The sequence below is a fragment of the Paeniglutamicibacter quisquiliarum genome, assembly GCF_019084045.1.
GTDB classification, from domain to species: Bacteria; Actinomycetota; Actinomycetes; order Actinomycetales; family Micrococcaceae; genus Paeniglutamicibacter; species Paeniglutamicibacter quisquiliarum.
This window is the reverse complement of the sequence record NZ_JAHRED010000001.1, coordinates 679996-791052: the sequence shown is the minus strand read 5'-3', so window position 1 is coordinate 791052 and position 111057 is coordinate 679996. Positions and strand designations below refer to the sequence as shown.

At 67.1% G+C, this 111057-nt stretch carries 99 protein-coding genes and 1 riboswitch (1 of these 100 only partly in view); of the genes, 56 read left to right on the top strand and 43 right to left on the bottom strand.

Going from position 1 to position 111057, the window contains the following annotated elements; genetic code table 11:
• Nucleotides 1-61: 61 nt before the first annotated feature.
• Nucleotides 62-910 carry a sugar phosphate isomerase/epimerase family protein gene (locus KRR55_RS03560; RefSeq protein ID WP_217387643.1) on the bottom strand — a complete coding sequence of 283 codons (849 nt, stop codon included), beginning with the start codon at nucleotides 908-910 and terminating at the stop codon, nucleotides 62-64.
• Between the two features lie 203 nt (nucleotides 911-1113).
• On the opposite strand from KRR55_RS03560, the gene KRR55_RS03555 reads away from it, so the two are divergent.
• On the top strand, nucleotides 1114-1764 hold the full coding sequence (locus tag KRR55_RS03555) for a YqaJ viral recombinase family protein (RefSeq protein ID WP_217387642.1): 651 nt from the start codon (nucleotides 1114-1116) through the stop codon (nucleotides 1762-1764).
• Between the two features lie 42 nt (nucleotides 1765-1806).
• Here the strand turns inward: KRR55_RS03555 and KRR55_RS03550 are convergent, their stop codons facing one another.
• Nucleotides 1807-2901: a mechanosensitive ion channel family protein gene (locus KRR55_RS03550; protein WP_217387641.1), complete on the bottom strand. Its 1095-nt coding sequence runs from the start codon at nucleotides 2899-2901 to the stop codon at nucleotides 1807-1809.
• 183 nt (nucleotides 2902-3084) lie between these two features.
• Here KRR55_RS03550 and KRR55_RS03545 point away from each other — a divergent pair, with 183 nt between their 5' ends.
• The 3 genes from KRR55_RS03545 to KRR55_RS03535 all read left to right on the top strand — a co-directional run bounded on the left by KRR55_RS03545 (nucleotide 3085) and on the right by KRR55_RS03535 (nucleotide 6426).
• The gene (locus KRR55_RS03545) at nucleotides 3085-3651 is read left to right on the top strand and encodes an AMIN-like domain-containing (lipo)protein (RefSeq protein ID WP_217387640.1); all 567 of its coding nucleotides are present in this window, start codon (nucleotides 3085-3087) and stop codon (nucleotides 3649-3651) included.
• A gap of 188 nt (nucleotides 3652-3839) precedes the next feature.
• On the top strand, nucleotides 3840-4835 hold the full coding sequence (locus KRR55_RS03540) for a PhzF family phenazine biosynthesis protein (RefSeq protein WP_217387639.1): 996 nt from the start codon (nucleotides 3840-3842) through the stop codon (nucleotides 4833-4835).
• Nucleotides 4836-4995: 160 nt separating this feature from the next.
• Nucleotides 4996-6426 carry a DHA2 family efflux MFS transporter permease subunit gene (locus KRR55_RS03535; RefSeq protein WP_217387699.1) on the top strand — a complete coding sequence of 477 codons (1431 nt, stop codon included), beginning with the start codon at nucleotides 4996-4998 and terminating at the stop codon, nucleotides 6424-6426.
• A 24-nt stretch (nucleotides 6427-6450) separates the two neighbouring features.
• Here KRR55_RS03535 and KRR55_RS03530 read toward each other — a convergent pair whose 3' ends face one another.
• Nucleotides 6451-6894: a DoxX family membrane protein gene (locus KRR55_RS03530; protein ID WP_217387638.1), complete on the bottom strand. Its 444-nt coding sequence runs from the start codon at nucleotides 6892-6894 to the stop codon at nucleotides 6451-6453.
• A gap of 200 nt (nucleotides 6895-7094) precedes the next feature.
• Here KRR55_RS03530 and KRR55_RS03525 point away from each other — a divergent pair, with 200 nt between their 5' ends.
• The 5 genes from KRR55_RS03525 to KRR55_RS03505 all read left to right on the top strand — a co-directional run bounded on the left by KRR55_RS03525 (nucleotide 7095) and on the right by KRR55_RS03505 (nucleotide 11564).
• Entirely contained in the window at nucleotides 7095-7778 is a 684-nt protein-coding gene (locus KRR55_RS03525) for a TetR/AcrR family transcriptional regulator (protein ID WP_217387637.1), read from the top strand.
• A 22-nt stretch (nucleotides 7779-7800) separates the two neighbouring features.
• Nucleotides 7801-8394 carry a GNAT family N-acetyltransferase gene (locus KRR55_RS03520; protein ID WP_217387636.1) on the top strand — a complete coding sequence of 198 codons (594 nt, stop codon included), beginning with the start codon at nucleotides 7801-7803 and terminating at the stop codon, nucleotides 8392-8394.
• 87 nt (nucleotides 8395-8481) lie between these two features.
• Nucleotides 8482-9714, top strand: coding sequence for an acyl-CoA dehydrogenase family protein (locus KRR55_RS03515; RefSeq protein ID WP_217387635.1), 1233 nt, complete (start codon nucleotides 8482-8484; stop codon nucleotides 9712-9714).
• A 371-nt stretch (nucleotides 9715-10085) separates the two neighbouring features.
• Nucleotides 10086-10916, top strand: a complete 831-nt coding sequence (locus KRR55_RS03510) for an SDR family NAD(P)-dependent oxidoreductase (RefSeq protein ID WP_217387634.1) — start codon at nucleotides 10086-10088, stop codon at nucleotides 10914-10916.
• A gap of 246 nt (nucleotides 10917-11162) precedes the next feature.
• Nucleotides 11163-11564: a peptidase gene (locus KRR55_RS03505; RefSeq protein ID WP_217387633.1), complete on the top strand. Its 402-nt coding sequence runs from the start codon at nucleotides 11163-11165 to the stop codon at nucleotides 11562-11564.
• A gap of 26 nt (nucleotides 11565-11590) precedes the next feature.
• Here the strand turns inward: KRR55_RS03505 and hrpB are convergent, their stop codons facing one another.
• From hrpB to KRR55_RS03490, 3 genes are read right to left on the bottom strand one after another with little or no spacing between them, the layout of a single operon-like run.
• Entirely contained in the window at nucleotides 11591-14233 is a 2643-nt protein-coding gene (gene hrpB / locus KRR55_RS03500; RefSeq protein WP_336245023.1) for an ATP-dependent helicase HrpB, read from the bottom strand.
• A gap of 51 nt (nucleotides 14234-14284) precedes the next feature.
• The gene (locus KRR55_RS03495) at nucleotides 14285-15019 is read right to left on the bottom strand and encodes an ABC transporter permease (RefSeq protein WP_217387631.1); all 735 of its coding nucleotides are present in this window, start codon (nucleotides 15017-15019) and stop codon (nucleotides 14285-14287) included.
• Nucleotides 15016-15798: an ABC transporter ATP-binding protein gene (locus KRR55_RS03490; RefSeq protein ID WP_217387630.1), complete on the bottom strand. Its 783-nt coding sequence runs from the start codon at nucleotides 15796-15798 to the stop codon at nucleotides 15016-15018. The genes KRR55_RS03495 and KRR55_RS03490 overlap by 4 nt, the downstream gene beginning before the upstream one ends.
• 151 nt (nucleotides 15799-15949) lie before the next feature.
• Here KRR55_RS03490 and KRR55_RS03485 point away from each other — a divergent pair, with 151 nt between their 5' ends.
• The gene (locus tag KRR55_RS03485; RefSeq protein WP_217387629.1) at nucleotides 15950-16477 is read left to right on the top strand and encodes a universal stress protein; all 528 of its coding nucleotides are present in this window, start codon (nucleotides 15950-15952) and stop codon (nucleotides 16475-16477) included.
• A 36-nt stretch (nucleotides 16478-16513) separates the two neighbouring features.
• Here KRR55_RS03485 and KRR55_RS03480 read toward each other — a convergent pair whose 3' ends face one another.
• Nucleotides 16514-17305, bottom strand: a complete 792-nt coding sequence (locus KRR55_RS03480; RefSeq protein WP_217387628.1) for an alpha/beta fold hydrolase — start codon at nucleotides 17303-17305, stop codon at nucleotides 16514-16516.
• A 53-nt stretch (nucleotides 17306-17358) separates the two neighbouring features.
• Between KRR55_RS03480 and KRR55_RS03475 the strand changes: the two genes are divergently transcribed.
• The 4 genes from KRR55_RS03475 to KRR55_RS03460 all read left to right on the top strand — a co-directional run bounded on the left by KRR55_RS03475 (nucleotide 17359) and on the right by KRR55_RS03460 (nucleotide 21975).
• Nucleotides 17359-18546, top strand: a complete 1188-nt coding sequence (locus tag KRR55_RS03475) for an acetyl-CoA C-acyltransferase (protein WP_217387627.1) — start codon at nucleotides 17359-17361, stop codon at nucleotides 18544-18546.
• 280 nt (nucleotides 18547-18826) lie between these two features.
• Nucleotides 18827-18964 (top strand): hypothetical protein, encoded by a 138-nt coding sequence (locus KRR55_RS03470; protein WP_217387626.1) that lies wholly within the window; start codon nucleotides 18827-18829, stop codon nucleotides 18962-18964.
• Nucleotides 18965-19283: 319 nt separating this feature from the next.
• Nucleotides 19284-20348: an aldo/keto reductase gene (locus KRR55_RS03465; protein ID WP_217387625.1), complete on the top strand. Its 1065-nt coding sequence runs from the start codon at nucleotides 19284-19286 to the stop codon at nucleotides 20346-20348.
• A 217-nt stretch (nucleotides 20349-20565) separates the two neighbouring features.
• Nucleotides 20566-21975, top strand: coding sequence for an NAD-dependent succinate-semialdehyde dehydrogenase (locus KRR55_RS03460; protein WP_217387624.1), 1410 nt, complete (start codon nucleotides 20566-20568; stop codon nucleotides 21973-21975).
• A gap of 118 nt (nucleotides 21976-22093) precedes the next feature.
• Here KRR55_RS03460 and KRR55_RS03455 read toward each other — a convergent pair whose 3' ends face one another.
• Nucleotides 22094-23191: an SH3 domain-containing protein gene (locus tag KRR55_RS03455; RefSeq protein ID WP_217387623.1), complete on the bottom strand. Its 1098-nt coding sequence runs from the start codon at nucleotides 23189-23191 to the stop codon at nucleotides 22094-22096.
• Nucleotides 23192-23568: 377 nt separating this feature from the next.
• On the opposite strand from KRR55_RS03455, the gene KRR55_RS03450 reads away from it, so the two are divergent.
• A complete protein-coding gene (locus KRR55_RS03450; protein WP_217387622.1) occupies nucleotides 23569-24867 on the top strand; it encodes an AI-2E family transporter in 1299 nt (432 codons plus the stop codon).
• Between the two features lie 93 nt (nucleotides 24868-24960).
• Here the strand turns inward: KRR55_RS03450 and KRR55_RS20565 are convergent, their stop codons facing one another.
• From KRR55_RS20565 to KRR55_RS03425, 5 genes are all read right to left on the bottom strand, one after another.
• On the bottom strand, nucleotides 24961-27078 hold the full coding sequence (locus KRR55_RS20565; RefSeq protein WP_217387621.1) for an SH3 domain-containing protein: 2118 nt from the start codon (nucleotides 27076-27078) through the stop codon (nucleotides 24961-24963).
• 210 nt (nucleotides 27079-27288) lie between these two features.
• On the bottom strand, nucleotides 27289-28239 hold the full coding sequence (locus KRR55_RS03440) for an SH3 domain-containing protein (protein WP_217387620.1): 951 nt from the start codon (nucleotides 28237-28239) through the stop codon (nucleotides 27289-27291).
• Nucleotides 28240-28537: 298 nt separating this feature from the next.
• Complete coding sequence (locus tag KRR55_RS03435) at nucleotides 28538-29026, bottom strand: ferritin (protein ID WP_217387619.1); 489 nt, start codon at nucleotides 29024-29026, stop codon at nucleotides 28538-28540.
• Between the two features lie 144 nt (nucleotides 29027-29170).
• Nucleotides 29171-29566: an SdpI family protein gene (locus KRR55_RS03430; protein ID WP_217387618.1), complete on the bottom strand. Its 396-nt coding sequence runs from the start codon at nucleotides 29564-29566 to the stop codon at nucleotides 29171-29173.
• Nucleotides 29567-29718: 152 nt separating this feature from the next.
• The gene (locus tag KRR55_RS03425) at nucleotides 29719-32079 is read right to left on the bottom strand and encodes a Tex family protein (RefSeq protein WP_217387698.1); all 2361 of its coding nucleotides are present in this window, start codon (nucleotides 32077-32079) and stop codon (nucleotides 29719-29721) included.
• 135 nt (nucleotides 32080-32214) lie between these two features.
• Nucleotides 32215-32308, top strand: a riboswitch (TPP riboswitch).
• 78 nt (nucleotides 32309-32386) lie between these two features.
• Between KRR55_RS03425 and KRR55_RS03420 the strand changes: the two genes are divergently transcribed.
• From KRR55_RS03420 to KRR55_RS03395, 6 genes are all read left to right on the top strand, one after another.
• Nucleotides 32387-33151, top strand: coding sequence for a 3-oxoacyl-ACP reductase (locus KRR55_RS03420; RefSeq protein ID WP_217387617.1), 765 nt, complete (start codon nucleotides 32387-32389; stop codon nucleotides 33149-33151).
• A gap of 18 nt (nucleotides 33152-33169) precedes the next feature.
• On the top strand, nucleotides 33170-34504 hold the full coding sequence (locus KRR55_RS03415) for an LLM class flavin-dependent oxidoreductase (RefSeq protein ID WP_217387616.1): 1335 nt from the start codon (nucleotides 33170-33172) through the stop codon (nucleotides 34502-34504).
• 77 nt (nucleotides 34505-34581) lie between these two features.
• Nucleotides 34582-34938 (top strand): hypothetical protein, encoded by a 357-nt coding sequence (locus KRR55_RS03410; protein WP_217387615.1) that lies wholly within the window; start codon nucleotides 34582-34584, stop codon nucleotides 34936-34938.
• A 91-nt stretch (nucleotides 34939-35029) separates the two neighbouring features.
• Nucleotides 35030-35497: a thermonuclease family protein gene (locus KRR55_RS03405; RefSeq protein ID WP_217387614.1), complete on the top strand. Its 468-nt coding sequence runs from the start codon at nucleotides 35030-35032 to the stop codon at nucleotides 35495-35497.
• A 98-nt stretch (nucleotides 35498-35595) separates the two neighbouring features.
• The gene (locus KRR55_RS03400) at nucleotides 35596-35973 is read left to right on the top strand and encodes an RNA-binding S4 domain-containing protein (protein WP_217387613.1); all 378 of its coding nucleotides are present in this window, start codon (nucleotides 35596-35598) and stop codon (nucleotides 35971-35973) included.
• Nucleotides 35974-36053: 80 nt separating this feature from the next.
• Nucleotides 36054-36278, top strand: coding sequence for a PLD nuclease N-terminal domain-containing protein (locus KRR55_RS03395; protein WP_217387612.1), 225 nt, complete (start codon nucleotides 36054-36056; stop codon nucleotides 36276-36278).
• Nucleotides 36279-36315: 37 nt separating this feature from the next.
• Here KRR55_RS03395 and KRR55_RS03390 read toward each other — a convergent pair whose 3' ends face one another.
• Entirely contained in the window at nucleotides 36316-37011 is a 696-nt protein-coding gene (locus KRR55_RS03390) for an HTTM domain-containing protein (RefSeq protein WP_217387611.1), read from the bottom strand.
• Here KRR55_RS03390 and KRR55_RS20725 point away from each other — a divergent pair.
• Nucleotides 36908-37141, top strand: a complete 234-nt coding sequence (locus tag KRR55_RS20725; protein WP_217387610.1) for a response regulator transcription factor — start codon at nucleotides 36908-36910, stop codon at nucleotides 37139-37141. The two genes, KRR55_RS03390 and KRR55_RS20725, sit on opposite strands and share 104 nt — an antisense overlap.
• Before the next feature lie 14 nt (nucleotides 37142-37155).
• Here the strand turns inward: KRR55_RS20725 and KRR55_RS03380 are convergent, their stop codons facing one another.
• On the bottom strand, nucleotides 37156-38172 hold the full coding sequence (locus KRR55_RS03380) for a D-2-hydroxyacid dehydrogenase (protein ID WP_217387609.1): 1017 nt from the start codon (nucleotides 38170-38172) through the stop codon (nucleotides 37156-37158).
• A 144-nt stretch (nucleotides 38173-38316) separates the two neighbouring features.
• Between KRR55_RS03380 and KRR55_RS03375 the strand changes: the two genes are divergently transcribed.
• The gene (locus KRR55_RS03375) at nucleotides 38317-39198 is read left to right on the top strand and encodes a PaaX family transcriptional regulator (RefSeq protein WP_217387608.1); all 882 of its coding nucleotides are present in this window, start codon (nucleotides 38317-38319) and stop codon (nucleotides 39196-39198) included.
• A gap of 118 nt (nucleotides 39199-39316) precedes the next feature.
• Here the strand turns inward: KRR55_RS03375 and KRR55_RS03370 are convergent, their stop codons facing one another.
• Nucleotides 39317-39736 carry a RidA family protein gene (locus tag KRR55_RS03370; protein WP_217387607.1) on the bottom strand — a complete coding sequence of 140 codons (420 nt, stop codon included), beginning with the start codon at nucleotides 39734-39736 and terminating at the stop codon, nucleotides 39317-39319.
• 141 nt (nucleotides 39737-39877) lie between these two features.
• Here KRR55_RS03370 and KRR55_RS03365 point away from each other — a divergent pair, with 141 nt between their 5' ends.
• The 5 genes from KRR55_RS03365 to KRR55_RS03345 all read left to right on the top strand — a co-directional run bounded on the left by KRR55_RS03365 (nucleotide 39878) and on the right by KRR55_RS03345 (nucleotide 46298).
• Entirely contained in the window at nucleotides 39878-40729 is an 852-nt protein-coding gene (locus KRR55_RS03365; protein WP_217387606.1) for a fumarylacetoacetate hydrolase family protein, read from the top strand.
• 53 nt (nucleotides 40730-40782) lie between these two features.
• Complete coding sequence (locus KRR55_RS03360) at nucleotides 40783-41268, top strand: cupin domain-containing protein (protein ID WP_217387605.1); 486 nt, start codon at nucleotides 40783-40785, stop codon at nucleotides 41266-41268.
• Nucleotides 41265-42134 carry an acyl-CoA thioesterase gene (locus tag KRR55_RS03355; RefSeq protein ID WP_217387604.1) on the top strand — a complete coding sequence of 290 codons (870 nt, stop codon included), beginning with the start codon at nucleotides 41265-41267 and terminating at the stop codon, nucleotides 42132-42134. Before KRR55_RS03360 ends, KRR55_RS03355 begins: the two co-directional genes overlap by 4 nt.
• A 58-nt stretch (nucleotides 42135-42192) precedes the next feature.
• Nucleotides 42193-43824: an AMP-binding protein gene (locus KRR55_RS03350; RefSeq protein ID WP_217387603.1), complete on the top strand. Its 1632-nt coding sequence runs from the start codon at nucleotides 42193-42195 to the stop codon at nucleotides 43822-43824.
• 68 nt (nucleotides 43825-43892) lie between these two features.
• A complete protein-coding gene (locus KRR55_RS03345) occupies nucleotides 43893-46298 on the top strand; it encodes a bifunctional salicylyl-CoA 5-hydroxylase/oxidoreductase (protein WP_217387602.1) in 2406 nt (801 codons plus the stop codon).
• A 176-nt stretch (nucleotides 46299-46474) separates the two neighbouring features.
• Here the strand turns inward: KRR55_RS03345 and KRR55_RS03340 are convergent, their stop codons facing one another.
• The 3 genes from KRR55_RS03340 to KRR55_RS03330 form a co-directional block, all read right to left on the bottom strand.
• Nucleotides 46475-48133 (bottom strand): thiamine pyrophosphate-binding protein, encoded by a 1659-nt coding sequence (locus KRR55_RS03340; RefSeq protein WP_217387601.1) that lies wholly within the window; start codon nucleotides 48131-48133, stop codon nucleotides 46475-46477.
• Nucleotides 48130-48912 carry a cyclase family protein gene (locus tag KRR55_RS03335; protein WP_217387600.1) on the bottom strand — a complete coding sequence of 261 codons (783 nt, stop codon included), beginning with the start codon at nucleotides 48910-48912 and terminating at the stop codon, nucleotides 48130-48132. Before KRR55_RS03335 ends, KRR55_RS03340 begins: the two co-directional genes overlap by 4 nt.
• A 77-nt stretch (nucleotides 48913-48989) precedes the next feature.
• Complete coding sequence (locus KRR55_RS03330) at nucleotides 48990-49481, bottom strand: acyl-CoA thioesterase (protein ID WP_217387599.1); 492 nt, start codon at nucleotides 49479-49481, stop codon at nucleotides 48990-48992.
• 116 nt (nucleotides 49482-49597) lie between these two features.
• On the opposite strand from KRR55_RS03330, the gene KRR55_RS03325 reads away from it, so the two are divergent.
• The gene (locus KRR55_RS03325) at nucleotides 49598-50941 is read left to right on the top strand and encodes an MFS transporter (protein WP_217387598.1); all 1344 of its coding nucleotides are present in this window, start codon (nucleotides 49598-49600) and stop codon (nucleotides 50939-50941) included.
• Between the two features lie 113 nt (nucleotides 50942-51054).
• Here KRR55_RS03325 and KRR55_RS03320 read toward each other — a convergent pair whose 3' ends face one another.
• Nucleotides 51055-52443 (bottom strand): NAD(P)/FAD-dependent oxidoreductase, encoded by a 1389-nt coding sequence (locus KRR55_RS03320; RefSeq protein WP_217387597.1) that lies wholly within the window; start codon nucleotides 52441-52443, stop codon nucleotides 51055-51057.
• 59 nt (nucleotides 52444-52502) lie between these two features.
• Nucleotides 52503-54464, bottom strand: coding sequence for a S9 family peptidase (locus KRR55_RS03315; protein ID WP_217387596.1), 1962 nt, complete (start codon nucleotides 54462-54464; stop codon nucleotides 52503-52505).
• Nucleotides 54465-54866: 402 nt separating this feature from the next.
• Here KRR55_RS03315 and KRR55_RS03310 point away from each other — a divergent pair, with 402 nt between their 5' ends.
• The 3 genes from KRR55_RS03310 to KRR55_RS03300 all read left to right on the top strand — a co-directional run bounded on the left by KRR55_RS03310 (nucleotide 54867) and on the right by KRR55_RS03300 (nucleotide 57557).
• A complete protein-coding gene (locus KRR55_RS03310; protein ID WP_217387595.1) occupies nucleotides 54867-56174 on the top strand; it encodes an Nramp family divalent metal transporter in 1308 nt (435 codons plus the stop codon).
• A gap of 123 nt (nucleotides 56175-56297) precedes the next feature.
• The gene (locus tag KRR55_RS03305) at nucleotides 56298-56849 is read left to right on the top strand and encodes a DUF1697 domain-containing protein (protein ID WP_217387594.1); all 552 of its coding nucleotides are present in this window, start codon (nucleotides 56298-56300) and stop codon (nucleotides 56847-56849) included.
• Between the two features lie 81 nt (nucleotides 56850-56930).
• Entirely contained in the window at nucleotides 56931-57557 is a 627-nt protein-coding gene (locus tag KRR55_RS03300; RefSeq protein ID WP_217387697.1) for a trimeric intracellular cation channel family protein, read from the top strand.
• Between the two features lie 16 nt (nucleotides 57558-57573).
• On the opposite strand, the gene KRR55_RS03295 is transcribed toward KRR55_RS03300, so the two are convergent.
• Together KRR55_RS03295 and KRR55_RS03290 are read right to left on the bottom strand one after the other, a co-directional pair.
• Nucleotides 57574-58833: an MFS transporter gene (locus KRR55_RS03295; protein ID WP_217387593.1), complete on the bottom strand. Its 1260-nt coding sequence runs from the start codon at nucleotides 58831-58833 to the stop codon at nucleotides 57574-57576.
• 4 nt (nucleotides 58834-58837) lie between these two features.
• A complete protein-coding gene (locus KRR55_RS03290; RefSeq protein ID WP_217387592.1) occupies nucleotides 58838-59380 on the bottom strand; it encodes a TetR/AcrR family transcriptional regulator in 543 nt (180 codons plus the stop codon).
• Between the two features lie 111 nt (nucleotides 59381-59491).
• On the opposite strand from KRR55_RS03290, the gene KRR55_RS03285 reads away from it, so the two are divergent.
• Nucleotides 59492-61075, top strand: a complete 1584-nt coding sequence (locus tag KRR55_RS03285) for an MFS transporter (protein ID WP_217387591.1) — start codon at nucleotides 59492-59494, stop codon at nucleotides 61073-61075.
• Here KRR55_RS03285 and KRR55_RS03280 read toward each other — a convergent pair.
• Genes KRR55_RS03280 through nirB form a run of 3 tightly spaced genes read right to left on the bottom strand, consistent with a single transcriptional unit; the run spans nucleotide 61072 to nucleotide 65851 of the window.
• On the bottom strand, nucleotides 61072-62202 hold the full coding sequence (locus KRR55_RS03280; protein WP_217387590.1) for a uroporphyrinogen-III synthase: 1131 nt from the start codon (nucleotides 62200-62202) through the stop codon (nucleotides 61072-61074). The genes KRR55_RS03285 and KRR55_RS03280 overlap by 4 nt on opposite strands.
• Nucleotides 62199-63221, bottom strand: a complete 1023-nt coding sequence (gene cobA, locus KRR55_RS03275) for a uroporphyrinogen-III C-methyltransferase (protein ID WP_217387589.1) — start codon at nucleotides 63219-63221, stop codon at nucleotides 62199-62201. The genes KRR55_RS03280 and cobA overlap by 4 nt, the downstream gene beginning before the upstream one ends.
• Nucleotides 63218-65851: a nitrite reductase large subunit NirB gene (gene nirB / locus KRR55_RS03270; protein ID WP_217387588.1), complete on the bottom strand. Its 2634-nt coding sequence runs from the start codon at nucleotides 65849-65851 to the stop codon at nucleotides 63218-63220. Before nirB ends, cobA begins: the two co-directional genes overlap by 4 nt.
• A 363-nt stretch (nucleotides 65852-66214) precedes the next feature.
• Here nirB and nirD point away from each other — a divergent pair, with 363 nt between their 5' ends.
• From nirD to cspE, 3 genes are all read left to right on the top strand, one after another.
• A complete protein-coding gene (gene nirD, locus KRR55_RS03265; protein ID WP_217387587.1) occupies nucleotides 66215-66592 on the top strand; it encodes a nitrite reductase small subunit NirD in 378 nt (125 codons plus the stop codon).
• Nucleotides 66589-67380 (top strand): sirohydrochlorin chelatase, encoded by a 792-nt coding sequence (locus tag KRR55_RS03260; RefSeq protein WP_217387586.1) that lies wholly within the window; start codon nucleotides 66589-66591, stop codon nucleotides 67378-67380. The genes nirD and KRR55_RS03260 overlap by 4 nt, the downstream gene beginning before the upstream one ends.
• 246 nt (nucleotides 67381-67626) lie before the next feature.
• Nucleotides 67627-67830, top strand: coding sequence for a transcription antiterminator/RNA stability regulator CspE (gene cspE, locus KRR55_RS03255; protein WP_007271190.1), 204 nt, complete (start codon nucleotides 67627-67629; stop codon nucleotides 67828-67830).
• 101 nt (nucleotides 67831-67931) lie between these two features.
• Here cspE and KRR55_RS03250 read toward each other — a convergent pair whose 3' ends face one another.
• Nucleotides 67932-68594, bottom strand: a complete 663-nt coding sequence (locus tag KRR55_RS03250; protein ID WP_217387585.1) for a hypothetical protein — start codon at nucleotides 68592-68594, stop codon at nucleotides 67932-67934.
• Nucleotides 68595-68680: 86 nt separating this feature from the next.
• Here KRR55_RS03250 and KRR55_RS03245 point away from each other — a divergent pair, with 86 nt between their 5' ends.
• Nucleotides 68681-69679: an LLM class flavin-dependent oxidoreductase gene (locus KRR55_RS03245; RefSeq protein WP_217387584.1), complete on the top strand. Its 999-nt coding sequence runs from the start codon at nucleotides 68681-68683 to the stop codon at nucleotides 69677-69679.
• 69 nt (nucleotides 69680-69748) lie between these two features.
• Here KRR55_RS03245 and KRR55_RS03240 read toward each other — a convergent pair whose 3' ends face one another.
• Nucleotides 69749-70243, bottom strand: a complete 495-nt coding sequence (locus KRR55_RS03240; RefSeq protein WP_217387583.1) for a hypothetical protein — start codon at nucleotides 70241-70243, stop codon at nucleotides 69749-69751.
• Between the two features lie 137 nt (nucleotides 70244-70380).
• On the opposite strand from KRR55_RS03240, the gene KRR55_RS03235 reads away from it, so the two are divergent.
• Nucleotides 70381-70635: a hypothetical protein gene (locus tag KRR55_RS03235; RefSeq protein ID WP_217387582.1), complete on the top strand. Its 255-nt coding sequence runs from the start codon at nucleotides 70381-70383 to the stop codon at nucleotides 70633-70635.
• 81 nt (nucleotides 70636-70716) lie between these two features.
• A complete protein-coding gene (locus tag KRR55_RS03230) occupies nucleotides 70717-71652 on the top strand; it encodes a LysR family transcriptional regulator (protein ID WP_217387581.1) in 936 nt (311 codons plus the stop codon).
• Nucleotides 71653-71688: 36 nt separating this feature from the next.
• On the opposite strand, the gene KRR55_RS03225 is transcribed toward KRR55_RS03230, so the two are convergent.
• The 4 genes from KRR55_RS03225 to KRR55_RS03210 all read right to left on the bottom strand — a co-directional run bounded on the left by KRR55_RS03225 (nucleotide 71689) and on the right by KRR55_RS03210 (nucleotide 75695).
• The gene (locus KRR55_RS03225) at nucleotides 71689-72159 is read right to left on the bottom strand and encodes a hypothetical protein (protein WP_217387580.1); all 471 of its coding nucleotides are present in this window, start codon (nucleotides 72157-72159) and stop codon (nucleotides 71689-71691) included.
• An 83-nt stretch (nucleotides 72160-72242) separates the two neighbouring features.
• Nucleotides 72243-74849 carry a SpoIID/LytB domain-containing protein gene (locus KRR55_RS03220; protein WP_217387579.1) on the bottom strand — a complete coding sequence of 869 codons (2607 nt, stop codon included), beginning with the start codon at nucleotides 74847-74849 and terminating at the stop codon, nucleotides 72243-72245.
• A gap of 124 nt (nucleotides 74850-74973) precedes the next feature.
• Entirely contained in the window at nucleotides 74974-75309 is a 336-nt protein-coding gene (locus tag KRR55_RS03215) for a DUF202 domain-containing protein (protein ID WP_217387578.1), read from the bottom strand.
• Nucleotides 75306-75695: a YidH family protein gene (locus tag KRR55_RS03210; RefSeq protein ID WP_217387577.1), complete on the bottom strand. Its 390-nt coding sequence runs from the start codon at nucleotides 75693-75695 to the stop codon at nucleotides 75306-75308. Before KRR55_RS03210 ends, KRR55_RS03215 begins: the two co-directional genes overlap by 4 nt.
• Before the next feature lie 181 nt (nucleotides 75696-75876).
• Between KRR55_RS03210 and KRR55_RS03205 the strand changes: the two genes are divergently transcribed.
• Together KRR55_RS03205 and KRR55_RS03200 are read left to right on the top strand one after the other, a co-directional pair.
• Nucleotides 75877-76929 carry an enoyl-CoA hydratase/isomerase family protein gene (locus KRR55_RS03205; RefSeq protein ID WP_217387576.1) on the top strand — a complete coding sequence of 351 codons (1053 nt, stop codon included), beginning with the start codon at nucleotides 75877-75879 and terminating at the stop codon, nucleotides 76927-76929.
• A gap of 208 nt (nucleotides 76930-77137) precedes the next feature.
• On the top strand, nucleotides 77138-77428 hold the full coding sequence (locus KRR55_RS03200; RefSeq protein ID WP_217387575.1) for a hypothetical protein: 291 nt from the start codon (nucleotides 77138-77140) through the stop codon (nucleotides 77426-77428).
• A 23-nt stretch (nucleotides 77429-77451) separates the two neighbouring features.
• Here the strand turns inward: KRR55_RS03200 and KRR55_RS03195 are convergent, their stop codons facing one another.
• Both KRR55_RS03195 and KRR55_RS03190 read right to left on the bottom strand, forming a co-directional pair.
• On the bottom strand, nucleotides 77452-78648 hold the full coding sequence (locus tag KRR55_RS03195; RefSeq protein WP_217387574.1) for an MFS transporter: 1197 nt from the start codon (nucleotides 78646-78648) through the stop codon (nucleotides 77452-77454).
• 51 nt (nucleotides 78649-78699) lie between these two features.
• Nucleotides 78700-80454 (bottom strand): FMN-binding glutamate synthase family protein, encoded by a 1755-nt coding sequence (locus KRR55_RS03190; RefSeq protein ID WP_217387573.1) that lies wholly within the window; start codon nucleotides 80452-80454, stop codon nucleotides 78700-78702.
• 352 nt (nucleotides 80455-80806) lie between these two features.
• On the opposite strand from KRR55_RS03190, the gene KRR55_RS03185 reads away from it, so the two are divergent.
• Nucleotides 80807-83215 carry a hypothetical protein gene (locus tag KRR55_RS03185; protein WP_217387572.1) on the top strand — a complete coding sequence of 803 codons (2409 nt, stop codon included), beginning with the start codon at nucleotides 80807-80809 and terminating at the stop codon, nucleotides 83213-83215.
• A gap of 227 nt (nucleotides 83216-83442) precedes the next feature.
• On the top strand, nucleotides 83443-84426 hold the full coding sequence (locus KRR55_RS03180) for a diaminopimelate dehydrogenase (protein ID WP_217387571.1): 984 nt from the start codon (nucleotides 83443-83445) through the stop codon (nucleotides 84424-84426).
• Between the two features lie 78 nt (nucleotides 84427-84504).
• On the opposite strand, the gene KRR55_RS03175 is transcribed toward KRR55_RS03180, so the two are convergent.
• Entirely contained in the window at nucleotides 84505-85083 is a 579-nt protein-coding gene (locus KRR55_RS03175; RefSeq protein WP_217387570.1) for an antibiotic biosynthesis monooxygenase, read from the bottom strand.
• A 26-nt stretch (nucleotides 85084-85109) separates the two neighbouring features.
• The gene (locus KRR55_RS03170; RefSeq protein ID WP_217387569.1) at nucleotides 85110-86294 is read right to left on the bottom strand and encodes an RsbRD N-terminal domain-containing protein; all 1185 of its coding nucleotides are present in this window, start codon (nucleotides 86292-86294) and stop codon (nucleotides 85110-85112) included.
• Nucleotides 86295-86456: 162 nt separating this feature from the next.
• Between KRR55_RS03170 and KRR55_RS03165 the strand changes: the two genes are divergently transcribed.
• From KRR55_RS03165 to KRR55_RS03150, 4 genes are all read left to right on the top strand, one after another.
• Nucleotides 86457-87779 (top strand): MFS transporter, encoded by a 1323-nt coding sequence (locus KRR55_RS03165; protein ID WP_217387568.1) that lies wholly within the window; start codon nucleotides 86457-86459, stop codon nucleotides 87777-87779.
• 97 nt (nucleotides 87780-87876) lie between these two features.
• Nucleotides 87877-89517 (top strand): thiamine pyrophosphate-dependent enzyme, encoded by a 1641-nt coding sequence (locus tag KRR55_RS03160; RefSeq protein WP_217387567.1) that lies wholly within the window; start codon nucleotides 87877-87879, stop codon nucleotides 89515-89517.
• Entirely contained in the window at nucleotides 89514-91178 is a 1665-nt protein-coding gene (locus KRR55_RS03155; RefSeq protein ID WP_217387566.1) for an amidohydrolase, read from the top strand. Before KRR55_RS03160 ends, KRR55_RS03155 begins: the two co-directional genes overlap by 4 nt.
• Nucleotides 91179-91215: 37 nt before the next feature.
• On the top strand, nucleotides 91216-92508 hold the full coding sequence (locus tag KRR55_RS03150; protein WP_217387565.1) for a M20 family metallo-hydrolase: 1293 nt from the start codon (nucleotides 91216-91218) through the stop codon (nucleotides 92506-92508).
• 24 nt (nucleotides 92509-92532) lie between these two features.
• Here KRR55_RS03150 and KRR55_RS03145 read toward each other — a convergent pair whose 3' ends face one another.
• Nucleotides 92533-93378: an SDR family oxidoreductase gene (locus KRR55_RS03145; RefSeq protein ID WP_217387564.1), complete on the bottom strand. Its 846-nt coding sequence runs from the start codon at nucleotides 93376-93378 to the stop codon at nucleotides 92533-92535.
• Between the two features lie 147 nt (nucleotides 93379-93525).
• Between KRR55_RS03145 and KRR55_RS03140 the strand changes: the two genes are divergently transcribed.
• Nucleotides 93526-93906 (top strand): antitoxin Xre/MbcA/ParS toxin-binding domain-containing protein, encoded by a 381-nt coding sequence (locus KRR55_RS03140; RefSeq protein ID WP_217387563.1) that lies wholly within the window; start codon nucleotides 93526-93528, stop codon nucleotides 93904-93906.
• A 30-nt stretch (nucleotides 93907-93936) separates the two neighbouring features.
• Here KRR55_RS03140 and KRR55_RS03135 read toward each other — a convergent pair whose 3' ends face one another.
• Nucleotides 93937-94485 carry an acyl-CoA thioesterase gene (locus KRR55_RS03135; protein WP_217387562.1) on the bottom strand — a complete coding sequence of 183 codons (549 nt, stop codon included), beginning with the start codon at nucleotides 94483-94485 and terminating at the stop codon, nucleotides 93937-93939.
• A gap of 143 nt (nucleotides 94486-94628) precedes the next feature.
• Here KRR55_RS03135 and KRR55_RS03130 point away from each other — a divergent pair, with 143 nt between their 5' ends.
• Nucleotides 94629-95906, top strand: a complete 1278-nt coding sequence (locus KRR55_RS03130; protein WP_217387561.1) for an MFS transporter — start codon at nucleotides 94629-94631, stop codon at nucleotides 95904-95906.
• Between the two features lie 112 nt (nucleotides 95907-96018).
• On the opposite strand, the gene KRR55_RS03125 is transcribed toward KRR55_RS03130, so the two are convergent.
• Nucleotides 96019-96393 (bottom strand): VOC family protein, encoded by a 375-nt coding sequence (locus tag KRR55_RS03125; protein ID WP_217387560.1) that lies wholly within the window; start codon nucleotides 96391-96393, stop codon nucleotides 96019-96021.
• A 455-nt stretch (nucleotides 96394-96848) separates the two neighbouring features.
• On the opposite strand from KRR55_RS03125, the gene KRR55_RS03120 reads away from it, so the two are divergent.
• Nucleotides 96849-98027 carry a metallophosphoesterase family protein gene (locus KRR55_RS03120; protein WP_217387559.1) on the top strand — a complete coding sequence of 393 codons (1179 nt, stop codon included), beginning with the start codon at nucleotides 96849-96851 and terminating at the stop codon, nucleotides 98025-98027.
• Nucleotides 98028-98050: 23 nt separating this feature from the next.
• On the opposite strand, the gene KRR55_RS03115 is transcribed toward KRR55_RS03120, so the two are convergent.
• Complete coding sequence (locus tag KRR55_RS03115; protein WP_256449108.1) at nucleotides 98051-99886, bottom strand: glycoside hydrolase family 15 protein; 1836 nt, start codon at nucleotides 99884-99886, stop codon at nucleotides 98051-98053.
• A 119-nt stretch (nucleotides 99887-100005) separates the two neighbouring features.
• Between KRR55_RS03115 and KRR55_RS03110 the strand changes: the two genes are divergently transcribed.
• The 4 genes from KRR55_RS03110 to KRR55_RS03095 all read left to right on the top strand — a co-directional run bounded on the left by KRR55_RS03110 (nucleotide 100006) and on the right by KRR55_RS03095 (nucleotide 104328).
• The gene (locus KRR55_RS03110; RefSeq protein ID WP_217387557.1) at nucleotides 100006-101382 is read left to right on the top strand and encodes a histidine kinase; all 1377 of its coding nucleotides are present in this window, start codon (nucleotides 100006-100008) and stop codon (nucleotides 101380-101382) included.
• On the top strand, nucleotides 101379-102089 hold the full coding sequence (locus KRR55_RS03105; protein ID WP_217387556.1) for a response regulator: 711 nt from the start codon (nucleotides 101379-101381) through the stop codon (nucleotides 102087-102089). Before KRR55_RS03110 ends, KRR55_RS03105 begins: the two co-directional genes overlap by 4 nt.
• 125 nt (nucleotides 102090-102214) lie before the next feature.
• A complete protein-coding gene (locus tag KRR55_RS03100; protein WP_217387555.1) occupies nucleotides 102215-103096 on the top strand; it encodes an ABC transporter ATP-binding protein in 882 nt (293 codons plus the stop codon).
• On the top strand, nucleotides 103093-104328 hold the full coding sequence (locus KRR55_RS03095; protein ID WP_217387554.1) for an ABC transporter permease: 1236 nt from the start codon (nucleotides 103093-103095) through the stop codon (nucleotides 104326-104328). Before KRR55_RS03100 ends, KRR55_RS03095 begins: the two co-directional genes overlap by 4 nt.
• 58 nt (nucleotides 104329-104386) lie before the next feature.
• Here KRR55_RS03095 and KRR55_RS03090 read toward each other — a convergent pair whose 3' ends face one another.
• From KRR55_RS03090 to KRR55_RS03080, 3 genes are all read right to left on the bottom strand, one after another.
• On the bottom strand, nucleotides 104387-104650 hold the full coding sequence (locus tag KRR55_RS03090; RefSeq protein WP_217387553.1) for a helix-turn-helix domain-containing protein: 264 nt from the start codon (nucleotides 104648-104650) through the stop codon (nucleotides 104387-104389).
• Nucleotides 104650-105330: a hypothetical protein gene (locus KRR55_RS03085; protein ID WP_217387552.1), complete on the bottom strand. Its 681-nt coding sequence runs from the start codon at nucleotides 105328-105330 to the stop codon at nucleotides 104650-104652. The genes KRR55_RS03090 and KRR55_RS03085 overlap by 1 nt, the downstream gene beginning before the upstream one ends.
• A 155-nt stretch (nucleotides 105331-105485) precedes the next feature.
• Nucleotides 105486-109001, bottom strand: coding sequence for a bifunctional proline dehydrogenase/L-glutamate gamma-semialdehyde dehydrogenase (locus KRR55_RS03080; protein ID WP_336245022.1), 3516 nt, complete (start codon nucleotides 108999-109001; stop codon nucleotides 105486-105488).
• 249 nt (nucleotides 109002-109250) lie between these two features.
• Between KRR55_RS03080 and KRR55_RS03075 the strand changes: the two genes are divergently transcribed.
• The gene (locus KRR55_RS03075; protein WP_217387550.1) at nucleotides 109251-110195 is read left to right on the top strand and encodes a LysR substrate-binding domain-containing protein; all 945 of its coding nucleotides are present in this window, start codon (nucleotides 109251-109253) and stop codon (nucleotides 110193-110195) included.
• 180 nt (nucleotides 110196-110375) lie between these two features.
• Nucleotides 110376-111057, top strand: the 5' end (the start) of a protein-coding gene (gene putP / locus KRR55_RS03070) for a sodium/proline symporter PutP (RefSeq protein ID WP_217387549.1). It continues 836 nt past the right edge of the window; the window shows 682 of its 1518 coding nt (coding positions 1-682); the start codon lies at nucleotides 110376-110378; its stop codon lies off the right edge, out of view.

Genomic DNA, 111057 nt, shown 5'->3' with positions numbered 1-111057 from the left:
CACCGGCTCTGCGCCGGCGCCCGGGTCGGCTCCGCCCGCGCCCGGATGCGGGCGCAGGGCGCTAGCGCAGCCCGCCGAGCTGTAGGTTCCGCAGGTATCCGAGGGAGTCAGAGGCGAGCGCATCCTGGCTGCTGGCCAGCGGACGCCAGGTGTGTGCACTGCCGGGCACGAAGGACTCCACGCAGAGCGGCCCGGTGTAGCCGGCCAGGTCCAGGGCGTGGATGAAGGCGTTGAAGTCGAAGTGGTCTGCCCCGACGGCTCCCCGGTTGTTCCCGCTGACCTGCACATGGGCGATGTGCCCCATGGCGCGGGCCACCGAGGCGGCGATGTTCCCTTCCTCGATGTTCAGGTGGTAGGTGTCAAGGAGCATGCCGAGGCCCGGTCCCAGCAGTGGCTCGAGGGCGTCGAAGGCCTGATCGACCGTGTTGATGAAACTGGTTTCGTAGCGGTTCAGCGGCTCGATGGCCAGGGTGACTCCGCGCTCCACCGCACGGTCGACCAACGGGGCGAGGTTGGTGCGCAGCTGGAGGTAGGCGTGCTCGCGTTCTGGCCCGGTCATCGCCCAGGTGCGCCCGGTGGAGGCATGGAGCGGCCCGGCCACGATGTCGGCGCCGAGCTCGGCGGCCACGTCGATGCACTGCGCCAGGTAATGCCCGGTGGCGGCGATTTCCGCTGCCGGCGCGGAGACCAGGTTGCGCAACGGGGTCATCACCCCGATCACCACCGGGGCCAGCCCGTGGCCGGCGAGGATCTCCCGGGCGGCGGCCGGATCCCAGTCGCCGGGGTTTTCCAGCGGCAACTCGATGGCCCCGAATCCCAGGCCCGCGGCATGGGCGGCCAGTTCCGCGAGGGAGGCATCGTCCAGCCGCCGGGTCCACACCCGGGTGCTCACGCCCAGCTTGCGTTCCATGGTTCCTGCTCCCCTGCCGTCGGCCTGCGTATCCGTTGCCCCGGGCGCGCGCGGAACGTGCGCCGATGCCCTTGGTGCCCATGCTACGTCCGGCCGGTTGCCCCTGCCAGTGCGGGGCGGTGCGCAGCGGCCGGGACCCTGCCCGCCGGTGCGCGGCGCGCCGCCGGTTCGCGGTGCGGGGTTTTATTGTGAAGAATGGGTCGGTGATCCCCTCGCCTGTTGAACCCGCCCCCGCCGCCTGCCTGCAACGGATCGTCGCCGATTCCTCGGACCGGATCGCATGGCTGCGGGCCCGTTCCCAGGGCATCACGGCCACCGACGTGGCCAAGCTTTCCACCCCGAAGTCCATCCAGTCGGCGGCCTGGGACAAGCTGCACGGATCGGGCTTCGGCGGGAACCCGTACACCGACCACGGGCGGGCCCGCGAACCGGTCATCGCCGCGTGGGTGCAGGAGAACTTCGGGATCCTTCCCTCCAGCCAGCTCTTCCACGCCGCGGAGAACCACATCCACCTCGCCACCCCCGACGGGTTGGGAATCCGCGAGACGGGCCGGGTGGAGCTGGCGGAGATCAAGACCACCAACAAGCCGTTCAAGACGATCCCGCGGAACTACCTGCGCCAGGTGTTCTGGCAGCAATACGTGCTCGGCGCCGAACGCACGCTTTTTGTGTGGGAGCCGCACAAGGACTTCGTCCCGACGCATGCCGAACCGCTGACCCGCTGGGTCGACCGTGACGACGCGGCGATCAGGGACCTGATTTCCAAGGCCGATGAGATGGTGGCGGTCCTGCGCGAACGCACCGCCGCGGCCCGGGCGCGCGCCGACTACGGGCCCGCAGCACTGTACCTCTAGGCTGCCCGGGCGCGGAGTCGGCGGACCGGGGAGCCCCTCGACTCAGGCCGGGGCCGCGCCGGGCATCAGCGGCTTGGGAAGGGCGTCGGGGTAGTCCCTGCCCAATTCGGCAATCAGGTGCTCGCGCACGTAGTTGCGCAGGTCGTAGAGGTCCCCGGGGTTCCTGGCGCTGAGCGCAATCGTGACCTTGAGGATGCCGCCGACGGCATCTGTCACGTTCAGGTCCCCGGTCCGCCCGTCCCACAGGTCGGTGGATTCCAGCAATTGCCGGGTGCGGGTGCGCAGGTGCTCGATGGGCGCGTTCCAGTTCAGGTCCAGCAGCACGAAGCCGCTGATCTCGGTGCTGCGGCGGGACCAGTTCTCAAAGGGCGTCGTGGTGAAGTGGGTCGAGGGGATGATCATCCGCCGTCCGTCAAGCAACAGCACCACCACATAGGTGAGGGTGATTTCCTCGATGGTGCCGCGCTCGGTTTCCACCACCACGGTGTCGTTGACCCGGATCGCGTCGGTGAAGGCGATCTGCAGGCCGGCGAAGACGTTGGCCAGCGAGGACTGGACGGCGAGCGCCGCGACCACCGAGATCAGGCCGGCGGAGGCCAGCAGGCCGGCTCCCAGCGCCCTGACCTCGGGAATCGTGAGCAGGGCGCCGGCCACGGCCAGGGTGATGATCAGCGCGGTGACCACCCGGCGCAGCAAGCCGACCTGGGTCTGCATCTTGGCCAGCCGCCGCGGGTTGCCGTCGTCCTGCCCGTACCTGGCCAGCAGGATGTCCTCGAGGATCCCGATCGCGGCGATCAGCAGCCAGGCGATGGAGCTGATCAGCCCGAGAAACAGCAGGAACTGCCAGATCGTCACCCACTGGTTGGGGGCAAACGAGACACCCACGGTGCCCTTGGTGAACGCGAAGGCCAGGGCCAGCAGCAGCGGCATCCGGCGCAGGGTGCGCTCGGGGGGCATTCCCTGGATCCGCCGGAGCATGCGCTTGAGGATGAAGGACACGACCACTGTGATGAGCACGGCGGCCAGTAATCCGATTGCAACAACAACCCACGGTCGGATGGTCTCAGGTAATGCGTTCGTGTTCTCCACGGCCTCGTTCAGGGCATCGTCCAATGTTCCGGTGGCAAAGATCTGCATATCAACAAGGTTGTCATACGCCGTTGGGTGTCGGCTGGATGTCCCCGCCATTCCTCCGTCACATCTCCTGCGTGTTGCAATGCCATGGATTGTGCATAACCCCTCTTGCGGCGCCATTTCCCGGCGCGCATGCTGATTTCACCACCCCCCTCCACCCGAATTTCGCCCCTAGCGAGGAACATCATGAAATCCCGGATCGCCGCCGGACTGGCCGGCGCACTACTCATTGCGGGACTGGGCATCTCCCCGGTTTCCCCGGCCGCGACCGCCACCGCTGTCACCGCGCCGTATTGCGGCATCACCTGGGGATCGCTGGCCGACTCCGTAGCCGGATACTCGTCCGCCACCATCACCAACGTCCGCACCGGCCGCCACACCTGCTACGACCGGATGGTCATCGACCTCAAGGGCAGGGTGAAGGGCTACGACGTGCGCTACGTCAACGCCGTCTACACCGAGGGCGAGGGCCGGCACGTCCCGCTGGCGGGCGCCGCCGACCTGCGCATCATCGTGAAGGCACCTGCCTACACCAGTTCCGGGGTCCCTACCTACAACCCGGCCAACCGGACCAACGCCAAGGACGTTTCCGGCTACACCACCTTCCGGCAGGTCGCGTTCCTGGGCAGCTACGAGGGACAGACCTCCTTCGGCCTGGGCGTCCGCGCCCGGCTGCCGTTCCGCACCTTCGTGCTCACCGCCGCCGACGGGTCCACCAGCCGCCTGGTGATCGACGTGGCCCATCGTTGGTAGCGGCGCGGGCATCCTGCGGGCACCGGTCCCGCACCACGGTTTCGTGGTGCGGGGCCGGTGCCTTTCGCGTGCCGCCGCAGCCCGGCCCGGCCACGGGCAAGGGGGGCCGGGGACGCCGCGTGCGGGTGCTGGATGACAAAATGACGTCATCCGGGACGCGGCGCAGGCAGATGTGACACGATTCATCCATGAGTATCGCCCGCCCGTACAAGCAAGTAGACGTCTTCTCATCCTCCCCCTACACCGGCAACGGCCTGGCCGTGGTGCTTGACGGCGAGGGGCTCAGCGATGCCCAGATGCTGGGCTTCGCCAATTGGACCAACCTCGCCGAGACCGTGTTCCTGCTTCCGGCAACGCATCCGGATGCCGACTACCGGGCGCGGATCTTCACCACCACCACCGAGCTCCCCTTCGCGGGCCACCCCACCCTGGGCGCTGCGCACGCGTGGCTCGAGGCCGGAGGGGAGCCCAAGAACCCCGCCGGGCTGATCCAGGAATGCGGGGCCGGGCTCATCGAGGTCCGCCGCGTCCCCGGCGAGCACCCCGAGGACCCGGAGTCCCTGGCGTTCAAGGCCCCGCCCATGGTGCGCACCGGCGAGCTCGAGGAGGACGTGCTCGAATGGGCGCTGGGCGGACTCGGGCTGGCACGCGAGGACGTGCTGGCGCACCAGTGGCTGGTCAACGGCCCGAACTGGGCCGGCCTGTTGCTGCGCGACGCGGACCTGGTGCTGTCGCTGGAACCGGACTATTCGGCCCTGGAAGGGCTGGAGATCGGCGTCATCGGCGCACACACCGTCGGCGGGGTCCCCGCCCGTTCCTACGACCCGAATGTGCCCGAGGCCCGGCCGGCCGGGGCGCGCGAGGAACTGCGCCCCGTGTCCGCCGCCGACGAGCGGCGCGGCTCCCAGCGCTTCCGCAACGTGGTCACCGGCGCGCCGGCCGACTACGAGGTGCGCGCCTTCTGCCCGGGCGAGGGCCTGCAGGAGGACCCGGCCACCGGGTCGCTGAACGCGGGCTTCGGGGCGTGGCTGACCGGCTCCGGGCTGGCCCCGGCCACCTACACCGTGCGCCAGGGTACCCGGCTGGGCCGCTCGGCGATCCTGCACGTGGATTCCGACGCGCAGGGCGTGTGGATTGCCGGGCATTCGGTGACCTGCATCGACGGCGTCGTCAACCTGCCGTAGGCCCGAAGAAACAGTTCACTGTGAGGTGCGGCTCAAATCCCTGTTGCGGGCCGGCGCCCGGGCGTACACTCGGGCGGTGAATGTGAACCAGCGCGTGACGGATGCCCAGACCGACAAGCTTGCCTGGGGCGCCCTGTGGGCTCTGGTGATCGGCTTCTTCATGATCCTGGTCGACTCGACCATCGTCTCCACCGCCATGCCGGCGATCATGAACGGGCTGGACACCGACATCAACGGGGTCATCTGGGTCAACAGCGCCTATCTGCTGGCGTTCGCGGTGCCGCTGCTGATCACCGGGCGCCTCGGGGACAGGTTCGGCCCGCGCACCATCTACCTCATCGGCCTGGTCATCTTCACGCTCTCCTCGCTGTGGTGCGGGCTCTCCGGCGACATCACCACGCTGATCGTTGCGCGCGTGGTGCAGGGGCTGGGCGCCTCCATGATGAGCCCGCAGACCATGACGTTCATAACCCGGATGTTCCCCTATGCCCGCCGCGGCGCGGCCATGGGCGTGTGGGGCGCGGTGGCGGGCATCGCCACGCTGGTGGGCCCCATCGCCGGCGGCGTCTTCGTCGACACCCTGGGCTGGGAATGGATCTTCTTCGTCAACGTGCCCGTGGGCGTGCTGGCGATCTGGCGGGTGCTGCTGAAGGTGCCCGAGCTGCCGCGCCACGCACACTCCTTCGACTGGCTGGGCGTGGGGCTCAGCGCCGTGGCCATGTTTGCGCTGGTCTTCGGCATCCAGGAGGGCAACACCCATGATTGGGGCCCGTTCCTGGGACCCGTCGGCTCCTGGCACCTGATCATCGGCGGGCTGGTGCTGCTGGGGCTGTTCATCTGGTGGCAGGCGGCCAACCGCGCCGAACCGCTGGTGCCGCTGGGGTTGTTCAGGGACAGGAACTTCTCGCTCGCCAACATCGCCATCGCCTTCATGGGGCTGTCCATCACCGCCATGAGCTTCCCGATGATCCTCTACCTGCAGTCGGTGCGCGGACTCACCCCGACGCTTTCGGCGCTGATGCTCGCGCCGATGGCCCTGGTCGCCGGCGGTCTGGCCCCGGTGATCGGCAAGAACGTGGGCAGGGTGGAGGCCAAGTACTTCGCGATCCCCGGGTTCTTCCTCTTTGGCGCCTCGATCACCGCCTACGGGCTGATCCTGCGCGCCGACACCCCGTTCTGGGTGCTGCTGCTGCCGCCGGTGGTCATGGGGCTGGGCTCGGCCATGATCTGGCCCGCGGTCTCGCTGACCGCCACCCGCGACCTGGGACAGGCCGAGGCCGGTGCCGGGTCGGGGATCTATAACACCACCCGGCAGGTCGGTGCGGTGCTGGGTTCGGCGTTGATCGCGCTGATGATGGAATCGCGCATCGCCGTGGAATCGGAGAAGGCGGTTGCCGCGCTTGAGGCGCAGGGTCCCGCAGCCGTGGCTACCGGGCCCCTGGCCGAGCCGGGAACCGGGGCAGCGGTGCCCGAATTCCTGCACCAGGCCTTCTCCCTGGCCCTGGGCCAGTCCCTGCTGCTGCCGGGCATCGTGGCCATGGCCGCGGCCCTGGTGGCCGCGATGTTCCGCAGGGGCGCGCGCGGCAACTGAGCCGCGCGCGCGCCTGCGCCGGCGCTACTTCTTGGCGGCGACTTCCTTGATCTTGGTCTTGGCCTTGCCGCGGCCGAAGACCAGGGCGGCGGCGATGCCGGCCAGCCAGAAGTCCTTGGCCATCGGCACGCCGTTGGGCGTCGGGCGGATGCCGTCGGACTCGGTCAGCCCCGGGGTCTTCAGGTACGTGGCGACCAGGCCGGCCGCGAAGGCACCCAGTCCCAGGCCGGCCAGGCGCGAGGGGATGAACGGGGTCAGCAGGGCCGAGCCCACGGCGATTTCCCCGAAGGCAAGCGCCTTGGCGAAGACGGCTGGTTCGACCTTTTCGACCTGCGGGATGGCGTTGGACGCCATGGACTGCAGGCCCTCGGCCGACTCGGCGGGCATCCGCAGCTTCCCGATGCCGCTGTTGAGGATGTAGGCCCCCGAGACGAGTCGTAGTGCGGCGTTGGCAATGTTGAAGCCCATGTGGTTTCTCCTGGTCGTGGTCGCGGTTCTGCTACTTCTCTTCCCACCCTATGGTTAGGCCCTCCGCTACGGCTAGAGCTCCCCCGGTGTGGCGCAGGACAACTACTGGCACCGGCGGCAGATGTGGCTTGGAGCACATTCCTGGAATCGGGTGTCGCCAAGGGGGCGCCGAAAACCGGCGGCGTGCTAGATTCTCGTGCATGATCACCTCCTCCGCGGTGCCCGATGCCGCACTGCGCCTGCTCGTCGAAAAGGGCTTCGACGCCACGAGCGTCGATGCGCTGGCCCAGGCGGCGGGCATCTCGCGCTCCACCTTCTTCCGCCGCTTCGGCTCCAAGGAAGAGATGGTCTTCGCCGACATGGAGACGATCATCCACCACCTCGAAACCGTGCTTGCCACCTCCTCGGCCGGCCCGGTGGCCTCGCTGGTGCACGCGGGGTTGACGGTCTTCGACCAGCACACCGCCAGGCCCGAGGCCGCCGGCCTGCGCCACCGGCTGCTGCTGGACGTGCCCTCGCTGCGCGACCGCGAGCTGGTCTCGATCCACCGCTATGAGCGGGTGTTCCGCAACCACCTGCGCGACCGCGGGCTGTACTCGCTGCCCAACGGCCGGGCGATGTCCATCGCGTTCGCCGCCGGGGTGGTCTCGGTGCACAACGACCACCTGCGCCGCTGGCTGCGCCACCCCGAGGACACCCGACGCCCCGAGCTGGAACGCGAGCTGCTGGCCCTGGGCGCCGTGTTCACCCCGGCCCTCGAGCCGCAGGCCGCGGCGCCGGCGCCCGAGCCGACCACGGTGGTCATCACCATCGCCGGCGGCGCCCCCGACACCGAGACGGTGCTGGCCCGCGTGCGCGAGGCCCTGGACCGCCCCCACGGCTGAGCCGGACGCGAGGCACCCCACGGTGGAATCCCCACGCTCAAGGCTTCACTCCCTCCCCGGCTGGCCGCGGGCGACAGAACGGCTCGTGCTGCGCCCCGCCGCCGCATCGGATGCCGAGGCCACCTGGGCCTACCGCCGGCTGCCGGAGTCCTCCCGCTGGGTCACCTCCGCGTGGAACGACCTTCCGGACTACCGCCGCTCCTTTACCGACCCGGCACACCTGCGCGACAGGCTCGTCTTGGAATCCGCCGGCAGCGTGGTCGGGGAGGCGGTGGTTCGCCTCGGGGACGCATGGTCCCAGCGCGAGGTCGCGCACCTGGCAGCGGGCACCGAGGCGGAGCTCGGGTGGTCCCTGGACCCGGCGGCCGGCGGGCGCGGGCTTGCCACCGAGGCGGTTTCCCTCCTGCTGCGCCTCTGCTTCGTCGACCTGGGCCTGCGCCGGGTCCACGCCCGCTGCTTTGCCGCCAACGAGCCCTCGTGGCGGCTCATGGAACGCGTGGGGATGCGCCGGGAGAGCCACCTGGTCGCCGGCGACCTGCACCGCGACGGCACCTGGAGGGACGGATACGCCTACGCGCTGCTTGCGGACCAGTGGCGCGCCGCACAAAACTACTGAACCGCAGTTTCTTGACCTGACACTGAGTTCCAGTATGCTGATGCCCTAGCGACTTTTCCGCTGCCGACGAAAGGGCACCACCGCGCCATGAGCACTGAAGCCAGCCTGAGCACCGATTTTCCCGCCGGTGTCGTTGAACCCGAGTACGAACTCTGGGGCGAGGTGGACGTCGATCCGGCCGGTCTCTTCGAGGACATCGACGCGGCAGACCGTGCCTACTGGGACAGGGCGCGCGCCTTCGGGCTGGACGAGGTCCGCCCGGTCATCGACGAATACTGGAACAACTCCGACTACCCGCTGGGCCTGGCCAAGCGCCTGGGCGAGCTCGACCTGCTGCGCGACGGGCTGGGCCTCGAGGGCTACCCGGAAATGAGCGTCCTGGCCGCCGGGCTGGTGAACATGGAGCTCTCGCGTGCCGACGGCTCGGTGGGCACCATCGCCGCCGTCCAGGCCGGGCTTGCACTGCGCTCCATCACCGAGTGCGGCTCCCCCGGGCAGATCGCCGAGTGGGGCCCGAAGCTGGCCAACGCCGAGGTGCTCGGCGCCTTCGCGCTGACCGAACCGACCCACGGATCGGACTCGGTGTCCCTGGAGACCCGCGCCGTCCGGGTCGAGGGCGGCTACCGGATCAGCGGCGAGAAGAAGTGGATCGGCAACGGGTCGGTCGGCGGGATCACCATCGTGTGGGCGCGCGACGAGCAGGACAAGGTCCGCGGCTTCATCGTGCAGCAGGAGTGGGAGGGCTACACCGGCACCACCATCGAGGGCAAGCTGTCCTTGCGCGCCATCTGGCAGGCGCACATCCGCCTGGAGAACGTCTTCGTCCCCGATTCCCACGTGCTGCCCGGGGCCAACAGCTTCAAGGATACCTCCAAGGTCCTCTTCGCCACCCGGCTGGGCGTCGCCTGGTCCGCGGTGGGGCACGCGACAGCCTGCTACGAAACCGCGGTGCAGTACGCGGCCCAGCGCATCCAGTTCGGCCGCCCGCTGGCAGCCAGCCAGATCGTGCAGGAGCGCCTGGCGCGCATGCACTCCGAGCTGGCCACCATGCAGCTCACGGTCATGCAGGCGACGCGGCGCGAGGAGGCCGGAACGCTGAGCCCGGTGCAGGCCTCGCTGGCCAAGTTCACCTGCACCCGGCTGGCCCGCGGCATCGCGTCCAACGCGCGCGACCTGCTCGGCGGCAACGGCATCCTGCTGAAGCACCGGGTGGCGCGGCACATTGCGGACATCGAGGCGATCCACACCTACGAGGGCACCGAGACCGTCCAGGCGCTGATCATCGGCCGCTCCATCACCGGGATCTCCGCCTTCGCCTAGATCCGTCGCCCCGGGGCCCCGGGCCAACGCCGCGTGCGGCCCTGCCTGCCGGATCCACCTGCGGGCGGGGCCGGCGCCGAACGCCTTGTCGCTTCCCAGGGACACCCGGGCCATGTCAGGTCAGCGTTCGCTGGTGGCTGCCGGTTTGCGCTTTGGCTTCCCGCCCTGGGCATCGGCACTTTGACGGTGCTGTGGCGACGCCCTGGCAGGGCCATGACCGGCCGGGCGGAACGTGTTGCCGCGTGGTTGTCCGTCCGCCGTCCGCGCGCAAAGCTGCCCGGCGTCCCGCGGATTGTGGTTGATTTGCATCTGGCTTGCCAGCGTAGGCTTCACGGTGGAGGCCCTGCTCCACCTCCCTCGAAAGGAACCGCATGGACCGGCAAACCATCGTCATCACCGGTGCGAGCGACGGGATCGGGGCCGAGGCAGCGCGGGCACTGGCCCGGCTGGGCCACGAGGTGGTCGTGGTGGGAAGAAACCGCGAAAAAACCGCCGCCGTTGCGCGCGAGCTGAACGCACGCCACTACCTCGTCGACTTTGCCGAGCTGGACGAGGTCAGGTCCCTCGCCGCACTGCTGCTCGAGAGACACCCCCGAATCGATGTCCTGGCGAACAACGCGGGAGGGATCTTCACGCCCGCCCGGCAGGTGACCGACGACGGGTTCGAGATGACCTTTCAGGTCAACTACCTCGCCCCGTTTCTCCTCACGCACCTGCTTCTCGACCGGCTGACCTCGTGCCGGGGTGCGGTCATCAACACCTCCAGCCTGGCCAACCGCCTGTACGGCAGGATTGACCTCTCCGACCTGAACGCGGAGGGCCATTACGACCCCACGCGCGCCTACGGAAACGCCAAACTGGCACAAATCCTGTTCACCCGGGAACTGCACCGGCGCCAGGGCGGCCAAGGCCTGGCCACCGCGGCGTTCCACCCGGGGATCGTCGGCACCGGGTTCTCCCGTGCCCCCGGAAGCTCCATGGAAGGCGTCTACGGAAACCGGCTGATCTCCAAGCTTCTCGCAACACCCCGGAAGGGAGCCGACACCCTCATCTGGCTGGCTTCGACGGCGAGGGACGGAACGTGGCCGTCGGGAGAATACTTCACCCGGCGGAGGGCGGCCCGGGCCAATCCCCAGGCCAAGGACCGGCGGCTTGCCGAGGCGCTCTGGAACCGGTCCGAGGACATGCTGCGGATTCCTTGAGACGCGGCCTCGCCGAACCGTGGTTCTCCAGCGGATTCCTCCCGCAGCCGCGGCCCGGCCGGAAGCAGCCGAACGGCGCCGTGGGTCTGGCGTCCGGCCATCCGGCGGGGGCCCGGTAATGCCCCGACCGCCGTGTCGCGGCTGCCGGACGGCGTTCGTTGGGGAAGGATGGTGAGGCCAGCCAGCAACCAGCATAAACAGTTAGGACCGTGCATGGCCCCCGGTTCCACGGACAGACAGAGCACGGTGTCAATTCCCGGACAGGCTACATTCTCCATCACCGACGCGGCCCTTGAGATGGTCGGCGTGTTCGGCGGTTCCCTGCATTGCTACCAGGGGGCGGGCGGCTGCCACGCCCAGGGGCTGTATTTCTCGCGGACCCGGCCCAAGAAATTCCTCGCCGCCACCCTTGACGCTCCGGCGGCGGTGGACCAGGGCATCTCGATCACCGTGAGCCATGAGCTGGCCGCACGGCTCGAGGGTGCGGTGCTGGACTTCGGCAACCACAACCGCATGCAGCGCTTCATCTGGGCGGCCATGCCCGCCGCCAAGGGCCCCCTGTGCACCTGCCGGCGGTCCATGGGCAAACCGTCCGGCAAGCGCGCCACGTGCCTGGACGACATCGGCACGGGACTGACCGACCTCTGAGAGCCGCCGTGGCCGTCGTGCGTTGGCTAGGCGCCGGCCATCCGCTTCTTGACGTGCTTGGTGGCCGGGGCGGTCCACGGGTCCTCGGGCCACGGGTGCTTGGGATAGCGTCCCCGGTTTTCCGCGCGCACCTGGGCATAGGGCCCCGACCAGAACGACGCCAGGTCGTCGGTGACCGCCAGCGGGCGTCCGGCCGGGGAGAGCAGGTGGAAGAGCACCGGGACCCGCCCGCGCACCAGCGCCGGCGAGGTCGCCAGCCCGAAGCATTCCTGCAGCTTCACCGCGACCACCGGAGGCGCGGCCGGGTCGGCGGCGTGAGGATAGTCGATGCGGATCTTCGATCCGCTGGGCACCGCCAGGCGTTCGGGGACCAACTCGTCCAGGGCCGTGGCCTCGGGCCAGGGCAGCAGGCGGCGCAGCGCATCGGCCAGGTGCAGGGATCCCGGGGACTTGCCCGCGGCGAGCGCCTCGAGTTCAGGGGCCAGCCAGGCCTCGGCGGTTTCCAGCAGCGAGGCGTCGTCCATCCCCGGCCACGGGTCGCCGAGCTCGCGGTGGACCATGGCCAGCCGGTTGCGCAATGCCGTGGCGGTGGAGGAGAACCGCAGCATGCCCAGCCCGTTGGTCCGCAAGGACTCGAGCACCGCGGCGCGGCCCTGCTCACGGGTGGGGGTCATGGGCGTGCTGGAAAGTTCGATGGCCCCCAGCCGGTGTTCGGCCCGGGCGGTGAGCTTCCCGTGGGCGAAGACGGTGTTGACGGCCTCGGTTTCCAGGTGGGCGGCGGCCAGCAGCGCGGTTTCTTCGTCCAGCGGCGCCGCGGCGCGGATCAGTGCGCCGGTGCCCGCAGCGTCGCGTCCCGCGGCCCGTGCCACCTCGGCCACGGCGATCCAGGCGTGGTGCCCCAGCGGGCTTCCGGCCGGCAGTCCCGCCCGGGTGCCCGAGGCCAACAGGTAGGTGGTGCCGGAGGCGTTCTCCACGCGTCGGGCCACCTGCCCCGGGAAGGCCAGGGCGACGACCAGGCCCAGAGGGTCCCCGGTGAGGGTGCCCCGGGAAGAGTCGCCGGTGCCCGGCGTTTGCCTGGCAATCCGTTCCAGCCGGGCGGATTCGCGCTTCCAGGGGCCGGAGCCCGGGTGCCCTCCGTTGCGCAGGGACACCAGCAGCGCCGCAAGGTCGGCGCCCTGGGCACGGTGGTCCCCGGCCAGCAGCGCGACGATGCGTGCGGTGGCGGCGGCCCCGGCCAGCGCGGTGCCGTCAAGCAGGGCGCGCCCGAGCCGCGGGTCCGCCGGGATGCCGGCCAGCGTCCGGCCCAGCGCCGTGGCGTGCCCGTGTTCCTCGATCGCCCCCAGCTGTTCGAGCACTGTGGTGGCCGCCTGGAGGCTCGAGGCAGGAGGGGCCTCGGGCAGGTGCAGGCCGGCACCTCCCGGCGCGCCCCAGCAGGCCAGGATGAGGGCGGCGGAGGTGAGGTCCGCAACGGTGATCTCGGCCCGCGGGTGCGCCGGTGCCGCGGCGAAGGTCTTCTCCTCGAAGCAGCGCACCACGGTGCCCGGGCCCTGGCGTGCTGCGCGTCCGGCCCGCTGGATGCTCGAGGCCCGCGAGGCCGAGACCGTGACCAGCCCGCTCATCCCCCGGGCCGCGTCGCGGCGGGGTTCCCGGGCCAGCCCGGAGTCGATGACCAGCCTGACCCCGGGGACGGTGAGCGAGGATTCGGCCAGCGAGGTGGAGACGATGATGCGCGGCGCCCCGCCCGGTTCGCGCCCGGAGACCGCCCGGTCCTGCAGTGCCGGGGGCACCTGCCCGTGCAGCTCCAGCACCTCGGTGCCCGGCACCCGGGTGCGCAGCTGCGCGGCGACATCGGCGACCTCCCAGGCGCCGGGGACGAACACCAGCGCGTCGATGGTCCCGTCCCGGCCCAGCGCCTCGGTGTGCGCCGCGGCGGCGGTGGCGGCCACGTGGGTGAGGAAGGTGCGCGAGACCCCGCGGTCGGTCAGCCGCGGTGCGGCGGCCGGCACCCACCGGGTTTCCAGCGCGTGCAGCGCGGCGGGGCAGTCGATGACCGGGGCGGCCCCGGTCCCGGTCGCGTCCCCCAGCAGCCGGGCGAAGCGCGGGGCGTCGAGGGTCGCCGACATGGCCACCAGCACCAGGTCCCCGCGCAATTCGTGGACCTCGCGCAGCATGCCCAACAGCAGGTCGGTTTCCAGCCCGCGTTCGTGCACCTCGTCGACGATGACCGCATCGACGGCTTCCAGCCCCGGGTCCGCCAGCAGCCGGCGCAGCAGGATGCCCGGCGTCACGAACTCGACGACCGTGCCCGGTCCGGCGGTGCTTTCCCCGCGCACCGTGAAGCCCACGCGCTTCGCGGCTGCGCCCGCATCCAGGGAGGCCAGCCGGCGGGCCGCGGAGCGGGCGGCGACGCGGCGCGGCTGCGTGACCACGATGCGGGCAGGTGCCCCGGTGCGCGCGGCCACGACGTTGGCGACCAGCGGCGGGACCAGCGTGGTCTTGCCGGTGCCCGGCGGGGCCTGGATGACGGCGGTGGCGCCGGCCCTGCCCGATTCCAGCGCGGCGGCGAGCTCGGGCAGGGACTGGGCAAAGACCAGGCCCCGCCCGATGGCTGCCAGGTCGAAGCCGTGGTCGGGTGGGGGATTTTCCTGCCGGATCTGCTGCGTGCTCACCCGCCCCATTATCCAGTGTCCGGATCCAGTGTCCGGACCGGGGACTGATTGTCAGGGGGTGCGGCGGCGCAGCGTCATCGACCCCACCGCGATGGCCGCCAGGATCCACGCGGCCACGAACCCGATCCGCAGCCAGATGTAGCCCGCGTCCTGGTCGTCGCGGGCCACCGCGTTCAGCGCATCGATGGCGTGGCTCAGCGGCAGCCAGTCCCCGATGTCCTCCAGCACCTGCGGCAGCTCGCCGCGGGGCAGGAAGATCCCGCCCAGCAGGATCTGCGGGAAGACGAATGCCGGCATGAACTGCACCACCTGGAACTCGCTGCGCGCAAAGGCGCTGGCCAGCAGGCCCAGCGAGGTCCCCAGCAGCGCGTCGGCGATGGCCACGGCGAAGAGCAGGCCCAGGTTCCCGGCGACCTCCAGCCCGCAGACCCACACGGCGAAGCCGACGGCGATCGCGGTCTGCAGAACCGACAGCAGCCCGAAGGCCAGCGCGTAGCCCATGATGAAGTCGGCCTTGCCCAGCGGCAGGGAGAGCAGGCGTTCCAGGGTGCCACTGCGCCGTTCGCGCAGCGTGGCGATGGAGGTGACCAGAAACATCACGATGAAGGGGAAGAGCGCGATCATGGCCGGGCCGATGCGTGGGAAGACCGGGGTGTCGGTGAAGATCCAGGCGACCAGGCCCACCAGCAGCGCGGGGACCAGCAGCAACAGGGCAAGGGTGCGGTGGTCGTGGCGCACCTGGTTCAGCACGCGCGCGGCGGTGGCAAGGATGCGCGGGATGTTCATGGGGTCCCCCCCGTGGCGCGGTGCTTGGGAACGTGCGGCTCGGCCACCGATGTTCCCGGCTGCCCCGCATCGCGGATCAGCGCGAGGAAGGCGTCCTCGGCATTGTCGGTGCCGGTGCGCGCCAGCAGCGATTCCGGGGTTTCCCTGGCGATGATCTCGCCCTCGCGCATGAGCAACAAGCTGTCGCAGCGGGTGGCCTCGTCCATCACGTGGCTGGAGACCAGCAGCGTGGTGCCTTCGGCGGCGAGTTCGGCGAACAGCTCCCACAGCGCCACCCGGAGCACCGGGTCCAGCCCGACCGTTGGCTCATCCAGGACGAGCAGTTCGGGGTCCCCGAGCAGCGCTATGGCCAGCGAGAGCCGGCTGCGCTGGCCGCCGGAGAGGTCCGCGGCCATGGACTTGGCCTCCGAGCCCAGGTCGGTGCGTTCAATGACCCGGGCAACCTGGGCGGGCGGGGCGCCGACGATCTTGGCGAAGTAGGACAGGTTGTCCGCGACCGGCAGGTCCTCGTAGACGCTTGCTTCCTGGGTCATGTAGCCCACACGGTGGCGCAGCGCCGCGGACCCGGCGGTGTCCCCCAGCACGGTCACCGTTCCGGCGGAAATGACCTGGGTGCCCACGATCGCGCGCATCAGAGTGGATTTCCCGCAGCCGCTGGGGCCCAGCAGCCCGACGACCTCGCCGCGCGGGACCAGCAGGTCAAGGCCGGGCAGCACGAGTCGCTTCCCGCGCAAGACCTTCAAACCTGTGATCGAGATTGCCGCCGCCTGTGCGTCCATTTCTTGAGTCTTGCCCCTGTTCCGTCCCCGGTCAAGGTGTGGTTGCCTACCCGGGTGCGGTGCCGCACCTACCGATGTTCCCGGTCTCCCGGGCATACTGGAGGCAAGACAAGCATCAACCCCCGCCCCGGTTGATTTCCAGGAGTAAACGATGCGCGAGCCAGAGGAATCCCGCACCCTTCGTTCGGCCGCCCCGGTGCTTGTGGGCGTCTTCCCGGGACAGCATCCCGAGGTCCTGGAAACCGCGGCCCGCCTTGCCTCGCTCTTGCGTCAGGACCTGGTGTGTGCCTATGCCCTCACGGGGCTTGACCTGACCGAATGGAACGTCAAGACGCGAATCGACTTTGATTCCCTGCACCGCGACGAGCGCGAGGAACTCGGTTCGGTGGCCATCGAAGGCCTGCGACTACGGCTTGGCGAGGTCCTGGCGGCCTATCCGGTGCCGTGGAAGCTGCGCATCCTGGTGGGCGAGCCGGCCAGGGCCCTGGGCGAATACGGTGTGGAGCTGGGCACGTCGTTTCTGGTCGTGGGTTCCCCGCGGCGAAAACGCTTTCCCTTCGCCGCCCCAAGGCTCCGTGCCTCGACGCTGATCCGCGTCCTGTCCCGTCGGCAGATTCCCGTGCTGGTGGTCCCACCGTTGGTGTTGCGGTCCCCGCCGCCGGCCCCGTACCTGCCCTGAACCCTCGCCCGGGCTCCGGCGGCAGTCGGGCACTCGTCAGGAATTTGCGCGCAGGAAGGGCAGCAGTTCGTCCAGGATCGGCTGCGGCGGAAACAGCGTCCCGCCGTGGGTGCGCCCGGCGAGTTCCACCAGCCGGGCGTTGGGCATCACCGAGGCCATGACGCGGGAATGATCGATGCGCGGCACATCCCTGGTTCCGGTCATCAGCAGCGTCGGGGTGGCCAGCTGGTGGAGCAATGTCTCGCTGACTGCGCTTCCGGCCTCGGTGGATTCGAAGTATGCAGCCAGCGCCAGGGCGTCGTTGGAAGCGAAGGCCAGCCGGGTTGCAGGGTCAAGCTTCCCGCCGCCGGCCTCCATGCCGGCGATGAACGCGTCCATGTCGCCCGTCTTCAAGGCCTCGAGGTAGCCGTCGAAGAAGAGCGTGCTGATGTGCTGGGCCTCGATGGCGTGGGTGCCCCCGAGCATCGTCAGGGAACGGACCATGGAAGGATGCTTGATGGCCAGCGACAGGCCCGCGCGCGAGCCAAAGGAGTAGCCCACGATGTGGATCGATTCGTGCCCGGTCGCCGCCAGCACCGCCTTGACATCCTCGAGGACCAGGTCCATGGCGTAGGCGGCAGGATCGTGCGGCTTACCCGACCGTCCGTGCCCGCGCAGGTCCATGCGGATGGTGTCGAATTCCGGTTCCAGCGCCCTTACGTAGCCCAGGCCGCGCCAGATCGAGCGGGAGAGCGCCGAGCCGTGCAGCAACAGGACCGGAGGGGCCCCTGTGTCGCTGGCGTCAAAGTAGATAGTCTGGGCATCAACCGGGTTCACTGCATGGGGCATGAGAATGAGCTTATGGCACCGAACCGGTCTTTTCCCAAGCGAAGGAAACATCCATGAATGACGACCTGACCCCCGTGCTTATTGGCGGTGCGCGAACTCCCTTTGGAAAGTTCCGCGGGGCCATCTCCTCCCTGCCCGCCACCGATCTCGGAGCGCATGCGATCTCCGCCGCCCTGGAACGCAGCGGGGTGGCGGCGGACGATATCAACCACGTCATCATGGGCCAGGTCATTCTGGCCGGAACCGGGCAGGGACCGGCCCGCCAGGCTGCCCTGAAGGCGGGCATCGGCTGGAACGTCCCCACGGTGACCATCAACAAGCTCTGCCTTTCGGGGCTGACCGCCGTCATCGATGCCGCCCGGATGATCCGGGCCGGCGAGGCCGAATTCATCGTCGCCGCCGGCCAGGAATCCATGTCCAACGCCCCGCACCTGGTCCGCGGCATGCGAACACCCGTGGCCATTGGCGACCGACCGCTGGAGGACTCGCTGAACCACGACGCGTTGGCCGACCCGTTCAGCGGAGAGCTCATGGGCTCGGCCACCGAGAGCGGAAATGCCAAGCTGGGCATTGGGCGTGCTGCCCAGGACGCCTTTGCCGCGGCTTCGCACCAACGCGCGGCGGCGGCCAAGGCGCATCTCGACGCCGAGATCGCACCAATCACCATCCCGCAGCGACGCGGGGGCGAAGTAGTCGTTTCCGCGGACGAGGGAATCCGCCCCGATGCCACGGAAGAACAGCTCGCCACGCTGCGCCCCGCCTTTTCCTCGGATCCCGGAGCAACCATTACCGCCGGTTCATCCTCGCCGCTTTCGGACGGTGCCGCAGCCGTTGTGGTTGCCTCCAAGGGCGCAGCCCGCCGGGCAGGGCTGGATTGGCTCTGTGAGATCGGTGCCCATGGCCAGACCGCGGGGCCCGACGGCCAGCTGCACTCCCAACCAAGCACGTCGATCCGCGCCGCCCTGGCCAAGGATGGAATGAACGTCGCTGACCTGGACCTGATTGAGATCAACGAGGCCTTCGCCTCGGTGGTCCTGCAATCCGCCAAGGACCTCGGCGTGGATCCGGCCAGGATCAACACCGAGGGCGGGGCCATTGCGATGGGCCACCCGGTGGGTGCCTCCGGCGCGCGACTGGTCCTGCACCAGGCCATGGAATTGGCCAGGCGCGGTTCCGGCACCGGGGTGGTATCCCTGTGTGGCGGCGGCGGACAGGGCGATGCTCTGATCCTGCGCCGCTGATTTCACACGTTGTTACCCGGCGGTATACAGGTCGTGCAAAGGTTGGTTCACTAGAGTTTTTGTTACCTCATGAAGGTGCGAGTGATGAGAGCGCCGGTCGGGCACAAGGCAAATCCCCCTAGCCTTCCGACCGGTGCTCAACCTCTTAACCCCGGTTTCGTCCGGGTCCGGCACCACGATTTTCCGGCCCCTCGACAACTACGGCACTTCGGACCAAACTGAAGGTACCGCACCCCGCGAGTACGGGGCGGCACGTTCTACGGACCAAGGAGTACGCGAGATGAGTGAACAACCAATCGGCGACGAAGAAGAAACTGCCGCAGAACCGGAACATGTGGCCAGCGAGCACGACGAGGCGCTGGTCGAGGAATGGGAAGACGAATCCTTCCCGGCCTCTGACCCGCCGTCAAACTACTGACTCACGGCTGACTAACAACGAATCTTCAGCAACCACCCAGATAGCCAAAATAGGCTGAAGCTACCTTCTCAAGGTGCGAGTGATCAGAAGAACCGGTCGCGGCGGAGTTTCACCTCCTTAGCCGCCACGACCGGTTCTTCGCTTTTAATCGCCATCCACCGGCCCACGCCGGGCCACACCCCGTCGCAATGTCGGCCGCGCCGCGCCCCGGGGCCCGATGTCGTGGACGTTGGGGGCTCCTGGGGACAAGAATGGGAATAGGGAGCCGAACCCGCTTCCGTGAGTTTTCATCCACAATTTCCAGGAGAACACCACCACCATGGCCGACGAACTCCGGTATGCCCCCGTTCCCGAAACCCACGCACCCTATGTGGCCGCCTCGGACCGCTACGAATCCACCGGCTACCGCCGAGTGGGCAACTCGGGCTTGGTCCTCCCCCCGATTTCGCTGGGGCTGTGGTGGAACTTTGGCGACAACCGCCCCTTTGACACCCAGCGCGAGGTGCTGCGCCACGCCTTCGACCACGGGATCACGCACTTCGACCTGGCCAACAACTACGGTCCGCCCTACGGCTCGGCCGAAGAGAACTTCGGCCGCATGCTCCGGACAGATTTCAAGGCCTACCGCAACGAGTTGGTCATCTCCTCGAAGGCCGGCTGGGACATGTGGCCGGGCCCGTATGGCAACCTGGGGTCGCGCAAGTACATCATGTCCTCGGCCGACGAGTCGCTGGCCCGCATGGGCCTGGACTACGTGGACATCTTCTACTCACACCGCCCGGATCCTGACACCCCTATCGAGGAAACCATCGGCGCGCTGGACACCCTGGTCCGCCAGGGCAAGGCGCTCTACGTCGGCATCTCTTCATACTCCCCCGAACGCACCGCACAGGCAGCACGCGTTGCCAAGGAGATGGGCACCCCGCTGGTGATCCACCAGCCCTCATACTCGATGCTCAACCGCTGGGTCGAGGACGGACTGCTGGACACCCTGGTGGAACACGGCATGGGTTCAATCGCCTTCTCCCCGCTGGCCCAGGGGTTGCTGACCGGCAAGTACCTCAAGGACGATTCGGCCACCCCCTCCGGCGGACGCAATTCCCTTGCCGGGCACCTGACCGGGGAAAACCTGTCCAAGGCCCGCGGCCTGGCCAGGGTCGCCGAGTCACGCGGCCAGTCCCTGGCCCAGCTGGCCATCGCCTGGCTGCTGCGCGACGGCGGGGTGACTTCGGTCCTGCTCGGCGCGTCCTCGACCGCGCAACTTGACGAGAATCTCGGGGCCCTGGGCAACACCGCGTTCAGCGCGGAGGAGCTCGACATGATCGACAGGATCGTTGCCGGCGAGGCCGACATCGATGCCCGGCGCAAGGCTTCCACTAGCTAAGTCCTCGGAACAATCCTCGGCAAAACCCTGCGGCATTCGAATTTCGCAGGGTTTTGCTTCGTTAACGACGAATACCGAAGCTTCCGGGTTCACCCACGGCGGATATGACCACGCCTGATGCGTGACGGGCTTCACAAATCGTCGTTTTCACGACATGATGGACGGGTACGTGGGGCGCAACGAAGATTCCCGCCGCCCAGTGACTACCAGAAGGAGCATGGCTGTGACCGCCAACGCCCAGACGCCGACTTCCACCGGCTACCGAGTCCTCAACCCCGCCACCGGTGACGTGGTCGAGGAATTCGCCACCGCCACCGACGCCGAGGTCCAGGACGCCATTGCCGCGGCCGAATCCGGCTACCAGGCATGGAAGGACGTCGACATCAACGAGCGTGCAAAGATCGTGGCCCGCGTGGGCGAGCTTTTCGCCGAACGCGCCGACGAGCTTGCCGCGATCATCACCCAGGAAATGGGCAAGCCCCTCTCCGAGTCCAAGGGAGAGGCGGAGTTCTGCAAGGACATCTTCGAGTACTTCGCAACCGAGGGCCCGACCCTGGCCGCGGACACCGAGATCAAGACCATCGGCGGCGGCAAGGCCATCATTCAGCGCCTGCCCGTCGGCCCGCTGCTGGGCATCATGCCGTGGAACTACCCGTACTACCAGGTCGCCCGCTTCGCTGCCCCGAACCTGATGCTCGGCAACACCATCGTGCTCAAGCACGCCGAGACCTGCCCGCGTTCGGCCCTGGCAATCCAGCAGATCATGGACGACGCCGGCGTGCCGGCAGGCGTGTACAACAACGTCTTCGCCTCCCACGACCAGATTTCCACGATCATCGAGGATCCGCGCATCCAGGGCGTCTCGCTGACCGGCTCCGAGCGCGCAGGGGCCATCATCGGCGAGCAGGCGGGACGGAACCTGAAGAAGGCCGTGCTGGAACTGGGCGGTTCGGACCCGTACGTCATCCTCGACTCGGCGGATATTGCCGGGGACGCAGCCACCGCGTGGGCGACCCGCATGGAGAACACCGGCCAGGCCTGCAACTCCAACAAGCGCATGATCGTCATGGAGGACATCTTCGATGACTTCGTCGGCGAGCTGACCAAGCTGGCCGGCGGCCTGACCCCGGGCGACCCGGCCGCCGAGCTCGAGGGCACCTTCGGTCCGCTCTCCACCCGTGGTGCCGCCGAGGCGCTGGCCGCACAGGTCCAGGACGCCGTCGACAAGGGCGCAACCCTGCACGCCGGCGGCACCCTGCACGAGGGTCCGGGCGCTTACCTGGCCCCGACCGTGCTCTCAGGGATCACCAAGGAGATGCGCGCGTACTACGAGGAGCTCTTCGGCCCGGTGGCCGTGGTCTACAAGGTTTCTTCCGACGAGGAAGCCCTGGCGCTGGCCAACGACACCCAGTACGGCCTGGGCGGCGCGGTCTTCTCCACCGACCCCGAGCGTGCTGCCAAGGTTGCCGCGGGCCTGCAGGTCGGCATGGCCAACGTCAACGCGCCGGCGGCCGAAGGAGCGGATATGCCCTTCGGCGGCGTGAAGCGCTCGGGCTTCGGCCGCGAGCTGGGCCCGCTGGGCATGGAGGAGTTCGTCAACAAGCGCCTCTTCTACGTGGCGGGCTGATTCCAGGCCATCACCTGATCGCGCTGGCCGCGGTTGGCATCCCCTTCGATGGATGCCAACCGCGGCCAGCGCCGTTAATGCCCCGCCGATGCGTCAGTCTGCCCGGCCCTGCGGAATGTCAGCGCCCGGTGTACTCGAAGTGCCAGGCCTCGGCGTAGGGCGAACCCTCTTCAAGGATCTTGCGGTGCACCCAGTTGTACTTCTTGGAATTGGCCTTCAGCCACTTGTAGTACTTGCCCCTAAAGGAATAGCCGTAGGTCTCGGGCACGTCGATGGCCGTTCCCCAGCCGTGGTTTGAAGTTCCCGGGCGCGCTGCGACATACGGGCCCAGTTCTTCCCAGTACGCCTCCTGGGTGGCACGGGTCCGGTATGCCAGGTCGATGTCGAGGTTGTGGCCGAACTTCTTCTTGAACGCGGTGTTGAGCCGGTTCAGGTCCTTGAGCGCCGGGGCAGCAATGAGCGTCTTTTCCTTGTCCCAGGAGATCGCCACCAGCATCCGTTCCGGGATCTTGCCGTTCTTCTGTGCCCGTACCTGCTTCGCCGAATATTTCCCCGGAGTGGTGTGCGCCCTCGAGGTGCGGGACAGCTGGCTGGTTTTCATCCACCCGCTCATGCCCTGCGTCCGCACGAAGATCCAGCCCTTGACCGACCCGGCCGTTTTTTCCATCTTCGCATCCCGGTACACGACGGAATTCCGCGGGATGTCCGCGATGCGCTTCTTACCGTTCACGCTTTCATACAGGTCGCCACCGGAAACCTTGGTCCAGTACCGGTCGGTTAGGCCTGCGCGGTTGGAGGTGTACTTTTGGTCGATGTAGATTTCCCGGCCGGGCTTCTTGGCGACGATCGAAAGGTATTTTCCCTGAACCCATCCGGTCTTGCCGCGACTGGTGATCCGGGCATATCCGCCGGAGATCTTCTTGACCGTGTAGATGCCGCTCTTGGGCACCGTGGCCAGGGCCGTGGATGTGCTGCTTGCCTTTTGCCGCAACGTCAGCCGGGCCGTGGTCTTGCCAAGCTCCCCGGTCTTGATGGCCCTGGACACCGTGCGCAGGTAGGTGCTGGAAGCCCAGCCGGTTTTTCCGGAGTAGCGCACCTGGCTCCAGCCCGACCTGGTGGCGGTCACACTCAGCCGAGTGCCCTTGGGCATGGTTGCCAGCTTCTGGCCCGAGGTTGAGGGGGCCGAACGCAGGTTCAGGTTTGCGGTGGTCTGCACGATCCTTGGGGTGCCGACGCGAACCACCTCCGGCGGCTGCAGGATGCTTGTGGCAAGTTCGGCCGATGCAGCAGGGTGCTGCAGAGCCGCCATCGGTGCCGCTAGTGCCGGCACCGGAACCAGCCCGGCAAGGACCAATGCCGTACCAAGAAACAGCGCCGTCCCTGCCCGATTAGCCGATGTTGAACCGGCTCCTTTTGATCTCCGTTGCATTGCTCCCCCGACCACTAGATTTTCGCTTCATGTCGGATGCCTGGCACTCGACGCCCACTAGTACATTATTAGACTAACCTTTTTGCTAAGAGGTTATTTCGGAGATCTGCTCTGTGCCCACAGTGCATAGAGTAGACCTGTTGCCAATTGCGAGGAGTCACTGGATGTCAGCGAAGCTCAGTTTCAAGAAAAGGTCACGCCAGGATCCGCCCGCGCCGCCGCAGGCAGCGTCTCCCGCCGTCGCACACCCGGCACACACGGTGTCCGGAATATGGATCGATCCCTTGGGCCGCATTGCCACGCGCTCGATCCAATTGCTGGTGGTTCTGATCCTGGCCTCGGCGGTCGTCTACAGCCTCCTGAAGTTGAGCGTCATTGCCCTGCCGATCCTGATTGCCTTGATTCTTTCCTGCGCACTGTGGCCGCTGGTCCGGCTCCTGCGCAAGGTCATGTCTCCCCTGCTGGCGGCATGGTCGGTATTCCTCGGGTCGCTGCTTGTGCTCGGCGGCATCGGAACCGCTCTGGTGTATTCGGTGCTGGCCGAATGGCAAACCTTGGTGGACAAGGGCGTCGAAGGCTTCAACAAGCTCCAGGGGATGCTGAACCAGTTGCCCTGGAACATTTCCGAGGAGCAAATCGACGACGCCGTCAACCAAGTTACAGGCTTCCTGACAAGCTCCCAGTTTGGCGCCGGGGCCCTGAGCGGGCTCTCCGCCGCCGGCAATTTCTTCACAGGCCTGGCTCTGTTGTTGGTGATCCTGTTCTTCTTCCTGAAGGACGGAGACAAGATCTGGGGCTTCTACCTCTCTTGGATGCCTGACCACCAGATGCACCGTTGGCTGTCCACCGGTGCGCGCACCGTGGAGACCCTGGGCGGCTACATGCGCGGCACGGCTACCGTGGCCGCAGTGGATGCCATCGGCATTACCGTCGCCCTGCTCGTCCTGAGGGTCCCGTTGGCCATCCCTCTGGGTGTCGTGGTCTTCATGAGCTCCTTCATCCCGTTGGTGGGTGCCACCTTTGCCGGAATCCTGGCCACGTTGATCGCTTTGGTGACCAACGGCCCCGTGGTTGCACTGATTGTCTTGGGTGCGGTGATCGTGGTGAACCAGCTTGAGGGAAACTTCCTGCAGCCCGTTGTCATGGCCCACGCGTTGAACCTGCACGCCCTGGTTATCCTGCTGTCGCTCGCCGCCGGGACGGTGCTTGGCGGCTTGGTCGGCGCAGTGCTGGCAGTCCCCCTGACCGCCGTTGCCTGGGCGATCGTGAAGATCTGGTCCGACAGGGACTTGCCGGGGCTCGACCCTGGTGCTGCTTCGGAGAAAAAGGAAACGCCCGAGGACGTCACCCCGGAACAGCTCTTGGCGCATGCAGAGGCCGCTGCGGCGGCCAAGGCGCAGGACGCCAACGCGGCGCGCGCGGCAGCCTCCGAGTCCACGCTGGATCGTCCAAAAGGTTCCTAGAAACCGTCCATGAAAAAGGCCGTGGAACCTACCTCCTGGGTTGGTTCCACGGCCTATTTTCATGCGGTACTGCCGACTCTGCTCGGGCTTTTCCTAGCGAAGGTACCTGGAGCTAACCCACCCGGTTTTCCCTGAATAGCTGGTTTGCGTCCAACTTCCTCGGGTTGCCTTGACGGTGAGCTTCTTGCCCTTTGGGATCACCAGCAGCGACCGTGTCGACGTGCTCGTTCCGGCACGAAGGTTAAGACGGTCGGTGGTTGTCCTTGTCTTTGCCGGGGCCTTGAACACGGCCAACTGGCTCAACGGAACCCAGCCCGTCTTGCCCGCATACTTCACCCGCAGCCACGAACCGCTCTTCGCGTCCACCGTCACGTTCTTCTTGGCCGGGATCCCGACCACAGCGACAGCCTTCGCATCCGCCGACTTGCGGGCAACAACCTTGGCCTTGGTCATATAGGTCGCCCTCTTCACCGGCTGGACCACCGGAAGCTTCGGCTTCGCCGGGGCCCTGTACACGGCCAACTGGCTCAACGGAACCCAGCCCGTCTTGCCCGCATACTTCACCCGCAGCCACGAACCGCTCTTCGCGTCCACCGTCACGTTCTTCTTGGCCGGGATCCCGACCACAGCGACAGCCTTCGCATCCGCCGACTTGCGGGCAACGACCTTGGCCTTGGTCGTATAGGTCGCCTTCCTCACCGGCTGGACCAACGGAGGCTTCGGCTTCGCCGGTTGTTTCGGCGGCGTTGCCAGGGGCTTGAGGGCGCGGAGGTAGGTGTTGCTGGCCCAACCAGTGGCGTTCCCCGCCTTCACCTGGCTCCAGGTTCCCTGACGCTGGAGCTCGATGACATCGGTGCCACGGTCCAGGACCTTGACGATCTTGGTGTTGGTGCCGGCACCGGTACGCAGGTTCAGCTTCGTGGTCGTCTCATGCGTTGGCTTGGTCGGTGCGGGCTTCGCTACCGGCGGTTTTGCCGTCTGGGGCGTTACGGCACCGATCTTCTTCATGTCCGCCGAACTGATCCAGCCGGAATATTTCCCGGCCTGGATCTCGGACCAGGTGCCACGGACCTGGCGTACGGCGACCTTGGTTCCCCGCTTGATCGACTGGGTTTCGTTGTACGTGGTTCCGGCTCCCGAACGCAGCTTGAGATCGCGAACGGTCTCGTGGGTCGCGGCAAGCTTCGCCGGGTCGATCGTGGCGGTCTTGCGCGCTAGTCCCTCCGATACCCAGCCTTCGGTTCCGTTGTACTTCACCCGGACCCAGCCGCCGGAACTCTCAAAGGCTTCAAAGGTGGATCCTGCGGGAATCGTCAGAAGCTTCGAGTACCAGGTGGCCGCCCCGGACCGCATGTTCAGGCCATTGGGATTGCTGTATTTGGCGAAGGGCACCCGGACGCCATTGGTCACGGTTCCCGTGGAGGTCATTGACCACTCGGGTGCTGCCGCCAACTTATTGGGCGTGACAGCGAAACGATTCATCCAACCGGTGCGTGAGCCGTACATGACCTTGACGAAGGATCCGTTGAGCAGTCCGTTGATGGCACCTGGTTGGCTACTGACCTGTGCGTTGCGGCTCGGCCGGTCCAAGACCTTCGAGGTGGCCGAGGGGGAGGCGAAGAGTTCCGCCTTGCCTCGCGCATAGTACGTGCAGGTCTTCAGCGATTCGGAATAACTTTTCGTGGCGTATGAATTCAGGTCGAGCCCACGGGATTTGAGGAAGGTGGCCGGATTGCGCACGTTTCCGTCGCTGGAGTAGAAACGGTCTTTCCATATTTCCAGGTGCAGGTGCGGGCCCGTGGAAGGACCGGAGGATCCCACCAAGGCAATCTTCTGCCCTGCCTCTACCTTTTGGCCTTCCTTGACCAGGACGTCATTGGGCCACATATGCATGTAGGCCGATTCATATGTCGTCCCGTCGATCCGGTGGGTGACCACGACTTGGCCCGAGGTCGAATTGGTGCCCCGAACGATCTTGCGCACGGTTCCCGCTGCCACCGCATAGATCGGGGAATCGTTTGCCGTGCCCATGTCCTGGCCCAGGTGGTGGGTGGATCCTCCCACCACCGGCATGCAGCGCGGCCCCATAGGAGAGGTCATCCGGTAGGTTTTCGAATCCAGCGGCAAGGCGAACATGCCGGCGCGGATCTTGCTGGAGGTTTCGGCATCCACCCGTATTTGGGAGACGGCGGGCAGGGCGGTAAAAACCAAACCCGCAACCAACACCCCCGAGAAAAGGGCGCGGAAGCATTTCGGCATGGCCATCGTCGGTGGTCTCCCTCAAGAAAGGTTTGTGGCCCCGGAAGGAATCCACAAGTAGGTGTGAGTGTGCGGGAGCGCCACAAAGTTCTGCCCCCAATCCCATACTTTATGCACTAAGTACAACAAATGGCAGGGAGTTTCGGCAATGTTTTGGTTTTGTCAGCCCAAGTGGGAGCTGTGGACCCAACCTTCAAGATTTCCAGCACGGACCTTGGTCCACTGTCCGCGACTTGCAATGACCTCAAGTTGCTCGCCGGCGCCCAGCTCGGCCAGGGCACGGTAATTGGCGGAGGCTCCCCGGTACAGGGTGGTCGCGGTGGTGGTGACCGGAGCAGTGGAGGCGACGTACCGCAATTGCAGCTGGCTCGCCGGGACCCAGCCGGTTTCCTGATCCAGCAAAATCCGGCGCCACGGCCCCAGTTTCCCGTTGACCTTGACGAGGGTCCCAGCCTGAATGATACGCAGTACCGGGAAGTGGTCGCCTACATCCTTGCGGACATTCAAGCGCACGGTGGTGGTGAACTCGGTCGGGGCCATGGGCTGTATCCCGGTGGAGGGGCGACTCACGTTGATGCGAGCCAGATAGGCGCTGGGAACCCAGCCAATGTCCTTGCCGGTGGAGATCTTTGCCCAAGTGCCCAGCTCGTCCAACTTGCGGACCTGGATATTTGCCGCCAGCACGCGCAGCACCGGATAGTTGGTGCCCGAGCCCTTGCGCAAGTTCAGGTCGGCGGTGCTGCGGTGCGTGGGGATGAAGTCTTCGTCTGGCACTTCCGGCGCGCTGGCGGCGCCGCCGACTGCGGCCGAGCCCACCGGCGACTGGCTGGCGACCGGGCGCACCGGAACCTGGGGCATGCGTCGGGGCGCCTCGAGGCGCTCAAGGCACTGGGCCGGAAGCCATCCAAAGGTTTGGCCGTGCTGCACGCTTGCCCACAAGCCGCTGACACGCAGCAGATACACCGGGGTGCTCTGGGGAATCAAATATTGGACCGAGTAGTGCCTGCCGGCACCCTTGCGCAGCTTGAGTTCCGCCGTGGTGCGGTGCGTGGGTCCCGCGGTTTGCACCGGGGCCGGCATCGGCGCCGTGCGTGCGAAGTCGAACTTCTTCATGCGGCCATTCCGTACCGGGGCGCGACCGCACCGGGGTTGGTCAAAGCCATGCGTGCACGGATGTGAAACACGTTTTGATGACCTCACTGAACAAGTGGTTGACCTGGAACTGGCATGTGTGGAGCAACGCCCTGCAGGGCGTCACTATCCGCCCGGATCGTTCACGTAAAACCACGTATCGGGGCGCGGCACCTGGACATGCCCTACCCCATGTTATTGCACACACGACCAAGGCCCCCAGTCGCGAGCCGGGGGCCTTGGTCACATCATCGTCACGGGTGACCCGCGACGGTCGTTCCTAGCGTGCAGCCAGTTCGCCGTCCAGGCGAAGCAGGCCGTTGCCGTCGTTGTTGATCATCTTCACGCGGTCAAGGATTTCACCGACGGTGGCTTCCTCTTCGACCTGCTCCTCGATGAACCAGGTCAGCAGTGGCACCGAGTCAATGTCGCCCTCATTGTGGGCAAGGCGATAGAGGTCGCGAATCGATTCGGAGACCTTCTTCTCGTGGTCAAGGGATGCCTGGAAGGCACCGTCCACCGTAGCCACGTTCAATTCCGGGGCCCCAATGGCACCGATCGAGGGGTGCGCCCCGCGATTGGTCATGTGGGCGATGAACTTTTCCGCGTGCTCCAGTTCCTCGGCGGACTGGGCCCGGAACCAGGCAGCGATGCCCGGCAGGCTCAGGACATCCATTTCGATGGCCAGCTGGCGGTACACCGTCGAGGCCTGGAGTTCCAGGGTGATTTGGTCGTTGAATGCGTCTGCAAGCTTTCCGGTAAGTTCCATGGCACCCACGCTACGCACTCCTTTGGGCCTTGTCACCGAAGTATGGCCGTACTTACCTTGGGGTAAATATGGCATGCTTTGGGTCCCGGGGAGGTGCTACCAAGGTGATGCTCACCTTGGTTCGGACTCCCGGGCTGGGCCCGGTCAGGAGGAAATAATGCGTTCCCCGGCGTGGATCTTGGCAACCGCCCGGTTGGCGTCGCGCAGCCCAAGCAACACGCCGCCCAGCATTATTGCCACGCCCGCCATCGTGGCTGCGGGGAGGACAAAAGCAGGAAGTGCCACCAGCATGGAAACGATGCCGCTGGCTGCCATCAGCAACGCGGCAAGCCAGCAGCCCAAGATGCCCTTGTTCGCCGCCGCGTGGTGGCCCAGGAGCCAGCACGTATCGCAGTGCATCAGGGCAGCGGTGCGGATCCCGACCCAGGGATTGCGCTTGATCCGCCCGGAGGCCGCGGCCCTCATCATCCATGCCATCGCGGCCATGAGCAGCACCATGAATGCAGTCGCGATCAATTCGGTCAGTGATTCGCCGTCCATGGCGCGCTTCTCTCCTTGCGGTTTGTGGCCGGCACGCCGGTGCAGGTTCACGTGGGCAGTGCCTGCAACGCTACGCGAGTTCCGGGAAACGTTGCATTTCCGGTGGCGGCCCATTGGGGCCGCCACCGATTCGGTGGTGCTCTCGGCAGACGCTAGCCGCTCAGTCCCGCACGACGCAGGGCTTCGGCCATGGCCGTGTTGCCGCCTGCGGCCTTGGGGCTCCCCTGCTGTGCGCCCCTGTTGGCGCGGGGTGCCCCATGGGACTCTCGTGGGGCCCGCGCCTCCGGTCCCCGGGTGCCACGCGGCGCCCGTTCAGACCGCTCGGTCTTGGCACCCGGTTCGTCGTCCAGACGCAGGGTCAATGAGATGCGCTTGCGCGCCGGGTCCACCTCAAGGACCTTGACCTTGACGACTTGGCCGGAGGTGACAACCTCGCGCGGGTCGGAGATGAACTTGTTGCTCATGGCCGAGACGTGGACCAGGCCGTCTTGGTGGACGCCCACGTCAACGAATGCACCGAAGGCGGCCACGTTGGAAACCGTGCCTTCCAGGACCATTCCGACCTGCAGGTCGGAGATCTTTTCCACGCCCTCCTTGAGGTTCGCGGTCTTGAAGTCGGGGCGCGGGTCGCGGGCAGGGCGCACCAGCTCGGCCATGACGTCCTTGACCGTGGGCAGGCCGAATTGCTCGGTGACGAAGTCCGCCGCATTCAGCGTGGCCACAGACTGGTTCTGCGCGGTGGCCGCCGCCAACAGCGTTTCGGCCAGCCCGTAGGCCTCGGGGTGCACGGCGGAGGCATCCAGAACCTGCTTGCCTCCGGTGATCCGCAGGAATCCGGCGCACTGTTCGAAGGCCTTGGCGCCCAGTCGCGGGACCTTCAGCAGGGATCTGCGGGTAGTGAAGGGGCCGTTGGCGTTGCGGTGCTCGACGATGTTGCGGCTCAACAGCGTCCCGACGCCCGCGACGCGGGCCAGCAGTGCCGGGGAGGCGGTATTCACGTCCACCCCGACGGCGTTTACGCAGTCCTCGACCACCGCGTCCAGGGAGCGGTCCAGCTTGGCCGGGGTCAGGTCGTGCTGGTACTGTCCCACACCGATGGATTTGGGCTCGATCTTCACCAGTTCGGCCAGCGGGTCCTGCAGCCGGCGGGCAATGGACACAGCACCGCGGATGGAGACATCCAGCTCCGGCAGTTCGGCGCTTGCCAGCGCCGAGGCCGAGTACACGGAGGCTCCTGCCTCCGAGACAATCACCTTGGCCGGCTTGTTGGTCAGCTTGGCAATCACGTCCCCGGCCAGCTTGTCGGTCTCCCGGCTGGCCGTTCCATTGCCCACTGCGATCAGTTCGGCACCGTGCTTCGCGGCCAATCCCACCAGGGTGTCAACGGACTGGCCCCACTTGTTGGCCGGCGCGTGCGGGTAGATCGTGGCGGTGTCCACAACCTTGCCGGTGGCGTCCACGACCGCGACCTTCACCCCGGTGCGCAGCCCGGGGTCCAGGCCCAGCACCGCCCGGTTCCCGGCGGGAGCTGCGAGCAGAACGTCGCGCAGGTTGGCTGCGAACACCTTGACGCTGGCTTCCTCCGCGGCCTCAAAGAGCCGCGTACGCAGGTCCGCCTCCAGCCGTGCCAGCAGCCGTCCGCGCCAGGCCAGGCGCACGGTTTGCGCCAGCCACTTGCCGGCCGGGGCATCCGCGCCGGCCCTGATGCCCAGCGAGCGGGCGACGGCGGCCTCGTATCCTGCGCGTGCCTTGGAGAGCGCTGCGTCGTCGCGCGGATCCGCCTCGGCGAGCTCGAGGTTCAGCGCTCCCTCGCGCTCGCCGCGCAACAGCGCCAGGATGCGGTGCGAGGGCTGGGAAGCTACGGGCTGGACGAAGTCCTCGTAGTCGGAGAACTTTGCGGCGTCCGAGGCCGGGGCGCCGGGGGCGATCTTGGAGGCAATCTTGCCTCCTGTCCAGAGCCGTTCACGCAGTTCGGAGACCAGCACCGCATCCTGCGAGGCACGTTCGGTGAGGATGGCCCGGGCACCTGCCAGCGCGTCGGTTGCGGCATTGATGTCGTGTTCGGGGTTCAGGAACGTGGCAGCCAGGGCCTCGGGGTCCTGCGCCGGGTCGGAGATCAGGGAGTCGGCCAGCGGCTCTAGCCCCGCCTCGCGCGCGATCTGGGCGCGGGTGCGGCGCTTGGACTTGTAGGGCAGGTACAGGTCCTCGAGCTCAGCCTTGGTCCCGGCGGCCAAGATGGCGGCCCGCAACTCATCGGTGAGTTTGCCTTGCTCCTCGATCGCCTTGAGGATCGCTTCCCGGCGGTCCTCCAATTCACGCAGGTAGCGCAGCCGCTCCTCGAGCAGCCGTAGCTGGGTGTCGTCCAGGGTGCCGGTGACTTCCTTGCGGTATCGGGCAATGAAGGGAACGGTGGATCCGGCGTCGAGCAATTCGACGGCGGCCTTCACCTGCCAGTCGGCAACCGAGGCACCCCCTGAAGCTAGCTCGGCGGCAATGGTCTGGATTATTCGCATCTGGCTCACCCACACTAGTTTGCCGCATCGGTGCCCCAGCCCGCTGACAGGGACGGATCGCGCCAGGCGTGTGTCGCCTCCGCTGCGTTGCCCGTGATTCGAGAATTGCCTCGGACCGGTGCTAGGTTGGCCACAGGACTCGACACGGGGTGCCGCCTGGCGGCTGAGAGATAGACCCGTTGAACCTGATCTCGATAATCCGAGCGAAGGGATGCCGGTCCGGCATGAACTGCGCTTGCACCCGATTTTTGGGCACCCGGCGGCTGGTTCCATGGCATCCTTTCGCCCAACCGAAGGGTGCAAGAAGATGCTTATCAAGGACCAAACCGTGTTGATCACCGGCGCTGGACGAGGGCTCGGCACGGACCTGGCCCGTGCCTTTGCCCGCGAGGGCGCTCGGCTCGTGCTGAATTACCGCTCCAGCGAATCCGCCGCTCATGAACTGGCCGCGGAATTCGGGGCCAGTCGAGCAATCGCAGTCCACGCCGACGTGGCGGAGCCGGATCAGGTCGCACAACTGGTGGCCACCGCGCGCGGGCACTTTGGCGCTCCCATCACCACGCTCATCAACAATGCCCTGCCTAATTTTTCCTTCAACGGAGACGCACGCGCGAAGGCCGACGGAATTGGGTACTCGGAATTCGGCGCGCAATTCACCGGCGTCATCGGAGGCGCGCTGAACACCATCCAGGCAACGCTGCCGGGCATGAGAACTGCGGGCTTCGGCAACATCATCAATATCGGGACCAACCTCTTCCAGAACCCCGTGGTCCCGTACCACGACTACACCGCGGCCAAGGCGGCACTGCTGTCCCTGACCCGCACGTTCGCTTCGGACCTTGGTCCGGAAAACATCCGCGTGAACATGATTTCCGGGGGCCTGCTGCGCACCACCGACGCGTCGGCCGCCACCCCCGAGGCCGTCTTCGACCTGATCGCCGACTCCACTCCCCTGCGCCGGGTCACTTCCCCGGCCGAATTCGCCGACGCCGCACTGTTGTTTGCCTCCCCGTGGTCCCGGGCGGTGACCGGGCAGAACCTGGTTGTCGACGGCGGACTGGTGATGAACTAGGAAGGGCAGGCACCTGCCATGGGCACTACTCGCCAATTGCACTTGAACGCCTTCATCTACGGAGCGGGCCACCACACCATGGGCTGGCGCCACCCCGACTCGAGCGCCGACCGTGTCGGGGACATCGCCTACTACGAGGAGCTGGCCCGTCTCGCCGAGCGCGGGTGCCTGGACGCTGTCTTCTTTGCCGACGGGCAGAGCGTGAACCACGAATACGCGGCAGGGATCCCCTGGTTCCTGGAGCCGGTGACCGCCCTTAGCGCCATGGCCCGGGCCACCAGAAACATCGGGCTGGTCAGCACGATCTCGGCCAGCTTCTACACGCCGTTCCATGCCGCGCGCCTGCTGGCCTCGCTGGACCACATCAGTGGCGGACGCGCCGGGATCAACGTCGTGACCTCCATGTTCGATGCAGAGGCCCGCAATCACGGGATGGACGCCCTGCCTGGCCATGCCCAACGCTATGAGCGCGCCGAGGAGTTCGTGGATGCCGTACAGGGGTTGTGGGATTCGTGGTCCGATTCGGCGCTGCCTGTGGACCGCGGGGCCGGTCAATACCTTGATCCGTCCCAGATCCGCCCGGTCAATCACCGCGGCACCCACTTCTCGGTCGCCGGCCCGCTGACCGTCCCCCGCTGCCCACAAGGGCGGCCGGTGCTTTTCCAGGCTGGCTCCTCGGAATCCGGGCGCTCGTTTGCCGCCCGGCATGCCGAGGCCATCTACTCCGTTTCCTGGGACAGGGAATCGGCGCTGGAATACGCCGCGGACATCCGCCGACGGCTGGTCCTGGCCGGACGCCCCGGGGACACGGTTCCGGTCCTTCCCGGGCTGGTCACGTATATCGGTGCCACGCCGGAGGAAGCACGGGCCAAGAAGGCCGCGCTGGATGCCTATCTGGACATCGACTCGGCCATCGCCCAGCTCAACATGTTCACGGGCCAGGACTACACCGCCCATCCGCTGGACGGGGCCGTGGCCGGGCTGCCTCCCGCCGGGGAATTCTCCGGCCCGCAGGGCCGCTACCTCACGGTGCAACGCATCATTGAAACGAAGCAGCCCACGCTTCGGGAACTGCTGGGATTCCTGGCCGCGGGGGGAGGGCATGCAACCATGATCGGCACTCCCTCGCAGGTCGCGGACGAGATCGAGGAATGGTTCGCCACGGGCGCCTGCGACGGCTTCAACCTCATGTGCCCAAGCTTCCCCGCGGGATTGGACGACTTCGTGGAACTCGTGGTGCCGGTCCTCCAAGAGCGCGGTCTGTTCCGCACGTCGTACCCGGGAACCACATTGCGTGAAACATTGGGTCTGGCCAAGCCCGCGCGACTGGAATCCGTGCCTCTACCCGGCTAGCACCTCACGCCCAGCGGGCGGGAGCGCGCAAGAGTTTCCCAGCGTTCTCCCACCCGGGAACAACTACGATTGAACCCATGACATTTTTACGCTCCAAAAGTGTACTGCTGGTTTCCGGCGCAGTCTTGCTGCTCTCGGTCACCGGTTGCGCAACCATTGCCGACACCGCCAGCTCCGCCGCTTCGTCGGCAGCCACGCAGCTGGCCGACGGTGCCAAAAAGGAACTCATCAAGAAGGTGTGTGCCCCCATCAAGGACGGCACCATCAACGCCGCCGACCTCAAGGTCGTTTCCTCCATGGTCGACGCGGTCCGGGAAGGTGGACTGCCCCAGGAGATCGTCGACGCCCTCGACGATGTGGCCGCCTCCGGCGACAAGGTGCCGGCCGATACGCAGGCCCGGCTCGTCACCGCCTGCGACAACGCGCTGGTCTAGACGCCCAACGGCCATGAGGGGTTCCCGCCGCCGCCGTACCGCACCTGTGCTCGTTATGTGCGCCGTGGTCCTCGGCGGCTTATGGCTGTTGGTGCCCAACGACGACAACAGTCGCGAGGGCACATCAGGCGCTCCGGTTCAGCATGAAAGTGCGACAGTCCAGCATGTGGTTGACGGTGACACCGTCTACCTCATGCTGGCCGGGGAACGCACCAAGGTTCGGCTCCTGAATGTCGACGCACCCGAGATTCCACACCCTGAGCAGCCCGGGGAATGCTTTGGCCCGCAGGCTGCCAACTTCCTGGCCAAGAAATTGCCCAAGGGTTCGAAGGTCGAGCTCGAATTCGATGTAGAACCTCTGGATCAGTACGGACGCAGCCTGGCCGCAGTGAGCCTTGGGGGCGAACTCATCAACGAATCACTTGTTGCATCTGGACACGCAACGGCGATGAAGGTCGAGCCAAATGTTAAGTTCTACAAGCAGCTGCGGGCCGCGCAGGCGCAGGCAGAACAACGCCATGCGGGAATGTTTGATCCCGCCAACGGGTGCAGACATTAGCAGCCGGTCCCCGGTTGAATGGAGCCCATGGCCGAGGGTGAATCCGATCCAGCGCAACATAGCCAGTCCCGTGGCGCCGCAATGGCTAGACTGGCGGGGTGAAGCAGGAATCCAAGGCCGTCAGAATCGATGCCTGGCTATGGTCGATTCGAATCTATAAGACCCGCTCGGCGGCGACGACAGCGTGCCGGGCAGGCCATGTGCGCCTGAACGACAAGCCCGCCAAGGCCGCTCAAATTGTCGTTCCAGGGGACACGATAAGGGTCAGGCAGTCTGGGTTTGACCGTATCCTCGAAGTGACCGCTGTGATTGCCAAGAGGGTGGGAGCAGACATCGCGACACGCTGCTATGTCGACCACACCCCGATCCGCCCCAAGGAAGTCATCCCGCAGGTTCCCGTCAGGGACAGAGGTGCGGGCCGTCCGACCAAAAAGGACCGGCGCGAGATGGAACGGCTTCGCGACCAATTCCATTAATCCGCGGGCTACGATGACTATGGGTAGCCGGATGCGCGGCAAGTTCGTCTTTGCACCTGCAATCACTAATGAGGAGAACCATGGCCCGGAATAAGAGCTGGAACGAACTATCTGTCGTTGCCCGGTGGCGCATCGCCATCATGGGGCTTGCCCAGCTGGCACTCCAATTTGTTGCCCTGCGCGATCTGGTCAAGCGTCCCGCGGCTGAGGTCAATGGCCCGAAGAGCGCTTGGGCTGCCGCTTCGTTCATCAATTTCCTTGGGCCGCTTGCGTACCTTGCATTTGGCCGTTCCAAAAAGAAGTAGCCCACCATTCCGTAGAAGTCGTCGAAGACCGACAACTTTAGCGTCGTCCCGCATCCAGCAAGCTTGTCGATTCGGAATGGGTGGATTCTCGTAACTCGCTCGATTTCTCCGTGGGATGAACCATGTCAACGAACTCAGGCAATGCCTCGGGTTGCTCACGCATGGCTTTTTTGAACCAGTTTTCAATGCGCTGCCAGGTGACGTCGCGCACGAAAATTGAGTCAATCGCAACCATGGAAAGTGAGAACCACGGAAGTCCCATTAACAGGCCAATGCCCGCGTGAAATCCGATCATGGCAAATAGAATCGGGATTCGCGTCCATCGGAAGAGCAAGGCTCCCGGGAAAAACAGCTGGATCAGCACTGACCCGATGCTCATAGCTGCAACCGCAGGGGCCCACGCGGTCGCTATTTCGCTCAACTCCGGCCATGGGGCAAAACGAGTGACATGTAGCGGCGCATAGACGGCCGTTCCGTCTTGCCAGGGCTTTCCGCCGGCCTTGTAAAGCGCTCCCGACACGTAAATAAAAACTACTTGGCATGTCAGCGTTACGACGACCAAGTTATGTGCCATATTTACCAATGCTTGTGGAAAAACGGGGGCCCCGTGCCATAAACGGGTCAGGACGTTGCCCTTCTCGATACCTCGCTTTCGTCGCGCTGCATCGACCCAGATAGCCTCTCTGCTCCATGTCAGTGAAGGAACCGTCAAGGCGCAACTGGCTAAGATCATGGAACCGCTCGATGTCAACAATCGTGTTCAGCTCGCAGTGCTAGTCGTGCAGGCCGGACTTGTCGATGAAGTTCGGCCCACGAAGCCGCTGAGTTCAGGTCCGTTGCGCCACGCGACACCCCGGGCCTAAACCCTCGGCAAACTTCAGTATCCCAGAAACGGGTCATAGGAATTGAGCAACTTTTCCCCCGTCAGATAACGGCGAAGATTCTTGGTGAAGAGTTCCACAAGACGTGCGTTTTCGGCGTCCACGTTGGCGGCCGTGTGTGGCGACAGCACTAAGTTCGGGGCATCCCACAAGGAATGGCCGGCCGGCAACGGCTCTGGTTCCGCCACATCAAGGACGGCTCCACCAAGGTGACCTGTTTTCAAGGAATCTATAAGTGCTTCCTGGTCGATCACCGGACCCCGGGCCAAGTTCACGAGCAATGCACCTTCCCTCATCGCGGAAATCCTCTGCTTGTTAAGGAGGCCCGTGGTTTCCGCGGTCAAAGGGCACGCCAAAACCACGATGTGGTACGCCCCCAGATCACAGTCACGCAGGCTGACCGAATGCTCAAATGGCTGCTCAAGGGCCCTCGAGCCCCGGGTGGTTCCATCGCAGCTGACACCCATAAAGCTCAGCGTCCTGGCCACTTCGCTACCAATGCTGCCGGCGCCAACGATCAAGGCGCGTTGTCCATGGAGCGTGTTCGACGCCCCGTTTTCCCACCGCTGCGACTCCTTTTGGGATCCGAGACGCGGCAGTTCCCGCACAAAATAGAGCAAGCCGGCCAAGGCGAACTCGGCCAGCGGCTTGGCATGGACGCCTGCGGCAGTAGTAATGCGAACCCTATTACTGGAGTGCCCCATGGCCTCGGCCCGCGCGCCGACACCTGCCTGTGTCGCCTGGATCCACGCGAGGTTAGGGCTGTTTTCCTGCCACGCTCTCGGCTGCCACCAGTCGAAGTCAAACATGACGGTGGCGTCGCCCAAGTGTGCCTGCCACTCGGCAATTTGGCGGTCGGACAGATCGCGGGGCGTACCCCAATGATCCGCCCCGAACTGCGGGACCGGCAGCAGGTCGGGCCGGTAGACGACGTCGACCTCGGGCACGTCGTCAATCAGCTTGCGGACCAGTTCTTCCTGCAGATAAGAGCAGATCAATACCTGTGGGCGCATGAATCTCTTAAACCCCTTTCGACGGATGGCGACTCAGGGCGGGCAGATTCATCGGGATGCCGTCACCGGCGTCACCACAACGACACGCCTGAGACTCCCGCCCCTTCGGACAGGCTATCCCGGCCGATTGGATAAAGTGAGCGCATGACTACACACGTAGGCGACCGAAAGGGCCCCAGTGAGGCCCCGGTTCCTCGTCACCACCAGCTCATCGTCTCGCTTTTTGGCCTGTACGCGCGCCAACACGGCGGAGCCTTGGCCGTGGCCACCATTATTTCCCTGATGCAGGATATCGGTGTGGAGTCCACGGGGACCCGGTCATCGATATCCCGCCTGAAGAAGCGCGGCGTCATCGACAGCGTGCAGGTCAATGGCCGCAACGGGTACGCTCTAGCCCCCTCGGTCATCGAGACATTCATCGAGGGCGACGAACGCATCTTCCACCCCCGGAGGGCGAAAAAAGATGACCAGTGGCTCTTGGCGACGTTCACGGTTCCGGAATCGCAGCGCAACATCCGGCACAAGATCCGTTCATCGCTGGTCCGCATGGGCTTTGGCTCGGTCACTCCCGGACTCTGGATTGCGCCGGGCCATCTTCGCAAGTCTGTCCTGGCCTACTTTGCCACGCGAGGATTGAACGAATATCTCGAATTTTTCATGGCAGATCATATTGGCGGGACAGACCCGCACAAAAACATCGGGGCGTGGTGGGATTTACCAGCGCTTGACTCCTTGTATTCCGACTTCCTGGAGCGCAACCGTGGGCTCTTGACCACGTGGGCCCAGCGGGACGGGTATCGCAGCAATCTCGAATCCGATGCCCGCGCCTTTGCCGACTACCTGGTGCTGATCACCCAGTGGCGACGTTTGCCCTATCTCGATCCAGGGCTTCCCATCGAGTTCCTCCCCGAGAACTGGAATGCGCTGGAAGCCGAACGCCTTTTCCAGGAGCTCCACGCGTTGCTGTCGCCACGTGCCCAGCGTCATGCCGATCGAGCCATTGACGACAACATGGTGGACCGCTGATCAATCCGTTCGGTCCATGAAACAGCCGTGCCGTGCAGCCTTTCCCTTGACGGGAATCGGTTGCACGGCACGGCTTCGTAGTTAACTCCTTCGGGCCCCGGGCCCGCCCGACCAGGCTCTAGGCGCGGTCCTGGATCACCGCCACACCCTGGATCTCGATGAGCGCTTCCTTCTGCCACAGGCGGCTGACTCCGATGCCTGCCAGCGCCGGATAGTTGCTGCCTGCCATTTCACGCCAGAGTCGGCCGATCTCGCGTCCGTTGGCCATGTAGTCATCGACGTCCGTGAGGTAGATGGTCACGGAAACCAAGTCGTCGGGCTGGCCTCCTGCCTCGGCAAGGGTCGCGAGGACATTGGAAAACGCCTGCTTGAACTGGTCCACGATGTTGCCGGGAACAATCTTCATGTCTTTGTCCAGCGCGGTCTGCCCGCCCAGGTACACGGTGCTTCCCGCGAGCACGCCATGGGCGAATCCGGAGGGCTTGCCCAGTGAATCCGGGTTGATCGTGAGGTTCTGGAAGAGGGTGGTTTCGGTCATCGTGCTCTCCTATGGGTTCCCGTGGCGATTGCGGCAGTTCCGCTCTGGCGCCGGACTAGTGATGCGTGTTACATTGAGGATACGTGACGGCGGTCAAAAAGTCGACACACGCAAAATTGATGAATGGCAAGGGGCCAAGGAATGAAACTCGCAACGATTCGACACGATGGAATCACCACCGCTGCTCTGGTCGTGGACGGCGGCTACGGGCCGCTGCCGGCGCAGAACCTCAGCGATCTGCTGGCCATGCCCGAGTGGAAGCGAATCGTCCGCGAGGCCGCGTCAGTGCAGGGCGGGCCGGCCATCATTCCGGCGGCCGGCGCCACATTGCTCAATCCGGTGCCTGCGCCGGCAAAGGTCATCTGCTGCGGACTAAACTACTCCGACCACATCCGTGAGATGGGCCGCGAGCTGCCCGAGTACCCGACGCTCTTCGCCAAGTTCGCCGACACCCTCACCGACCCGGACGCACAAATCATGGCCGACGAGTCGGTGGACCTCGACTGGGAGGCCGAACTGGCGGTCGTCGTCGGCACCACCCTGAAGAACGCTTCCGAGGATGAGGCCGCCGCAGCCATCGCCGGCTACACCGTGGCCAACGATGTCTCCATGCGCGACTGGCAACGCCGCACGCTGCAGTGGTTCCAGGGCAAGGCCTTTGACGCCACCACCCCGCTGGGTCCGGTCATGGTCACCGCCGACTCGATCGACCCCGAGGCCGGGCTCGAAGTCATCTGCGCCGTCAACGGCGAGGTTCTACAGCGCGGAAACACCAAGACGCTGGTCTTCTCCGCCGCCAAACTCTTGGCCTACATCTCCACCTTCACCGTGCTTCGCCCCGGCGACGTCGTGCTCACCGGCACCCCCGGCGGGGTCGGCATGGGCATGGTCCCGCCGCGCTTCCTGAAGGACGGGGACGAATTGACCACCGAGATTCCCGGCATCGGGACATTGACCAACCGCATCAGCCTGCGCGTCAACGCAACACTCTAGATACCTTTTCCAGCAGCAGAACAACCCGCCAACCGAGCCAAGGAGCCAAGCCCATGAGCAACACCGCCCCCACGATCTACCGCACCGAGGGTGACAACTCGATCTACGCCGGCAGCGACGGAGTCGTCGTCCCGGTGGTCACCCGCAAGGGCGAGGAAGACACCAATACGGCACAATCCGGCGACTGCATCAGGGTTTCCGGGGTCAGCATCCAGCACACCCCGGCCACCAAGATCTGGTTCGGCCAGGTCTCCAACACCCCGGGATACCGCTCGCTGCCGCACCACCACGGCGAGGCGGAGACCGGCGGCTACGTGCTGCGCGGCCACGGACGGATCTACTTCGGCGAAAACTACGAGCAGTTCCTGGACATGACCGCAGGCGACTGGGTCTTTGTCCCACCCTTCATGCCACACGTCGAGGCCAACATGTCGGTGACGGAGGAGTTGGTCTGGCTGACCGCGCGCACCCCGGAAAACATCGTGGTGAACCTCGAGGATGTCGCCGACGAGACCCTGGAAGGATACCGCCGGGCATGAGCTCACAAATCTTTCTCGACGCCATCGACCTGACGTCCTGCGAGGCCGAGGTCTTTGACCAGGCCTACACCGCCATCCCCCAATACGTTCCGTGGCCCAAGGCCTACGGCGGGGACATGGTGGCCCAGGGCGCCTCTGCCATGATGCGCTCGGTGGGCGAGGACAGGGAACTGCACTCCATGCACTCCTACTTCCTGCGACCCGTGGACATGCATGTGCCCGTCCGCTACGAGGTGGAGCTCCTGCGCGACGGTCGCGGATACTCCACCCGCCAGGTGCGGGGCTTCCAAAACGGCAAGCCCGTCTACACCGCACTCGGGTCGTTCCACGTTCCCGAATCCGGCCCAGAACAGTCCTCCGCTGCCCCGGCCGAGTACCTGGACCTGGATCCCGAGACCCTGGCCAGCGCCGCCACCGTGCTCACCGCGGCCGAGGGAGCGGCAGCCGACTATTGGTCTGCCGGCCGGTCCTTCGACATGCGCCATGTCCCGGGCGCCCTCTACCTCGAGGTCGACGGCGCGCCCACCGCCCACCAGGCAGTCTGGGTCAAGGCCTTCACCGAACTTCCCGATGACGGCATCACCCAGCGTGCGGCCCTGGCCTACGTCTGCGACTACACCATCCTGGAGCCGCTGCTGCGCACGCAGAACCTGTCCTGGAGCACCGAGGGACTGGTGACGGCGAGCCTTGACCACTCGATGTGGTTCCACCGGGCCGGGCGGGTGGACGACTGGGTGCTGTACGTCCAGGAAGCCATCTCCAGCCAAAACAACCGCGGCCTGGCCCTGGGCCGCTTCTACACCCGTGACGGCCAGTTGCTGGCCACCGTCGCCCAGGAGGGCATGATCCGCGGACCCCGCGGATAAGGCACCACTGCACCAACGCAACCTTGGAAATCGACTCCTGGAAAGAGACGGCAAGTTCATGGAATTATCGCTTTCGGCCCACCACGACACGTTCGCGCGCGACCACCTGCCGCCGCACGAGTTGTGGCCGACCCTGGAATTCACGCTGCCCGAGCTGCAGTACCCCGACCGGCTCAACGCCGCCACCGCCCTGATCGACGATGCCGTCGCCGCCTTCGGGGCCGACCGCCCGGCGCTGCTGGCACCCGACGGGTCGCGGCAGAGCTACGGGGAACTGCTCGCGCGCGCCAACCAGGTTGCCCAGGTCCTCACCGAGGACTTCGGGATCGTGCCCGGAAACCGGGTCATGCTGCGGGCACCCAACAACGCCTGGCTCGTGGCCTGCTGGCTCGGCGTGCTGAAGGCCGGCGCCGTCGTGGTCACCACCATGCCGGCCTTGCGCGCCCCGGAGATCGCCAAGCTGGCCGAGCTCACCAAGCCCGCGCTACTGCTCTGCGACCACCGCTTCCTCAACGATGCCCGCGACGCGGCCGGCACCGCCTTCCCGGTCGTGGCCGTCGGGTCCGCGGATTCCCTGGACCTGGTGGCCCGCGCCGCAGGCAAGTCCGGCGAATTCGCCAACGTCGAGACCGCCGCGGACGACGTGGCGCTGCTGGGCCCCACCTCGGGCACCACCGGAGTCCCGAAGATCACCATGCACTTCCACCGGGACATCCTGGCCAATGCGGACACCTTCGCCCGGCACATCCTTGCCCCGACGCCCGAGGACGTCTTCGCCGGGTCCCCTCCGCTGGCCTTCACCTTCGGGCTGGGCGGGTTGGTCGTCTTCCCGCTGCGCTTTGGCGCCAGCACCCTGCTCACCGAGCGCACCACCCCGGTGGAACTGGCACAGTACTCGCACGACGCGGGGGCGACGATCCTCTTCACCGCCCCGACCGCCTACCGTGCCATCCTCAAGGAGGGCAAGGCCGACCTGCTGCGCCCGCTGCGCCTGGCCGTCTCGGCCGGGGAACACCTTCCGGCGGCGACCTGGCAGCAGGTCCACGACGCCACGGGCCTGTCGCTGATCGACGGCATCGGGTCCACCGAACTGCTGCATGTCTTCATTTCCGCCGCCGGGGCGGACATCCGCCCGGGTTCCACGGGACGTCCCGTCCCCGGCTTCCGCGCCACCATCCTCGATGAGGAAGGCAACGAGCTGGGCCCCGGCGAGGTCGGCCGGCTCGCGGTCATCGGCCCCACCGGCTGCAGGTACCTCGACGACGAGCGCCAGCACGCCTATGTGTCCAATGGCTGGAACGTCACAGGAGACACCTTCGTCCGCGACGCCGACGGCTACTTCACCTACCAGGCCCGCAGCGACAACATGATCATCTCCTCCGGATACAACATCGGCGGGCCGGAGGTCGAAGAGGCCATCATGCAGCACCCCGACGTGCTGGAGACGGCGGTGGTGGCACGGCCCGACGAGCAGCGCGGCTCGGTGGTCTGCGCCTTCGTGGTCCTCGTCAACGGCGTGGAGGGCTCGGAGGCCAAGGCCAGGGAACTCCAGGACTTCGTCAAGTCCGTCATCGCCCCCTACAAGTACCCGCGCGACATCCGCTTCGTCGAGGACCTCCCCCGGAACCCCAGCGGCAAGCTCCAGCACTTCAAGTTGCGCGAAACGCTGTCCGAATCCCGCGCATCCTAGCTTTTCCCCACACTTAGCCAGCACCGCTCGGCCCCCTCGGCCGCACCGTGTCATTGAAAGGATCCACCATGAAAATTGCAGTTGTTGGCGGCGGCCCCGGCGGCCTGTACTTTGCGGCCCTGATGAAGCAGCTGGACCCCGCACACGAGCTCACGATCTGGGAACGCAACGCGGCCTCGGACACCTTCGGCTTCGGCGTGGTCTTCTCGGATGAGACCCTCGGCGGCATCGGCAATGCCGACACCGTCATCGCCGACTACATGTCCCGCCGCTTTGCCCGCTGGAGTGACATCGACATCCACTTCCGCGGCGAGATGCACACCGTCGGCGGGCAGGGCTTCGCGGCCATGAGCCGCAAGGAACTGCTCGAGCTGCTGCAGCGGCGCTGCATCGAGCTCGGCGTCGACGTGCGCTTCTCCACCATGGCCCCGGACGTCGAAGAGCTTTCGGCAAACTACGACCTGGTGCTGGCGGCGGACGGCCTGAACTCGGCCATCCGCACCCGCTACGCGGAGAACTTCAAGCCGTCCCTGGACGCGCGCACCTCCAAGTACATGTGGCTGGGCACCGACCAGGTCTTCGAGGCCTTCAAGTTCTTCGTCAAGGAAACCGACGCCGGGACCATGCAGATCCACGGCTACCCGTACTCGGACGAGGGCTCGACCTTCATCGTGGAAATGCACGAGGACGTGTGGCGCGCCGCCGGCTTCGACGAGACCCAGGACGAGGTCTTCGCCCCCGGCGTGAGCGACGAGAAGGCCGTCGCCAAGGTCAAGGAGATCTTCGCCGAGGAACTTGCCGGCTACAACGTGCTGACCAACAACTCCAAGTGGATCAACTTCACCACGGTGCGCAACGAAAACTGGCGCCACGGGAACATCGTGCTGCTGGGCGACGCCGCGCACACCGCGCACTTCTCCATCGGCTCCGGCACCAAGCTGGCCATGGAGGATTCCCTGGCCCTGGCCGCCTGCCTGCACGAACACCCCTCCGTCGAGGACGCGCTGACCGCCTACGAGACCGAGCGCCGTCCGGTGGTGGCCTCGACCCAGCGCGCCGCGCAGGCCTCGCTGGAGTGGTTCGAGAACATCGGGCAGTACAAGGACCAGGATCCGGTGCAGTTCTGCTTCAACCTGCTCACCCGCTCGCGCCGCATCACCTACGAGAACCTGAAGCTGCGCGACACCTCCTTCGCCGGCAAGGTCGACGGGGACTTCGCCCGCCTGGCGGGGTCGGACCAGGTTGCCCCGGCCATGTTCCAGCCCTACAGGATCGGCGAGCTGGACCTGGTCAACCGCGTGGTCGTCTCCCCCATGGACATGTACTCGGCCACCGACGGCGTCCCCGGGGACTTCCACCTGGTGCACCTGGGATCCAAGGCCATGGGCGGTGCCGGGCTGGTCATGACCGAAATGGTCTGCGTCTCGGACATCGGCCGGATCACCCCCGGCTGCACCGGCCTGTACAACGACGAGCAGGCAAGCGCCTGGAAGCGCGTCACCGACTACGTGCACGCCAACTCGCAGGCCAAGATCGGCGCGCAGATCGGCCACTCCGGCCGCAAGGGCTCCACGAAGCTCATGTGGGAGGGCATCGACGAGCCGCTGGAATCGGGAAACTGGGAGGTGCTGGCCCCCAGCGCGATTCCCTACGGCGAGGGCTGCCACGTGCCGGTGGAAATGGACAGGGCCATGATGGATGAGGTCCGCGGGCAGTTCGTCGCCGCGGCCCGCCGCGCCGACGAAGCGGGCTTTGACCTGCTCGAGCTGCACGCCGCCCACGGCTACCTGCTCTCCTCCTTCCTGTCCCCGCTTTCAAATGAGCGCACCGACGAGTACGGCGGGTCGCTGGAAAACCGCCTGCGCTACCCGCTCGAGATTCTCGACGCGGTGCGCGAGGCGTGGCCGGCGCACAAGCCGATCGGCGTGCGCATCTCCGCCACCGACTGGACCGAGGGCGGGAACACCGAAGACGACGCGTTGGCCATCGCCCGGGCATTCATCGACCACGGGGTCAAGTCCATTGACGTTTCCTCCGGGCAGATCGTGCGCAACGAGCGCCCCGCCTTCGGGCGCAGCTACCAGACGCCGTTCGCGGACAAGATCCGCAACCAGGTCGCTGCCGCGGCCGGCGTCGCGGTCATCGCGGTGGGCGCGATCTCCTCCTACGACGACGTGAACTCGATCCTGCTGGCGGGCCGCGCCGACCTGGTGGCCTTGGGCCGCACGCACCTGTACAACCCGGCCTGGACGCTGCAGGCCGCCGCCGAGCAGGACTACGCGGGCGAGGGCGCCAGCTGGCCGCTGCCGTTCAAGGCAGGCCGCCGCAAGCCGCCAAGCTCCCGCACCGACGCGGTCCGCCCGCGCCTGTCGCTGCTGAAGGAAAACGCAATCGACGAGCAGGTCCACCTGCGCTGGACCCCTGCCCAGGCGGCGCCGGCCGGGTATGCCAAGGGCCTGGTTCCCAGCGCCTAAACCCGGCGCCACGCAGCCAAGGCAGTGGCCGGCTCCGCCGCAGGGCGGAACCGGCCACTGCCTTTCCGCTTCCTCCGGGCGCCCCTGCGGCGAAGAGCCCGCGATGCCCGGCGAAGGGCTAGAACCCTTCGGCCAACGAATCCGATGGCCCGCTTCCGGGCACGAAGGATTAATCCTCAGTGCCCCTTGAAGGCCTCGGCAAGCCACCAGGAGCCCGAGTCCGAGGCGATCTTCGCGTCGATGACCAGTGGCCCGGACGGGTTCGAGGCCAGCCAGTGACCCACGGCGTCCAGGTCCTCGGGCGTGCGCACGGTGATACCCTCGGCCCCGAAGCCGCGGCCGATGGCGGCGAAGTCGGTGTCGGGGAATTGCACGGTGCCCATGTCGGACTCCGGGGCAACGGCACCGAAGTGGTGTACCTCGGCCGAGTAGGCGGCGTCGTTGTAGACGATGCAGACCAGCGGCAGGGCCAGGCGCACGGCGGTGTCCAGCTCCGCGATGGCCATGTGGAAGCCGCCGTCCCCGGTGCCCAGCACCGGGATCCGCCCGGGTTGCGCCAGGGCCGCGCCGATCGCGGTGTACAGGCCCAGGCCGATGGATTGGAAGGCCTGAGTGAAGCAGAAGCCGAACTCGTCGGGCACCGAGAGGAACTGGCTGGGGTAGCCCATGAAGTTCCCCGAATCGACGCTGACGATCCGCTCGGCGGGCAGCAGCCCGTCCAGGGCCTTGGTCAGCGTGCGCGGGTCGATGCGCCGGCCGTCGGAGAGGTCCTCGTAGTCGATCTGGTTCCAGTGGATGGATTCCTTGATGCGCCCGCGAATCCCGGCACAGCGGTAGCCTTCCCGGGCGGCAAAATTTCGGCCGGTCAGCGCTTCCAGGACATCAGCGGCGCACTGTGCCGAGTCCCCCACCACGCCCAGGTCGATTGGCCGGTTGGCGCCCAGCGCCTGGTCCTCCACGTCGACCTGCACCACCTTGGTTGCCTCGCCGATCAAATGCCCGTGGCGCATGGTCCACATGTTCAGGGCGCAGCCGAAGGAGACAATCAGGTCCGCCCCCGTGATCAGCTCGGCCGCCAGCGGGGAGGAAAAGCCCCCGGAAATGCCCAGGTTGAAGTCGTCCCCGTTGAACAGGCCCTTGGCCACCGCCGAGGTGGCCACCAGGGCTCCGGCGTGTTGGGCCAGGGACAGGATTTCGTCCCGGGCGCCGCGGCCTCCGCGGCCGGCGACGAACACCGGGCGCTCGGCCTTCTCGATCAGCCCTGCCAGCGCGGCGACCGAGGCGCGCGAGGGGCGGATCGGTTCCGCCGCCGCGATGCCGACCGGTGCGGCAGACTGCTCCTCGGTGACCTCCTGCGCCTGGACGTTCAGCGGCAGGTTCAGCACCACGGTGCGGCGGTCGTTGACCGCGCGCTTGTAGGCCCGCACGGTGTCGTCCACGGCGCTGGCGGCGCCGTGGACGCGCTCGGGGATCGCGTAGAGCGAGGCGGCGAAACCGTCCTGGTCCATGGCGAAGTTCGAATACACGGCGCTCGGCGCGGCCTCGGCGGCCAGCACGATCATCGGGGTGCGGGACTTGGCCGCCTCCCCGATCCCGGTTGCCGCATTGCTCAGCCCGCAGCCCTGGTGCACCGAGAGCAGCGCCACCTGGCCGCTGGAGCGCGCAAAGGCGTCGGCCATGGTCGCGGCCCCGCCCTCGTGCCGGGCGGCGGTGAAGGGCACCCCGTGTTCGATGAGGGCGTTGGTGATGGTGAAGTTTCCGGAGCCGACCACGCCGAAGCAGTGTCCGACGCCGAGTTCGGCCAGGGTCTTGCCCACCAGCTGCGCGACGTTCATGCCCCGACTCCCGCCGCAATGGCCAGCACGCGGGTCGGTGCGCCGGTACCGCCGACGATCGGCAGCGGGGCGACCACGACCATGGCCCCGTGCGGGGGCAGCTTGTCGAGGTTCTTCAGCGAGGTGATGCCGTACTTGTCGGCCCCGAGCAGGAAGTGGTGCATGGGGAAGGGCGGATCCTGAGCTGCCGCGTTGCCGGCATCGATGCCGACCGTCTCGACCCCGACGCCGGAGATATCCAGTTCCTCGGCGAGCCACCGGGCGCATGCGGCGGTGAATCCGGGGGTGTTCGATCCGTTGTCGTCGAGGTTCAGGAAGGCCTGTGGGTCGTGGTCGTACCGGTCCCATCCGGTGCGGAAGAGCAGCCACGCATTGGCCGGGAAGGGTCCGTGCTCCTCTTGCCAGGCGACCAGGTGCGCAACGTCGATGAGGAAATTCGGGTCCGCCTCCGCCTCGGCGCTGAAGTCCAAAACCACGGCCGGGCCGACCAGCCGGGCGGGATCCAGCTGGGAAACGTCCTTGCCACCGCGCCCCGACACCCAGTGGATGGGTGCATCAAGGTGCGTGCCGATGTGTTCGCCGGTGTGGATGTTGTGGTGCTTCCACAGCGGGCCGCTCTCGTTGTAGGCCGACACTTCCTCGATGCTGAAGTCGATGAGGTTGGAGAACGGTTCGGGCAGCACCAGCGTCGGCGTGCGGGAAGAAAGCGGCGCGGTCAGGTCGAAGACCTCCGTCGATCCCGCGGCAAGCGAGGAAAGCATGTTCTGTACGGGACTCAAGGCGGGGCTCCAAGCGGTTGGGGGGTGGTTGATTGCGGTCAGGCTACCAGCGAACTTGTCCCGCGTATAAGTCCTGCTCAGATGGTGGATTTTGACGCGATCGCGGTGAGGATCGTTTCGGGCCAGGGAGCGGATTCCTCGGCACCCTGCGGCACGCAGACGGTGACGAAGCGGCCCTCGGCCGCCAACACGGGTTCCCGCCCCTCGTGCGGGTGTCCCCAGACCTTGAACACGAACGCCATGGAGCTCGTGCCGACATGTTCGATCGCGATTGCGGCGCTGACTTGCTGCCCGAAGTAGAGTTTTGCGCGGTAATCGATTTCGTGGCGGACCCGGGGTGCAATGCCAAAGTACGAGGTGGCCCCGAGCAACCGGAAGAGCCTGGCCTCGGCGGCCTCGACGAAGCGCATGATCGCGGAGTTGTGCTGATGCCCGGCGGCGTCGGTGTCAACCCACTCGATGGTGCGCTCCAGGGAGGCGCCCCGGATTTTCCCTGCCAGGAAATCCTCCACCAGTCGAGCGACGTCGGCCGCTCCGGCATCGACACGTTCCTCAATTTCGTTGACCATCGCTAAGAATTCTCCATTCAACTATTGTTACGCACGTCACCTTAACGACATAATACAAGCATTCGTTGATCCACCACCTGCACCACTCGCACCCTTATTGACGAGGAGCCCCAAGCATGGCGTCAACACAAGCCAGCACCGACTGGAACATCCCCAAACGCACCACCTCGGTGGTCCTCTTTGCCTGTTGGCTGGCCATCTTGGCCGAAGGGTACGACGTGGGCGTGCTCGGCGCGGTCCTCCCTGCGTTGGCGGAATACCAGGAATGGTCGCTGACCCCACTTCAGCTTGGCGGGTTGGGTGCCTACGCCTTGGTCGGGATGCTTTTCGGGGCCCTGTTCATCGGCACCCTCAGCGACATCATCGGCCGGCGCAGGATGCTCCTGCTCTCGATGGCGATCTTCACCATTACCCAGGCCGGCGCCGCCCTGGCTCCGACGCCGGAGATGTTTGGCTTCTTCCGTTTCCTGGGCGGCCTGGGCATGGGCGGGATCATCCCGGTTGCCGCGGCACTGACCATTGAATACTCGGCCCCCAAGAAGCGCTCGCTGAACTACGGCATCATGTATTCCGGCTATTCGCTGGGCATCGTGGCGGCGGCCATGGTGGCCATGGCACTGTTGCCGACCCTCGGCTGGCGCTGGGTGATCGCCGTGGGCACGCTTCCGGTGCTGATTCTTCCCGTGGTCGCCTGGCTCGTTCCCGAGTCCCTTGAATACCTCGTGGCCAAGGGCCGGATTCCCGAGGCCAAGGCCCTGGCCGCGAAGCTGAACGTGCGCGACTACCGCCCGGTGGCACCTGCCAACCCGGGCCGGCGCATCCCCTGGCGCGAGGTCATGGGTGCCATGTTCTCCGGGAAATACCTGCGCTCCACGGTGTTCTTCTGGATCTCGTTGTTCTGCGGGATGGTGCTGGTCTACGGGCTGAACACCTGGTTGCCGCAGATCATGCGCAAGGCCGGCTACGACCTGGGATCCTCCCTGGCCTTCCTGCTCGTGTTCTCCCTGGCCTCGGCCATCGGCGGCCTGGTCCTGGGCTACCTGGCAGACAAGTACGGGCAGAAGACCATCCTGGTGCTCTTCTACCTGCTCGGCGCCGGCGGCATCCTGTTGCTGATGTTCCCGAACACCATGTTCGTCAACCTCTGCTTCGTGGCGTTTGCCGGCATCGGATCGATCTCCACCTCGCTGGTGCTCACCGGCTACATCGCCGACTACTACCCGCCGGCCCAGCGCGGCACCGCCACCGGGTGGGCGCTGTCGTTCGCCCGCATCGGCGCCATCTCCGGCCCGATCATCGGCGGCTGGATCGCCTCGACCGGGTTGAGCTTCGAGTTCAACTTCGTCTTCTTCGCCATCGTCGGGGTCATCGCAGCGGTTGCGGTGTCGCTGATCCCGAAGCGGATCGCCGAGACCCCGGCAGTCGCGCTCGACGTGGAGCGCGAGGCGGCCCGGGACTAACCCCACGCCCCTCCTTCAATGAACCGGGCGGGACGCTCGCGGACGGATCGGAACACGTAGGTTCCCCGGCTCGCGGGCTCCCGCCCTGTGCTGTCCTGGGTTCCGGTGCCGGGCTATCGCCCGGAGATCCTGTCCGCGATCACGGCCAGCGGCGAGGTGGTGGCCCGGCCGCCGGCTTCCTGCCGGTCGGCGCGGTGGTACATCGCGTACATCGCCTGGACGGCGATCCAGCGCAGCGGCTCGGGTTCCCAGCGGCGCACCCTGCGGTTGACCCACGGCATGGCGGTGGCCCGGGACTCGCGGCCCAGGACCAGGTCGGTGAGGGTCCGGCCGGCCAGGTTGGCGGCGGTGACCCCGGTGCCCACATATCCCCCGGCAAAGCCGAGCCCGGTGGCCGGGTCGTGGTTGACGGTTGCCTTCCAGTCGCGCGGCACCCCCAGCACCCCGGACCATGCGTGGTCGATTTTGCCGCCCGCGGCGGCGGGGAACATCGAGTGCAGGATGCCCGTCAGGGTCTTGATGGTCTTTCGCTGCGTTGCCCCGTCCATGTCGGTGCGCGACCCGTAGCGGTAGGGCACCCCGCGGCCGCCGAGGGCAATGCGGCCGTCGTGTGTGCGCTGCAGGTAGACGTAGGCGTGGGCCAGGTCCTCGAGGGTCTCGCATCCGTCCCAGCCGATCCCCGCCCAGGTTGCCGCTTCCAGCGGCTCGGTGACGATCATGGAGGAGTTCATCGGCAGCCAGTCGCGGTGAGACGCCGGAAGGTTCGCGGTGAACCCCTCGGTGGCCCGCAGGACGTGGGCGGCGCTGACGGTTCCGCGTTCGGTCACCGCGGTTGCGGGTATTCCCTGCCCGCCGGCCCGGATCTCGGTGACCAGCGTGTTTTCGTGGATCGCCACGCCGAGGCGTTCCACCGCCAGCGCCAGTCCGCGCACCAGCCTGGCCGGGTGGATCCGCGCGCAATGCGGGATGTGCAGGGCACCCAGGGCACCGGCGACGTTGATTCGGTCCCGGGTCTCGGCCGCGCCCAGGCGCACCGCGTCGTCCTCCGGCCATTTCGCTTCCCCGGCGGCCAGGAGCTCGAGCCGGGCCAGTTGGGCGGGGTTGCGGGCAACCAGCAGTTCCCCGCCCTTGACGATGTGCGCATCGATGCCCTCGGCGGCGGCAACGGCAATGACCTCGTCGATGGACTCGTTGAGCATGCGTTGGAATTCCCCCACCACGGCCCGGCCGTGCGACTTCACGTAGCCATCGCGGCCGCCGGTGATGGTGTTGGCCAGCCAGCCGCCGTTGCGCCCGGAGGCCCCGAAGCCGGCGAAGCGCGCCTCCAGCACCGCGATGCGCAGCGCCGGGTCGGCCTTCGCCAGGTAGTAGGCGGTCCACAGCCCCGTGTACCCGGCACCCACGATCGCCACATCGACGTCCAGGTCCCCGGCGAGCGCCGGGCGCGGCGCGGGCAGCCCGTCGGCGGCATGCCAAAACGACACGTTTCCGTTGGTGGTCATCTGCTCTCCTGGTTCATTCCTGCCCTGGGGGAACATCGGCGGCGGGGACTTGTCTGCGGTTAGCTCAGGTGGAGCACCGGAACGTCTGCCTCGAAGCCGAAGACCGCGGCATAGAATGCCAGCGAGGTCTCCAGCGCCGTGGCGATGTTTTCGGCTCGGCGGAAGCCATGCTGCTCGCCCTTGAAGAGCACGTAGGCGTGCGGGATGCCGTTGGCCGCCAGCGCGTCGGCCACCACCTGGGACTGGGCCGGGGGCACAACCTTGTCCTGGTCGCCCTGCAGCAGCAGCACCGGGCAGCTGATCGCATCCACGTGGTTGATGGGCGCACGTTGGGCGTAGAGCTCGGCGGCCTCGGGGTAGGGGCCGACCAGCGAGTCCATGTAGCGGGATTCGAAGTCGTGGGTGTCCTGCACCAGGCCCACCAGGTCCGAGACCCCGTACCGGGAGATCCCGGCGGAAAAGGTCTTGGTGGTGGTCAGCGCGCTGAGCACCGTCCAGCCGCCGGCGGACCCGCCCTCGATGGCAAGGCGCTGGGGATCGGCCATGCCGGCGGCGACCAGGCCCTCGAGCACCGCGACGGTGTCCTGCACGTCGACCACGCCCCATGCACCGCGCAGGCGCTCGCGGTAGGCCCGGCCGAATCCGGTGGAGCCGCCGTAGTTCACGTCCACCACCCCGATCCCGCGGGAGGTGTAGTAGGCGATGGACAGCGAGAGTTGGGCAAAGGCCTGGGCGGTGGGCCCGCCGTGGACAAAGGCCACGTAGGGCGGCAGCTGCCCCTCCGGTCCGGCAAGGTTTCCCAGCTTCGGCTCATACACGTGGGCGTAGACGCGCGAGCCGTCGTCCGTGCTGAATTCCATGGCCTCGGCCCCGGGCAGCGCCTCGGGATCGGGAAGTTCCTTCAGGGCCAGCGAGATGTTTTGGGTCTTGAGGGTGTCCAGGTCGATGAGCCGCAGCCCGTCCCCCTCCACCAGCGAGGTGGCGGTGGCCAGCAGCCGGTTTCCCTCCAGCGCCGAGGGCGAGATGCGGGTGAAGGGAAGCACCAGCTGCGCGAGCTTCCCGCTTGGCACATCCAGCCGGGCCAGCGAGGTGCCGTGGGTTCCGTGGGTGACAAGCAGCGTGTCCGCGTCGATCACCTTGTACCAGGTCTGCCCCACCGTCCACAGGGGTCCGGCGAATTCCTCGGCGAGTTCGCACAGCCGCCGCTGGGTTCCGCTGGCCAGGCTGTGCAGGTACGGGTTCCACCAGCCGCTGCGGTCCGAGACGAAGACCAGCTCGTCGTCGCCGAGCCACTCGGGCTGCAGCACCGATTCGGTGGTCGAGCCGGCAAGCACGGTGTCGTTGCGCGCGGCCAGGGATTCGAGGTCGGCCACGTGCAGCTCGGTGCCGTCCCAGGGCATCTGCGGGTGCTCCCACGAGATCCAGCTGATCCGGGTGCCTGCGGGATTCAGCCGCGGCGCCGCCACGAAGCGCGAGGAGGGCGTGACCTCCCCCAGTGCAGACGGGTCCTCGGCCGCCGAGCCGTCCAGCGGAATGGAGACGATGTAGCGGCGCAGTTCGGAGCGGTGGTCCTCGCAAATCGCCAGCACCGACTCCGCGGTCGGGCCGGGGATGATCTCGGCGAAGCGCAATTGCGGATCCCCGTCGGCCACGGCGCTGGCGGGGGTCAGCGGTACCGGTGTATCGCCGGGCGCGCCCACGGCGTAGAGGCGCTGGTCGGCGAAGTTGGCAAACACCAGGCGGTGCCCCCCTCCGGCCTCAATGGCGGCCCAGGACGCCCCGCCGTATTCATTGACGCGGCTGCGGACATTGAACGGGGCGGCGAGAAGTTCGCGCGTCTCCCCGCCGGAAGCGGCATTCCGCGCCAGCACCGTCAGCCGCCCGCCCTCGGCCGGGCGGCCCTCAAGCCACCAGAGCTCCTCCCCCACAAAGGCCCCGCCGCCCACCGGGGTGGTGCCGGCGGCAACATGGCCGGCGGTAATGGGCGAGGGCCAGGAGCCATAGGGCAAATGCGTATCCATGATGCGATCCTAGCCGCCCCGTTCGTGCGGATGAACCCCCGCCGCGTGCTGCCCGCCGATGCGGCCGCGAAGCAGGTCGATGCAGAAAATGCCAAAACGGCGCACCGGACGGTTCCTTAAGAAAGTGTTAGGAAAAGGCAAATGAGCGTGGGTGTGCGCACGATCACCTATACCTTAGTCTGTGACAAGACTCTCGCACGGGACTTGGCCCACATCGATCCGCAACGCTGCGATCTCGTACCGGGCCGGTCCCCTGCGCCACCGGCGGACGTCTTCCGCCGCAGGGCGTCCCACGGGCAGTGTGCCGGCCCGGAGGATGCGCAGGATCGTGCCGGATGTGCCGCCCCGCGGGAGACATCCCAGGCACATACGGCAACCACAAGGGTTAGGAAAAATAGGCTGATGCCAACACAAGACAATGTCCCGCCGGTCAAGGTGTCGCATGCCGACCGCATCGACGATGACGGCGGCAAGCCCGCCAAATGGAAAATCGTCGGCCCCGGCCTGGTCGTTGCGGCCACCGGCGTCGGCGCCGCCGACATGGTCGCCACCCTGGTGGCCGGCTCCCGCTACGGCTACGGCCTGCTCTGGGCGGTGATCATCGGCGTCATCCTGAAGATCATCCTGGTCGAAGGCGCCGGACGCTTCACACTGGCCACCGGAAAGACCATCTTCGAAGGCTGGAAGTCCCTGGGCAGGTGGACCACCTGGTACTTCGGCCCGTACATCATCATCTGGGGCTTCGTCTACGGCGCCACCGCGATGAGCTCCGCGGCCATGCCGCTGGCAGCGCTTTTCCCGGCCATCGACCTGAAGATCTGGGCGGTCCTGATGGGACTGGCCGGCTTCGCCATGGTCTGGTTCGGCCGCTACGCGATCTTCGAGAAGATCACCGCGGTGCTGGTGGGCATCATGTTCGTCACCGTGGTCGGCCTGGCGATCATCGCCGTGCCGAACATCCCCGAGATGTTCAAGGGCCTGATCCCCATCATCCCCTCCGGCGGCCTGGTCTACACCCTGGCACTGGCCGGCGGCGTCGGCGGCACCATCACCCTGGCGGCCTACGGGTACTGGCTGCGTGAGAAGGGCTGGTACACGCCCAAGTGGATGAAGGTCATGCGCATCGACAACACCATGGCGTACGTGATCACCGGCATCTTCGTCATTGCCATGCTGATTGTCGGCGCCGAGGTGGTGCGTGCCGCGGGCGTCTCGCTGAGTGCCGGCGATGCCGGCCTGCTCGACCTGACCAATGTGCTCAACGAGAAGTACGGCGACGTGGTTGGCACCGGGTTCCTGGTGGGCTTCTGGGCAGCATCCTTCTCCTCGATCATCGGGGTATGGAACGGCGTCTCGCTGATGTTCGCCGACTTCTGGGGCAACATCCGCGGCAAGGAATCCGGGCACGAGGACACCCGCGTGGGCGGCAAGTACTTCAAGTTCTACGTCCTGTGGCTCACCTTCCCGCCGATGGTCCTGTTCCTGCTTGACCAGCCGATCGGCCTGATCCTGGCCTACGGCGTGCTCGGCTCGCTGTTCATGCCGTTCCTGGCACTGACGCTGCTGGGCCTGCTCAACGGCAAGCGGATCCCCAAGGTCTGGTCCAACAAGCTGCACACCAACATCCTGCTGGGCATCACCGCCCTGCTCTTCATTTCCCTGGGTGTCCAGCAGCTTTACAAGGCCATCTCGCCGCTCTGGGCCGGCTAGCCACCCCGCCGGGGCAATAAAAAACGCAGCACGGTGCCGTATCCGCTGATCGCGGGTGCGGCACCGTGCTGCGTTTCGGGCGCGAATGGACACCGCAAGCGCCCGCGGAGCAGACTTGGCCACATGAATCTCTATGCAATCTTCCTGCGCGGGGTGAACGTCGGCGGCGTCAAGGTCCTCATGAAGGACCTCTCCGCGCTGCTGCGCGAGGCCGGATTCACGCAGGTCCGCACGCTGCTGGCCAGCGGCAATGTGGTCCTGGGCAGCGATGAAGCCGACCCTGCACGCGTCAAGGAAACCGTTGAGCAGATCCTGCGGAACCGCTATGGCAGGGACATCCCTGTCATCGTGCAGGACCGGGAACAACTCGAGCGAATCGTGGCGCAGTATCCCTTTGAAGCACCCCGGGACGGGATCCAACGGCACGAATACCTGGTGCTCACGGGCAGCGACCGGGATGCGGCGGACGTCCTGGACAGCGCCCCGGAACCAGCGGCCTCCGAGCGCGTGGCCCGCCTGGGCCACGCCATCTGCTGGGAAGTGCCGCGCGGCGAAAGCCTGCGGACGCCGCTGGCCAAGCACTTCGCCAAGGTAGCGTCCCGAACGCTGGTGACGACCAGGAACATGAACACCATCGGGAAGATCCACCAGGCCGTGCGGTCACCGACACCGTGAGACGTCGCCGGTCCATGTTGTAATGATTCCCTAGCGCCAGGCCGCGGCCGAGCCCCAACCAGAGGATGAAAACCGGTGACCATGCCCTTGTTCTTCGACTTGCTGGGGGTCTTCTTCTTCGGCGTCTCCGGATCGCTGTTGGCCGCCCGCCGCGGTTTCGACATCATCGGGTCGTTGATGCTGGCGAGCCTGACGGGAATCGGCGGCGGCATCGTTCGCGACGTCATCCTGGGACAGGTCCCCACCGCGTTCGCCAATCCGTACTACTTCGTTCCGCCGACGCTCGCCGCCCTGCTGGTCTACTTCGTGGCACCCGGGGTGCAGCGCCTGAAGCGGCCGCTGTTGGTCTTTGACGCCGCAGGCCTGGCCCTGTTCTGCACCGCCGGCACGATCAAGGCGCTGGAGGCCGGGATGAATCCCTTTGCCGCGGCGCTGCTGGGGGCCACCACGGCCGTGGGCGGGGGCCTGCTGCGTGACGTGGTCGCCAACCAGACCCCCGCGATCTTCGACCCGCGCGACATGTATGCGGTCCCTGCCATGTTGGGTGCCGGGCTCATCGCCGCCCTGTGGGTGGCGGGCATCGGAGGATGGGCCTGGGAACTGGGCGTGGCGGCGGTTGTGTTCTCGCTCCGACTGCTCTCACTGAAGTTCCGCTGGCACGTCCCCAAGGCGGTTGGGCCCTGGCACCGCGACGCCGAACTTCACTAGGAAGCCACGGACCGGGCTAGCTGACTCGCTCGAGTGTGCCGAGCCTCTCGGCCCCGCCCTGGCCGTCCTCGATCTTCCGCGGCCCGTTGATCATCACCGCGCCGGCGAGCATCACGGCCAGGCAGATCCCCAGCATCGCAAACGAGGCGGTCCAGCCGCCGGTGGCGTCCTTGACAATGCCAAAGAGCAGCGGCGCGACCGCCGCCCCGGCATACCCCAGGCCCTGGCTGAAGCCTGCCAGGACGCCGGATCCGTAGGTGCTGCGCGAGCGGAGGTTCATCATCAACAGGGCAATGGCGAAGGTCCCCTGGCCCAGGCCGGCAAACACCACCCACAGGGCCGTGTGCTCGGTCGGCGAAAGGTACATGCCCAGGTGGCCGGCGATCCAGAAGGCGGTGAAGACCAGCACGGCCACGATCGGGTGGCGCAGGCGCGGAACCCACAACGGAACCAGCAGGCTCACTGGCAGGCCCAGAATGGCGAAGAGCGCCAGCATGGATCCGGCGGTTTGCGTGTCCAGGCCCTGCTGGGAGAGATACGGGGGCAGCCAGGTGAAATACACATAGGTTTGCGCCGAGTTCCCGGCCAGGAAGATGGCCAGGCCCCAGGCCACGGGGGATTTCCACGGGTTGATTCGCGCCGGGGGTGCGGCGACCAGCCCATTGACCAGCGGGGTGTCGGGGCGCGGGTTCCTGCGGTCCCTGAACAGCTGGATGGCCCAGGGCAACAGCACCAGGGCCGAAAGCAGTGCCCAGGCGGCGATGGAGGGACGCCAGTTGCCGGCCGCGTCGGCCAGCGGCACGGAGAATTGCGGGGCCATCCAGGTGCCCACGGCCAGCATCGTGACATATCCCGAGGTGACTATCGCCAGGCGGTCGGGGAAGTACTTCTTCACCAGTGGCGGCAGCACCACGTTGCCCATGCCGTACCCGGCCAGGGTGATGGCCGAGAGCAGCAGGAAGCTGGCCACATCCCCCACCACGGCCCGCAGCAGCTGCCCGGCCACGGCCAGCAGGACCGCTGCCACCAGCACCTTCTCCAGCCCCCACCACCGGATCAGGCGCGGGGTGAGCAGCCCGAACGCGGCGAAGACGACCGGCGCCAACATGGCCAACAGGCCGGTGGAAAAGGAGTTGAACCCCAGTTCCGGACCGATGCTTCCCAGCAACGGCGGTACGGAGACGACCGCGGCGCGCAGGGAGAGGGCCATCAGGATGATGCCCAGCAGCGCGCCAATGCGGCCGGCCAGCTTTTGCCGTGGCGGTGTCAGGGGCATGGGGTCAGCCGCCGTTCTTGAGTCGTTCGACCTGGTCCAGCAGGTGCTCCAGGTCCTTGGCGAAGGTCCCCTGGGACCAGGGCCCGGGCATTGAAGTCTGGTAGTAGAGGCCCTCGCCGATCAACATGATGGTTTCGGCGACGTACCGGTCCTGGACCTCGGCGCGGATCAGGTCGAGCCACCCGGAGTGCACGGCATCGAGCGTCTTGATGGAGGGTTCGTGGCCGGACTGGGCCAGGCGCAGCACGGCCAGGAAGAAACGGTCCAGCTCGGTGCCGATGAGGGTGGATGTGCGCACGAAGTACCGCGATGCACCTTCCGGGGCCGACCCCATGCGTTCCAGGTCCTCGGCCTGCACCTGGAGCAGCCCGTCGATGACGCCCTGGGCCAGGGCCTCCTTGGAGGCAAAGTGGTAAAGCAGCCCGCCCTTGGAAACCCCTGCGCGTGCTGCGGTGGCCTCGATGGTCGCCGCCCGCTCGCCTTCGTCGCAAAGCAACGCGGCGTAGGCGTCGACGATCTTTTCCTTGGCTAATGGCGGTCGAGACATGTAGTGAACCCTATCCCTTTCCAGTAGGCATCGTCACATTGTAACTGTACCGTCCGGACGGTACAGTTATGCTTGTCAACCCTCCACGGCATCCCCAGGAAACCGAGCATCATGAGCACCCAACGCGCCACGAGCACTCCCACGAACCAGGGCATCGGCACGATCCATCGCCGACGCTGGGCCGCCCTCGTTGTCCTCATGTTCCCGGTCCTGTTGGTTTCAGTCGACAACACGGTGCTCAGCTTCGCGGTCCCCGCGCTGTCGGCAGCGCTGTCCCCCAGCGGGAACCAGCTGCTGTGGATCATTGACATCTATCCGCTGGTGCTGGCAGGCCTGCTGGTGCCCATGGGCTCGCTCGGCGACAGGTTCGGCCGACGCCGCCTGCTGCTGATCGGGTCCACCGGCTTCGCCGCGGTCTCCGCCGCCGCCGCGTTTGCCGGCAATGCCGAGCAGCTCATTGCAGCCCGCGCCCTGCTGGGCATCTTCGGCGCCATGCTGATGCCCGCGACCCTCTCGCTGATCCGCAACATCTTCACCGACCCGCTCGAGCGCCGCAAGGCCATCGCCATCTGGGCCGCGGGGTTCTCCGGCGGCGCGGCGCTGGGACCCGTCGTCGGCGGATTCCTGCTGGAGCACTTCTGGTGGGGCTCGGTGTTCCTGCTCGCCGTGCCGATGCTGGTGCCGCTGCTGATCCTCGCCCCCGCGCTGGTCCCCGAGTCCAAGGACCCGAATCCCGGGGCCATCGACCCGATCTCCATTGGCCTGGTCATCATGACCCTGCTGCCCATTGTGTACGGCGTCAAGGAGATGACCCACGGGGATTCGCCGCTGCTGCCGCTGGCAGCAATCGCCGTGGGGCTGGCCGCCGGGGTGACCTTCACGCGGCGCCAGCTGCGGCGCACCCACCCGATGCTCGATGTTCGGCTGTTCGCCAACCCGTCCTTCTCCTCCGCGCTGGCGGTGAACCTGCTGAGCATCTTCGCGCTGGTCGGCTTCATCTACTTCATCTCCCAGCACCTGCAATTGGTCGCCGGCTACACCCCCATGATGGCGGGCGTGCTGATGCTCCCGGGCCTGGGCCTAACCGTTGGCTTCGGGCTGCTGGCGGTGCGGATGACCCGGCGCTTCGCGGTCAAGCACGTGATGGTGTGGGGGCTGGGGCTCAACGCCCTGGCCTACGGCATCGTGATGCTCACCGGGCAGTCCGGCTCGGTGCCGATGCTCATGCTCGCCTTCGCGGTCCTGGGTGCCGGCGTGGGCCTGAGCGAGACGCTGTCCAACGACATGGCGCTTTCCGCGGTGCCCCCGGCCCAGGCCGGTGCCGCCTCGGCGATCTCCGAGACCGCCTACGAGGTCGGCTCGGTGCTGGGCACCGCGGTGCTCGGCTCGATCCTCAACGCCGCGTACAGCCGCAACGTGGCGATCCCCGCACAGCTGGGCCCGGACGCGGCCGAGACCGCGCGCCAGACCCTGGGCGGAGCGCACGAGGTCGCCCGGGGCCTGGGCGCCCCGGCCGCGGACCGCTTGCTGGAATCCGCCGCCGCGGCCTTCGACAAGGGCGTGGTGTACACCTCCGCGATTGCCATGGTGCTGGCCCTGGCCTCCGCCGCGATCGTCGCGTTCGCGCTGCGCCGGGTGCCGTCCGAGGTCGAGGGCTCACCGCTGCCGCCGGGGACGGCGGGCACCGGCGCCTAGGCGTTGAGCCGGTAGCCGCGCTTCACCACGGTGGACACCAGCCGGGCATCGGGCAGCGCGCCGCGCAGCCGGCTCACCGCCATGTCCAGCGCGTGGTCCGAGGAACCGTCCGGCAGCAGCGCCGCCAGGGCCCCGCGCGAGACGACGTTCCCGCGGGCCTCGAGCAGGGCCTTGAAAAGCCGCAACTGGCTGGCGCCCAGCTCCGTCCCGGCCCCGGCCAGGTGCACGGTGTCCCCGCGCAATAGGCACGGGCCCAGCACGGTGGCGCATTCCAGCGCCCCGCGCTCACCCAGGTGCTCGACCAGGACGTGGATCATCGCGCCCATTCGGTGCCGGGCGGGCACCAGCGGCTCGATGCCCGCCTCGCGCAGCGGCGCGGCGGTCACCGGCCCCACGGCAACCGTGCTGACGGTGGTCTGCAGCGCGTACAGCAGCTGGGCATGGCAGTCGTGTTCCCGCGCGGCCTCCAGCAGCGCCACCACCGCGGGGGCACTGGTGAAGGTCAGCGCGTCCAGCGCGCCCGAACACAGCGCACGCAGCAGCACCTCCAGCCTCCCGGCGTCCTCCGGCGGCACCCAGCGGTAGGGGCTGATCCGCACCAGTTCGGAGGCCCCCGCCTCCAGGAGCGCGGCGGCTGCCTCGTCGTCCCCGAGCCCGTGGTGCTGCAGCACCACCGCCTGGCCCCGCAGCTGCGGGGCCAGCCGGGCCACCATCGAGGAGGTCAGTTCGTCCCCTGCCATCGCCTCCGCATCGAAGCCCAGGGCCCGCACGGCGCCCAGCGCCTTGGGACCGCGCACGTGGATCCTTGCGGCGCGCAGCACCTCCGCCAGCTCGTCGCCAAGCCCCGCGGCCTCGGCGGTCTCGAACCAGCGGCGGAACCCGTAGGCGGTGCTCACCAGCACGTACTCGGGCCGCAGCCCCAGCATCCGGCGGGTGCCTTCCAGCACTTCCGAATCCTCGGCCAGCGGGGCCAGGCGCAGCGTCGGGGCGTGCAGCACCTGGGCGCCGCGGCGCTCGAGTGCCTCGATGAGTTCTGCCGAACGCCGCTGGGAGGTCACCGCGATGCGGAATCCCGCCAGCGCCCCGGCGCTTCGCGTGCCGGTGCCGGCGGTTGCCGTCGCGCTCATCGCACGGCCGCCGGAAGCAGGGCGGCCACATCGTCGGCGCCCGCGCCCAGGGCCGCGACACCGCCGATGACGATGACCGCGGGATTCGAGCAGCCTGCCAGCCGGGCCGCGGCCGCCAGCGTGCCCAGGGTGGCGCGGGTGCTGCGCTGGGTGTCGCAGAAGCCGCGTTCGATGATGGCCGCCGGGGTGTCGGCCGCCAGTCCGTTGCGCAGCAGGCCGGCGGCGTTTTGCTGCAGGGTCGCCACGCCCATGAGCAGCACCAGCGTCCCGCCGATGCCCGCAAGGTGCCCCAGCTCGGTCTCGGTGAAGGGGTCGTGGCCCGAGACCACGGTGAAGGCCTTGGACACGCCGCGGGCAGTCACCGGGATCCCGGCGGCGCCGGGCACCGAGATCGCGCTGCTGATCCCGGGTATCACCTGGACCTTCAGGCCGGCGGCCAGGGCGGCGTCGCGTTCCTCGGAGCCGCGGCCAAAGACGAATGGATCCCCGCCCTTGAGCCGCACCACGTCCCTCCCGGCGCGGGCCTCGGCAATGAGCAGCTCGTTGATGCGCTCCTGGGGCACCTTGTGGTTCCCCGGGGCCTTGCCCACGTCGACGAGCTGCGCGCCCGGTGCCAGCGCGGCCAGGTCGTGTCCCGGGCCCAGGCGGTCGTGGAAGACCACGTCGGCGTTCGCCAGCGCCGCGGCGCCGCGCACCGTCAGCAGGTCGGAACTGCCCGGACCGCCGCCCAGCAGGGTGATCCCGCCGTCGCGCCGGGCAGCCTGTTCGCGGGAGAGCAGGATCGATTCGCGGCGGGCGATCTCTTCCAGCGCCTCCCAGCCCGCGGCTTCGTCGTCGACGGCAACCAGCAACCTGACCTCGGACAGCAGGTGGCCGTGGCCCTCGAGCTCGTGCGGGTGGTGGGCCCGCAATACCTGGGCGCCGGCCGAGACATAGCGTGCCACGACGTGCCGTGCCGCCCAGCGGGCGCCGGCAACCAGCACGAATTGGCCTTGCAGTTGCAGTCCGGTGGCGATCATGAGGGCTCCTGGGTGGGATTGGGGGCGCCGACGGAGATGGTGGCGCCGAGGCGCACCGGCTCGGCGGGGCGGTGCTGCCCGCGCTCGGGGACGTAGGCGAGGTCCTCGTCCTTCTGCTCCGGGGCGTTGACGAAGGAGCGGAAGCGGCGCAGCTTTTCCGGGTCCGCGAGCGTTGCGGCCCATTCGTCCTGGTAGTTGCCCACGTGGGTTTCCATGGCCGCCTCGAGTTCCGCGCCCAGGCCCAGCGAGTCCTCAACGACGACCGACTTCACGTGCTCGATGCCGCCGTCCAAATCCTCCATCCAGCGTGCGGTGCGCTGGAGCTTGTCCGCGGTGCGGATGTAGTACATCAGGTACCTGTCGATGTAGCGCAGCAGCGTGGCATTGTCGATGCCGCCGGCCAGCAGCTGGGCGTGGGCGGGGTTCGCCCCGCCGTTGCCGCCCACGTAGAGGTTCCAGCCCTCGGCGGTGGCGATGACCCCCACGTCCTTGGCGCGGGCCTCGGCGCACTCGCGGGCGCAGCCGGAGACACCCATCTTGAACTTGTGCGGGGCGCGCAGCCCGCGGTAGCGCAGCTCCATTTCGATGCCCATGGCCACCGAGTCCAGCATGCCGTAGCGGCACCAGGAGGAACCGACGCAGGTCTTCACATTGCGCAGCGACTTGCCGTAGGCCTGCCCGGACTCGAAGCCGGCGTCCACCAGTTCCTTCCAGATCTCCGGCAGCTGCTCGAGCCGGGCGCCGAACATGTCGATGCGCAGCCCGCCGGTGAGCTTGGTGTAGAGCTTGTACTTTGCCGCCACCGCGGCGATCACGCCGAGCTTTTCCGGGGTGATTTCCCCGCCGGGAATGCGCGGGACCACCGAGTAGGTGCCGTCCTTCTGCATGTTGGCCATGACCCGGTCGTTGGTGTCCTGTGCGCCGGCCAGGCCCGCCTCCATCGGGTGCCCCGAGGTCTGCGAAGCGAGCACCGAGGCGATGACCGGCTTGCAGATATCGCAGCCGGATCCGGTGCCGAAGCGCTCCATGATCTGCGGGTAGCTGTGCAGCCCGGCAACCTGGACGGCCTCGAAGAGCTCGGAGCGGGAAAGCTCGAAGTGCTCGCACATGGCGGTGGAGACGACGACGCCGTTCTTGGTCATCTCCGATTCCATGAGCTTCTTGAGCATCGGGACACAGGAGCCGCATTGGGTTCCGGCGCGGGTGCAGGTCTTCAGCGTGGCAAGGTCGTTGACCGGTTCGCTGCCCGCACAGCTGCCGCAGCCCCCGACCGCGTCCTTGATGGAACCGACCGACACGCCGTTGCAGGAACAGAGCACCGCGTCATCGGGCAGGTCCCCGTCTGGCACCTCGCCGCCCAGTGCGCTGAGGTAGGCGCCGGCCTCGGCGGGCAGCTCGCGGCCCAGCAGCGGGCGCAGTGACTGGTACGGGCTCGCGTCTCCCACGAAGATCCCGCCGAGCAGGACCTTGGCGTCGGCGGAGACGACGATCTTTTGGTACAGGCCGCGGGCGGCGTCGGCGTAGACGACCTCGAGCGCGCCCTCGGTGCGGGCGAAGCCGTCGCCGAAGCTTGCCACGTCGACACCGGAGAGCTTGAGCTTGGTGGCGGTGTCGAAGCCGGTGAATTCGGCGTCCCCGCCCTGCAGGTGGGAAGCGAGCACCTCGGCCATGGCGTTGGCCGGGGCCACCAGGCCGATGCACATGCCTGCGAAGTTCGCGACCTCGCCGATGGCCCAGACATGGGGCACCGCGGTGGCGCAGTGCCCGTCGATCTCGATGCCGCCGCGCGGGCCGATGCCGAAGGCCGGGGCCTGCGCGCCGGTGTCCTCGAGTGCCTGGTTGTGGTTGCGGGCCAGCTCGTCGCGGGGGCGCACGCCGATGGAGACGATGACCATGTCCGCGGGGATGCGGTTGCCGTCGGCCATCAGCACACCGGTGACCTTCTCGGTTCCGCCAACGATCTCGGTGGTGACTTCCTGCGGGAACACCCCGCCGTGGACCCTGAACCCGGTCTGCGCGATCAGCCTGCCCATGGCCTGGCCCGCGCCCTCGTCCAGCTGGGTGCCCATGAGCCACTTGCCGCCGTCGATGACCACCGCCTCGGCGCCCAGGGACTGGGAGCCTGCTGCCGCCTCGAGTCCCAGCAGCCCGCCACCGATGGTGGCGACAACCGGCTTGCGGCCCAGCTGGGCGGTGAGCGCCTGAATGCCGGCGTTGATCGCCCAGACATCCTCGAGGGTGCGGTAGACGTGGGTGTGTTCATTGCCCGGGATCGGCAGCGTTGCCGCATTCGAGCCGGTGGCCAGCACCAGTTCGTCATAGCCGAAGCTGCGGCCATCGTGGGTGTGGACCACCTGGTTGACGCTGTCCAGTGTCTTCACGCCGGCGCCTGTTGCAAGGGTGACGTTGTCACGGGCCCAGAGTGCCGGGTCCCCCAGGGTGAGGTCCACGGCGGTATCGGTCAGTGCCTTGGTCAGGGCAACCCTGTCGTAGGGAACGTGCGCTTCCTCGGTCAACACGGTGATCTCGAGGTTGCTTGGTTCGCGGGCCGCCATGGCCTCGGTGAAGCGATGTGCGGCCGGACCGCCACCGATGACTACGATGCGGCGTGCGCCGTGTCCTGTACCCATGTCTGTTACCCGACTTTCACTCTTGCGCCCATGACGCGTCGTTGATTGCCTTCCAGCCTAGGGAACGGGTTTTGCCGACCAATTTCCTCTTTGTTTCGGGCAGGACAACTCTGCGTCCCGGACAAAAGGCACGACGTGAGGTTGTCGAAACATGCAGTTAACGCGAGGCCGTCGAAGTCTCCGGCCGAGGTGGTTCGCCGGGGTCGCCCAAGGCCGACCACCCCCGCCTCGGGTCCGGTTCACCAACTGGATGCGGCTGCGTGAGATGGGGTTTACCGGCACGCAACGTGGCATCGCCACACGTGAAACAAGGGACTTCTAGGCTCGGGCCATCGAAGCAGCAACGACGAGAGGACCGAAGCGATGAGTGAAACGCTCGAAGAAACCACGCTCGAAACCGTGCAGGGACTGGTTGCGGTGTGCAAGACCGGGGACCTCGAGCCCGGCTGGGGCGAAGCCGCGTGGCTTGGGGGCACGCAGGTTGCCGTGTACCGCACCGAGGGCGATGAGTTCTTCGCCGCCTCGCACCACTGCCCCGGCAGCGGCGCCAAGGTCATGGCCCGCGGCATCCTGGGTGACAAGTCCATTGCCGGCGCCCGTGTTCCCACGATTGCCTGCCCGCTGCACAAGGAGGTGTACCGCCTGGACACCGGCGACTGCCTCAGCGGGGCGGCGCCGGCGCTGCAGGTCCACCCGGTGCGCCTGCACCAGGGCATGTTGTGGCTGGACTCCGCCCAATGAGCAGCGCCACGCTCACGCGCACCGGCGCCCGGGTGGCCGGAACCGTCGAACACCCGCCCTGGCTTGGCTGGCTGGAAACCGCCCCGTCCCCCGATCTGGTGGCCGTCTCCCACGGCACGGACAGCCCGGCGGGACGTGCGGCCATCCGGGCGCTGGTTGATGTGGTGGATGTCGCACTTTCCGATGTCTCCGTGCACGCGGCCTTCGTCGACGTGCAGGAACCGCGGGTCGGTCCCTTCCTGCACTCCGGTGCCATCGAGCCCGGGCAGGCGGCGGCCCTGGTGCCGTTGCTGTTGTCGGCGGGAACCCATGCCTCGGGCGATCTTGCCGCCGCCGCCGGCGGGCACCCCGGCACGGAGGTGGCCGCTCCCCTGGGTCCCGATGCCTCGCTTGCCGCGGTCCTCCATCGCCGGCTTTTGGAGGCCGGTTGGATTCCCGGCGAGGCGGTGGTCCTTGCCTGTGCGGGGTCCGCGGATCCGCGCGGCTTGGCGGATTGCCGGGCCATGGCCCAGTTGCTGGCCGGCCGGCTGCAGGTTCCCGTGACTCCCGCCTTTATTTCGGCCGCAGAACCTCGCCTGCCCGATGTCCTGGCGGCGGCCCGCGCCCTCAACCCCGGGCGGCGCACGGTGGTTTCCAGCTATCTCCTGGCCCCCGGATACTTTGCAGGGGTGGCTGCCGCGAGCTCCCCGGACGTGCTGAGCGCACCGTTGCTGCACCCGGGCCAGGCTCCGCCGCGGGAGCTCGTGGACCTCGTCATCGAGCGTTACCGGCAGTCCATCGCCTGGTAAACGGCAGGGGTCATTCCGGGAAACTTTTGCCCGGAATGACCCCCGTGCTAGCAACTGGTCGCCAAGTAGCGTACCGTTGAGCTTGTAGTTCTAGTTTTTCTCGCAGTAATTTCAGTGCAAACACCCCGTTGCCGGGGCGAGTACCTTTCTGAACCGCGTTGAATCACGTAGCTGCAAGTGGATTCCACAGTGGAATTGACTCCCCTACGTCCCATTTCAGGACAGTCTCGAAAGGACACACCCATCATGGCAACAGGTACCGTTAAGTGGTTCAACGCCGAAAAGGGCTTCGGCTTCATCGCTCCGGACGACAACTCGGATGATGTTTTCGCACACTACTCCGCCATCCAGTCGAACGGCTTCCGTTCGCTCGAAGAGGGCCAGCGCGTTGAGTTTGAAGTTACTCAGGGCCAGAAGGGCCTTCAGGCCACCGATATCCGCGCTGTCTAAGCTTCGGATCATCACCTTCGGCATTTAGCTGATTAGTATGGGCGCCACTCCCCCGGGAGTGGCGCCCATACTGTTTTATCCCACCGGGTGCCGCGCCGGACTCACCAACTGAAGTAGCCGTGCGCCGCTTCCTTCGTTTCCAAGTGGAACACCAGGTTTCGCGACCCCTGCGGAACCACAATGGCCATCCATTCCTCCGTACCCGCCGGTTGTATCGACCGGTTCTCCAGCTTGCGCACGATGAGATTCAAGAATGCGCCGCTTTCCGATTGGGACGATTGCTGCAAGAGCGCCAATTCCCGCCTTGCGTTCGTGGCCCCGCCCTGGGCACGGGCGGCTTCCAGATTTTCCAGGTTCTCCTTGACCAATTCCGCCTGAAAGGCGGACAACGTCTCATCGCCGCCCTGGGCCAGGAGTGCCGGGCCGTGGATCCGCCCCAGCAGCTCGGCCAAGTCCGCCAGGCAGTGCCCGGGCAAACCGGGCCCGATCCAGTCCGGCTCATTGGCGACCATTGCGGTTCCTGCATTGACCCAATCGCCGACGGCGGCCAACAAATCGGCGGCTATCTGCGCCTCGGTCCCCGGGCCAATCCCCTCGGGCTCCGCCACACCCCCGGAACGCGGGCAGTCGGCGGGGAGCTCGGCCAGGCGATCGGGTGTCGGCAGCGTGGACTCAACGGGATCGGGGTCAGGGACCAACACCGTGCACGCGCCCAGCAGGCAGGCCAGCAGGCCGCCGGCTATCGGCAAAGCCTTCCGCTTCATGACCCAAATCCTACGCTTTCGGGCGTTTGGGGTGTGTGCCCGGACACCGCGGGAATGAAACCCGAGGGGCGCTAGTTGCCGCCTATGTGAGCATTCCTTTGTCGATCCTTGATCTTGCCCCCATTCGCCGCGGCGGTACCGCCGCCCAGACCTTCGCCGAGAGCGTCGAATTGGCGCAAACCGCCGAGGCGACCGGCTACAAGCGTGTCTGGTACGCCGAGCACCACAACATGAGTTCCATCGCGTCGTCGGCGACCTCTGTGCTCATCGGCCACGTCGCCCACCACACCAGCAGCATTCGCCTGGGTTCCGGCGGCGTCATGCTGCCCAACCACTCACCGCTGGTGATTGCCGAACAATTCGGCACCCTCGAAACCCTCTTCCCGGGCCGCATCGACCTGGGCCTGGGCCGGGCGCCGGGCACCGATCAGGCGACGTTCCGGGCCTTGCGCCGCGACCCCGCCGCCGCCGACGCGTTCCCGCATGACGTGCTGGAACTTCAGGCCTACCTCGGCGAAACCTCCCGCATCGAGGGCGTCAACGCCTACCCGGGACACGGCACCAACGTCCCGCTTTACATCCTTGGCTCCAGCCTGTTCGGCGCCCGGCTTGCCGCGCAGCTGGGCCTGCCCTACTCCTTTGCCTCGCATTTTGCCCCGGACGCCCTGGTGCAGGCCACCACCGCGTACCGCAACGAGTTCCGCCCCTCGGAGTTCCTCGCCGAGCCGTACGTCATCGCAGGCGTGGGCGTGGTCGCGGCCGGGACCAACGCCGAGGCGCAGACCATCATGGAACAGGTCCGCCGCGACCGCATCCGGATGATGCTGGGCCGCAACCGTTCCACGGAGTTCACCGATGCCGAAGTGGAAATGCTTCTGGACACCCCGCATGGGGATTCGATCATGAAGATGCTCCAGTACACGGCGGTGGGCGACGGTACGGCCGTGGCCCAGTACCTGCGCGAGTTCGCGCGCACCGCGGGGGCAGATGAACTGATCACCGTGCACAACGCCGGTGATCCGGCGCAGCGCCTGGAATCGGTGAAGATCACCGCCCAGGCCATGTCCATGGCGGCGGCCGGTTAGCCAGACACCGCATTCATGGATTCGGCCACCGGGAAATCCCGCTGGCCGAATCCATTTCATTTGGTGCCCCTACCGCCCGGGAAGCACCCAACGGCGCACGCCCATGACCAGAACCGTGACGAGCAGGACCACAAGCAGGCCGTCAGCGGCAATGTAGAAGTAGTGCCAGGCCGAGCCGCCCGCCTCGGCTCCCGCCAGCACCGCCTCGGTGCGCCCGGACAGGAACGGCCTGATGAGCGCGACCTTGGCCAGCAGCACGGTGCCCAGCAACCCAACCACCCACAGGTACGCCCGGTCCAGGCCCCGCCGGAGGCAGGAGGCGGCGAGCACGATGAAGAACACCACTTCCACGATGTTCATGGCGGCGAAGACCAGCTGCCCGATGCCCAGGCCCAGCGCCAGGGTCATGCCCGGGGCCATGAACTTCAGCGGCGTCTCGATGAACGAAATCCCGATGAGCAATCCCAGCCACAGTGCCGGTGCCAGGATCCGCCCGGCGGCGGCAAGCAAGGCGCGGCCGCTGACGGCGGGCGTGAGGAACCGTGGGGAAATATCGCTGTCCATATACCGACCATACTCCGCCTGACGGCCCGATTCCGCGCACGAAAAAGTGCCCATTCCCATACGCCCGGATGCAACATAGGCTGTAATCAATCGGGGTTCGGTCGCAGATCCCGGCGTTTGAAGAAAAGAGGGACACGATGAGCAACAGCTTTGATGACACCGTCTTCGATGAGCCGATTGACGACGACATGTACGAACCGGACGACGGCCGGGACGGCCAGCCCTACGATGGTTCCTCCGACAGCCCCGAAACCATGACGGCCCTCGATCCGCTGCGCAAGCACCTGTATCTCCTCGATGACGACCTCGCCGCCGAGGACGAGGAGGAAGACGAGGAATCCGTCGAGGAGGAGTGGTCCGAGGACGAGCTCCTCGAGGAGGAATCCACGTAGGACCCTCGCCCGTCTAGGATGGGACGGGCGCGCTCCATCAGTGGTTCGCGCTCTCACCCCGCCCGAGGCACAGGAGTTTCAGTGGTCAATCCGGTTCACTTGCGCACGCTGCTGGAAGTCGTGACGCAAAAGTCGTTCGCCGCCTCCGCCCTCCGCCTGGGGTACACGCCCTCGGCGGTCTCGCAGCAGATGTCGGCGCTGGAACGCGACACAGGCACCACCCTTTTCACCCGGGGGGCCAAGAGCATCGAGCCCACTCCCGCCGCACTGACCATGGCCAGGCATGCCCGCCGCGTGCTCACCGACATCGACGCGCTCATGGCAGCGACCTCCACACCGGACCTTGACCCCAGCGGCAAGCCGCTGCAGGAACTGCGCATCGGGATCTTTCCGTCGCTGGCCACCTACGCCCTGCCCAAGCTCCTGGGCTCGCCGGACTGGGACCAGCTAGGCATCGCTCTGCGGGTGAACGTGGGCGAACCCCACCAGACGATCACCGGGCTGCGCCAGGACGGCGAGCTGGACCTCGCGCTGATCTTCCAGGTGGGCCAGGGCGGGCTGGCCTGGCCGGCGCAGCTGGAGCGCCAGTGGCTGGGTGACGACCCGTTCCGCGTGGTGGTCCCGGCTTCCTGGAAGCTCGACGGCTCCTCGGTCTTCAGCGCCGCGCAGCTGGCCGACATGCCCTGGATCATGCACCATCCGGGGACCTCCGACGCCACCGTGATCTCCCGGCTCTTCGCCGCATTCAACATCCACCCGCGGGTCGTGGCCCATTCGGATGACTTCAATGCATCGCTGCACATGGCCGCCGCCGGGCTGGGCGCCGCCGTGGTCCCTGAACTGGCCATGCTGCGGGCACCCGATGGCATTCAGGTGATTGATGCACCCGAGATCAGCCTGGTCCGCAGCATCTTTGCCCTTCGCCCGGAAAACCGGGACAACCCCAAGGTCGGGGTGTTCATGGACCGGCTCACCAGGGTCCTGGCCGAGCTGAGCATCGGACCCAAGCGGCGCTAGACGGACGCGCCTATTTGTTGCCGCGGACCGTTGCGCTCATTCCACGAATGTTGGCTTCAGCCACAACGACGTAATGCCGGTGTCGTCGGTTCCAATGACCGTGTCGGTCGCAATCCTCGCCAGGCGCCCATCGGCGCCGCCACAGGTGATCCGGCACCAGCCGCTTTCCGCGTCGAATTGCGTCCGCCACACCTCTGCGGGATCACTGCGGTCGCGGCGAATGGAGACACTTCCGCTCGGACCCAAGGCCGGCTCGTCGCCCCTCACCACCCCGTCGACGGCACCCTCGGGCCTACCAGGGACACTGAGCCACGAGGACCGCGGCGAGTATCCCCAAACGTAAAGGAGGATGCCGTTGGGCATACCTACCTCGATAAGCACGGTGTCCAGTGCCAGCGAGGCAGGCGAACCCCTGCGCGCCGCCACGTCCCCGGGATCGGTGGGGACGAAGTCAAAGGCCTGGTCCCCCAGGCTGTAGACCGCCCGGCCGGAAACAGGTTGGGTCAAGGGAACTACATTCATCGTTCGTCTTCGAAATCGTCCTCGCCTCGCCGGGCACCCGGCAACACCGGCACTGGCAGGCCGCGCGCCTACTTGTTTCCGCGCACCGTGCTGGTGCCCACGGAGATCTTGGCATCGCTCTTGGAACGCACGCCGCGCGTCCCGGCGCCGCGGTTGTCCAGGATCCTGGAGGACGAGACCTTCAATGTGGCCTTGTTCGATGCGGCGATGCCGCCGGTGAAGGTCGCCGGCCTGAACCCGGCCCACCCGTTCTTGCTGATTTCGCTCCCCCGCACCACCGAGTTCTTCCCGCCCGAGGCGCTGATGCCCGCCTGGCCGTTGAGCCTGACGATGGAGTTGATGATCCCGGTGGCATGGCCGTTGCTTTGCACGCCGATGCCGTGGTTCACCGCAACCCGGGAGGAAAAGAGCGTCGAGTGCGCTCCGCGCAGCCACACCGCCCCGGTGTTGGAGGGATTCGCGTAGCCGACCACATTGACATTGCCCATCCGGGACCAGGTTCCCAACGTCACGGCACGGGTCAGGGAGGACATGGTGTATTTGTTCTTTGAGCTGCTGGCCTTGCCCGTGAAGATGGCACGGTTCTTGTGGTCGATCCAGTAGGTTCCGGACTTCACCTTGGCCTTGGACGACACCCGGGTCAGCTGGGCGCCGTTGGCGAAGAGGACCTGGGCGCTGTTGCACTGGCTCCCGGTGGTGCACGCGAGCGTCTTGGGTGCCTTGGCCGGGATCCTTGCCGTGCCGATGCGGTGCAGCTTGCCTGACTTCTTCGTGTTCACGGCGATGGTCCCGTCGAACCGGGTGCTCGACATTCCCTGCCCGACCAGCGTTTGCCGCGGCTTGAGCACCACGTTGCTGGGCTTGTGGGTTCCGGGCTTCAGGCAGATGACGGCCCCGTCGCGCGCCTTGGCCGCGGCGGTGGAAATGCTGGCCCCGGGCTTGACCGCGGTGGTGCAGAAGTTCCGGGCATTGATGGTGGTTGCGCTCGGGGCGACCACGCTTGGCTTGATGCCGCTGATCCAGGCCGAGAGTGCGCCGATGCCGGAGGTGGATCCGCGGAAGGTGTTTCCCTTCAGGGTCTTGCTGGTTCCGGAGGAAGACTTGGCGGTGGCAGAGGTGATGGTCAGGTCCTTGGCGCGGGTGAACTTCACGCTGACCACATCGCTGAGCCCAAAGACCTTCGCCATCTCCCGCTGGCTGGTGCGCTGGGTCCATGACTTGTACGGGTTATTGGCGCTTTTCTTCAACGACCAGGAGTCGGCCCGCGACCGCAGGTAGGGCTGGCCCGCGCCGCCCCAGACGTCCTCGCTGTTGCGCGTGGCCCCGCCGGTCGAGGAGGAGTACACGGTCTCTGCAAGTCGCCCGGCGTACATCACGACTTTTCCTGCGGTGGGCACGCCCGCGGCGTTGCGGGAGACGGTGGCGTCGACGGCCGCCTTCCACTTGGCCCCGTAACCGGGCTGCTCGTTTTCCTTCTTCCAGCCGGTGAACTTCTGGTCCTGGACCTCGTCGGTGACGTTGCAGTCGCAGGATGCCTTGAGCCTGTTGACCTTGCGCATGGCATAGGTCCGGCCCGCAATGGCCTGGGCCTGCAGCACAGCGGAGGGCCATGAGGACGGGACCTCGGCCAGGCCATAGAGGTATTCGTCGTTCAGCCGCAGCGAGGCAACGAGGTTCACCTGGTCATCGAGCAGCCCTGCTTCCAGGGCGCCGTGCCGGTAGAGCCCCGGCGCCGATGATTCGGCGTTCGCCTGGGGGACGGAGATCGTGGCGCGGTTGGAGGAGGGCCACGCGCGCGTCCCCTCCCACGTGATGCGCAGCTTGCCGCTGGCCTTGTTGGCCCCGGGTGCCGGATTCACGTCGCGCACCCCGTCCTTGTTCCTGTCCCGCGGCACCACGTCGAACCCGGCCGGGGTCTTCAGCACGTAGGTGAGCTGCGAGCCGCTCCGGTTCAGGGTGAGCGTGGATCCGGACACGGCGGTATACGTTTTTCCGGCCGTGGGATCGGTGACGCGCATGCGTCCGCCGGCAACGGTCAATGTGCTGGTTCCGGATTTGAGCACCTGCACCCGGATGTCACCGGATGCCGCGGTCTTGCTGGCGGTGACCTTGGCGGGGTTGTAGTAGTACTCCAGGATGCTGGTGGCGCTCTTGCCCTCGGCGGCCATGGCCCGGGCGCCGTACTGGCTCATGCCCACGCCGTGTCCCCAGCCCGCACCGGTGACGGTGAAGTCGGGCAGCTTGGGTGCCTTGGGCAGCCAGTAGGAGGTCCCGTTCGGGCGGACCCCGATGACGCCGCCGCTGAAGTTTTGCCGGGTGTCGGCCCCGGACTTGTATTGTTCACCGGTCGGGTAGCCGAAGCGGCCGTTCTCCCATCCGGTGTCGGCCCAGGCCTGGGCCACCGCATTGCGCACCGTCAATGCCCTGCGCTTGGCCGAGTGCACCACGATCCCGTCGCGGTGCGAACGCCACAGCGTTCCGTCCTTGAGCTTGCCCGTTCCGGCATCGGCGCCGCCCAGCGTCTTGGCGGCCTTGGCCAGGTACGCCTTGTTGGTGTCCTGGATGCTCGCTGCGGCCACGGAGGCCTGAACCGGCACCTCGGCCGTTGCCGCGGTTCCGGGAAACAGGAGTGCGCAGACGAGTGCGGCCGCAACGGCCATGGCGGTTTTTCTCATGGTTTTTCCTGGACAGCTTTCCCCTGGAGGGCCGGACCGGCCCGCGTCAATCAACCTTGATGATACGTCAGCTGGATTAACGGGGCGCGTCGTTGGTTCCCGCCGGCACGGGTGGCCTCGGGGCCTACTGGCCCAGCACCACCAGGATGCCGAGGACTCCCAGCCCGAGGACTGCACCACTCGTCGCCAGGACGGCAACCACGTCGGCGCGCAGCCGCTCCGCGGTGATCCCGCGGGAGGCAACGGAATAGCGCCGCCGCTGCGTGGCATAGATGCAGCCGGCGACCAGGAGGGACACCACGACCATGGCCAGCACGACGGCCCCGTAGTGCGGCAGCCAGCGCAGGAAGACCAGGGCGGCTACGCAGAGCGAAAGCGTGGTCCTGCCCCAGGACATCACCGTGCGTTCCGGCTGCAGCCCGGGGTCGCGGTGCAGGGGCGGGCGGGCTGCCGAACTCACGTGCCCAGCGCGATCAGCACGGCCACCACCGCGGCGGCCAGCGCACCGCCCAGGCCCAGGATGGGGATGATCAGCGGCAGCGGCAGCGGCCTGGAATGGCGCATCGACATTTCGATGCTGCGCCAGCGCAAGGCCGCCCCGGCGCTGATCAGCATGCCGATGACGATCAGCAGCACCGAGATGCCGGTGCGCAGCGGGCCGGGGAAGGCTGCTGCGGCGAATGCCTCCAGCGCGATGCCGCCGGCGAGGAAGGCCAGCGCCGTCCGGATCCAGGCCAGAAAGGTGCGCTCGTTGGCCAGGGTGAAGCGCGGGTCCGGCTCCTGGCCCCCGGGCAGCACGCGCCTGGCGATTCTCCCGCGTTCGTCGTTCCCATCGGTCGATGCCATGTGCCGGCGTGCTCCCCTGTGTTGAGTCTCGAATCCGGAGGCACCATCCACCGCCGGAAAATCCTCTTCAGGATACCGGTGAAATGCAGGTGTCCCGCCTCCCGGGAGCTCTGTTGCGCACCGCCGGCGTTTCCCTTGGGAGCCACCGGAGAGATATCTTGGCTGGGACCCGCACGCCGCAATGAACAGGACAAGAACCATCACGACCCTTATCGACTCCACGGTCCTGGGAACACTGGGCCTGGTGGCGCTGCGCCGGCCCGAGCAAATCAACGCCCTCACCGGCGCCATGCTGCAGGAGCTGACCGATGTCCTCACGACGTGGCGGGACGATGCGCGGGTGTCAATGGTGGTGCTGCGCGGCGAGGGAGCGCGCGGATTTTGCGCCGGCGGCGACATCAAGGACTTTCACCACGCGGTGACAAACGGCGGGCATGCCCGCTTCCTGGAGCTCCTCGCCCTGGAGTTCAGGCTCGATGAGATGATCGCGAACTATCCCAAGCCGGTGGTCACCCTTGTCCACGGGCTCTGCATGGGCGGCGGGATCGGGCTGGCCTCCCACGCCGCCATCCGCATCGCGACCCCCGATGCGCAATACGCCATGCCCGAGGCCCGCATCGGCTACAGCCCCGACGTGGGCGCCACTCATCTGATGGCGAGGGCGCCGGGGCACCTGGGCGAATACCTGGTGCTGACCGCCGACACCTTCACCGGGGCCGACGCCGTGGAGCTCGGCTTTGCCGACATGCTGGTGGATGCGGAACGCTTCGAGGAGGTCATCGAGGCCCTGCCCGACTTCGAGTCGATGCCGGCGGCGGACATCGCGGCCGGCCTGGAAGTGCTTTTCGGATCCTTTGACGCCTCCCCGCTGGCGAGCGCGCAGCCCTGGATCGATGCCGCCTTCGGTGCGCCGACGCTCGCGGAGATCCTCGAGCGGCTCGATGCCATGGTCCATCCCGCCGCCCGGGCGGCGGCGGCCCGGATGCGCGCCAACAGCCCCACCTCCCTGGAATGCGCGCTGCTGGCGGTGCGCGCGGCCCGTGCAGAGGACCACCTGCCCTCGGCCCTGGCACGGGAGCTGCGCGTGGCCGACTACCTGATGCACCGCGACGATTTGGCCGAGGGGATCCGCGCCCAGGTCATCGACAAGGACCGCAGCCCGGCGTGGAACCCCGCGGAGTTGGGACAGGTGGATCGCGAAAAAATTGCCGCGGTGATCGCCGACTCCGAATAGGGTCACGATGACCCGCAGGGGAGCTCACGCCGAAGGGCGCTGGTCTTGGCGCTTGCGCCGGTTGGCGACCGAAGGTTGACTGGAGATTTTATCGAACTGGCCATTTTTTCCGCGGAAGTTCGGTGGCACATGCGCTTTCAAGGACACTCGATCGGAATGGTTCGGGAAATCCCGCGAGTTCCATCCCTCTGCGGGATAGATTGTGGCCATGGGCGTAGATGGCATCAAGGCATCCCTCGTTGATCCGCGTTATGTCAGCGAAGAGGTACTCACTCCGGTATACCGCGTGGATTTCTGGAACGAGAATCGCGACAGCACCGAGCATCGGCTCGAGAATGCGGCGTGCGTTGACGACGTTCTTGCGTGGGCCGAAGCCAACAGCAATGGCCGCCGGGCAGTGATCTGGGTCGAGTACAACTATGAAGGCGGAACCGGAATTTGCCTGCTGCACGGGCAGGAGCCAACCGACGAGGAACTGCCGCTGCCCCAAAGTCCATAATTCGGGCCTTCAGCAAGCCGGCTTCAGTCCTCCATGGACCGCAGCGGCACGATCGCCCCCAGCGTCGCCGCGGCCGTCGTGACGCCCAGGGCGAGGAACACTCCCCCGGCACCCATGGAGGTGGCGAAGACGCCCACGCCCACCGGGATCACCGCCTGCCCCAGGCGGTTGCCCAGCAGCCGGATCGACATCCAGGTGCCACGGGTGCCCTCGGTGGCGGTCATCGACACCACCGTCATGCTCAGCGGCTGCCCGATGCCCAGTCCCAGGCCCGCCAGCACCAGCAGCACCGCCATCGCGGAGGTGGGCAGCGGCAGCATCAGCAGGGCGACCAGCACCGCGGAGGCACCGGTGGACACGAGCAGCAGCCGGGCCCTGCCCACGGCGCGGACCAGGCGGTCCATCGCCAGCCGCGACAGCACTGTGGCGACTGCCCGCAGCGCCAGCAGCACCCCGACCGCCTGGGTGGAAATCCCCCGCTCCACGGCCAGCGCCGGGAGGTAGACCTGCAGCAGGTCGATGGTGCACAGCACCATCATGCTCAGCCCGATGGACGCGATGAGGGTGTTGCGGGCCGCCGGCGGAACGTGCAGCGCGGTGCGCAGTTTCACCTGGGCCTTCGCGGGGCCGGACGAGCGCCCCGCACCGCGGTGGCGGGCCATCAGGACGGAAGTGGCCAGCACCCCGGCGGCGCCCACCAGGTAGGCCAGCAGCAGCATCGAGGTGTCGGGGGTGACGGCCGGCCCGCCCAGCACCCCGAGCAGCAGCGGGGCCACTGCCTGCGCCACGGCGGTGACCATGGTGTAGAAGCCGAAGACCCTGTCCATGTTGCGATTGGTGGCCGAGGCCAGGCGGCTGTGTTCCCCGATCAGGCTCATCAGGTGGCCCACGCCCAGGATCAGGTTCCAGCCCAGCAGTGCCGGCAGCGAGGGGGCGGCAAAAAGCAGCCCGGCCCCGGCGATGATCAGCAGGGCGGCGCCCGCCAGCAGGATGTGTTTCTCCTTGCCCCGGTCCGCGGCACGGCCGATGAACACGGCCAGGAAGACAGGCAGGATCGAGAAGCTCGCCACCACCAGGCCCAGCAGCCCGGGGTCGACGCCGAGTTCCAGCGCCTTGTAGGAGGTGGCGGGCCGGACCAGGTACACCGCGGCCTGCAGGAAGAAGGCGTGTGCGAGCACGGAGGGGAAACCGATGCCCGGCGCGGTGCTGGAGGGAGCCATGGCTGCCATTATTCCGAGCCGCCAAACACCGCCCGGCATTGATGACGGTTGTTAACCCCCATGTGGCGTGGCCTTCGGGGCCGGCCTGCCCTCGGGTCGCTCGGCGTTGGGGTGCACGGGTTCCACGGCTCGGTGGGTGGAGTCCTTGGGTTCCACCCGTTTGGGCGCAACGGTCATCTCCGCGGGGACGGGTTCGCGCGGGGTCGGCCACGGCATCGGGGCGTGCTCCCCGAAGGTGTCGGCGTCGGCCTCCAGCCAGTCCGGGGCCCAGCCCCGGGGCGGTTCGCGCATCAGCTCACCGGGCTCCAGCCAGTTGTGCAGGGCGGCGTAGCTGCGCGTTGTCAGGTGGTCGACGCGACGGCGCAGCATCCTGGTGTTCAGCTGCGACGGCGTCGCAACGCCCATCGAGGCCATCAGTTGCGCGGCTTCCTGCACGGTGAGCTTGTGGTAGTTGTAGACGCGGTTGCCCTTGTCGGTGACATCCAGCGCGCGCATCAGCCGCGGGTCCTGGGTGGCGACCCCGACCGGACACTCGTTGGTGTGGCATTTCTGCGCCTGGATGCAGCCGGTGGCCATCATCATGGCCCGGGCGCTGAAAGTGAAGTCGGCGCCCTGGATCAGCCGCTTCACCACATCGGATCCGGTGGCGACCTTGCCCGCGGCCCCGAGCCGGATCCTGCTGCGCAGCCCGGTCCCGACCAGCGCGTTGTGCACCAGCATCAGCCCCTCGGTCAGCGGCGTTCCCACATGGTCCTCATATTCCAGCGGCGCCGCCCCGGTTCCGCCCTCGGACCCGTCGATGGTGATGAAGTCGGGGGTGATCCCCGTTTCAAGCATGGCCTTGCACATCGCCAGCACGTCGGTGCGCGATCCCACGCAGAACTTATAGCCCACGGGTTTGCCCCCGGCCAGTTTCCGCAGCCTGCCCACGAATTGCATCAGCTCACGTGGCGTGGAGAAGCTCGCATGCGAGGCGGGTGAAATGCAGTCGACACCCATGGGCACCCCGCGGGTCGCGGCGATCTCCGCGGTGATCTTCGCCGCCGGCAATACGCCACCCAGTCCGGGCTTGGCGCCCTGGGAGAGCTTGATGGTGATGCCCTTGACATGTTCGTTTGATGCCTTGAGGGCGAAGAGGTCGGGATCGAAGTTTCCCGCGTCGTCTCGGCAGCCGAAGTAGCCGGAGCCGATTTCCCAGAACAGGTCGGCACCGTGTTCCAGGTGGTAGGGGGCCAGCCCGCCCTCGCCGGTCTCGTGGACGAATCCGCCCATTGCCGCGCCCTTGTTCATGGCCAGCACGGCGTTTTTGGACAGCGAGCCGAAGCTCATCGAGGAGATGTTCATCAGCGACATGTCGTAGGGCTGCGTGCAGTCAGGGCCGCCGATGCGCACGCGGTGCTGGTCCTTCGCGACCTCGACCGGGGCGGTGGAATGCAACAGGTACTCGTAGCCGACCTCGTTGACGTCGCGTTCGGTGCCGAAGGCCTTGTGGCTGTCGGCGCCCTTGGCCCGCGCGTAGACCAGCGAACGGGTGTCCCGGTCGAAGGGCCGCCCGTCGGTGTTGCGCTCGATGAAGTACTGCTGGATCTCGGGGCGGATCGACTCGAGCAGGAAGCGCATGCGTCCCAGCACGGGAAAATTGCGCAGGATGGCGTGCTTGGTCTGCACGACGTCGTGGATCCCGAGCGCCAGCAGGAGAACCACGAGCACGGCGACCACCCACCAGCCGCCGGGCCCCAGCGCGGCGGCCACGATGGTGATGAAACCGAGCAGGGACAGCAGCGCCAAAATCAGAAATCTCACCATGAGTGCGAGCCTACAACTTCCCGGCGGGCTTTGCGCCGATCGCCCGGCGCCGGGCGCCTGCGGCCACCGCTGTCCGGGTTTCACACCCCGTCCGCCGGGGCGCGGAGAAGACGTCACAACCTACCGCCGGGTAAGTTATTTTCCCAAAACACTTGCAAAGCTACCCATCAGTAAGTTCAATGGTCCTAGTCCCTTTGTAATCCACATCACAGCTACACCTTGGGCTCGGCCGGAATCCGGCCGCAGGACCCTCCCGCTCCATCGTGCCACGGCTCGTGGCGTACCTTTGTGCGCCCAAAATCCCCGCGGCACCGCTTCCCCACCAATCCCCATCGATCCCCCAGGAGTCCAGTTGAATGCACATATTGCGGCCAAGCGGCACACGCTGCTGCATGCAATCATCACGGTTTTGCTCGGCCTGTTCCTGATCGCCTTCGTGGCCTTCTACGCGATGTTCTCATCCCAGGTGGCAAGCGGCGCCTCGGACCTCAACAGCGGGATGGGCAAGGCAAACGACGGAGTCGCCAAGCTGGCCGACGGATCCTCCGGTGCCGCCGCCGGCGCCGCCGAACTGGCCACCGGCACCGGCGCGTTGTCCGAGGGCGCGCAGAAACTTGCCAAGGGCGCGGAAAAGGCAGCAACCGGCGCCGGCAAATTGACGGACGGTGCGGGCACGCTGCACGCAGGAACGACCAAGCTTTCGGTCGGCGCCGGGGACGCCGAGGCCGGTGCAACCAGGCTCGGCAACGGGGCAGCGGACCTGTCCACCGGCGCGAAGAAGATCGCCGCCGGCACCGATGCGGTCGATGCCGCCGCGGGCAAGCTCAACGCCGGCGCGGGCAAGCTGGCCGCGGGCGCCAAGGACGCGACAGTGGGTGCAGGTGCACTCAGTGAAGGTTCATCCAAGCTGGCCACCGGTGCCGGTTCCCTCGCCGCGGGCACCGGCACCCTGGACGCCGGGGCGCAGTCGCTCAGGGACGGTTCCCAGAAGCTCTCGGCCGGCATGTCCCAGCTGGGCATTGGCACGGGCAAGGTCAACACCGGAGCCCACGATCTCTCGGCGGGCGCGCAGCAACTCTCCGCGGGAGCCGGGGCCGCCAACGACGGTGCGCAGAAGCTTGCCGCCGGAACGCAGGCGGCAAATGCCGGTGCGCAGAAGCTGGCCGCCGGCACCTCAAGTGCGGCCGCGGGGTCCGATGCCCTGGCGGCCGGCAGCGACAAGTTGCTCGGCGGCGTCGAGGAGCTGGCCAGCAAGGCCCCGGCCCTGCTTGAAGGAGTGGCGGCACTCAAGGACGGCTCGGGACAGCTCGCGGACGGCAGCACCAGGCTGGCGGCGGGCACCCAGAAGCTGGCCGACGCTGCGCCGAAACTCCGCGGAGGCATCATGGCCGCCCAGGAGGGTTCCGTGGGCGTCGAAACGGGCGCCAAGGGCCTGGCCGACGGCCTGGTCACCGCCGACGGAAAAGCAGGTGAACTGACGGATGGTTCCGGTCGGCTGTCGAAAGGCCTGGGCGACCTTGCCGCGTTCGTGAAGGCGAATCCCACGGTGCCCTCGGGCCTTTTGCTGGAGCAGATCAACGCACTTCATGACGGTTCACAGGACCTGAATGCCGGCATGGAGAAGCTGCACGCCGGTACCACCAATCTTTCGGCCGGCGCCAGGAAGCTGGCCACCGGAAGCGGCCAACTGGCCGAGGGCATGGATTCCCTGAAGCTGGGGACCAAGGACCTCGTTGGCCAAACCGACGCCCTGAACGACGGCGCACAGGCAGTCAAGACCGGAGCCGCCAAGCTCGACGGCGGGCTGGGCCAGCTCAGCGAGGGGTCCAAGGCCCTGGGTGCGGGCATCGGCGCATTGAAGACCGGAGCCACCGCGCTCAATGCCGGGGCGCAGGACCTCAATTCGGGGCTCGGACAGCTCGACGCCGGCTTCAACGACTCCTCCAAGGGCCTGCTGGCCGGACTCGGCACCCTGGGCAACGGGGCCTCCCGGCTGGCCGAGGGCACCGACGCGCTGGCCGCCGGCAGCACCAAGCTCAGCACCGGGGCCGGAACCCTGGCCCAGGGCACCGCCACCCTCCAGGACGGGGCGGGCAGGCTCACGACCGGGGCGGATGCCCTGGCCGCGGGCGGCAGCAAGCTCGCGGACGGCACTTCGGCCTTGGACGCCGGAGCCACCAAGCTCAGCTCGGGTGCCCATGAGCTTGCGGCCGGCGGCAAGAAGCTTGCGGCCGGCACCGACAGGCTGGCAGCGGGCACCGGGGCGCTCAAGGACGGAACCTCCGAGCTGGCGTCCAAGACCCCCGCGCTGGCACAGGGAGCTGACTCCGCGGCGGCCGGTGCCGAAAAGCTCGAGGCCGGTGCCACGAAACTGGCTGCCGGCAACGCCAAGATCGCCCGCGGTGCCGAGGAGCTTGACGCCGGGGCGGCCAAGCTCGCCGGCGGCAGCGAAACCCTGGGCATGGGCCTGGAGGCGTTGCGCAAGGGCTCCGGTGATTTGTCCGCCGGTGCCACCAAGCTCGATGACGGTGCCAACCGGCTCGCCGACGGCAACTCGCAACTGGCCACCGGCCTGTCCACCCTCTCCGAGGGTTCGACCCAGCTGGCCAGCGGCACCTCGCGCTTGGAGGCCAGCACGCGGGCGGTCTCGGCATCCAAGATCGGCAGCGGCCCCAGCGCGCTGCTGCTCCTGATCCCGGTGGCCTTGCTGCTGATCCCGGCGCTCATCATGATCCGGAACCGCCGGCACCTGCGCGGCTAGTTTCCACCCTTCGCGGTCCCCGGGCCGTGGACACCACCGGCGCGGCCGGTGCGACTTCCCCTCGGGGCGGGCGCACCGGCCGCGCCTTGTACCGTTTCAGCCCAAATCGACGGCATGGGGCCGCCGGGCATCGCCGTCTTGGCCCGGACCGCAACCGTCTAGGTGTTCCGGCGTCGCAGGCACTACCGTGGAAGGAATATTAAAAACACTTTGACGTGAGGAAATTCGTGGGAGCAACAATCCGCATTGGCATTGCCGGTTATGGAAACCTGGGGCGAGGAGTGCAGGCGGCCGTCGCCAAGAACCCCGACATGGAGCTCGTGGGCGTCTACACCCGCCGGGACCCCGCGGCCCTGTCGCTTCCCGGCGGCGCCCCCGCCTTCCACATGGACCAGCTGCCCGGGCACACCGAGGACATCGACGTGCTGGTCCTGTGCGGCGGTTCCAAGTCCGACCTCCCAGAACAGGGACCTGCACTGGCAGCCCTGTTCAATACCGTTGACAGCTTCGACACCCATGCACGGATCCCCGAGCACTTCGCCGCCGTCGATGCCCCGGCCGCCGCGGCGGGCAAGACCGCGCTGATCTCGGCCGGCTGGGATCCGGGCATGTTCTCCATCAACCGGGTCTACGGCGAGGCGCTGCTGCCCGACGGCGAAACCTACACCTTCTGGGGACGCGGGCTCAGCCAGGGCCATTCGGATGCCATCCGCCGCGTGCCCGGCGTCGCCGGCGGCGTCCAGTACACGATTCCCAGCACCCAGGCGATCGCCCAGGTCCGTGCGGGCGAGCGCCCGAGCCTGGAGACCCGACAGAAGCACGTGCGCGAATGCTTCGTGGTGCTCGAGGACGGCGCTGACGCCGCGGCGGTTCGCGAGTCCATCGTGACCATGGAGCACTACTTCGATGCGTACGACACCACGGTGAATTTCATCGACGCCGCCACCCTGGCCGCCGAGCACTCCTCGATGCCGCACGGCGGGTTCGTCTTCCGCAGCGGCAACACCAGCGACGAGCATGCCCAGGTCATCGAATACTCGCTGACGCTGCAGTCCAACCCGGAATTCACCTCCAGCGTGCTGGTGGCCTACGCCCGCGCGGTGCACCGGATGAACCAGGCCGGCCAGGTCGGTGCCAAGACCGTGTTCGACGTGGCCCCGGGCCTGCTCTCCCCGAAGTCCGCGGAGCAGCTGCGCGCCGAATTGCTCTAGCCCTATCGCCGCAACGCCACGCCGTGCGGGAGGGGGCCAACCCGGTCTCCTCCGGCACGCCGGGGCTGTTTGCGGTCCCTACGCCCGGCTTTTCCCGCCGCGCGGCTTCTGCAGCCAGGGCCGCAGCAACCGCGTGGTCACCGGCAGGAAGATGTAGGTCATCAGCGGGGTGAGGATGCAGATGTTCAGCAGCACGGCCAGCACCAGCGGCCAGTCATGCAGCAGCGGCATCAGCAGGAGGTTGGAGAGCAGGCTCAGCGGGAAGAACGGCAGGAAGATGCTCACCGCCTGCTTCCACCGCGGGGGCACCACTGTCTCGGGAATCGTGACGGTGGTGTCCCCGGGCTGCTCGAACCAGCCCTCGATTCCCGTGCGGTGTTCCACCTTGGTGATTTCCACCAGTTCCGCGGCGCTGTCAATCCACCAGCGGCGCTCGGCGGATCCGTCCCAGGCGGCAAGCGCCTTGGCGGAGGCGAACCGGTAGAGCACATGCCATTCGTTGGAGTCAGGGGCGGTGCGGATCCATCCGGATCCGAGGTAGCCGTCCCATTCGCGGGCCAGTTCCTGGCCGGCCTGGACCCAGGCGTTGAAGCGTCGGTGGTGTTCGGGAAGTACCGTCCGGGTTATCGATACGGTGATGGGGGTAGCTTGTGGCATTTTCACAATCTAGTGCCCCTGCCCGCCTACGACCAACCCACCACCAGCCGCGCCGCCTGGAGGGGCACCATCGGGTCCACGCCGGTGAGCCCGGCAAAGCGCTTCAGCCGGTTCAGCAGGGTGTTGCGGTGGCAATACAGCCGGTCCGCGGCCTGGGCAATACTGCCGGTTTGCAGGTACGCCTCCACCGCCTCGCGCAGCCGGCGGCGTTCGGTCGTCCCGCAACCGTGCAGGGCCCGCTCGACCTCGCCGAGTCCCGGGGCACCCGCCCGGTCGAGCTCGAGCCTGGCCATGCGCGCCCAGCCCCGCGCCCAGGTCATGGCCCCCTCTTCCGCCGGCTCGAGCAGCTTGGCCAGCGAGGCGGCCACTGCCGCGGCATGCGGAACCCGTTCCAGGGTGCAGCCCTCGCCGAGCAATCCGCAGGTGAGCCGCTCCAGGCTCGCGTAGAGCCGCTGCCCCTCGGAGCCCGCACGGATTCCCAGCGGAAAGAAGACCACCAGGGCATCGGCCCGAGAGTAGGTAAACACCTGCCGGCCGGCCGGCGCATTGGCCAGTGCCAGTCGCAAGGCGGGGATGTGGTCCCACGAGGCCACCGCCACCACATATTCTGTGTCCAGGTCCTGGCCCAGTTCCTCGGCAATCCGTTCCAGTGCGGCAGGGGTGAGGTTCTTCTGGCTGAACAGCGTCGCCAGGTAGCCCTGCCTCATGCTGGCCGCCTCCGCCTGGATCCTGGCCAACTCCGCGACGTAGGCACGCTGCGTTTCCCCGGCGTAGCCGTCAACAACTTCCCAGACCCGGGCGGTGTGCCCGACCAGCAATTGCGCGTCCCCCGGCTCGGCAATGCCGGTGATGGCCTCCCAGATCACCGAGAAGTCCAGGCGGATCGCCGTCATCAGCGCCTCGATCGGGACCCCGGCCCGGGCCCGGGAGACCCCCACGTCCAGCGCGATGGCATCTCGTTCGCGCAGGTAGTCCGGCTCGTCGTCCTCGGCCTTCATCGCCAGGATCAACGCCTCAAACGACGCGCTGCCCGTGCGCCTGATCTCGCTGGCCGGCAGCGGGGACACGGCGTAGCTGGGAACGGTGCCGAGGCGCCGGATGAACTCGTCCGTCAGTTCCCCGACATCCAGGCGGTCCAGCAGCGACTCCCAGCGCAGGGTGTCGTGGTTTTTGTCGCTTTGCGTGATTCCCGGGAAATCTGGCGTTAACATCCCCCCATATTATGTGCATTTGCACCGTTTGTGGCGTGGAACTCGTTGCGAAACGTGCGCCATGTCACCGCGGATCCTTGGCAAGATGAAACATGTCCCCACCATCCGGATGGCGAGCAGAAACGCAACGGCCCTCCCCTTGAGATTCAGGCAGATAATCCCATGACCCACACTGGAACACTCGAAGCGGGTGCAACTCGACAGATCTCCGACAAGGAGGCCACCAAGGTAGCGGTCGGTGCCCTCATTGGCACGGCCATGGAGTGGTACGACTTCTTCCTCTTCAGCGCCGCCGCGGCACTGGTCTTCAACGTCCAGTTCTTCGCCAGCCAGAACGCCACCGCCGCCGCCATGGCGGCCTTCGCCACCTTCGGCGTGGGGCTGGTCGCCCGCCCTCTCGGCGGCATGATCTTCGGGGTGATGGGCGACAAGATCGGGCGCCGCAAGACGCTCATGGTCACCATTGTCGGCATCGGCGTGATCACCGGCCTGATCGGCCTGCTGCCCACCTACGCCGCCATCGGCATCGCGGCCCCGATCCTGCTGGTGCTCCTGCGCATCATGCAGGGGTTGTTCGTCGGCGGCGAGTGGTCCGGCGCCATGACCATCGTCGTGGAGAACGCACCCCTGCACCGCCGCGCCCGCTACGCGGCGCTGCCGCAGATCGGCTCCCCGATCGGCACCATCCTCTCCTCCGGTGGCTTCTTCCTGATGACCGTGTTCTTCTCCCAGGAAAGCTTCGACGCCTGGGGCTGGCGCATCCCGTTCCTTGCAGCGATCCCGATGCTGCTCGTGGCCCTGTACATCCGCAGCCGCCTCGACGAGTCCCCGGTCTTCAAGGAACTCATGGAGAAGGGCGAGACCGAAAAGGCCCCGATCCGCACCACGCTGAGGGAATCCTGGAAGCAGATCATCATCGGCATGGCCGCGGGCATGCTCGGCATCGGCGGGTTCTACCTGGTCACCGCATTCGTGGTCTGGTACGGCGTCAACGTGCTGGACTACGAGCGTTCGCTGATGCTTGCCGGCGGCATCATTGCCGCGGTCGTGGAAATCCCCGTGCTGATCCTCGGCGGGCGCCTCGGCGAGCGCTTCGGCTCCTCCAAGGTCATCACCTACGGCGGCATCTTCTCCGCCGTCATCGCCTGGCCCGCATTCCTGCTCATTGAATCCGGAAACGACGTGCTGGTCATCACCGGCATGACCCTGGCGGTCGCTGCGCTCTCGCTGCCCTACGCCGCCTCCGGCACGGTGCTCACCGGGCTGTTCCCGGCCAAGACCCGCTACACCGGGGTGGGCTTCGCACAGAACACCGCCGGCATGATCTCCGGGTTCATCCCGCTGGCCGCCACCGCCCTGGTCGCCGCGGCGTCAAACCACTGGTGGCCGGCCGCCGCGATGCTCATCTTCCTTTCACTGTTCACCGCCGTGGCGGGGGTCATCGCCCCGCGCCTCAGCGTCGAGCTGCCCGGATTCAAGCACTAGCCACACCCCCTCCCGCCGTGTGGGCCCCGCATCCGGTGCCGGGCCCACACGGCAACCCGACTTCTTCACGCTCCACCACAAAGGACCAGCACAGCCCATGACCATGTCAGCCGGACACCTCATCGTCAAGACCCTCGAGGCCCACGGCGTCTCGCGCATCTACGCAGTCCCGGGGGAAAGCTACCTCGACGTCCTCGACGGCCTGCACGACTCCTCCATCCACACCGTGGTCACCCGCCACGAGGGCGGCGCCGGCTTCATGGCCCTGGCCGAGGGACGCCTCGGCACGGTGCCCGGGATCGCCATGGTCACCCGCGGTCCCGGCGCCGCCAACGCCATGATCGCGATCCACACCGCCTGGCAGGACGCCACGGCCATGGTCCTGTTCGTCGGGCTGATCCCGCTGGCCGACCGCGGGCGCGACTCCTTCCAGGAGTTCAGCTTGGAAGGCTGGTTCTCCACCACCGCCAAGGCCGTGTACGTGCTCGACGACGAGCACCAGGCCGGGGACCTCGTGGCGCGCGCCATGCGCCTGGCCTCCACCGGCCGCCCGGGGCCCGTGGTGGTGGGCCTGCCCGAGGACGTGCTGGTGCGCCTGACCGATTCGCCCCTGCCCGCCATCCTCCCGCTGCCCGACGCCGCCCCGGGAGCCTCCGGCATGGGAATGCTTGCCACCATGCTGGGTGCAGCCGAGCGTCCGGCCATCATCGTCGGCGGGGACGGCTGGGATGCCGCCACCTCTGCGGCGCTGGCCGGCTTCGCCGCCGCCGCCCACGTCCCGGTGCTCGCCGACTGGCGGGCCTACGACGCGATCGACCACGATTCCCCCGCCTACGCCGGCTGGCTGGGCTACGGCCGCGCCGAGCGCGCCGTTGCCGCGCTGAACGACGCCGACCTGCTGGTGTTCATCGGCTGCACCCGCTCAGACGTGCTCTCCGAGGGCTACAAGGCGGCATTGGACACCCCAACCATCGTGATCTCCAAAGACGCGGAGCTCATCGGCCACGCCGGGCGGATCGATGCCCACCTGGCAGTGTCCCCCGCAGAGTGCGTCGCCGCCCTGCCGGCGGGCCACACGCTGCGTGGCTCCCGCGGCGCGCAATGGATGGACACGCTGCGCGCCGAACAGCTGGCCTTCGCTGCCCCCGGCCCGGACGGCGGCACCGGGGTGGACCTGGGGCTGGCCTTCGCGGCCCTCGAGGCGGCCCTGGACGATGACCGGATCATCACCTACGGCGCGGGCAACGCCACGCTGTGGGGCCACCGCTACCTCTCCCACCACGGACCGAAATCCCTGGTGGGCCCGCGCAACGGCGCCATGGGACTCTCGGTCCCGGCCGCGGTGGCGGCAAGCATCATGCACCCGGGACGCCATGTCGTGGCCGTCTGCGGGGACGGGGACTTCTTCATGAACGCCCAGGAACTTGCCGTCTCCTTCGCCCACGGCGGCACACCGCTCATCGTCGTGGCCGACAACGGCATCTTCGGCACCATCGTGGCCCACCAGCAGCAGCACTACCCGCAGCGGCCCTCGGGCACGGCGATGGAGAACCCGAACTTCGCCCGGTGGATCGAATCCTTCGGCGGGCACGGGGAGTTTGTGGAAAACACCGCGGACTTCGCCCCGGCGCTGGAACGGGCCCTGGCCAGCGGCCTGCCGGCGGTGCTCCACCTGAAGACCGATCCGTCCACCATGGGCCCGGGCACCGTGGCGCACCGCGCGGAGGCCAACGCATGAGGCTCGATGCGCTGGTGCGCGCCGGCACCATCCTGACCATGGACGAGGACCGTCCGACGGCACGCGACATGGGCATCATCGGCGGGCGCATCGTGGGCTTCGACGAGGAGCTGGCCGGATGCACCGCGGATCGCACCGAGGACTTCGGCGACGCGGCCATCACCCCCGGCTTCATCGACGCGCACTGCCACACCACGTGGTGGGGGCTGGGGCTCGCCGCCCTGGACCTCTCCGAGGCCCGCGGGCTGGAGGAGCTCTACGCCCTGCTCGAGGCCGAGATGCAGCGGCTTGCCGCCGCCCCCGGCGTGTGGCTCAACGGCACCGGCTTCAACCACAAGAACCACGGCGGGCACTTCCCCGACATCAAGCGGCTCGACGCGATCACCGGGGACCGCCCGCTGTACCTGCGCCACGTCTCGGGGCACGCCTCGATCACCAACACGGCCACGCTGGCCCTGGCCGGGGCGCTGGAACCCGGCTTCGCCGATCCCGTGGGCGGCGCCGTGGTGCGCGATGCGCAGGGTTCCCCGACCGGGCTGGTCGAGGAATCGGCCCAGGGCATCATCCAGAAGATGCTGCTGCCCTACTCGGTGGACCAGATCGTCGGGGCGCTGGATGCCGCAACCGCCCGCTACGCCGCCGAGGGCATCACCTCCTTCACCGAGGCAGGCATCGGCGGCGGCTGGATCGGCCACTCCCCCGTGGAGGTCACCGCCTACCAGCGAGCGCTGGCCGCCGGAAGGCTGCACGCCCGGGCCCAGCTGATGCCGACGCTCGACGCGCTGCGCGCGCAGGAATCCCATGCCTCCGACGCCCACGGCACCGGCACCGGGCTGGGGGTGGACCTGGGTGTCGTGGCCGGGTTCGGCAACGAGCACCTCTCGCTGGGCCCGGTGAAGGTGTTCATGGACGGCTCGCTTTTGGGCGCCACCGCCGCGGTGACTGAGGACTACTGCGGACACCTGCACAACACCGGCTACCTGCTCGACGACGCCCAGGCCTACCGCGACCGGATCGCCGCCGCCTACCGCTCCGGCTGGCCCGTGGCCCTGCACGCCATCGGGGATGCGGCCATCGACTTGGCGATCGAGATCATCTCCGGGCTGCAGGAGAAGCACGGCCGCAATGCGCTGCCCAACCGCATCGAGCACTTCGGCATCGCCCGCCCCGACCAGGTCGAGGCGGTGGCCAGGCACGGGATCGCGGTGACCCCGCAGGCCTCCTTCATCGGCCCGCTGGGCGACCAGTTCGCCAAGCTCGTGGGCCCCGGGCGCGAGGGCTGGCTCTACCGGGGCGCCTCGCTGTTGGCCGCCGGGGTCCTGGCCGCCGGCAGTTCCGATTTGCCGGTGGCAGACAACAACGTGCGCCGCGCCATGGCCTCGGCCGTGGACCGCAGGACCGAAAACGGCTTGGTCCTGGGCGGAGCGGCCGAGTGCCTCTCGCCGCTGGAGGCCCTGCGGCTCTACACGGTGAACGCGGCCAGGGCCACCGGCCTGTTCGCCGACCGCGGGTCCCTGGCCCGCGGCAAGCTCGCGGACTTCACGGTGCTTTCCGAATCCCCGCTGCAGGCCGCGGACATTTCCGCGCTGCAGGTCCTGGGCACCTTCGTCGGCGGCACGTCCAGCTACGCACGCTCCGCCGCCGTTCCGGCCACCGCCTGAGACCCCCCCGTCCGCCGAACACCTTGCAGGAGACATCATGACCACCCACAACAACCCCTTCCTTGCCGACTTCACCTCGATGAGCAGCCACGGCGCGACCGCCGGCGGCGGCGTGGACCGCCAGGCGGCCACCGTGGCCGACGGACAGACCCGCAACTGGTTCCGCGGACTGGTGGAGGGCCACGGCTTCACTGTGCGCTACGACGCCGTCGGCAACCAATACGCGATGCTCGAGCTGGTCCCCGGCGCCCCGTGGATCGCGGTGGGCTCGCACCTTGATTCCCAGCCGCTGGGCGGCCGCTTCGACGGCGCCTACGGCGTGCTGGCCGGGGCGCACGCGGCCCTGCGCGTGAGGGAATCGCTGGCCGGGGACGCCGGCACCGCCAGGTTCAACATCGTGGTCATCAACTGGTTCAACGAGGAGGGCTGCAGGTTCAAGCCCTCGATGATGGGCAGCTCCGTCTACACCGGCAAGCTCCCGGCCGCGCAGGTGCTGGAAACCACCGACCCGGCCGGCGTCACGGTGCGCGAGGCGCTCGAGGCCATCGGGACCATTGGAGACTTCGAACTGCCAGTGTCCGCCTACGTGGAGATCCACATCGAGCAGGGCCGCTCGCTGGAGGACCGGGACCTGACCATCGGGCTGGTCGAGTCGACCTGGGGCGCGAACAAGTACGAGTTCACGGTGCACGGCGACCAGGCACACACCGGCGCCACGGTCATCGCCGACCGCCGGGACGCACTGCTGGGCGCCTCCGCGCTGGTCGTCGCCGCCCGCGAGATCGCGCTGGAACACTCCACGGACGAGCACATGGTCATCACCTCCTGCGGCGAGTTCAACGTCTTCCCCAACTCCCCCGTGGTGGTGGCAAGCCGCGTGAACCTGCTGGTGGATGTGCGCTCCACGGATCCCGACGTGCTGGCGGCAGCGGATGCCGACCTGCATGCGCGCGTGGCGAAGATCGAGAAGATGGCCAACGTGCGGATCGAGCGCGGCGCCGAACACGTGTGGGGCGCCAAGGCCTACGACAAGGCCGGGCTGGAACTGGCGGCCCGGGCCGCCGAGTCGCTGGGACTGAGCCACGGGGTGGTGCGCACCCTGGCCGGACACGACTCGACGAACATGAAGGACATCGTCCCGACCATCATGCTCTTCGTCCCCAGCGTCGAGGGCATCAGCCACAACGAGCGGGAGCTCACGGGCGATGAGGACATGCTTGCCGGGGTCGACCTCTTGGCAGAGGTGCTGTTGCGCGTGGTGCGCGGCGAATTTGTTTCCGCTTCCGGCGGCGCACGGGATGCAGGGGCCTCGCGGTCGCTGGTTTCCTGACCCCGCGGGGTGCGGCGGGGTGGGCTAGGGGCGCAGCAACTGCTCCAGGGACATCGGCGGCTCGCCGGTGATCCGCTCGATGTCGCCGCTGACCCCTTGAAGCGCCCCGGAGGCGATGGCCAGGTAGGTGGAGACCCAGGCATCGAGTTGCCACGGCGGGGCGCCGTAGGAGGCCCGCGACGCGTAGGCCTCCTGCACCGTCTCGTCCACATAGGAGACGCGGCGCGGCCCGATGTCGCTGAGCAGCCGCGCGACCTCGGCCAGCGACAGGGCCTCGGGTCCGGTCAGCTCATAGGTCGCGCCGACATGCAGTTCCGGTGCACGCAAGATGGCCGCGGCCGTCCGGGCCACGTCGGCCCGTGCCACCACCGCCACCCGTCCGTCCCCGGCCGGCCCGCGGATGGCCCCGTCCTGGCCCACCAGGTCCGGCAGGAAGTCGGCATAGAAGTTGTCGCGCAGGAACGTGTACTGGAGTCCGGAAGCACGGATGTACTCCTCGGTGGCGTAGTGGTCCCGGGCCAGGGTGAAAACGGCGTCCTGGGCGGCACCGATGAACGAGACGTAGATCAGGTGCCGAACCCCGGCCTCCACGGCGGCATCGACGAAGTCGCAATGCTGGTCCAGGCGATCCCGGCTTTCCGAGGCGGAAACCATGAACACGGTTTCGGCCCCGGTGAGTGCGGTGCGCGTGGCCGAGGTGTTTTCGTAGGCGGCCTGCAGCACGGTGGCCCCGTCAAGCGGGGGCGCCTTGCGCGGGGTCCTGGCCAGCAGGCGCTGCCTGACGCCGGCGGCGCTGAGCAGCGCGGCGACCCTGCCACCGAGTTCCCCGGTGGACCCGGTCACGGCCAGCGGCGGCGGAATAAGGTTCATGGTTACATTCCACCACCGAACACGGTTCCCGGCATAGGAGCAGGCCCGGCCGCGGGTGGCAACTTCCCCGGCCTGCCGGGCACCTTGCGGGCATTCGGTGTGCTTCCGGGCATGGATTTCCGGGCGCGGCGGGGCGATGCTGGAAGCATGAAACCGCTGAACCACAGCGCCGTGTACGTGGAGGCGGCCCGGGCCGACATCCACGACCTGGTGCGCACCCTCATCGACGCGATCGGCGCACCCCGGGTCCAGGTGCTTTCCGGCACCACCGACCGCACGGCCCCGCATCGCTGGGCCCACCCGGAGGGCACCGAGCTGGACGCTGTGACCGAACAACGCCTGCGCCTGGGCTACCGGGTGTGGCTGACCCTGCAGAGCCTGGAGGATCCCGGCGCGGCCGCCGCGTGGCTGCAGGCCGCCAATCCCTTGCTCGATGATGACCGGCCGCTGGACTTCATCGCGAAGATGCATGCGCAGCAGGTCGTCAACGCGGCCGAGACCCTGGTGACCCACACCCCGAGGCGCTGAGGTCAGGGGAGGATGCCGTCGGGGACGGCCCTAGCCCCACAGGTGCGGGGCCGGCTTGCGCGCACCGGGCAACGCCGTGTCCTCGCGCCAGCGTGCCACCCATTCGGGAAGAACCAGGTCCTCGGGAACGGCAAGTCCCATGCTGGCGAGGATCTCCTCGTTGGCCACCGGCCCCATCTTGGACAGCAGGCGTGTGGCGATGGTGGCCTGCACATAGATTTCGCCGCCGGCGACCATCCGCTGCTCGAAGTAGATGCATTTTTCGTCCATGCCGAGGATCCTGGTTTCCTGGGTGAACTTCTGGTTGAACACCACCGACTTGCGGAAGGTGATGGTCTCGGACTGCACCACGGGTGTCCACTTGTTTCTCTTCATCTCGTCCCAGACCCCGGCACGCACCATCAGGTCGAAGCGCCCCAGGTCGAAGAGGGAAAAGTACATCCCGTTGTTGATGTGGCCGGCAATGTCGATGTCCGTGAGCAGTGCACGCATCGGCACGGAGGAAGTCTCGAACATGGAGAGCTTCGGACGCTTGCGGGCCGTGGCAAGGAGGAGCAGGAGGCGAAAGAGTACATGCATGGAGCTCATCCTACTCGCGAGTAACTTGACTGTCACCCAGCTCACGCCAAACAGTGATTGACATTCTTCAATGGGTTACCCCAAGATTGAACACGGGCACCACCGTGTTTCCACTTTCCGCACCCACTTCCAGGACCCCACCCATGGCCCCGCGCGCACTCCGCCCCTTCGCCCACCGCGACTACCGCATCCTGCTCATCGCGATGGCCATCAGCGTGTTTGCCCATGGCATGTGGGCCGTGGCCATGGTCTACCAGGTCAAGCACCTGGGCGGCGGCCCCGCCCAGCTTTCGGTGGTGGCCACGGCAACATCGTTGGGGCTACTGGGCTTCGTGCTCATTGGCGGCATCACCGCCGACCGGGTCAGCTGCCGGAAGATCATCATCCTTGTTGAGGCCGTCTCGCTGGCGGTCATGACCACCGTGGCGGTCCTGGCCCTCACCGGGGCCATGGAACTCTGGCATCTTGCCGTGGCCGGTTTCATCCAGGGTGCCGGTGCAGCGTTCTTCTTCCCCGCATATTCCGCGCTATTGCCTCGCATCCTGCCGGCAGAGGACCTGCTGGCCGCCAACGGCATGGAAGGCATGTTCCGGCCGGTTCTGCAGCAGGCCGCCGGCCCCGCCATTGCCGGCGTGCTCGTCGCCTCGTTCAATCCGGCCATGGCGGTCATCGGCATCGCGGCCTGCCATCTTGTCGCGTTCCTGGTCCTGAACATGCTGGGGCACCACAAGGCCTACGACGCGCACCTGGAACCCAACCAGAAGCGCCCGAGCGTCCTGGCCGATTTGCGCGAGGCAGTGGGTTACACCGTGGGCACTCCCTGGTTGCTCTGGACCCTGCTCTTTGCCGTGATCTCGGTGCTGAGCTTCATTGGCCCCATTGAGGTGTTGCTGCCCTTCGTCGTGGAGGACCAGCTGGGCGGGGATGCCAAGACCTTCGGGTTCATGCTCGCCGCCTACGGCATCGGCAGCGCCATCGGCTCGATGGTGACCTCCTCCTTCCCGCTCCCGCGGCGCTACCTCACCTTCATGATCATGTTCTGGGGATTCGGCACGCTGCCGCTGGCGCTGATCGGGCTGACCAGCACCCCGCTGGCACTGGCCATCATCATGGTCATCCCGGGCATCACCGGCGGACTCGGACAGGTCATCTGGGGCACGCTGCTGCAGCGCCGCGTGCCGCACCATATGCTCGGCCGGATCTCCTCCCTGGACTTCTTCGTCTCGCTGGCGCTCATGCCGGTGTCCATGGCGCTGGCCGGACCGCTCGCCGAGGTCATTCCCCTGTGGATGATCTTCGTGGTGGCGGGCGTGGCATCCCCGGTGATCGGCGTCGTCGCATGGTTCGCCGGACGAATGTACCGGGATGAGATCGAGCATCCCCTCGACCGTGAGGCAGCACCGCAACCGACGGATGCCTGACCAGCATCGGCTTGCCGGGCCCACGGGTGCCGGCAAGCCGAAGGCGCAACGCGGCTTCCCGCCCCTTCCGGGGCATTCACCGAACCCTCCCACCGTCCCGGGCAGCCCGTCGCTACAGGTAGGGGCGGGTGATGAACTCGATGTAGTGGCCCGCCGGGTCAAGGAGGTACACGCCACGCCCGCCGTGTTCCGTGTTGGTCTGGCTCGGGAGGGTTCGCTGCGGGTCCGCCCAATGCTCGATGCCGCGTTCCTGGATCCGCGCGCAGGCGCGGTCGAAGTGGTCGTCGTCGACCAGGAAGGCGTAGTGCTGCGGAGGGAAGTCGATGGGCGGTTGGGCGAACTGCAGCATGACACCGTCGTCCAGCTGGACGTTGGTGAACGGCCCCCAGCCATTGACGGCGCGGGCCTCTGCTATCTCGATGTAGAACTGCGCCGAGGCCTCGCGGTCCTTGGCGGCAATGATGGTGTGGTTGAAGGAAATGCCCATGATGTTTTCCAACTTCCCGATTCGGTAATTCCGAAGGACTCAGGCAGCCCATGGCCCGGTTGCCAGGCATAGGAACAATAGCGCGTGTGTGCCGGGTGCGGAGGGACCCTGCAATGCGCAAGATTGCCGCCGCGGAACGATCGAGGCAAGGCCTCGAAACACCACATCGTGGCAAGAACGCGGGTTGCCTTGTCCTGCTGGAAGTTCGGCCCGTCTGGGGCACATCACGCATTCTTCCACGCCCGGGATCGGGTGTTCAAGGGCGCCTCCGGCGCGCAAACCCCGAACTGAACGCAAGCATTCGTTGCAACCACGCCCGTCTCGAACCTGGCGGAACCCTGGCGTCACCAGGGCTTAACCATCCGGACACCAAACCTTTCTAAGGTCTTGTTCACGACCTCGAACCATCGCGTTCGATAATCACCTCTGGTCGAAATCCGTTTGAAAGGCGCTCCATGAAAACCTCCTCTTCCGTCCCCCGCCGTGGCATCCTGCTCGGCGGCACGGCCGCAGCCGTCACCGGCATCCTTGCCGTCGGCGCCCGTCCTGCCGCAGCCGTCGCCCCCCAGAAGCAAGGATCCCCGGCGAGCGCAAAGCTGAAGTTCGGCCGGGACGGCAAGTTCAAGATCGTCCAGTTCAACGACACCCAGGACGGGCCGCGGACCGACCGCCGCACCCTCGAGCTCATGGATGCCGTGCTGGACTCCGAGAAGCCGGGCTTCGTGGTGATCAACGGCGATGTCATCAACGGCTCGCCCACCAACGCGACGGAAGTCAAGCAGGCCATCAACAACGTGGTCCAGCCCATGGAATCCCGGAAGATCCCGTGGGCACTGACCTTCGGAAACCATGACGAGGATTCCCTGTCGAACGGCACCAAGATGGATGAGGCGAAAATCCTCGAGTTCCTGCACGGCTATGACTACAACGTCAACACCAAGGACGACGAGACCTTTGGCTCCTCGAATTCCCAGCTGCTGATCAATTCCTCGCAGGGCAACAAGCCGGCCTTCGGGATTTGGCTGCTCGACTCGGGGCGCTACGCTCCGGAAAAGATCGGCGGCCAGGACTTTGAGGGCCTGAAGTCCTACGACTGGATCCGTCCGGAACAGATCGACTGGTACCGCGAGACCTCCCGTGCCACCGAGGTTCGACACGGCAAGGTCCAGTCGCTGATGTTCTTCCACATCCCGCTCTGGGAGCACCACCACATGTGGTACGGATCCCAGTTCACCTCCAACGACGCTGACCATGCCAAGGCCGTGAAGAAGCACGGAATCGTGGGCGTGAAGAACGAGGACGTCTACGTCGGGGCGTTCAACTCGGGCCTGTTCGCCGCCATGCAGGAACGCGGCGACGTGCGCGGTGCCTATTGCGGGCACGACCACATCAACACCTTCATGGGTGACTACTACGGCATCGAGCTGGGCTACGGCCCGGGCACGGGCTTCGGAACCTACGGCCTGGGCGGCACGAAGGAGCACGAGCTGCGCGGCGCCCGGGTCTTCGAACTCGACGAAAAGCACGAGGGCGTCTACACCGGCACCCGCACCCTCTTCGCCAAGGACTACGGAATCGACATGGACCCCAAGCGCCAGCCGCTCGCCGAGCCGCTGCCCCTGCCCGAGCGCTAACGGCGGACGGCCGCGCCGCGATCCTACTTGGGGCCGCGGCGCGGCCGGGCCGGTCGGGCCCCGGCGGCTTCCTCGATGGCATCGGCGGCGCGGATGAGCCCCAGGTGCGAAAGTGCCTGCGGGAAGTTTCCGGCCATGTGGCCGGTTTCCGGGTCGAATTCCTCGGCCACCAGCCCCACGTCGTTGACGATCCCGGCGAGCTTCGCCAGAAGCCGCCGGGCGTCGTCGAGGCGCCCGGAATGGGCGTATTGCTCGATGAGCCAGCAGGTACAGACCATGAACGTGTATTCCCCGGGCGGCAGCCCGTCGGTTCCGACCTCGGTCCGGTAACGCCGGACGAAGCCCTGCCGGCCCAGCAAGTCGCTCTCGATCCGGGCCACGGTGCCGAGCATCCGCGGGTCCGCGTAGTCAACGAACCCGACCTGCGCGAGGACCAGCAAGGACGCATCGACCTCGGTGTTGTCGTAGGTCTGCGTGAACGAACTCAGTTCCTCGTTGTATCCCTTCTCCTGGATCTCGGCGCGCAGTGCATCGCGGGCGGCCTCCCACTTCTTCAGGTCACCGGTTTGCCCGTGATGCCTCACCGCCCGGACCCCGGCTTCCAGGGCGGCCCACATCATGACGCGCGAATGCGTGAAGTACTGGGGTTCCCCGCGCATTTCCCACACGCCGTGGTCCCTGCGCTCGAGCTTGGCGATCACGTCCGCGATCATCGCCTTTTGCAGCGGCCAGGAGAAGTGGTCCTCGCGCCCGCCCATGGTGCGCAACTCATCCAGTGCCACCATGACCTCGCCGACCACGTCCCCCTGGTACTGGCGCACCGCCGCATTTCCGATGCGCACCGGCTTCGCACCGCCGTAGCCGGGAAGGTGCTGCAGGATGCGCTCGGGCAGTTCGCGCTCTCCGCCGACCCCGTACATCACCTGCACGGTGTGGTGGTCACCGGCGATGGCCCGCAGCAGCCAGGCGCGCCATTGCAGGGCCTCCCGCTCGTACCCGTGGGTCATCATCACCTGAAGGGTCAGTGCGGCATCGCGCAACCAGCAGAAGCGGTAGTCCCAGTTCCGCTCGCCGCCGAAGAACTCGGGAAGCGAGGTCGTCGGCGCCGCGACGATGCCACCGGTATCGCGGTGGGTCAGCGCCTTGAGCACCAGCAGCGAGCGGCGCACCAGCGCCTCGTGGTCTCCGTGCGGAGGGATGTCCGCCGCCCAGTCGCGCCACTGGCGCGCCGTCTGCGTCATGGCCATGCCAATGTCGTTCGGCGCGGGAATCTCCACGTGGCCCGCGTAGCAGGCAAATTCGAAATCGTAGGATTCTCCCGCCCGGACCTCGAACTCGTCGCGGTGGGTATGGTGCTTGGGCTTGGGGAGCCGGGTGCCGTGAAGCACCGCGGCATGCGGGCCGGCTACGGCGACCAGCGACTCGGTGCCGCGCTCCGGATCGAAGTTGCGCCGGACCCAGGGCAGGACCTGGCCGTAGTCGTACCTGATGACCAGCTCGTGCTCAAAGGTCATGGACCCCGAGAGCCCCTCCACGCGGCGCATGATGCTTGAACCGCCGTCGCCCATGGGCATGAAGTCGGTGACCAGGACCTGCCCGGTCTTGCTGCCCCACAGGGTCCGCAGGACAAAGGAGGAGTCAAGGTAGTTGCGGCTGAGAACCTCGCCCGCGGTCGGGGCCAGCAGCCAGCGGCCGTTCTCCTTGGTGCCCAGCAAGGCGGCGAAGACCGATCCTGAGTCGAATCGGGGAAAACACAACCAGTCCACCGAACCGCGGAGGGAGACCAACGCCGCGGTGCGCTGGTCCGAGAGCAGGGCGTAGTCTTCGATCAATGTGGCCATGGCCCCACCCAATCGCATTTGTCTCCTCCAGACAAGGGATTCTGGCTGCCACGCCGCATCGGGAGCCCGCGCCGGGTGGGCCATGCGATAGGTTCATGGGTGGGATGATGACCGGCTATGTGCCCCGAGGACGAACCATGAAATTCCTGGCCTTGCGCCAACGCTTCCTGCCCGGCGACTTTCCGCCCGAGGAATTCGAACGCCCCCTGCCTTCCCGCGAGCTGCTGCGGCGCGATGTCTGGGTCACGCTTCTGGTCATGGCAGCCGCGCTGCTCGGCATGGAAATGATGCTCAGCTTTGCCCCGGCCGAGGATGCCCCGGACCGGATTCCCAGCTATCTGGCCATGTGTGCGCTGACGGCCCCCTTGGCGTTTCGCCGGCGTTTTCCGATTGGTTCCATGCTGGTGCTTTCGGCAATGTTCCTGGGGTTCGGGATCTGGATGCCGGCCGTCATGATGCAGCTCGCACCGCAGATCGCCTACTTCGTCGGACTCTATTCGGCCGTCACCTGGGCGCGGGACAGGCGCGCCCTGCGCCTCGCGCTGACCGGGGTCATCCTTGCCATGTTTGTCTGGCTGGTCGTGGGGATCACCAACGCCAAGCTGGTGTTCGGCGAGGAGCTGGACCTGCCGATGGCCATCGAGACCTCGGGCTTCATCGACCCGGTCATTGCCTATGCCGGTTACTCGTTCCTGATCAACCTGTTCTACTTCGGCGGGGCCACGTTCCTGGGACTCATGTCTTGGCGCAGCGCCTGGCAGCACGAGATCGTCGTGGACCAGGCCGCGAAGCTCGAGGAGCAGGCCGTGGAGCTGGCGCGCCGCGCGGTCATCGACGAGCGCCTGCGCATTGCCCGCGAACTTCACGACGTGGTTGCCCACCACATCTCGGCGGTCGGCGTGCAGGCGGCGGCCGCCCGCATGGTCCAGCCCCGGGACCCGGGGCGTGCCGCGGAGCTGATGCATGGCATCGAGGATTCGGCCCGACAGGCGGTGGGCGAAACCCGCTCGCTGCTGCGGGTCTTGCGGCACGGGGAAACGGATCCCGAGGATTCCGCCCAGCGTTCCCCCGAGCCCTCGCTCGCGGAGCTTCCCGTCCTGGCCGAGCAGTCGGCCCGCGCCGGGGTGAAGGTCGAGCTGATCAAGGTCGAGCACCGCGAGGGGTTTTTCGATCAGGCCGGCGCCGGGCTCGGGCTGGCGCTCTACCGGATCGCCGCCGAATCACTGGCCAATGTGCGCGAGCATTCCACGGCCCGCACCGCTGTCCTGTCCCTGCGCAGCGGCCGCGATGACACCGGCGAATGGGCAGAGGTCGAGGTCACCGACGACGGCAGCCCGCGGCCCGGGACCGCCGGCAGCGGCTTTGGCCTGCGCGGCATCAGGGAACGCGCCGAATTGCACCACGGGCAGGTGGACATCGGCCCGCGTTCCCCCACCGGGTGGCGGACCCGCGCGCGGCTCCGATCCCTGAACACCAACACCGTGGCCGAGGCCGCCGAAGGAGCAACACCATGAGCAGGATCCGCATCCTGGTGTGCGACGACCAGCCGCTGATCCGTTCCTCCCTGGAATTGATCCTCGGCACCGACGAGGACCTTGAGGTGGTCGGCACCGCGGCCGACGGACGGGCAGCGGTGGCTGCGGCGCTGGAGCTGCAGCCCGACGTGGTGCTCATGGACATCCAGATGCCGGAGCTCGACGGGGTCGGCGCCACCGCGCAGATCACCGCAGGCACCGACGCCAAGGTCGTCGTCCTGACCACCTTCGACCGCGACGACTACCTCTTTGCCGCGATCGACGCCGGGGCCAGCGGGTTCCTGCTGAAGAACACCGAACCCGAAGTCATCATCAGTGCCGTACACGCGGCGGCCGGCGGGCACGCGCTGCTTTCCCCCGAGGTCACGATGCGCATCATCCGGCGGGGCACCGCGGCGGCGCAACCGCAGTCCGCGCGGACCCCGTCCCCGGCGGGAGTGGCGGACCCCCACGACCAGCGGATCCTCGACGAACTGACCGCGCGGGAACGCGAAGTGCTCGTCAAGTTGGCCGGCGGTCTGTCCAATGCGGAAATCGCGACCTCGCTCTACGTCTCCGAGGCCACGGTCAAGACCCACCTGTCCAACATCCTGGCCAAGGCGGGACTGCGGGACCGGGTCCAGGCCGTGGTCTTTGCCTACCGCGCCGGGCTCATCCCTTCGATGGAGCCCTGGGCCCGGCCCTGACCCACGTCCGGGCCCGAATTTCATTCCTTTGAACGATCCTTGACGCCCATGCCGCGGCATAGATTGGAAGACAGGATCGGGCCCGCCGCGGGCCGGCGCCATGCATACCGGAGGAATCAAGAATCATGTTAGAGGTAAAAGGTCTCACCCGGCGTTTCGGGGACCGGACGGTGCTTGATGAGGTCTCGTTCTCCGTCCCGGCCAACGGCATGACGGGATTCGTCGGGGCCAACGGCGCCGGGAAGACCACCACCATGCGCATCATCATGGGCGTGCTGAAGTCCCACTCCGGGTCGGTGTACTTCAACGGCACGCAGATCGCCGATGCCGACCGGGCGCGCTTCGGCTACATGCCCGAGGAACGCGGGCTCTACCCCAAGCAGCAGGTGCTGGACCAGCTCCAATACCTGGGACAACTGCACGGCATGAGCCGCGGGGATGCCCGCACCGAGGCCCTGGACCTGCTGGACCGCTTTGGCATTGCCGACCGGACCAAGGACAAACTCGAATCCCTCTCGCTGGGCAACCAGCAACGCGTCCAGGTCGCCGCATCGCTGATGCACCACCCCACCGCACTGGTCCTGGACGAACCGTTCTCCGGGCTGGACCCGCTGGCCGTGGATTCCATGACCTCCTTGCTGGCCGAGCGCGCGGCCACCGGGGTGCCAATCCTGTTCTCCAGCCACCAGCTGGATTTGATCGACCAGCTCTGCGACAACCTGGTGGTGCTGGCAGGAGGCAAGATCGTGGCCTCCGGCACGGCTGCGGAACTGAGGGCGCGCGCCAGCGCCAAACACGTCGTGGTGACCCCGCCCGATGCCGGGTGGCTGCGCGAACAGCCAGGAGTGGGCGTCCTTGATGTCGCAGGCCCGCGGGCGCTGGTCGAGTTCGCCGACGACGCGACCGCCCAGCGCGTCCTGCGCGCCGCCGTCCAGCGCGGGGCCGTCACCGAATTCGCACCGCAACGTCCCTCGTTGGCAGAAATCTACCGGGAGGTCATCCGATGAGCACCGATCTAAACACCAAGCCGTTCACCGCCACCGCCATTTCCCCCGTTGCCGAACAGCGGGGCGCTCCGTGGCTGATCGTGACCCTGCGCGAGGTCACGGTGAAGGTCCGCGACAAGTCGTTCATAATCACCACGCTGATCACCGTCGCCCTCATCGTGGGCTCCGTGGTGTTCGCCGGGATCATGGGAGAGCGGACCACCACCGCCACGGTTGCATTCGCCGAAAACGGCAGGACCGCCAACCTTCTGGCCTCGGCCAACGAGTTGGCCGGCTCCAAGGACCAGAAGATCGAGTTGACCGCCCATCCGGTGTCTTCCGGGGACGCGGCCCTCGAAACGCTGCGCGCCAAGGATGCCGATCTGGTGCTCGCGCCCACCCCGGACGGCTACAGCCTCACCGGGATCTCCGATGTACCGGCCGACATCCAGTCGCTGCTCGCCGACGCTGCCGAGGCCCAGGCGTTGGACTTCAATGCAGGCCAACTGGGAGTCACCCCTGACGAACTGAAAGCGGGGTCGGAAGTCAGCCAGGTCCTGCTCGAGGGGAACCAGGAACGCAATTCGATGGCCATGGTCATGGGCTTCATCTTCTCGTTCCTCTTCTACATGTCCGCAATGATCTTCGGAATGCCGATCGCCAACTCCGTGGTCGAGGAAAAGCAGAACCGGGTGGTCGAGATCCTCGCCACGGCAATTCCCATCCGCCAGCTGCTCGCCGGCAAGATCCTCGGCAATTTGGTCCTTGCCATGGGCCAGCTGTGTCTCTTTGTGGGCATCGGTCTGTTGGCACTGACCATGATGCCCACGGAAATCCCGTTCATCTCGGTGGTCATTGCCACCTCCGGCTGGTTCCTGGCCTTCTTCCTGGCAGGCTTCCTGATCCTTGCCGCAGTCTGGGCGGCGCTGGGCGCGATGGCTTCGCGGACCGAGGACCTGCAGCAGTCCACCGGCCCGGTGATCATGGTGTTGGTGGCAGTGTTGTTCACCGGCATGTATGCCAAGGGCTCCCTGCTGGTCGTCGCCTCGTACATTCCAGTGGTTTCCTCGGTGGCCATGCCCATCCGCCTGCTGAGCAGCGACGTGCCGCTCTGGGAGCCCATCGCATCGCTGGCGGTTGCCATCGCGGCGGCCTGGGCCATGGTGTTGCTCGGCGAACGGATCTACCGCCGGGCCATCATGCAAACCGGATCGGCGCTGTCTTGGCGCAAGGCGCTGAAGCTCGAGGACTAAACCGAAGGGTGCACTAGGTGCGCTCGAGGCGTGCGATCCCACGATGGTGTCGCACGCCTCAAGCGTTGGCGACTCGATTCAAAACCTGCTTCTCCAGTACCAGTAGCTCGCCAATCTCGCATTCCAGAGCCCGGCAGATGGCGACGAGTGTGCTGAACCTGATGGCCTTGGCCCGGTCATTCTTCAGCACCGAAAGATTCACGATGCTCACGCCCGCCAGCTCGCCCAGGCGGGTCAACGTCATGGAGCTCTCACGCAACAGCTCGTCAAGCCGGCAATGGACTCCGCTCGTCAAATCAATTTCCTCGTTCTTGCGGCCCATCAAACCAACCCGGCGGTGTCTAGCTGCATACTGCGCCCGCGCCGCAGGACAAGCGACAGCAGGATCAAGACGACGCCGAGCGCCAGCAATGAGTGGTTCGCGTCCTGGAAACTGAACTCCGCCGAGGTCGCCAGCCAATAGCCGTCGCCGGAAGCGCCCGGGATTTCCGATCCTGAACCGGGGAATCCAAGCTCGGTGACAGCCAGGTGCGTCGAGAGCGTTTCGAGCCAGGGGGCAATCAATGCAGTGATGCCGGCCTGGGTCCCCAAGGCAAGCAGGACCCAGTGGGCCATCGTGGTGAACGGTTCGTTCTTCCACAGGCGGCGACAGATCAGGATGACGGCCGCGCAGCCGGCAATGAACAGAATGAAGTACAAGGCCTGGGCAGCAGCCAGTGCCAATCGGGGCCCCAAGAGGCCTTCGTCGCTCTCAACGATTGCAGTACCGTACGTGGCGAAGGATGTCCCGGAGACCCCGCGTAGGTCCGGAACATCACCCGGTGGCGTCGCCAGGGACGCTTCGAAAAAGAATGACCGCGTGAAGGTTTCCTCGGTGAACCACACCAAGTAAAAAACTGCCAGCAAGCCGGCTACGGCCGCAACTCCCGAAACTGTCAGGAGGAATGTCCGTCCGCCGATGTGGCCAAGTCTTTGGGCCGGGGGATCCAGGTCTCTGCTCACAATACCCACCTTAACGATTTGCGATAACAACGATAATCGTTAACCTATCGGCCGGGACGACAGCCGTCAAGCACTGTCCGGGAGCACGCAAGAGGCCCGCGACTTTCCCCCTTGCGGGGAATGCCACGGGCCTCCGTCGTTGGAGCTTGAGGTAACTAGATGACCGAATCGCTCAGGTGGTTCGGGGTGCCGAAGCGGTGCGCGGTAATGGAGACTGCCTGCTCGTGCAGGAAGGTCAGCATTTCCACTCGTCCCGCGGAAACCACGTTGTTGCCGTAGATGGCAACATCGGGCTTGCCACCGGTGGCCTCGGCCACGTCCAGGAGCGAGCCGCCGATCAGGCGGATGCGGGCCGCGGAATCCGGGCCGGTCTTGGCGGCCAGGCGTGCGGCGCGGGCGCCGAAGGCCTGGGCATCCTCAACCACGACGGTGGCGGAGGATTCGGCGAGCACGGTGCGGATTGCCGAGGGAATCTCGACCGCGGAGGACACCGTGACGCGGGATCCTGCGGCGATGCCAGCGGCAACGACGCGCAGCAGTTCGGCGATGCCGTGGCCCGAGGTCTCGTTCTCGAAGCGGACCGTCACCGGCAGGGCGCGGTAGCGGAACACGTTGCGCTCGGCGTGCAGGCCGGAGACGTCCTTGGCGGTGTTGAACTCGTTGGTCCAGGCGGTCGCATCGGAGGCAAGTGCGCCCTCGAGCCAGGAAAGGTCGGCCTCGGCGATGTCGGTTCCGCGTGCGGCGTTCAGCAGTGCGGTCGAGGTGGCCGAAAGCTGGCCGGCCTGTGCCACCGGGGCGTCTTCCCAGGAGCCCATGCCCACCAGGTAGTTCGGTCCGCCGGCCTTGGTGCCCGCACCGATGGCCGACTTCTTCCAGCCGCCGAAGGGCTGGCGCTGCACGATGGCACCGGTGATGCCGCGGTTGATGTAGAGGTTGCCGGCCTGGATGTTCTCCAGCCAGTAGGCCATCTCGCCCGAATCCAGCGAGTGCAGGCCCGAGGTCAGCCCGTAGTCGATGTCGTTGACGATGGAGACGGCCTCTTCGAGGGTCTCGGCCGTCATGACGCCGAGGATCGGGCCAAAGTACTCGGTCAGGTGGTACTCGGAACCGCGCTTGACGCCGGAGCGCACGCCCGGGCTCCACAGCTTTCCCGAGTTGTCCAGCTTCCGGGGCTCGAGGACCCACTTCTCGCCCTCGCCCAGGGTGGTCAGGCCGCGCAGCAGCTTGCCCTGGGCCGGCTCGATGACCGGGCCCATCTGCGTCTGCGGGTCCTGCGGGTAGCCGACCTTCAGCGAGCGGATGTCATCGATCAGCTGGTTGTGGAAGCGCTTGGAGTCCGCTGCCGAACCCACCAGGATCACCAGCGATGCGGCCGAGCACTTCTGGCCGGCGTGGCCGAAGGCCGAGGCGGCGACGTCCTTGGCCGCCAGGTCCAGGTCGGCGTTCGGGGTGACGATCACGGCGTTCTTGCCGCTGGTCTCGGCCAGCAGCGGCAGGTCCTTGCGGAAGGAGCGGAAGAGCTGGGCGGTCTCGTAGCCGCCGGTGAGGATCAGGCGGTCAACGGCCGGGTGCGAGACGAGCTCGGTGCCCAGGTCGCGCTCGGAGAGCTGGACCAGCTGCAGGACATCGCGCGGCACGCCGGCTTCCCACAGGGCCTCGACCATGACGGCGCCGGAGCGTGCCGCCTGGCCCGCGGGCTTGATGATGACCGAGGAACCGGCTGCCAGCGCCGACAGGGTGGAGCCTGCCGGGATGGCAACGGGGAAGTTCCACGGCGGGGTGACAACGGTCAGCTTCGAGGGAACGAAGGTGGCGCCGTCGACGTTTTCCAGGTCCAGGCCGCGCTGGGCGTAGTAGTGGGCGAAGTCGATGGCCTCGGAGACCTCGGGGTCGCCCTGGTCCAGGGTCTTGCCGCATTCGGAACCCATGACCTCGAGGAGGTCCGCGCGGCGGGCCTCGAGGGCGGCACCGGCGCGGTGCAGAATGGCGGCGCGGGCCTTGGCACCCATTGCAACCCACGAGTCGGAGGCGGCGACCGCGGTCTGGACGACCTTTTCCAGCTCGTCCTCGGTGTGGATCATGGACTGGGCGACGGAGTCGTTTCCGAGGGTCGAGCCGACCATCTTGTTCACGATCTCCCGGCCCCAGGCGCGGTTGCCCGGCAGGTCGGGGTCGGTGTCGGGGGTGTTCTCGAAGTCGAGCGTGCCGTCGGCCAGGCCGGCCAGCTTGGCCTCGATGGCGGCGGCGTCGACCACGTTGCGGTCCTGGATGCGGTGCGGGGCCGGGATGCTGTCATCCAGGTCAGCCAGGGAAGCCAGGAAGCGGTTCTTTTCGCGTTCGAACAGGGCCTCGTTCTTGTCCAGCTCGAAGACGGCGGACATGAAGTTTTCCTGGCTGGCGCCTTCTTCGAGGCGGCGGATCAGGTAGGCGATGGCCACGTCGAATTCACCCGGGTGCACGACCGGCGTGTAGAGCAGCAGGCGTCCGACGTCCTTGCGCACGGCCTCGGCCTGGCCGGTGGCCATGCCCAGCAGCATCTCGAATTCGATGCCGGCGGTGACGCCGCGGCCCTGGGCCAGCAGCCAGGCCAGGGCGACGTCGAAGAGGTTGTGGCCGGCGATGCCGATGCGCACGTTCTCCACGTGTCCCGGGCGCAGCGCGTAGTCCAGCACCGACTTGTAGGAGGTGTCCGAGTCCTGCTTGGTGTTCCAGGTGGCGACCGGCCAGCCGTGCAGGTTCGCTTCGACCTGCTCCATCGGCAGGTTGGCGCCCTTCACGACGCGCACCTTGATCGGGGCCCCGCCGGCGCCCACGCGCTTGGCGGACCATTCCTGCAGGTGGATCATCGCCGAGAGGGCGTCGGGCAGGTAGGCCTGCAGCACGATGCCGGCCTCGAGGTCGCGGAATTCTTCGCGGTCAAGGATCTGGGTGAAGACCGCGATGGTCAGGTCCAGGTCCTTGTACTCCTCCATGTCCAGGTTGATGAACTTCTTCTTGGGCGCGGAGGTGGCGGCCAGGCGGTACAGCGGGACGAGCTTCTCGATGATGTGCCCGACGGCCTCGTCGAAGGCCCAGTGGTTGTGCGGGGCCACGGTGGAGGACACCTTGATGGACACGTAGTCGACATCGTCGCGGGCCAGCAGCTTGTGGGTGCCTTCGAGGCGGCGGGCGGCCTCGCCCTCGCCGAGGATGGCCTCGCCCAGGAGGTTGACGTTGAGGTCGATGCCTTCCTTGCGGATCTTGGAGATCGAGGCACCGAGCTTCGCGTCGGTCGCGTCGATGATCAGGTGGCCGACCATCTCGCGCAGCACCTTGCGGGCGATCGGCACGACGATGCCGGGCAGGATCGGGGCCATGGTGCCGCCGAGTGCCACCGCGGACTTCATGTACCAGGGCAGGAAGGAGGGAACCTTCGGGGCCAGCGACTTGAGGTTGCGGGCCGCGACCTTCAGGTCCTCGGGGCGGATCACGCCGTCGACGAAGCCAACGGTGAAGTCCAGGCCGTTGGGGTCCTTCAACACGCCGGCGAGCTGTGCGGCGGAGGCGTCAACCGGGACCTTCGAGCCCTCGGTGAGCCAATGGCGCACCAGCTTGATGGTCTCGTCGGCCAGGTCCTGGGGGCGGACCAGGGGGGTGCCATCGGCGGCTTGGGCCGGTGGGACTACACGCACGTGCGAAGTCGATTGGGACACGGCTGCTTCTCCTAGGAAGAAAGGGTGGCTGGGGAGCTACCACTACCCATCTTGCACACGTATGGTGTCGCATTGATAGGCGGGGTTCACCAGACAGTATGACCCTTTTCATCCCTTCAGCAAAAGTGAACAAAGCCGAATGTTTTCCTTCGGTTTTCCCAATGTATCCTGGGGTGTCACCAACCACCGTGATCCGCAGGGATCACCCGGCCCACCAGGGAGCCGACCATGCTGGAAATCCGACGCCTGCGGCTGCTGCGCGAACTGAGCATCCGCGGCACCATCGCCGAGGTCTCCGACGCGCTTAGCTACAGCCCCTCCTCGATCTCCCAGCAGCTTTCGCTGCTCGAAAAGGAGACCGGCGTGAAACTGCTGCGCAAGGTCGGGCGGCGCCTGCAACTGACCCCGCAGGCCGAGGTGCTGGTGGCACACACCGACGAATTGCTTGATTCCATGGAACGGGCCGAGGCGGACCTCGCCTCCACCCAGCAGGCCGTGGCCGGCACGGTGCGCCTGGCAGTGTTCCAGACCGCGGTGCTTTCACTGATCCCCTCGGTGCTGCGCGAGCTGCGCCAGGACTTCCCCCACCTGCGCGTGGAAATGGTGCAGCACGAACCGGAAACCGCGCTTCATGAGACGTGGGCGCGGGATTTCGACCTGGTCGTGGCGGAGCAGTACCCCGGCCATGCGGCCCCGCACTATGCCACCCTGGACCGCAAGATCCTGGCCCACGACGCGATCCGCCTGGCGCTGCCGGCCCGGGACGAGGCGATGCCGGCCGAGTTCCACCATGTCACTGCCATCGAGGCCGCCGCCGGCCTGCCCTGGGTCATGGAACCGCGTGGCGCGGCCTCGCGGCACTGGGCCGAACAGGCCTGCCGCATGGCCGGGTTCGAACCCGATGTGCGCTACGAAACAGCCGACCTGCAGGCCCACGTCAGGCTGGTCGAATCCGGCAACGCCGTGGCCCTGCTGCCGGACCTGGTCTGGGCCGCCCGCAAGCGCGAGCTGCGCATCGTCGATCTGCCCGGGGCGCCGCGGCGCACCATCTTCACCTCCGTGCGCCACTCCTCGACCCAACACCCCGGGCTGGTCGCGGTCCGCAGCGCCCTGCACGCGCAGGCTGCCACTCTTCCGGCGCCGACGGACGTCGACCCGGAGGCTGTAAGTTAGGTCACAAACAGGTAACGCCGTGGTGAGAGCGGCCACACGGCATCGAATTTTCCTGTCATACTCGAGGTCGGTTGCGAACGAACGGCACGTGCCACGGGGCAGTGCAACCATGCCCCTGGCAGCAAAATACGCCGAGGATCACCCTTCCCCGGCTCGCCCAACCTTCATGAGGTCCACACCATGTCCGACTCAACATTCCAGCTGATAGCCATTGCGGTGTATCTCGCAGCAATGCTGGCCATCGGCTACTTTGCCTTCAAGCGAACCAACGACATCGACGATTACATGCTCGCCGGCCGCGGGCTCAAGCCGGGGGTCGCGGCATTGTCTGCCGGTGCCTCGGACATGTCCGGCTGGCTCCTGATGGGCCTGCCCGGCGCGATCTACCTCAACGGGCTCATCGAGGCCTGGATCGCCATCGGCCTGACCATCGGCGCGTGGTTGAACTGGAAGTTCGTCGCCCCGCGGCTGCGCTCCTACACGGCCGTGGCGCAGAACGCGATCACCATCCCGAGCTTCTTTGAAAAGCGGCTGAAGGACAACAGCCACTTCCTGCGCATCGCCGCATCGGTCATCATCCTGGCGTTCTTCACCTTCTACGTCTCCTCCGGCATGGTGGCGGCGGGCAAGTTCTTCGAGTCCTCCTTCGGCTGGAACTACTTCACCGGCCTGTTCGTGGTCGCCGGCGTCACCCTGCTCTACACGCTCTTCGGCGGATTCCTCGGCGCAACCCTCACCGACGTCGCCCAGGGCCTGCTGATGTTCGCGGCACTGATAGCCGTCCCGATTGTCGCAATCTTCCAGATGGGCAACATCGGGGACCTCGGCTCCAAGATCAAGGACGTGAACCCCGAGGCGCTGA

Excerpts from the sequence above, each read along its gene's own strand:
- KRR55_RS03430 (WP_217387618.1), bottom strand. The coding sequence starts at position 29,566 with ATGGACGGCGAATCACTGACCGAATTGATCGCGACTGCATTCATGGTG.
- KRR55_RS03205 (WP_217387576.1), top strand. The coding sequence starts at position 75,877 with ATGAACAGGACAAGAACCATCACGACCCTTATCGACTCCACGGTCCTG.
- KRR55_RS03550 (WP_217387641.1), bottom strand. The coding sequence starts at position 2,901 with ATGCAGATCTTTGCCACCGGAACATTGGACGATGCCCTGAACGAGGCC.
- KRR55_RS03150 (WP_217387565.1), top strand. The coding sequence starts at position 91,216 with ATGACCACCCACAACAACCCCTTCCTTGCCGACTTCACCTCGATGAGC.
- KRR55_RS03330 (WP_217387599.1), bottom strand. The coding sequence starts at position 49,481 with ATGGTCAACGAAATTGAGGAACGTGTCGATGCCGGAGCGGCCGACGTC.
- KRR55_RS03210 (WP_217387577.1), bottom strand. The coding sequence starts at position 75,695 with ATGGCATCGACCGATGGGAACGACGAACGCGGGAGAATCGCCAGGCGC.
- KRR55_RS03560 (WP_217387643.1), bottom strand. The coding sequence starts at position 910 with ATGGAACGCAAGCTGGGCGTGAGCACCCGGGTGTGGACCCGGCGGCTG.
- KRR55_RS03155 (WP_217387566.1), top strand. The coding sequence starts at position 89,514 with ATGAGGCTCGATGCGCTGGTGCGCGCCGGCACCATCCTGACCATGGAC.
- KRR55_RS03090 (WP_217387553.1), bottom strand. The coding sequence starts at position 104,650 with ATGGGCCGCAAGAACGAGGAAATTGATTTGACGAGCGGAGTCCATTGC.
- KRR55_RS03340 (WP_217387601.1), bottom strand. The coding sequence starts at position 48,133 with ATGAACGTCGCGCAGCTGGTGGGCAAGACCCTGGCCGAACTCGGCGTC.
- KRR55_RS03345 (WP_217387602.1), top strand. The coding sequence starts at position 43,893 with ATGAAAATTGCAGTTGTTGGCGGCGGCCCCGGCGGCCTGTACTTTGCG.
- KRR55_RS03290 (WP_217387592.1), bottom strand. The coding sequence starts at position 59,380 with ATGTCTCGACCGCCATTAGCCAAGGAAAAGATCGTCGACGCCTACGCC.
- KRR55_RS03380 (WP_217387609.1), bottom strand. The coding sequence starts at position 38,172 with ATGCGCCCACAGGTATTGATCTGCTCTTATCTGCAGGAAGAACTGGTC.
- KRR55_RS03295 (WP_217387593.1), bottom strand. The coding sequence starts at position 58,833 with ATGCCCCTGACACCGCCACGGCAAAAGCTGGCCGGCCGCATTGGCGCG.
- KRR55_RS03135 (WP_217387562.1), bottom strand. The coding sequence starts at position 94,485 with ATGCATGTACTCTTTCGCCTCCTGCTCCTCCTTGCCACGGCCCGCAAG.
- KRR55_RS03480 (WP_217387628.1), bottom strand. The coding sequence starts at position 17,305 with ATGCCCCATGCAGTGAACCCGGTTGATGCCCAGACTATCTACTTTGAC.
- KRR55_RS03160 (WP_217387567.1), top strand. The coding sequence starts at position 87,877 with ATGACCATGTCAGCCGGACACCTCATCGTCAAGACCCTCGAGGCCCAC.
- KRR55_RS03370 (WP_217387607.1), bottom strand. The coding sequence starts at position 39,736 with ATGACCGAAACCACCCTCTTCCAGAACCTCACGATCAACCCGGATTCA.
- KRR55_RS03100 (WP_217387555.1), top strand. The coding sequence starts at position 102,215 with ATGTTAGAGGTAAAAGGTCTCACCCGGCGTTTCGGGGACCGGACGGTG.
- KRR55_RS03540 (WP_217387639.1), top strand. The coding sequence starts at position 3,840 with ATGAGTATCGCCCGCCCGTACAAGCAAGTAGACGTCTTCTCATCCTCC.
- nirD (WP_217387587.1), top strand. The coding sequence starts at position 66,215 with ATGAGTGAAACGCTCGAAGAAACCACGCTCGAAACCGTGCAGGGACTG.
- KRR55_RS03145 (WP_217387564.1), bottom strand. The coding sequence starts at position 93,378 with ATGAACCTTATTCCGCCGCCGCTGGCCGTGACCGGGTCCACCGGGGAA.
- KRR55_RS03525 (WP_217387637.1), top strand. The coding sequence starts at position 7,095 with ATGATCACCTCCTCCGCGGTGCCCGATGCCGCACTGCGCCTGCTCGTC.
- KRR55_RS03095 (WP_217387554.1), top strand. The coding sequence starts at position 103,093 with ATGAGCACCGATCTAAACACCAAGCCGTTCACCGCCACCGCCATTTCC.
- KRR55_RS03240 (WP_217387583.1), bottom strand. The coding sequence starts at position 70,243 with ATGGACAGCGATATTTCCCCACGGTTCCTCACGCCCGCCGTCAGCGGC.
- KRR55_RS03315 (WP_217387596.1), bottom strand. The coding sequence starts at position 54,464 with ATGGATACGCATTTGCCCTATGGCTCCTGGCCCTCGCCCATTACCGCC.
- KRR55_RS03465 (WP_217387625.1), top strand. The coding sequence starts at position 19,284 with ATGGCCGACGAACTCCGGTATGCCCCCGTTCCCGAAACCCACGCACCC.
- KRR55_RS03350 (WP_217387603.1), top strand. The coding sequence starts at position 42,193 with ATGGAATTATCGCTTTCGGCCCACCACGACACGTTCGCGCGCGACCAC.
- KRR55_RS03170 (WP_217387569.1), bottom strand. The coding sequence starts at position 86,294 with ATGTTAACGCCAGATTTCCCGGGAATCACGCAAAGCGACAAAAACCAC.
- KRR55_RS03130 (WP_217387561.1), top strand. The coding sequence starts at position 94,629 with ATGGCCCCGCGCGCACTCCGCCCCTTCGCCCACCGCGACTACCGCATC.
- KRR55_RS03235 (WP_217387582.1), top strand. The coding sequence starts at position 70,381 with ATGAGCAACAGCTTTGATGACACCGTCTTCGATGAGCCGATTGACGAC.
- KRR55_RS03195 (WP_217387574.1), bottom strand. The coding sequence starts at position 78,648 with ATGGCTCCCTCCAGCACCGCGCCGGGCATCGGTTTCCCCTCCGTGCTC.
- KRR55_RS03515 (WP_217387635.1), top strand. The coding sequence starts at position 8,482 with ATGAGCACTGAAGCCAGCCTGAGCACCGATTTTCCCGCCGGTGTCGTT.
- KRR55_RS03535 (WP_217387699.1), top strand. The coding sequence starts at position 4,996 with ATGATCCTGGTCGACTCGACCATCGTCTCCACCGCCATGCCGGCGATC.
- KRR55_RS03485 (WP_217387629.1), top strand. The coding sequence starts at position 15,950 with ATGCGCGAGCCAGAGGAATCCCGCACCCTTCGTTCGGCCGCCCCGGTG.
- KRR55_RS03510 (WP_217387634.1), top strand. The coding sequence starts at position 10,086 with ATGGACCGGCAAACCATCGTCATCACCGGTGCGAGCGACGGGATCGGG.
- KRR55_RS03425 (WP_217387698.1), bottom strand. The coding sequence starts at position 32,079 with ATGCGAATAATCCAGACCATTGCCGCCGAGCTAGCTTCAGGGGGTGCC.
- KRR55_RS03105 (WP_217387556.1), top strand. The coding sequence starts at position 101,379 with ATGAGCAGGATCCGCATCCTGGTGTGCGACGACCAGCCGCTGATCCGT.
- KRR55_RS03440 (WP_217387620.1), bottom strand. The coding sequence starts at position 28,239 with ATGAAGAAGTTCGACTTCGCACGCACGGCGCCGATGCCGGCCCCGGTG.
- KRR55_RS03390 (WP_217387611.1), bottom strand. The coding sequence starts at position 37,011 with ATGATCTTAGCCAGTTGCGCCTTGACGGTTCCTTCACTGACATGGAGC.
- KRR55_RS03115 (WP_256449108.1), bottom strand. The coding sequence starts at position 99,886 with ATGCGATTGGGTGGGGCCATGGCCACATTGATCGAAGACTACGCCCTG.
- cobA (WP_217387589.1), bottom strand. The coding sequence starts at position 63,221 with ATGATCGCCACCGGACTGCAACTGCAAGGCCAATTCGTGCTGGTTGCC.
- KRR55_RS03190 (WP_217387573.1), bottom strand. The coding sequence starts at position 80,454 with ATGGTGAGATTTCTGATTTTGGCGCTGCTGTCCCTGCTCGGTTTCATC.
- KRR55_RS03305 (WP_217387594.1), top strand. The coding sequence starts at position 56,298 with ATGAATCTCTATGCAATCTTCCTGCGCGGGGTGAACGTCGGCGGCGTC.
- KRR55_RS03415 (WP_217387616.1), top strand. The coding sequence starts at position 33,170 with ATGGGCACTACTCGCCAATTGCACTTGAACGCCTTCATCTACGGAGCG.
- KRR55_RS03325 (WP_217387598.1), top strand. The coding sequence starts at position 49,598 with ATGGCGTCAACACAAGCCAGCACCGACTGGAACATCCCCAAACGCACC.
- KRR55_RS03200 (WP_217387575.1), top strand. The coding sequence starts at position 77,138 with ATGGGCGTAGATGGCATCAAGGCATCCCTCGTTGATCCGCGTTATGTC.
- KRR55_RS03460 (WP_217387624.1), top strand. The coding sequence starts at position 20,566 with ATGGCTGTGACCGCCAACGCCCAGACGCCGACTTCCACCGGCTACCGA.
- KRR55_RS03360 (WP_217387605.1), top strand. The coding sequence starts at position 40,783 with ATGAGCAACACCGCCCCCACGATCTACCGCACCGAGGGTGACAACTCG.
- KRR55_RS03120 (WP_217387559.1), top strand. The coding sequence starts at position 96,849 with ATGAAAACCTCCTCTTCCGTCCCCCGCCGTGGCATCCTGCTCGGCGGC.
- KRR55_RS03435 (WP_217387619.1), bottom strand. The coding sequence starts at position 29,026 with ATGGAACTTACCGGAAAGCTTGCAGACGCATTCAACGACCAAATCACC.
- KRR55_RS03285 (WP_217387591.1), top strand. The coding sequence starts at position 59,492 with ATGAGCACCCAACGCGCCACGAGCACTCCCACGAACCAGGGCATCGGC.
- KRR55_RS03220 (WP_217387579.1), bottom strand. The coding sequence starts at position 74,849 with ATGAGAAAAACCGCCATGGCCGTTGCGGCCGCACTCGTCTGCGCACTC.
- KRR55_RS03395 (WP_217387612.1), top strand. The coding sequence starts at position 36,054 with ATGGCCCGGAATAAGAGCTGGAACGAACTATCTGTCGTTGCCCGGTGG.
- KRR55_RS03260 (WP_217387586.1), top strand. The coding sequence starts at position 66,589 with ATGAGCAGCGCCACGCTCACGCGCACCGGCGCCCGGGTGGCCGGAACC.
- KRR55_RS03490 (WP_217387630.1), bottom strand. The coding sequence starts at position 15,798 with ATGGACGCACAGGCGGCGGCAATCTCGATCACAGGTTTGAAGGTCTTG.
- KRR55_RS03365 (WP_217387606.1), top strand. The coding sequence starts at position 39,878 with ATGAAACTCGCAACGATTCGACACGATGGAATCACCACCGCTGCTCTG.
- KRR55_RS03475 (WP_217387627.1), top strand. The coding sequence starts at position 17,359 with ATGAATGACGACCTGACCCCCGTGCTTATTGGCGGTGCGCGAACTCCC.
- cspE (WP_007271190.1), top strand. The coding sequence starts at position 67,627 with ATGGCAACAGGTACCGTTAAGTGGTTCAACGCCGAAAAGGGCTTCGGC.
- KRR55_RS03075 (WP_217387550.1), top strand. The coding sequence starts at position 109,251 with ATGCTGGAAATCCGACGCCTGCGGCTGCTGCGCGAACTGAGCATCCGC.
- KRR55_RS03250 (WP_217387585.1), bottom strand. The coding sequence starts at position 68,594 with ATGAAGCGGAAGGCTTTGCCGATAGCCGGCGGCCTGCTGGCCTGCCTG.
- KRR55_RS03450 (WP_217387622.1), top strand. The coding sequence starts at position 23,569 with ATGTCAGCGAAGCTCAGTTTCAAGAAAAGGTCACGCCAGGATCCGCCC.
- KRR55_RS03495 (WP_217387631.1), bottom strand. The coding sequence starts at position 15,019 with ATGAACATCCCGCGCATCCTTGCCACCGCCGCGCGCGTGCTGAACCAG.
- KRR55_RS03530 (WP_217387638.1), bottom strand. The coding sequence starts at position 6,894 with ATGGGCTTCAACATTGCCAACGCCGCACTACGACTCGTCTCGGGGGCC.
- KRR55_RS03355 (WP_217387604.1), top strand. The coding sequence starts at position 41,265 with ATGAGCTCACAAATCTTTCTCGACGCCATCGACCTGACGTCCTGCGAG.
- KRR55_RS03410 (WP_217387615.1), top strand. The coding sequence starts at position 34,582 with ATGACATTTTTACGCTCCAAAAGTGTACTGCTGGTTTCCGGCGCAGTC.
- KRR55_RS03280 (WP_217387590.1), bottom strand. The coding sequence starts at position 62,202 with ATGAGCGCGACGGCAACCGCCGGCACCGGCACGCGAAGCGCCGGGGCG.
- KRR55_RS03140 (WP_217387563.1), top strand. The coding sequence starts at position 93,526 with ATGAAACCGCTGAACCACAGCGCCGTGTACGTGGAGGCGGCCCGGGCC.
- KRR55_RS03125 (WP_217387560.1), bottom strand. The coding sequence starts at position 96,393 with ATGGGCATTTCCTTCAACCACACCATCATTGCCGCCAAGGACCGCGAG.
- KRR55_RS03470 (WP_217387626.1), top strand. The coding sequence starts at position 18,827 with ATGAGTGAACAACCAATCGGCGACGAAGAAGAAACTGCCGCAGAACCG.
- KRR55_RS03300 (WP_217387697.1), top strand. The coding sequence starts at position 56,931 with ATGCCCTTGTTCTTCGACTTGCTGGGGGTCTTCTTCTTCGGCGTCTCC.
- KRR55_RS03545 (WP_217387640.1), top strand. The coding sequence starts at position 3,085 with ATGAAATCCCGGATCGCCGCCGGACTGGCCGGCGCACTACTCATTGCG.
- KRR55_RS03175 (WP_217387570.1), bottom strand. The coding sequence starts at position 85,083 with ATGCCACAAGCTACCCCCATCACCGTATCGATAACCCGGACGGTACTT.
- nirB (WP_217387588.1), bottom strand. The coding sequence starts at position 65,851 with ATGGGTACAGGACACGGCGCACGCCGCATCGTAGTCATCGGTGGCGGT.
- KRR55_RS03110 (WP_217387557.1), top strand. The coding sequence starts at position 100,006 with ATGAAATTCCTGGCCTTGCGCCAACGCTTCCTGCCCGGCGACTTTCCG.
- KRR55_RS03165 (WP_217387568.1), top strand. The coding sequence starts at position 86,457 with ATGACCCACACTGGAACACTCGAAGCGGGTGCAACTCGACAGATCTCC.
- KRR55_RS03310 (WP_217387595.1), top strand. The coding sequence starts at position 54,867 with ATGCCAACACAAGACAATGTCCCGCCGGTCAAGGTGTCGCATGCCGAC.
- KRR55_RS03375 (WP_217387608.1), top strand. The coding sequence starts at position 38,317 with ATGACTACACACGTAGGCGACCGAAAGGGCCCCAGTGAGGCCCCGGTT.
- KRR55_RS03320 (WP_217387597.1), bottom strand. The coding sequence starts at position 52,443 with ATGACCACCAACGGAAACGTGTCGTTTTGGCATGCCGCCGACGGGCTG.
- KRR55_RS03420 (WP_217387617.1), top strand. The coding sequence starts at position 32,387 with ATGCTTATCAAGGACCAAACCGTGTTGATCACCGGCGCTGGACGAGGG.